The sequence below is a fragment of the Kitasatospora sp. NPDC057965 genome (assembly GCF_042887135.1).
In the GTDB taxonomy this organism is placed as follows: domain Bacteria; phylum Actinomycetota; class Actinomycetes; order Streptomycetales; family Streptomycetaceae; genus Kitasatospora.
Genome location: NZ_JBHVPZ010000003.1, coordinates 168,029 through 273,389 on the forward strand (window position 1 = coordinate 168,029; position 105,361 = coordinate 273,389).

Below are 105,361 nucleotides of genomic sequence, written 5' to 3' on the forward strand. Positions count from 1 at the left end.
AACCGGGTCGGCCGGCAGGTCGTACCCGGGAGGTGCGGCCGTCTCCTGCCAGTAGTACGTGCCGAGCGGCACCGTGCGGCGGCAGATGCCGTCCGCACCGGTGGTGCAGGTGCTACCCACCTGAGTGTCGGGGTTCACGCCAGTGGTCTGAAGACCGGGGATGCCATTGGTCTCCTCCCACAACTCGAACACACCACCGGCCAACGGCGCACCGGTCACCGAGTCCGTCTTCAGGACCCGCACCTCACCCGTCACCGGGGCCTGCGGCGCGTCGGGGGCAGTGATCTGCACACCCGCAGCGGCATCCGCCGCCGTCAGCTCCAACGGACCGAACACCGGATCAGCCGGCAACTCGTAGCCGGGAGGTGCGGCGATCTCACGCCAGTAGTAGGAACCGAGCGGCACCGTGCGGCGGCAGATGCCGTCCGCGCCGGTGGTGCAGGTGCTACCCACCTGAGTGTCGGGGTTCACGCCAGTGGTCTGAAGACCGGGGATCCCGTTGGTCTCCTCCCACAACTCGAACACACCACCCGCGAGCGGCAGACCCGTCACCGAGTCCGTCTTCAGAACGCGGACCTCACCCGTCACCGGCGCCTGCGGCACATCGGGAGCCGTCACCTGCACACCCGCTGCAGCGTTCTGGGGGGTCAGGATCAGCGGGCCGAACACCGGATCGACCGGAAGCACGTACCCGGGAGGTGCGGCCGTCTCCTGCCAGTAGTAGGTGCCGACCGGAACCGTCCGGCTGCACAGACCGTCCGCACCCGTGGTGCAGGCCGTACCAACCTGAGTGTCGGGGTTCACGCCAGTGGTCTGAAGACCAGGAACCCCGTTGGTCTCCTCCCACAGCTCGAACACACCACCCGCGAGCGGCAGACCCGTCACCGAGTCCGTCTTCAGAACGCGGACCTCACCGGTCACCGGCGCCTGCGGCGCGTCGGGGGCGGTGATCTGCACACCCTGGGCGGCATCCGCCGCCGTCAGCTCCAACGGACCGAACACCGGATCAGCCGGCAACTCGTAGCCCGGCGGAGCCGCGATCTCCCGCCAGTAGTACGCACCGAGCGGCACCGTCTGACGGCAGATGCCGTCCGCACCGGTGGTGCAGGTGGTACCCACCTGAGTGTCGGGGTTCCTACCGCTGGTCTGGAGGCCGGGAACCCCGTTCGTCTCCTCCCACAACTCGAACACACCACCCGCGAGCGGCAGACCCGTCACCGAGTCCGTCTTCAGGACCCGCACCTCACCGGTCACCGGCGCCTGCGCCACGTCCGGAGCCGTCACCTGGACGCCCTCAGCAGCGTTCGCCGCCGTCAGCTCCAACGGACCGAACACCGGATCAGCCGGCAACTCGTAGCCCGGCGGAGCCGCGGTCTCCCGCCAGTAGTACGTGCCGACCGGAACCGTACGGCTGCACAGACCGTCCGCACCCGTGGTGCAGGGCCGACCCAGCTGGGTGTCCGGGTTCGCGCCACTGGTCTGGAGACCGGGGACCCCGTTGGTCTCCGCCCAGAGCTCGAACACGCCGCCCGCGAGCGGCGCGCCCGTCACCGAGTCGGTCTTCAGCACCCGCACCTCACCCGTCACCGCGGCGGCGCAGTCGGGCAGGTCGCCGTTGAAGGGGTAGGCGTGGAACTCCTGGCCGCCGCCTCCGGTGGGCGAGCTGGTGTGGATGAGCCCGCCGGTGGTGAAGAAGCGGCCGTTGACCCCGGGCAGGGTGACCGTGGTCTGCGAAGCCTGCTCGCCGACCAGGACGCTGCCCTGGAACTGGCCGGTGCCGGCCAGGGTGACCGTGGTGGCGTCCGGGAAGTTCCACAGCAGACGCTCGCGGTAGGCGTTCAGCGGGTCGTCGTCGGTGATGCCGCCGCTGAACGTGTTGATGGTCCGGGCGGCACCGGTGAGGTTGACGAGGATGGTGGCGCCCGCCGGGATGTTGGCGAAGGTGATGCCCTGCTGGGCGCCGCCCCGGCCGGTGAGGTCGAAGTCGACGTTGAAGACCTGGAGCGCCGACACGCCGTCACCGGTGAACAGGGTCTCGAATCCCGCGTTCACCGCGGTGCCGGTCGCGGTGCGGGGCACACCGTTGACCCGGGCGTAGCAGTCGGAGGCGGCGGTGAGCTGGTCGCGCAGGCCGGCGTAGGGCTGGATGGCGTTGGGGTCCTGGACGAGGGTGCCGATCACGGTGCCGGTGACCGTGCCCGCGTGCCGGACCACACCACCCTCGGCCACCAGGCTCTGGCCGGGGGCGATGACGACGTCGTCACCGGTGGTGAGGAAGTCGGCGCCGTCCGGCGGAGGGACCCGCGAACCCACACCGACGATGCCGATGTTGTAGATGGAGCTGGCCCCGGGGTCCTTGGACTGGTTGAAGTCGTTGAGGACGACAACACGGCCCTCGGCCTCGGCTGCGCGGCCGCGGACCAGGAAGTCGGAGCCGACGAAGATGTTGATCCCGTTGTCCCGCCCGGCGAACGGGCCGTTGTTGATCGGGGGGAAGGGCTCGGGACAACTGCCGGGGACGCAGGGCCCCAGGCCACCGGGCAGCGTCGCGGCCTCGGCGGACACGGCTCCGGGGCCGAGCGCGAGGACGGGGACGAGGGCCGAGGCGATGGTGCACGGCAGTGCCAGGGCGAGAGCCTTTCGGCGGACGCGCGCTAACAGTCGGTTGAGGGAAGCCATGGTCGTAGCGTCCGACAGGCCATGTGCGCGAGGTCGCCGTTGACGCGTCCACGTACGCTGAATGATGAAACGCGCGCACCCGCACAGACCAACCGTCACCTGCCGCATCCCGTCGGCCGGGACCGCGGACGGGGCGCGGGGCCGAGGGCTCGACGGGGTGTCAGAGGGCCGTGCTCAGGACGCCTCGTCCCAGGGGGACGCCGCCCGGTTGCCGGTGCCGTCGCAGGTGCGGCAGATCTCGTCGCGGTAGGCGTGCTTGGCGCCGGTGGCGTCGACCCGGTAGCGGACGTAGACGCCGGTGCCGTCGCAGAGGAAGCAGTTGCCCCCGCCGCCGCCGACCTCGGTGGTGCCGGTGCCCTGGCAGGTGCGGCAGCTGAGGCCGGCGGTGCGGCCGGTGCCCGCGCAGATGCGGCAGACCGTGGTCATCGTCTTCCTCCCGGTCGGAACCCGGGCCCGACGGAGGGGGCCCAGGTCATGGTAGGCGCTGACCGCCGCTTCCCGGGCGGGCCCTGCTCAGCCCGGCAGGCCCGCGCTCACGCGGCGGGAGACGGCGATCTGCTGGAGGTCGAGCATCCCCGGCGGGTCGGCGAGGCCGGGACCGCCGGCCCGCACCCACTCGGCGATCTCCTCGATCATGTCGTCGGCGAGCACCCAGCCGAGCCAGACCGGTCGGCCGCCGGCCGCGCGGCCCTCGCTGGAGGGGCCGACCACGACGACGTTGGAGTGCGCACAGGTGTCCAGGCACTTGACGGCCCGGACCCGGCCCGTGTCGCCGACCGCGGTGCGCAGCCGCTCGTACTGGCCGGCGTGGTCGACACCGGGGTGCTTCTCCTGGGTGCCGCAGCAGCAGCCCCGGCAGACGGTGACGGTCACCGGGGACGCCGGGGACGCCGGGCCGCGGCCGCCCGCCTTCCCCTCGGCCTTCCCCCCGGCCCGTTCACGCTCGCGCTCGCGTCGGCTCATCGTCCTCGGCCCTCCTCGTTCCGCAGGGCCCGCCGCCACCCCCGTTCGCGCGGCAGCCGCAGGCCGTGGTGGCCGACGATCACGGTGGAGCCCTCGTGCCCGGCGACGCCGAGCGGCAGGGGCAGCGTACCCGCCGGGTCCCGGGTGACCAGCAGGGCGATGGCCGCCCCCGCGATCACCAGGTTCCGCACCACCGGCCGGCGGGCCCGCCGGGAGAGGGCCAGGGTGCCGTTCCCCCGGGCCCGCGTCCCCCCGCATCCGCGCCCCGTAGGATTCACCCATGGGACACGCAGCCGCCGAGAACACCGTGCCGCGGATGCGCCTGGACGCCTCCAACGCCGCCAAGGTGGCGAGCACCCTCCAGGCCCTCGCCACCCCCTCGCGCCTGCTGATCCTGGCCGAGCTCCGCGAAGGGCCGCGGGCCGCCACCGAGCTCGCCGACGCCGTCGGCATGGAGCAGTCCGCCTGCTCCCACCAGCTGCGCCTGCTGCGCAACCTCGGCCTGGTGGTCGGCGAGCGCCGCGGCCGCTCGGTCGTCTACTCGCTGCACGACGACCACGTCGCGGCCCTGCTCGACCAGGCGGTCTACCACGTCGACCACCTGCGCCTCGGCATCGTCGACAACGGAATGGCGAACTCCGCGCCGAAGAGCGGCAGTTGAGTGCAGCGGCGGTGACCGCGGGAGCGCCCCGGCGGCCAGGCTCCGGGCCGTGAACCTCGTAGCGCTCGCGGTCGTCACGTTCGTGGGCGGCCGTTCGTACCTCGCCGGGGCGCAAGCCTCGACGACGTACCGGATCCGCCGCTGCGGAGCACGGCCGCGCGCCCGGGTGATCGGCGTCCGGGGCGGGACCGAGCGCGACAGCAACGTCGTCGAGGACTCCGTCCGGATGCGCTTCGTGGCCGCGGACGCCGCCCCGGCGGTCACGCCGTGGCCCGCGCGGCCGCGCGGCCCGCGATGCGGCCGGAGAAGAGGCAGCCGCCGAGGAAGGTGCCCTCCAGGGAGCGGTGACCGTGCAGGCCGCCGCCGCCGAAACCGGAGGCCTCGCCGGCGGCGTAGAGACCGTCGAGCACGGAGCCGTCGGGGCGCAGGGCGCGGGCCGAGAGATCGGTGTGCAGACCGCCGAGCGACGTGCGGGTGAGCACCGAGAGCCGGACGGCGATCAGCGGGGCGGCGTCCGGGTCGAGGATGCGGTGCGGGGCGGCGGTGTGCAGCAGCCGGTCACCGAGGTAGCGGCGGGCGCCGCGCAGGGCGGTCATCTGGGGGTCCTCGGCGGAGGGGTCCGCCGGCCGGCGGTCCCGGGCCTCGACGACGTGGCGCAGCTCGGCGGTGTCGATCAGCGGGGCCCGCGCCCTGGCGTTCATCGCGCGGGCGAGGTCGCGCAGGTTGCCCGCGACGACGAAGTCGGGCCCGTGGGCGAGCTGGGTGCGCACCGGGCCGGGGACGCCGGGCAGGGCCCGCCGGAGCGCGGCGGGCAGTGAGCCGCCGGTGGGACCGGGACGCTGCCCCGAGCCGGAAAGGGTGAATTCCCTCCCGACGATCCTCCGGTTGAGCACGAACCAGCTGTGCTCGTACCCGGTGGTTCCGAGGTGCTCCAGGGTGCCGAGGGTGTCGAAGCCGGGGAACAGCGGGGCGGGCAGCCGGCGGCCCAGGGCGTCGAGCCGGAGCGAGGAGGGGCCGGGCAGGATGCGGATGCCGTGCCCGGGCCAGACCGGGTCCCGGTCGGCGATGCCCTCGGCGCAGTGCCACATCCGGTCGCCGTTGACCAGCGCGGCCCCGGCGCCGGCGGCGACGCCCAGCATCAGCCCGTCGACGTGCGCGGGCACCCCGCGCAGCAGCCGCCCGGGCGGGGGGCCGAGCCGGGCCGGCCAGGCCCGGCGGACCAGGTCGAGGTTGCCGCCGATGCCGCCGGAGGCGACGATCACGGCCTGCGCGCACAGTTCGAAGTGGCCGGCCGGCTCCCGGGAGCCGGCCTCGCCGCGCGCCGCCGCGCGCGGCACCAGCACCTCGCCGGTCACCGTGTCGAGGGCGCCCGCGCTCGTGGCCAGGCCGGTGACCCGGTGCCGGAAGCGCAGGTCGACCAGCCCGCGAGCGGCGGCCGCGCGGACCTTGCGGACGAAGGGCTCCAGCAGTGCCGGGCCGGCGCCCCGGACGAGGTGGAGGCGCGGCACCGAGTTGCCGGGGCCGTCGGCGAGCGGCCCGCCGCGCTCGGCCCAGCCGACGACCGGGAGGAACCGCACGCCCAGCGCGCGCAGCCAGGCCCGCTCCTCCCCCGCGGCGAACCCGACGTAGGCCTCGGCCCAGCGGCGCGGCCAGCGGTCCTCGGGCCGGTCGAAGCCGGCCGAGCCGAGCCAGTCCCGCCGGGCGAGGTCGTGCGAGTCGCGGATCCGCAGCCGGCGCTGCTCGGGCGAGCCGACCAGGAACAGCCCGCCGGGCGACCAGCGCGCCTGGCCGCCGAGCGAGGAAGCGGGTTCCTGGTCGAGCAGGATCACCCGTCGCCCGGCGTCGACGAGTTCGGCGGTCGCGGCGAGGCCCGCGAGTCCGGCTCCGATGACGACGACGTCGGCGTCCATGGCCATCCGGCAGCTCCTCCAGACCGGCGGCGGACGGTCGCGCGCATTCCGCTCCGCCCCGTTTCGGAAATGACTTCGACACACCGTGGAGCGAAATTCGAAATTCCCGCCGGGACACCCTCCGAAACCGATCGGCGAAACCTCTGGCGGATTTCCGGAAATGTCTGCGTGCGGCATGGACGGCGGCGAAACCTGCCAGTAACTTACCTGTCGGTAGTAGCTGTGGCCCGGCTGGTACGTCCCCCACCCGTTTCTCTCCCCCAGGAGGAACCGTGCTCCGCCGTGCCCGGAATTCCCTGCTGCTCGTGTCCACCGCACTCGGCGCCGCCCTGGCGATGACCGCCACCGGCGCCCAGGCCGCCACTCCCGCCCCGCACCGCTACGTGGCGCTCGGCGACTCCTACGCGTCCGGCGCCGGCGTCCCGAACCAGTCGGCCGGTCTCTGCCTGCGCTCCGACCGCGACTACGGCCACCTGGTCGCCGCCGCCCTGAACGCCGCCGCCTACCGCGACGTCACCTGCGCCGCCGCCAAGGTCAAGTCGATCACCCAGGCCCAGTACGACGCCTTCCTGCGGGTCAACGACCCGCAGATCGACGCGGTGACCCCGGACACCGACCTGATCACCCTCGGGATCGGCGGCAACGACCTCGGCGACAGCGACATCGGGATCGGCGACGTGATCGCCACCTGCATCGCCGGCGCGGTGGTCAACCCGCTCGGCACCCCGTGCACCGACGTCTACCACCACGGCTACTGGGACTGGTCCACCTGGTCCTGGCAGTACGGCGACGACGACCTCGCCGACCGGATCGACGCCACCGGACCCCGGCTCGCGGACACCGTGCGGAAGCTGCGCGCCAAGGCCCCCAACGCCCGCGTCCTGCTGGTCGGTTACCCCTCGGTACTGCCCGCCGACGGCGCGTCCTGCGTGCTGCGCCAGCCGCTCGCCCCGGGCGACGTCCCGTACCTGCACGGCGTGCTCGACCGGCTCAACGGGATGCTGCGGTCCACTGCCGCGGCGGTCGGCGCCGGCTACGTGGACACCGCCGCCCCGACCCGCGGGCACGACGTCTGCTCGGACACCCCCTGGATCGAGGGCGCGCTGCCCGGCTCCCCGGCCGTCCCCTTCCACCCGAACGCGACCGGCGAGCGGGTCATGGCGGACGCCGTACTGGCCGCCCTCCGGTAGGAACTGCCCGAGGGGGCGGTGACCGGACCCCGGTCACCGCCCCCTCGGTCGTGCGACCGGCGGCCTCACGGCTTGATGCGGACCACCTGCGGGTCGTGGTCGCTCGCCTGCTGGGCGAACTCGGCGTTGATGTGCACCACGTCGTACTTGGCGTACCCGACCTCCGGGCTGACCAGGATGTGGTCCAGCACCTGCGAGTTGCCCTGGTAGACGTACGAGTACTGCTCCTTCTCCGGCAGCTCGTTCACCAGGTCGCGCAGCACGCCGTCCTTGGTGAGCGCGGCCAGCGCGGGCGAGAACTGGTAGTCGTTGAAGTCGCCGACCGAGACCACCTTGGCCTCCTTGTCGGCGGCCAGCAGCTTGGCCACGAAGGCCTGCTCCACGGTGGCCTGCTTGATCCGCTGGACCTCGGAGGAGCGGGTCGGGGCCTGGAAGCGGCTGTCGATGCCCTGGTCGCCGCCCTTGCTGTTGAAGTGGTTGGCGATGACGAAGACCTTCTTGCCACGGAAGGAGAACTGGCCGACCAGCGGCTTGCGGCTGCTGGTCCACGCCTCGTCGGTGGGGGCGATCCGGCCGGGCGAGGCGGTCAGCGAGGCGGCGGCGCCGGTGCCGGCGACGTCCACGGCGGTGGTGGCGGTGCCGCCGGGGATGTCGGTGAAGGACACCCGCTGCGGGTTGAACAGGAAGACCTGGCGGATGTTGCCGCCGGGCTCGCCGCCGTCCTTGCCGTCCTGCGGGTCGACCGAGCGCCAATCGTAGGCCGGGCCGCCGGCCGCCTTGATCGCGGCGATGAACTTGGCCACGGTCTGGCTCGCGTCCACGGTGCCGTCGTTCTTGGCGCCGTTGTTGTCCTGGATCTCCTCCAGGGCGACGATGTCGGGCGAGCGCAGGTGGGTGACGATGCCGGCGGCCAGCTCGGCGAACTTGGCGTCCGGGTTGGTGGCGGCCAGGTTCTCCACGTTGTAGGTGGCGACGGTGAGTTCGCGCTCGCCGGCCTGGGCGGTGACCTCGCGCTGCAGGTGGTTGTCCTGGAGCGCTCCGAGGGTGCCGGCGACCAGGGTGTAGCCGCCGAACTGGTTGTAGTCCAGCGGGCCGCTGGTGGTGCCGGTCAGCACGTCGCCCACGTTGGCGACCGGGAAGGGCTGCTGGGAGACCGGCGCCTGCTGCTGGACCATCAGACGGCCGACGTTCGGCTCGGCGTAGGACTCGTAGAGCAGGCCGCCCCGCTTGCTCTTCTGGTCCTGCTTGTCGGCGGCGACCCACAGCTCGTTGTACTTGTCGGTGGCCTGGACCACCCGCACGTCGCGGACCTCGACCAGCATGCCCTCCAGCGACTCGTAGAAGTCGAGGGTGTACTTCTCCGGGTCCAGGGCGACGCCGTTGACGGTGCCGTCGGCGCCGGCCTGCGGGCTGTAGGTGCCCGGGATGTTGCGGGTGTCGACGACCACCGGGGCCGGCAGCGGGTTGCCGGAGGAGAGCACGGTGACGGCCGGGTTGGTCAGCTGGGTGAGCGACTGCGAGCCGCCGTTGAAGTTCGGGTAGTACTCCGTCACCTTGCCGGTGACCAGCACCGAGTCGCCGACCTTGACGGTCGGGTTGGCGGAGCCGGTGTAGACGAAGACGCCCTCGCTGGTGGCCGGGTCGGCGTCCGGGTTCGGGTCCTGGATCCAGAAGCCCTTGGAGCCGTACGCGCGCACGCCGGTGACGACGCCGGGCACGCCCGCGACCGTCTTGCCGGTGCGCTCGGACACCCGGGTCTTCCCCTGGATGTCGTGGATCCGCACGGTGCCCGGCTCGGTCGGACCGGTCGGGGTGGAGCCCTCGGCGACCTCGCCGCGGCTGTTGGTCGGCGTCGGGGCGCCGGCCGCGAGGTCGGCCGCGTTGTCGTCGGTGTCGGGCAGCCCGGCCTTGCGGGCCACCGAGGCGGTGTTGGAGGCGCCGGGCACCGAGGCCGAGCCCTCGTGGACCACGGCGGTGCCGAAGCCGACGAGGTCGCGCACCCGCGGGTCGGCGGCGCAGTCGGCGGCGGTCTTGCAGGCCAGTGGGTCGGTACCGCGGACCAGCGCGACGGTGCCGCTGGTGGCGGAGAGCGCCAGCGAGCCGGCCGCGTCCGGGGTGGGCAGCTCGACGGTGCCCGCCGCGCCGGCCGACTCGGCGACCAGGTAGCGCCCGCCCGGGGCGATCGAGCCGGTCAGCGGGGTGACGCCCCACTGGGAGCCGGCGCCCGGGGTGGCGGATATGTACTGGATGCTCCAGCCGTCCAGGCCGAAGGCGGCGCCGCCCTTGTTGGCCAGCTCGACGAAGTCGTTCTTCAGGGTGGCGCCCGAGTTGCCGCCACCGCCGTAGACCTCGGCGATCAGCACGTCGGCGGAGGGCGCGGCCACGGCGGCCGGCAGCGGGGCCAGCACCAGGGAGGCGGCGAGACCGGCCGGGACGATCGCCGCGCGCAGCAGGGCGCGGCGGGAACGCGGACGGGGAGCAGTGGGGGTGGTCACCGGAACGGGACTCCTAGCTGTGGGTGAGGGTCGGTCGGGCCGGGCGCACCGCGCGCCCCGCCCCGCTACCCGCGTAGAAAGTCGTGCGGGGGCCGGGATCCACCCCCGCAGCGCCCAAAGATACGCGCGTAGAAAATGGCCGGACAAGAGCCCGGAAGTGAACTTCTCCCTGACGTCCGACGATCGTCGCCACGGCCGTGACCACCGCTGCGACCACCGCCGTGGTCACCGCCGTGGTCACCGCGGCGACCGGCTACAGCCAGCCTCGCTGAGCCGCCTTCAGGCCCGCCTCGAAGCGGCTCGCCGCCTCCAGACGCTCCATCAGCGCCGCCATCTGCCGGCGCACCGTGCGCACCGAGACGCCGAGTCGCTTGGCCGCCGCGTCGTCGGTCAGGCCGGTGGACAGCAGCCGCAGCAGTTCGCGCTCACCGGGGCTCAGACCGGTGGCGGCGTCCCCGGGGCGGGGGTCCCCGCCGAGCGGCGCGGCCGTCTCCCAGGTCTGCTCGAACAGCGCGACCAGCGAGGCGACGATGCCCGGCTCCTCGGTGCACAGCGCGCCGGCCCGGGTGTTCTCCGGGTCGATCGGCACCACGGCGGTGGTCCCGTCGAAGACCAGCATCCGCGGCGGCAGCACCGGGGCGGTGCGCACCCGGCCGCCCAGGTCCGTCATCCACTGCGTGTAGGCGAAGGTCTCCGGGTCGTTGCGGACGCTGTCCTGGTAGATGGTGCGCAGGCTGACGCCGCGCCGCAGGGCGTCCTCGTCGAGCGGGCGGGAGGCGGCCAGGCTGGCCGCGGACTGCGCGCCGCCGGGCATCACGCCCAGGCACTCGGTGGTCAGCCGGGCAGTCAGCACCTCCAGCTTGGCCTGGATCGCGTCGAGGCCGACGAGTCGCTCGCCGCCGTCCACCAGGGTGGCCGAGCGGAGCGTGGCGTACTCCGCGACGGCACGCGCCACGGCCGCCTTGGAGACCGCCAACTCCTGCTGTCGGCGCGCGAGTTCCTCTTCCTGACGGCGCAGCAGCAGCTCCAGTCCGCGCTCCGGGCTGACCGGCCACAGGGCACCCGGGCGCTCCCGGGAGGCCCGCAGCAGGGTGAGGTCGGCGAGGCGGTCGAGAGCGGCCCGGACCTCGGGTTCGGGGAGTTCGAGGCGTTCGCAGAGTTCGGCCACTCCGCCCTCCGGATCCGCGAGCATCTCGCGGTACACGGCTTCCGCGGTGGCGTCCAGGCCCAGCAGTTCCAGCACGTCAACGACCCCTGATCGTCACAGCATCGCCTCAAGCGAATGAATACCCGTCCGGTCCGCCGAGCCCCGATCCTTCCGTCGGCCGCCCCACCCCCACAAGGCCTGATCCGGTCAGCCGAGCCGAACCGGACCGTCCGGTCTGTTCCGTGGAGGGAACTGGGCGGGCGGCGCCACCCCCGGCGGCCGGCCCGGGGTTGCAGCATGCTGCCTGGCCGGATGCTGCCCGCCGCACTCCCTCCCCACGGGGGGCGGGGGGCGGGAGGATGCGGTCTGCGCGCAACGCTCCGCCCTTCTCGAACACGCCCTGAACCACCGTGCACAGAACAGGAACCGCCGTGCCGAAGACCGTCCGACTGCTCGCCGCCACCGCTCTCGCACTGTCCCTCGCCACCGCCGCCGCCCCCGCCTTCGCCGCCCCGCGGACCGCTCCGTCCGCCGTCACCCTCGCCGCCACCACCCCCGCCGACGGGCCGGGGATCGGCTGGGACGGCCCCGGCATCGGCTGGGACGGGCCGGGGACCGGCCGGACCACCGCGGGTGCCGGGACCATCGGCTGGGACAGCCCGGTCAGCGGCCCGGGCATCGGCTGGGACTGACCGTTCCGTGTTCGCCGTCCAGCTGACCCTCCTGGACGTCTCCGCCGCGCCGACGGGCGAGGCCGGAGCCGACGACGTCCAGGCCGCCCTGTGGGCACGCGCGGTTCCGGGTGACGGCCTGGAGCACGTGCGCGCCCGCGCCGTCCCGGGAGGCGTCGGCCTGGTGCTGTACGTCCGCGCGGCCCACCGGGAAGCGGCCGAGCTGCGGGCGCACGCCCTGCTCGGCCGGGCGCTGGCGGACGGCCCCGCGCGCCGCTACGCGGTGGCGGCTCCACCGTAGGCCGCGGGGCCCTCCGCCGGCTGCTTCCTGACCTTCCGTCCGGTTTTCGGACGGTTCCCCTCACCCGCAAATTTGGCCGATTCATGCCTACGGCTTGACCGGCGCGTTACTGACATGGGCATGACCGCAGGCAGGTCTCCAGGCGGCCCGGCCTCCGGGTCCGCCCTGCCCTTCCTCGCCCTGCCCTGCCCTGCCCTGCCCGCGTGGACGGGCGCATGTCGCCGTCGAGAACGAACCCCCGCTCAACCAAGACCGTCGAGGAGCCCCATGTCACACCCGACCGGCACCCCACCCCGGCCCCGCGCCGGGGACGGCGTGCCAGCCGCCCCCGCGTCACGCCGCCGCAACGGCGTCCTGCGCAACACCGCGGTCGCGCTCGCCGTGGTCCTGGCCGCCGAGGCCGCCGTCGTCGCCCTGACGAGCGGCCAGTCCTTCGCCCTCGGCGCGGACAGGCCCGCCGCGCCCGACACCACCCGGGTGCTCGGCGCCGCCGAGGCCGCGGACATCGCCTCCGCCCACCTCAAGGCCCGGCTGGAGAACCGCCGGATCGAGGTGGTCGGCGAGCGCACCGAGTCCACCACCACCTGGATCAACCCGGACGGCACCACCACCCTGGACATGGCCACCGGCCCGGTCCGGTACAAGGACGGCTCCGGCAGGCTCCAGCCGATCGACGTGAACCTGGCCCAGCAGCCCGACGGCTCCGTCAAGGCCAAGGGCCACCCGCTCGGCCTCAAGCTGGCCGGCGCCACCCCGGCCGCCGCCGCCTCCAAGTTCAAGGCGGCCGGTGCCCCCGCGGGCGACCGGCAGGCCCCGGCCGTCCCGCTGGTCTCGCTGGACAACGGCAACGGCACCGCCATGTCGCTGTCCTGGCGCGGCACCCTGCCCGCCCCCGAGGTGGACGGCACCAAGGCCCGCTACGAGAACGCGCTCACCGCCACCGACCTCGTCATCGAGTCCACCCGGACCGGCTTCGAGCAGTTCCTGGAGCTCAAGGACCGCACGGCGGTCGGCGCCAACGGCACCGTCACGATGACCCTGGACGCGGCCGGCCTGCAGGCCCGCCACAACGCGGACAACTCGGTCTCCTTCCTCGACCCGAAGACCGGCGAGGAGAAGGGCCAGCTGCCCGCCCCGGTGATGTGGGACGCGCAGGTCGACGAGCGCAGCGGCGATCACACCCGTACCGCCCCGGTCGCCCTGAAGGTCACCCAGAACGGCAACGCCGTCGACCTCACGCTCACCCCGGACGCGGCGTTCCTCAACGACCCGAAGACCCGCTACCCGGTCACCATCGACCCGGCGGTCAACATCGGCGTCGGCTTCGACACCTTCGTCCAGGAGGGCTACGGCACCGACGTCTCCTCCCAGACCGAGCTGAAGCTGGGCAACAACGGCTCCAGCCAGGTGGCGCGCTCCTTCCTGCAGTTCCCGATGGCCGCCATCAGCGGCAAGCAGGTCACCGCCGCCAAGCTCAACCTGTGGGAGTTCCACTCCTGGTCCTGCACCGCCAAGAGCTGGGAGGTCTGGGACACCGGCACGGCGACCACCGCCACCCGCTGGACGGCCCAGCCCGGCTGGAACCGCAAGTGGGCCACCACCACGGCGACCAAGGGCTACTCCAGCTCCTGCGCCGCCGGCTGGACCAACACCGACATCACCTCGCTGGTGCAGGCCTGGGCCGACAACGGCAACGCCAACAACACGCTGGGCATCCGGGCCACCGACGAGACCGACCCGTACGGCTGGAAGAAGTTCAACTCCGGCAACGCGGCCTCCAACACGCCCTACCTGTCGGTGACCTACAACACGGCGCCGGCCGTCTCCACCCTGGTCTCCCCGGCGAACGCCGCGGTGACCGGCGACTCCACGCCGACCCTGTCGGCCAAGGCGACCGACCCCGACGGCGGCAACATCGCCCTGGACTTCGAGGTCTGGACGTCCGCCGGCACCGCCGCGCTGCAGTCCGGCCGCACCGCGATGGCGGCCTCCGGATCCACCTTCACCTGGACCCCGGGCACCGCGCTGCCGGCCGGCGCCTACAAGTGGCGCTCCCGCTCCTGGGACGGCACCGCCAACAGCGCCTGGTCCGGCTTCCGCACCTTCACGGTCGACACCACCGCCCCGGCGGCCACCACCGTCTCCTCCGGCGACTTCCCGGCCGGCCAGTGGGCGGGCACCCCGGACGCCTCCGGCACCTTCACCGGCAGCTTCACCTTCACCCCGCCGACCAGCGACGTGAAGGACATCCAGTACCGGCTGGACGGCGGCACCTGGGTGACCGTCGCGACCAGCGGCACGCCGGTGACCGCCGTGCTCAGCTTCAAGGGCGGCCAGCACACCGTCACCGCGCACACCCGCGACGCGGCCGGCAACGTCTCCGCGGACAAGGCGTACGTGTTCAACGCGGGCAAGGGCGCCGCCCTCGCCTCGCCCGGCGCCGGCGAGCGCCCGGCCCGCCGCACCACGCTGGCCGCCGAGGGCCAGACCACCGCGACCGGCGTGCGCTACCAGTACCGCCGCGGTGAGACGGCCGCCTGGACCGACATCCCGGTCGCCAACGTCACCACCGCCGCCGGCGGCGCCGTCGCCGCCTGGCCGTTCGCGGTCACCGGCGGCAAGCCCGCGCCGCTGACCTGGAACATCACCGACACCCTGGCCACCGACGGCCCGGTCGACGTCCGCGCGGTCTTCACCGTCGGCGCCGGCACCGACGCCTCGGAGCCCAACACCATCACCGTCGACCGCAACGGCGGCAACGCGCCGGACGCCGAGGTCGGCCCCGGCCGGGTCAACACCCTCACCGGTGACTACACCCTCAGCGCGACCGACGCCTCCGCCTTCGGCCTGAGCACCGGCCGCACCTTCTCCTCCCGGCACCCCGAGAACGGCGCCGCGCAGGAGGGCCAGGCGGCCATCTTCGGCCCGCAGTGGAGCGCCGGCACCATGGCCGAGCTCACCTCCTCGGACTGGGCGTACGTCCGGCAGACCTCGCCCACCTCGGTGTCCGTCGTCGACGCCACCGGCCACGAGACCGGCTTCACCGCCACCACCGGCGGCGGCTGGAAGCCCGAGCCCGGTGCGGAGACCCTCACCCTGACCGGCGCGCTCACCGGCGCCTTCACCCTGAAGAGCACCAACGGCGCCACCACGACCTTCGCCAAGGTCGACCCGGCCGCCACCACCTGGCAGGTCACCACCTCCTCGACGGCCACCGACAACTCCACCACCACCGTGGTCTCGGAGAAGGTCGTGACCGGCGGGAAGACCCTGGCCCGCCCGAAGTTCGTCGTCGCGCCGACCACGGCCGTCGCCAACTCCACCTGCGCCGCCAACCCCGCCGCCAACGGCTGCCGGGTCCTGGAGTACGTCTACGCCGACGCCACCACCGCCACCACCGCCGCGCTCGGCGACGTGGCCGGCCAGGTGAAGCAGGTCCGGCTCTGGTCCAACCTGCCCGGTGCCACCGCGGCCACCCCGGTCGCCGTCGCCGAGTACCGCTACGACGACATGACCCGCCTGCGCGAGGAGTGGGACCCGCGGATCAGCCCCGCGCTGAAGACCGCGTACACCTACGACGCGGCCGGCCGGGTGATCACCCTGACCCCGCCCGGCGAGTTCGCCTGGACCTTCACCTACGGCAAGGCCGGCAACGCCGCCACCGCCGGTGAGGGCATGCTGCTGGCGGCCTCCCGGCCGTCCCTCCAGCAGGGCAGCGCCGACGTGGCGAACGGCACCGCCGCCACCAACCTGGTCTACGACGTGCCGCTGAGCGGCGCCAACGCCCCGTACAAGCTGGGCACCGCGGACGTCGCCGCCTGGGGCCAGACCAACGCGCCCACCGACGCCACCGCGATCTTCCCCGCCGACGCGCCGCCGGCCAGCCACGACGGCCGGCTGCTCGGCTCGGGCGACTTCGCCAAGGCCGGCATCACGTACACCAACGCCTCCGGCCGCGAGGTCAACACCGCCTCCGCGGGCGGCGTCACCACCACCGAGTACGACGCCTACGGCAACGCGGTGCGCAAGCTGGGCGCGGAGAACCGGGCGCTCGCCCTGTCCACCTCCGCCGAGGGCCTGGCGAAGCTGCGCGCGCTCGGCCTCGACAAGGCCACCACCGCCGACCGCGCCCAGGCGCTGTCCACCCTGACCGCCTACTCGGCGGACGGCGAGCGGCAGACCGACGAGTTCGGCCCGCTGCACCTGGTCACCCTGGAGCACGACCTGGCCGCCTCCGGCGCCAGCCCGGCCCGCCCGGCCGGTGACGAGGTCCCGGCCCGCACCCACACCGCGACCGCCTACGACGAGGGCCGTCCGGCCGACGCCGCGGTCAGCAACGAGCCCACCACCGCCACCATCGGCGCGCGCGTCGACGGCTACGCCGCCGACGCCGACGTCCGGACCACCGTCACCGCCTACGACTGGGCCAAGGGCCTGGCCACCCAGACCACCGAGGACCCGGCGGGCCTGAAGCTCACCAAGACCGTCGCGTACGACGCCCAGGGCCGGGCCGTCAGGACCTCCCTGCCCAAGTCGAACGGCACCGACGTCGGCACCACCGTCACCACCTACTGGGCCGCCGCCGGCACCGGCGCCTGCGCCGGCCGCCCGGAGTGGGCCGACCTGCCCTGCTCCACCGGCCCGGCCGCCGCGGCGGCCGACGCCGGCGCCAACCCGGCGGAGATCCCGACCAGCACCACCGAGTACGACCGCTACGGCCGCCCGGCCGTGGTCCGGGAGACCGCCAACGGCGTCACCCGCACCACCACCACGACCACCGACGCGGCCGGCCGCACCACCAAGGTCGCGGTGACCGGCGGCACCGGCACCGCGGTGCCGGACACCACCACCACCTACGACGCCGCCACCGGCCGGGTCGTCGGCAGCACTGCCGGCACCGCCACCGTGCGGACGGCCTTCGACCGGCTCGGCCGCGTCACCGGCTACGACGACGGCGCCGGCAGCGTCACCACCACCGAGTACGACGTCGCCGACCGCCCGGTCAAGCGCGCCGACTCGGCCCCGTCCACCACCACCACGGGCTACGACGGCTACGGCCGGCCGCAGTCGCTCACCGACTCGGTGGCGGGCACCATGACCGCCGAGTACGACTCCGAGGGCAAGCTCACCCGGCAGACCCTGCCCGGCGGCTACGTCCTCACCAACGGCTACGACACCCAGGGCACCCTCACCGGCAAGGTCTACACCGCCGCCGACGGCACCGTCGTCCTGGCCGACTACGCCGACTTCACCGTCCACGGCCAGCAGGCCGGACACACGCTGACCGCCGGCGCCAGCACCGAGTCGGTCTTCGGCTACGACGCCTCCGGCCGCCTCACCAAGGCCGCCGACAAGTCCCTGGACGGCTGCACCACCCGCGCCTACACCTTCGACAGGAACAGCAACCGGACCGCGCTGACCACCACCAAGGAGGACTGCGACCCGGCCACCGTCGACTCCACCAGCAGCACGGTGGGCTCCCAGTACGACGCGGCCGACCGGCTGAAGGGCGCCGGGTACGACGCCTTCGGCCGCACCACGACGCACCCCAGGGGCGCCCAGTTCGGCTACTACGCCAACGACCTGGTCCGCACCGAGACCTCGGGCACCCAGCGCAACACCTGGGCGCTGGACGCGGCCGGCCGGCAGGCCTCCCGCAGCACCGAGACCCAGGCCGCCGACGGCACCTGGAGCACCACGGCCACCAGCCTGAACCACTACGGCTGCGCCTGTGACAGCCCCAGCTGGTCCAAGGCCGGCAACGGCGCGGTCGCCCGCGGCGTGACCGACCTCGGCGGCACGCTCGGCGCCATCACCGGCGCCACCGACGGCACCGTCCTGCAGCTCACCAACCTGCACGGCGACGTGTCCGTCCAGCTGCCGCTGGACCCGGCCCAGGCGCTGAGCGTGCGGGCCTTCGACGAGTACGGCGTCAGTCTCGGCGACCCGGTGACCGGCTACGGCTGGGTCGGCGGCGAGCAGCGCGACTCCTCCACCGCCAGCGGCGTCGTCCTGATGGGCTCCCGGCTGTACGACCCGAGCCTCGGCCGGTTCCTGCAGGCCGACCCGGTCCCGGGCGGCAACGCCAACGCCTACACCTACCCGACCGACCCGGTGAACTCCTTCGACCTGGACGGGCGCTGGAGCTGGTCGAAGACCCGCTACTACTCCTGGGGCCGCCTCTGGGCGCACCTGGAGGCGCACATCGGCTGGCGCGGCCTGAAGTACCTGGCGCAGCTCACCTTCTACTTCAACCGCGCGTACACCGGGAAGATCGGCCGCAACGCCCACTACGTCTACGGCCCGATCTGGGTCGGCGTGGGCCTGCTCGGACCGGTCGGCGCGGGCTTCGCCCTCGCGGCGGGCGCCTACTCCGGCTACGTGCAGCACATGGCCTCGAAGGCGTACTACAACCACCGGTGCCTGGCGATCGCCATCGGCGCGGCCGGCTGGAACTCGCTGCCCTTCCCGGGCGTGCGGTCCTGGACGACCAGCTGCTGATCCGGACACCCGGCTGAAGAAGGAGGCCCGCCCGACCACCAGGTCGGGCGGGCCTCCCGCGTTCGGCTCCGAGGCCGCCGGGTGGCGTCACTCGCCCTTCTCGGCGGCCGCGGCGGTGAGCCCGGCCGACCACTTCTCCTCGACGTTGCCGAACTTCCAGTAGGCGATCGCCGCCGCCCAGGTGAGCACGAAGAGGCCGACGATGGCGTAGCCGACGAGGTCCAGGTTCAGCTCGCCGATCCAGGCGACCGGCCCGCTGGTGATGTCGAGCTTCTCGCCGAGCAGCCCGATCAGCTCGATCGAGCCGATGACCAGGGCGACCAGGACGGACAGGCCGGTGACGGTCAGGTTGTAGTAGATCTTGCGGACCGGCTTGGAGAACGCCCACTCGTAGGCGAAGTTCATGAACGAGCCGTCGATGGTGTCCAGCAGGCTCATGCCGGCGGCGAACAGGATCGGCAGCACCAGCAGCGCGTACCAGGGCAGCTGGAACGCCGCCGCGCCACCGGCCAGCACCAGCAGCGACACCTCGGTGGCGGTGTCGAAGCCCAGGCCGAACAGCAGGCCGACCGGGTACATGTGCCAGGGCTTGGTGACGGCCTTGGTCACCCGGCCGAGGATGCGGTTCATGAAGCCGCGCTTCTCCAGCTGCGCCTCCAGCTCGGCCTCGTCGAACTCGCCCTCGCGCATCCGGCGGAAGACCTTGAGGATGCCGTTGAACGCGCCCAGGTTGATCAGGCCGAGGGCGAGCAGGAAGGTGCCGGAGACGGTGACGCCGATCAGGCCGGTCGTCTCGTGCAGGGTGGAGTCGTCCGTCTCGATCTGCCCGGCGAGCGAGCGGATGCCGAAGGCCAGCAGCGCGCAGAGGCCGAAGACGATCGACGAGTGGCCGAGCGAGAACCAGAAGCCGACCGACAGCGGCCGCTTGCCCTGGCCCATCAGCTTGCGGGTGGTGTTGTCGATGGCGGCGATGTGGTCGGCGTCGAAGGCGTGCCGCATGCCGAGGGTGTACGCGGTGAGGCCCATGCCGGCGCCGAAGACCTGGCCGCCGACGTCGTAGTGCTCGGGCGCGACGAGCGCGAGCAGGGTGAACCAGCCGATCACGTGCAGGGCGAGGATGAAGCCGCCCATGCCTGCGAGGCGGATCCACTCCTCACGGGTGAGCCGATCGCGCCAGCGGGGGCCGGTCATCGGGGGTCCTTTCATGAGGCCGTCGGGGCTCCGGGGTCCTGTCCGGCCCTCGGAGCTGGGCCATCTTTCCTTCTTGTCGCAAATAGTTGCAAGTCATTCGCAATTACAACCTGGTCACCGGATAGCGGTCGAACGGGCCGGCGGCACCGCCGGCCCGGGAGCGGGACCGCCGCGCCGAGATCGTCATGCACCGTACAAGTGGCGGTAACCCGGAGTGCCCCGCGAGCGCCGTTCTACGCGCGGATACTCAGCTGCCCCGAACCCCAACCCCCTCTGGAGGGACGGCACATGATGAACCTTCGACCCGCCGCCGCGCTGGCCGCGTCCGCCCTGCTCGCCACCGGTCTGGCCACCCTCGGCGCCCCCGCCCCGGCCTCCGCCGCGACCACCGCGCCGCCCCACCGCGTCCTGTTCGACAACAGCAAGGGCGAGACCGCCGGCAACGCCGACTGGATCATCTCCACCGCCCAGCCCGACCCGCTCGCCCAGAACGCCAACCCCACCACCGAGAAGAGCTGGACCGGCGCGCTCTCCGCCTGGGGCGTCGCCCTGCAGAGGACCGGCCAGTACAGCCTCAAGACCCTGCCGGCCGGCTCCACCATCAGCTACGGCACCGGCGCCGCGCTCGACCTCGCCAACTTCGACACCTTCGTGCTGCCGGAGCCGAACATCCGGCTGTCCACGTCGGAAAAGTCGGCAATCGTTCGCTTCGTGCAGAACGGCGGCGGACTCTTCCTGATCTCCGACCACAACCAGAGCGACCGCAACAACGACGGCTGGGACTCCCCGGCGATCATCAACGACCTGCTGACGAACAACGGCGTGAACAACAACGACCCGTTCGGCTTCTCGGTGGACATCGCCAACATCTCCACCGACAACCCGCGCGCCGTCAACGACGCCGCCGACCCGGTGCTGCACGGCCCGTTCGGCACCGTCACCGGGTCGATCCTGCGCTCCGGCACCACCTTCACCCTCAAGCCGGCCGACAACCCCAAGGTCAAGGGCATCGTCTACCGCACCGGCTACTCCGGGAACACCGGCGCCTTCTTCCTCACCAGCGGCTACGGCACGGGCCGGGTCGCCGCCTGGGGCGACAGCTCCCCCGCCGACGACGGCACCGGCCAGCCGGGCAACAACCTGTTCAACGGCTGGAACGACCCGGCCGGCACCAACGCCGCGCTCGCCCTCAACGCCACCGCCTGGCTGAGCAAGGCCTGACGGCCCCTGCCGCCTCCCGGTCCCGCGCGCGCCCGGCCGTCCGCTCGCCGGGCGCGCGCCCGCTTCCTCCCCTACTGTCGGAATGATCCGCACCGGCCTGGCGTGAGCCACGGCGGTGCGCACCGACCGGGACCCGATGGAGCGGCCATGCCCTCGTACCCCTACCGCACCACCCGCGAGGACCTGCGCGTCCCCCTCCCCGACGGCACCGAACTGTTCGCCCGCCTCTGGCGCCCGGTGACCGACGAGCCCGTCCCCGTCGTACTGGAGTACTCCACCGGCCGCCTCACCGACTGGACCGCCACCGACGACGCCCGCCACCACCCCTGGATCGCCGGCCACGGCCACGCCGCCGTCCGGGTCGACGCGCGGGGCCACGGCAACTCCGGCGGCGTCGCCCCGGCCGCCGACGGTCCGGCCGCCGCGGACACCCTGGCCGCCGACGGCGCCGAGGTCGTCCGCCGGCTCGCCGCCCAACCCTGGTGCAGCGGCCGGGTCGGCCTGCTCGGCACCGGCGCCGCCGGGGACACCGCCCTGCGCCTGGCCGCGCTCGCTCCCGACGCCGTGCACGCCGCGGTCGTCGTCTGCCCCGACGGCCCGCATCGCCTCGGCGGCGCCGTCCTCGCCGCCGACGGCCACACCCGCGCCACCGACCGGCTCGCCGACGCGGCCCGCCCACCGGACCCGCAGTACGTCGGCGACGGCTGGCGGGCGATGTGGCTCGCCCGGCTCGACGCCCTCGAACCACCGCTCGCCGACTGGCTCGCCGCCCCGTCCCCCGACGTGCCGGCCGCCGCCGTCCCCACCCTGGCCGCCGCCGGCTGGTCCGACCCGTCCGCCGCCACCGTGCTCGCCCTCGCCGCCGCCGGCGGCGCCCCCGCGGTGCGCGCCGTCCTCGGCCCCTGGCCGCACGGTCTGCCCGACGAACTCCTCCCCGAGGCGCTGCGCTGGTACGACCACTGGCTGCGCGACATCGACGCCGGCGCCCTCGCCGCCCCCGCCCTGCGCAGCTGGCACGCCGGCCACTGGTCCGGCGTCGATCCCTGGCCCCCGCCCGGGCTCCGCGAGGTCCACTACGGCCTGGACGGCCCGCTGCGCGCCGCCGGCACCGCCTCCGAGGACCGCTGGGTGCACGTCCACTCGCCGCAGCACACCGGCCTCGACGCCGGCGCCTACGTCCCGCTCGGCCGCCCCGCCGACCAGCCGCCCGACCAGCGCGAGGAGGACGGCCGCTCGGTCTGCTTCGACTCCCGCCCGCTGCCCGAGCCACTGGACCTGCTCGGCACCCCGTCACTGACCCTGCACCTCCAACCGGCCGCCGGCCCCGCGCTGATCGCCGCCCGCCTGTGCGCCGTCGCCCCCGACGGCACCTCGACCCTGCTCACCCGCGGCATCCGCGCCCTCGCCGGCCGGGCCGACGATCCCGCCGAAGCCGTGGTGGAACTCGCCCCGACCGGCACCACCGTCCCGACCGGACACCGCCTGCGGCTCGCCCTCTCCTCCACCTACTGGCCGTGGACCTGGCCCGGCCCCGAACCGGCCGGCTTCGCCCTCGACCCCTCCCGCTCCACCCTCACCGTCCCCGTCGTCCACCGCCCCGCCCCGCACGCCGACGACCTCACCTTCCGCTCCCCCACCCTTCCCCTGCCGCCCCCGCTCCACCTCACCGAACCGCTCACCGCCCACCCCGAACGCGTCACCGTCCACGACATCGGCCGCCGCGAGTGGCGCACCGAGCTCTCCCCCGCCACCGACGGCACCCGCACCCACCCCGACGGCCTGGTCCGCGCCGAACAGACCGTCACCGCCTACCGCGTCCTCACCGCCACCCCGCTCAGCGCGCTGGCCCGCACCGACCGCACCGTGCGCCTGGAACGCCCCGCCCTCGGCTGGGACGTCACCGTCCACACCCGCGCCGAACTCCGCTGCGACCCCACCCACCTCCTCGCCCGCACCCAGGTGCGGGCGGAGGAGGCCGGCAACGTCGTCTTCACCAAGGAGTGGCACCACCGCATCCCTCGCTGAGCTGTGGATGTCCCCGCGAGCCCGACGGCGACCTCGGGCCCGTACCCGGCCCGGAGTACCCGAGTGAGCCCGAAGCGCGGCATCGTCCGACTGTCCGACCGCTCCAGCCGATGACGTGCGAGGATCTTCCGACGATCTGCCCGGAGGAGCCCCATGCACGAGCCCCTGCACATCCGCCGGATCCTCGGCGGTGGGCCGTTCGCCGAGGCCGGGAAGCCCAGTGCCCTCGTCCGTGACGACGCGCGCGGGCTGGTCGCCGTCGGCGGAAGCGTCGGCCACCTGCAGTGGGGCGGCCGCGCGCTCGGCTCCTGGTACGGCTACCGCGTCGGCGTCTTCGGGCTCGACGACCTCCGCTGCCGGCAGCTCGTCCACAGCCGGTGGCCCGTGCTCGACCTCGCCCTCCACCCCCGCCTCCCCCTGCTCGCCGTCGGCACCGGCGCGTACGACGGCGGCTACATGTACGAGGGCGAACTCCTGCTCGTCGACGTGGAGGACGGCACCACCACCTCCGTGCTCGAAGGCCACTGGGAAGTCCGCCGGGTGCGCTGGCGAGAGGACGGCCGCGCGCTGGAGCTGGTCGTGGCCCCGCCCGACGATGACGCGGACGACGCCCCCGAGACCCACGGCTTCGCCCCCGTCCTCGAACGCGACGACTGGCGCCGGGTCGCCCCCCGCAGCATCTCCTACCGGGACCTCACCGGCCCACGCGTCCGGGCGTCGCGCCGCCCCGAGGGCGCCGAGCAGGCCGCCCGCGAGGCGCTCGCCGCGCTCGCCGACGCGCACGGCGTGACGTGGTCGCCGCGGCGCCAGGTGTGGGCGGTGGAGGCGCTGGACGACGGGCGGGTGCTGGCCGCGCTGGAGGGGACGAAGCTGGAGAGCTGGTCGCCGTCCGGTGAGTCGCAGTGGTCGGTGCCCGACCCGGAGGGCGCACACGAACTGCACGTCTCCCCCGACCGGACGTCCGCCTGGGTCAATGTCACCCGCCCGGGCCGCTGGGCGCACGGCGTCGGATGGGAGGAGGTCCCCGGCCTCGTCGAACGGGTCTCGCTCGCCGACGGCAGCACGCTCGACACCGTCGACGTCGACTTCCCCGCCGCCCTCGCCGCCGGCCTCGACGGCCGGCTCGCCCTCCGCGACACCCGCCTCGACCGGCGGAACACCCCGATGACCCTGCTCGCCCCCGACGGCACGCGGTCCGCCGGGCCGGCGCTCGGCTGCTTCGACTCCGTCAACATGTACTTCGGGGTGCGGCGCAGCCCCGAACCACTGTTCCTCCAGGGCGGGAGGAAGACGTACTGGAAGGACCAGTGGGTCGTCGCCGTCGACCCCGCGAAGCGCGAGGGCGGCAGGCCGGAGATCCGCCGGCTGTTCCCGCTCGACTGGGACGGCAAACGCTCCCGTCGTCTCACCGGCGGCCCGGCCGTCCGCCTCGCGGGGAGCGACGGAACGGGCGGCGCCCTGGTCCACGCCGGCGAGATCCACGTCGACCGCGGGCCGAAGGCCGACCCCGCCTTCGTCGCCTGCCGCCGCTTCCCGGACGGCGCGCCGCGGTGGGTGTTCCCCGTGGAGCACCCGGTCACGGCGCTCGACTCCGACGGCGACACCGTGTTCGCCGCCCTCCTCTCGGGCGAGATCCTCGCCCTCGACGCGGCCGACGGCACTGTTCGCCGGCGCGCCCCGCTCTCGGTGGGCGGTGTCCCGACGGTGGCCCTCTCCCTCGCCGCGACCGCGCCCGGGCGGCTCGTGCTCGGGACGGTGGACGGGCGCGTCCTCCTCGGCGAACTTCCCCCTCCACGGTGAGCCGGCGGCCCGCCGCAACGGAGGGTGCCTGCGGTGGCCGGACGCCGCAGATCAGCGGGATCCGGCAACCCCTGGTTCCCCGGTCCTCCAAAGCCGACCATCCTGGCTTCGGGCAACCCAGGCACAGCGGAACGCGCTCACGGCAGGAACCGCCACGTCACACCGGCACCCATCCCGATCGGCCGCCAACCACGGCCGGCTACCTACCAGCACGTGCCACCCGCGTGCGCGGGGAGCAGGAAGTCGGCCTGTCCGACTTCCTACGCCGCGCAAGTGCCCACACAACACGCCTGCCACCCGGCTCGGGGGCCGGGCGGCAGGCGGGAGGGGTCAACCGACAGGTCAGCTCGTGGCGATCGAGGTGTCGTCGATCACGAAGCTGGTCTGCAGCGAGACGTCCTCGGTGCCGGTGAACTTGAGGGTCACCGCCTGGCCCGCGTAGGCCGACAGGTCGAAGGTCCGCAGCTGGTAGCCGGCGGCCGCGTCGACGTTCGAGTAGGTCTTCAGCGTGGTGCCGTTGACCTGGACGGCCAGCTTGTCGTACGCCGTCGTGCCGGACTCGGCCGTGTCGATGTGCAGGTAGAAGCTCAGCGTCGCCGAGCAGCCCGCCGGGATGCTCACCGTCTGGGACAGCGTGTCGGTGTGGGTCGAGCCGTAGCCGTTCAGCCACGCCTTCCAGGTACCGCCGTGCGGCGCCTGCGAGGACGAGTTGTCGACCACGCCACTGGAGGTCGTCCACGGCGCGGCGGTACCCGTCTCGAAGCCCGCGTTGCCGAGCAGCTGCGCCGGGGTGCAGGTGCCGCCGCCACCGCCGGTGACGGTCCAGGTGAAGCTCGCGCTGCCCGTCCTGGCGGCCGAGTCCTTCGCCGTCACGGTGACGTTGGAGGTGCCGGCCGCAGTTGGGGTGCCGCTGATCACGCCGGTGGAGGCGTTGATCGACAGGCCGGCCGGCAGCCCCGTGGCGGTGTAGGTGTACGGCGTCGAACCGCCGCTCGCCTGGATCTGGAGGTTCGCCGAACCGCCCACCGCCGTCGACTGGTTGCCCGGGTTGACGACCGAGACGGAGCCGCTGCCCGCGGGCTTCGTCAGCAGGCATCCGCTGACGTTGAGGTCGATGACGCGCCCGTTGCCCAGGCAGGTGGTGAACCAGTAGGTCTCCTGACCGTAGCTCTGCCCCTGGTAGGCCGCGGTGGTGCCGTCGGCCGCCACCTCGCAGGGGTTGTTGAGCGTGCACATCTGGCCGTCGTCGTTGCCGGTGTTGTTGATGCCGACGACCTTCTTCGTCGCGGCGTCGACGATCGGCGAACCCGAGGTGCCGTGCGTGGTGTTGCAGCCGGAGCTGTAGCGGAGGGAGTCGTGCCAGGTCCAGGCGTCCTCGCGGAGCGTGCCGACGAAGCCGTTGACGGAGCAGTTCCAGGTCTGCTTCCAGTACGAGGAGGGTATGAACATCGCCGAGCCGTCGACCGGGTGGGTGTCGCTGATGGTCAGCGCCGTCGCACCGAACTTGGAGGTGATCGACCCGAAGGTGTCGGTGAGCTGGTAGAGCGCGACGTCCGTGCCGGTCATCGTGGCGTAGAGGATCTTGTCGGCCGTCACGGTGCCGAGCGAGCCGCCCGTGGCGTTGAGCAGGGTGCCGCTGCGGCTGGCGGACTGGTTCTGGATGACCTGGCCGGCGGACGGCATGGTCGGCAGGCAGTGCCCGTTGGTGAGCATGAGGGCCCGGTCGGCGTCGACCGAGGAGGGGTAACGCACCAGCGAGGCCGAGCAGTTGCTCAGCGCGATGGTCGACGTCAGGTCACCGGCCTGCACCGCCTGTGCGGGCGCGACCGCCACGGAGGTCAGGACCCCCGCGATGACGACGCTCGCGGCGGACGCGGCGGCAAGTCTCTTGAACATGGCTCTCCTTGTGGGGGATGCGGGGCGTACGACCGGTTGCGGACGCCCGCGCCGCACGAAAGTGCCATGACCACATCAATTGGTCAACGGTGCGAGCAGAAGTCAGGTGGAGAAATCCGCCCGGAGGCGCCGGATCACCGATGCGGCTGCCGGAGCCGGGCGAGTTCCGAGCGGGTGCGCGAGCGCGGCAGAATCGGACACATGAACGACAGCTTCACGCACCTCGGGACCGTCACCGCGCCTTCCGGGGTGCTCGTATTCGGGATGGCCCTCTGGCTGGACCACTGGCCCGAGGTCGGGCCGCCGCTGTCCGAGCGGGCGCGGGAGGCGGTGGCGCGGGGAGACGGGAGCGGGCACCTCCTGGAGGGGCCGGCGGAGGCGGTGGCGGTTGCCGTCGACGGGACGCGGGCGCTGGCGGTGCGGGCGCGGACGGCACCGTCGCCGTTCGACGACGAGCCGGCGATCGCCGAGCTGGAGGTGGAGCTCGGGGTACCGTGGCCGGCGGGGCGGGAGGCGCCGGTGCCGGTCGGGGACCTACCGGTGGACCGGGGCGGGATGATGCTCGGGGACGCGGTCGGGCTGGACGCCTGGATCGGGCTTGAAGGGGAGCCGGCCGACGGGCTCGCCGACGTCAGCTACTGGGGGCGGGACCAGGAGGAGGCGTACCAGCGGTTCGGCGGGGTGCGGATCCCGCAGTACGAGGGGGACGAGCGGGGTCCGTACGGCTTCCTGGACCTGCCCGTCGAGAAGGCGACGGCGCTCGCCGCCGAGATCTCGGCGTACGGCGTCGGCGTGGTCTCCTCCGTCGACCCGCACACCGACTTCCACCGCTTCGAGTGCGCCGGCCGCACCCGCCCGCTGACCGTCGGCGAGATCGAGGTCGGCGGCTGCCCCGTGCTCGGCTTCGGGTGGTGCCAGGGCGACCACGCCGTCCGGCACCACGGTGAGCGGGACTGGGGGCGGGTGTACCCCGTCACCCTGGACCGTGGTGCGGACGGCGGGACGGTGCTGCGGTGGACCATTCCGGAGTGGGTCGAGGAGGAGTAACCGCCGAGGCGTCAGCGGAGGGCGAGGACGGGGCGGGCGGAGAGGTCTTCGGTGCAGTAGTCGCCGTCCTCGTCGAAGACCATGGCGGCGAGGTCCGGGTGCCGGTTGGCGGTGGCGAGCGGCAGCCAGGCGAGGACGGTGCCGTAGCCGCCGCAGACGGACTCGCCGCCGTCGCCGCCGTAGATGGCGCCGGTATCGCTGGTGATCTCCGAGCTGTAGGTGTCGTGGGCGATGCGCAGGCCGAAGGCGTTGGGGCCGGTGTGCGGGCCCGGCTCGGGGCCGTACGGGATGCGGTCGAGCGGGCACTCGTCACCCCAGCGGAACAGGGTGTGCGCTCCGGCCCCGCAGCCGTGCTCCCACTCGTCGGGGGTGGGCAGGCGCAGGCCCTCGTCGGCGAGGACGGCCGGCAGGTCGGCGGGCTCCTCCTCCAGCGGTTCGCCCTCGACGGCCATCAGCAGCGTCGGCACGGTGACGGTCCGGCGCGGGCTGAGGACCCGGGCGAGGTGGGCGTGCAGGTCCCCGTCACCGAAGCCCTGGCTGACGCTCTCCTCCCGGTAGCTGGCCAGGAGTTCGGCGGACGGCCGCCAACTCGCCGTGTCGAAGCCGACGGTGACCCGCCCACCCGGTATCAGCGCGAACATCCGCCCACCGCGCTCGACCAGCACCCGGTGCAGCGGCGCGCCCAGGTGCTCGACCTCCTCGACGCGGTCGAGCCGGCCGCCGACGCTGCCCGCGATCTGGGTGGCGAGACGACTGGCGGCGGTGCGGTCGAGACGGCGCCAGGCGGCGAAGGTCAGGGTGGCGAGCGGTTCAGGGGCCATGCCGGGAGTCTGGCACGCGGCACCGACACTTGCCCCGCAAGAGGCGCGCGACAGTCCGGGCCGTCGCCGAAGTCCGTCCCCCGGAGGCGATTTGGCCGATCCGCGAGCCTGGGCGGGGCGCCGTCCAACGGGCCCGGGGGCACCGCCGGACCGTCCGGCGGTGCCCCGTCCGTTGAACGCGGTGGCGCCTACTGCTGCGGGAAGGTCTCCTCGTCCACGTCGCTGGTCTTGGCGTTGCCGCCGACCTTGGCGGTCAGCGTGATCGTCCAGGAGACGTAGTTCCGGCCGCTGGTGTAGGACAGCGAGTCGTCGAACTTCGTGTAGCTGCAGCTCTGGGTGAACATCTTCAGCGAGGAGTCCCAGTCGACGCCCTCGGAGAAGTAGACGTCGTAGTCGCCGTCCTCGACGCCCTCGATCGCCGCTTCCTTGCCCTTGCCGACGTACAGCGAGTGGACCGTCTTGCCGCCCTTGTAGAGCGACACCACGGAGTCGACGGTGCCGGCGGTGTTGTCGACGTGGAACTCGCCGCCGCCCCGCAGTCGGCCCTTGGTGACGAAGGCGCCGTTGTCCAGCGAGCGGGTCTGCGGCTGCGGCGTCTGCGGGACGGTGAAGTTGGTGGTGTACCCGGCGGCCGCCATCTCGGCGAGCGAGGCCGGTATCGCCTTCAGCCCCTCGGAGAGGCCGACCTGGGCGTAGGCGGAGCCGGTGGTGCAGTAGGTCTTGGACTTGATCCCGGTCCGGATCTTGGTCAGGTCGGTGGCGAGCTGCGACAGCGCGTTCACCAGCTGGCGCTTGGTGGTGCCGACGGTGGCCGGGGTGTCGCTCAGGCCGAGTCCGCTGCTCGCGGAGTTGGCCGCGCTGGCCGCCTCCTGCAGGCCGATCATGAAGTTGTTCAGGTTGGCCGACGGGTTGATCTTGCCGAGCGCGACGCCGACCGGGTCGATGTAGCCGGCCAGGACGGGCCCGTACGGCGTCGGGGTCGGGGTCGGGGTGGGTGTCGCGGTGCGGGTCGGGGCCGGCAGGGCGGTGTTGAAGCCGTCGGACGGGCCGGACGATGCCGGTCCGCTGCCCGAACCACTGGCGGATCCGCCGCCCGAGCCGCCGCCCGAGCCACCGCTCGAACAGGCCGCCAGCAGCAGGGCGGTGCCCACCGCGACGCCGGCCTTGGTGAAGGACTTCATGCCGCTCCCCCGGTTGATCTTTCGGTACTGATCCATGCACACTCCGTGCTGTCTGCTGTCCCCGCGGACATGATTGCGATCCGACAAGACGCGGTCAACAGGGCGCATTTGCAGCGCACCGAAGCGTAGCGGGGGCGTACCACGGAGCGCACGGAGCGGTCTCCGACGTCAACTACGATCGGTCCGTGCTCAGCCTCACGGGTCTCCCCCTCCAGATCATCGCCGCCGTCATCGCGATCGGCGTGTTCGCCGCCACGATGTGGCTCTGGCCGAGATTCGGCGGCGGCGGCTGGAAGGCCTGGAGCGGCCGGCTCGGCGCGTTCCTCGCCACCCAGGTCGCGGTGCTCGTCGCCATGGGGCTGATCGCCAACGGCTACTTCGGCTTCTACAGCTCCTGGAGCGACCTGCTCGGCACCAACGGCAAGCCCGGCGAGGTGGTCGACCACCAGCCGAACGCGGCCGCCGCGCTGGCCGTCACGGGCGAGAAGAACATGTACTCGGCGCAGGGCTCGGCCCGCGACCGCTCCGGGCTGATCCAGGAGGTGTCGGTCCGGGGCAGGGCGAGCGGGCTGAACAGCGACGCCTTCGTCTACCTGCCGCCGCAGTACTTCCAGCCGGAGTACGCGCAGCGCAAGTTCCCGATGGCGCTGGTGCTGGCCGGGTACCCGGGCTCGGCGGAGAAGCTGATCACGCTGATGCAGTACCCGGCGTCCACGCTGACCGCGATCGAGCAGAACAAGCTGCCGCCGACCGTCCTGGTGCTGATGCGCCCGACGCTCTCCGGCAACCGCGACACCGAGTGCATGGACATCCCCGGCGGGCCCCAGGTGGAGACCTTCTTCACCAGCGACCTGCCGACGGCGCTGTCCGCCAACTACCGGATCGGCACCGACCCGGCCAACCGCGCGGTGATCGGCAACTCGACCGGCGGCTACTGCGCCCTCAAGTTCGCGCTGCGCAAGCCGGACGCCTACCGCTCCGCGATCTCGCTCTCCGGCTACTACACCGCGCCGATCGACGAGACCACCGGCGACCTGTTCGCGGGCAACGCCCAGCTGAAGCAGGAGAACGACCTGGTCTGGCGGCTGAAGAACAAGCCCGCCGAGCCGGTCTCGCTGCTGCTCGCCACCAGCTACGACGAGAACAACTACGAGGGCACCCAGGCCATGGTCAACTCCTTCAAGGCGCCGACCAAGCTCTCCACCATCACCCTCGACACCGGCGGCCACAACTTCCACACCTGGACCCGGGAGATCCCGCCCGCCCTGGAGTGGCTCGGCAAGCACCTGACGATGCCGCAGGCCGCGTAGCGCCGGGCGGCGGAACCGCGCCGGTCGGATCACAGGCGCCTCATACCCGCGTCTCACGGTTCTCTCACCCGGGCGCCCGAGCGTAGCGCCCATGACCACGACCAGCCTCACCCCGCCGGCCGGCGAGCCCTGGCCGGAGGCCGGGGACTACCCGCCCCCGGTGCTGCCGCCCGCCCCCACGCCGGAGGGGTCGGCGCCCGGGCGGCCCGCCGGGCCGCCGCTGTTCCCGGAGCTCCCGCCGCCGCCCACCGGCCCCAAGGGGCCGGCCTCCTGGGCCGAGCGGCTGCGCACCCTGCCGGGCCGGACCTGGCGCGGGCGGGCCGACGACCCGCGCTGGGCGCGGCCCGCGCTGCTGGCGCTGCTGGCGGCCACCGCCGTCCTCTACCTCTGGGGCCTGTCCGCCTCCGGCTGGGCCAACTCCTTCTACTCGGCCGCCGCCCAGGCGGGCAGCCAGAGCTGGAAGGCCCTCTTCTACGGCTCCTCGGACGCCGGGAACTTCATCACCGTCGACAAGCCGCCGCTCGCGCTCTGGCCGATGGCGCTCTCGGCCCGCGTCTTCGGACTCTCCTCCTGGTCGGTGCTGGCCCCGCAGGCGCTGATGGCGGTGGCCACGGTGGCCGTGCTGTACGCGGCGGTGCGCCGGCGCTTCTCGCCGCTCGCCGGGCTGCTGACCGGTGTGGCGTTCGCGCTGACGCCGGTGGCGGCGCTGATGTTCCGCTTCAACAACCCGGACGCGCTGCTGGTGCTGCTGCTCACGCTGGCCGCGTACGGGCTGCTGCGGGCCGTCGAGGCGGCCGGCACCCGGTGGCTGGTGTTCACCGGGGTGATGTTCGGACTCGCCTTCCTCACCAAGACCTTGCAGGCGTTCCTGGTCCTGCCCGCGTTCGCGCTGGTCTACCTGGTGGTGGCGCCGACCGGGCTGTGGCGCCGGGTGCGCCAGCTGCTGGCCGGCGGGCTGGCGATGGTGCTCGCGGGCGGCTGGTGGGTCGCGGTGGTCGAGCTGGTCCCGGCCTCGGCGCGGCCGTACATCGGCGGCTCGCAGGACAACAGCTTCCTCTCGCTCACCTTCGGCTACAACGGCTTCGGCCGGCTCAACGGCAACGAGACCGGCAGCGTCGGCGGCGGCCGCAACCGGATGGCGGGCGGGTTCGAGGCGGCGTTCGGCGCCGGGCCCGGAGGCGCGACGGCCGGGGGTCCGCCCGGCGGGATGCGCGGCGGGGGCGGCTGGGGCACGACCGGCATCACCCGGCTGTTCGACGGCGACATCGGCGGGCAGATCGCCTGGCTGCTCCCCGCCGCGCTGATCCTGCTGCTGTTCGGCCTGTGGGCCACCCGCCGCCACGCCCGGACGGACACCGCGCGCACCGCGTTCCTGGTGTGGGGCGGCTGGCTCCTCTGCACCGCGCTGACCTTCAGCTTCATGTCCGGGATCTTCCACCAGTACTACACGGTGGCGCTGGCCCCGGCGGTCGCGGCGCTGGTCGGCATCGGCGTCGACGGGCTGTGGCGGGCCCGGCACCGGCTGCCGTACGCGGCGGTGCTGGCCGGCACGCTCGCGGTGACGGCGGTGTGGGCGTACGTGCTGCTCGGGCGCAGCAAGGACTTCCTGCCGTGGCTGCGGCCGACGGTCCTGGCCGGCGGGCTGCTCGCGGCGGTGGCGCTGCTGGTCGCCGGACCGCTGGCCGCGCGGCTCGCGCGCCGGGCGGACGGGGCCGCGGACGGGGCGGCGGGCGGGTCCTCGCGGCTCGCCGGACGGCTGACCGCGGTGGCGGGCCTGCTGGGCGCGGCGGCGGCGCTGGGCGGTCCGGCGGCGTACGCGGTGGAGACGGTCAACACCCCGCACCAGGGCTCGATCGTGCTGGCCGGGCCCGCCGTGGAGGGCGGCTTCGGGCCGGGTGGCTTCGGCCGGCGCGGCGCGGGCGGTCCGGGGGGCACGGGCGGTCTCCCCGGCTTCCCCGGCTTCCCCGGCGCCCCGCAACAGCAGGGCGGCGGCCAGGACGGCGGCCAAGGCGGTGTCCCGGGCTCCCCGCAGCAGAACGGCGGCCAGGACGGCAACCGGGGCAACCGCACCCGCGGCGGCTTCCCGGGCGGCATGGCCGGCGGCATGGGCGGCATGGCCGGGCTACTGAACGGCGCCAAGGTGAGCGAGGAGGCTGCCGCCCTGCTGAAGGAGGGCGCCGACGGCTACCGCTGGGCCGCCGCCACCAGCGGCTCGCAGAACGCCGCCAGCTACCAACTCGCCTCCGGTGTCCCGGTGATGGCCCTCGGCGGCTTCAACAGCAGCGACCCCTCGCTGAGCCTGGAGGCCTTCCAGCAGTACGTGCGGGAGGGCAAGGTGCACTGGTTCATCGGCGGCGGCTCGCGCCGCGCGGTCGGCGACGAGAGCACCACCACGACCGGCGTGAACGGCATGCCCGGTGCCCCGGACGGCGAGTCGTCCGGGTCGCAGACCGCCCAGATCGAGGAGTGGGTGGCGAGCCACTACACCGCCCGCACCGTCGGCGGCTCGACCTTCTACGACCTGACCCGGTCCCCCACGTCCTGACCCTGACGGCGGGGCGCGGCACGGTGAACGACCGTACCGCGCCCCGCCGTTGTGCTGTGCTGAGGAATCACTTCGCGGTGTCGGTCGCGCAGCGCGTCCCGGCGGCCGGCACCGTGCCGTCGACGAGGAAGGCGTTCACGGCCGTGCGGATGCACTCGCTGCGCCAGTAGCCGGTGTGCCCCTCGCCCTCGCGGGTGAGCAGTACGGCGTTGCCGAGCTCGGCGGCGAGCTTCTCGGCGTTGGCGTACGGGGTGGCCGCGTCGCCGGTCGAGCCGACCACCACGATCGGCGTCGTGGCCTTCGAGGTGATCGCGTGCGCCTTCTCGGGCGAGCGGAACGGCCAGCTGCGGCAGTCGGGGTCGAACAGCGCGGATCCCGGCTCGCGCCGGCTGATCAGCGGGGCCTTGGACGCCATCTCGGCGTACGCGGCCTGCAGCGCGTCACCGGTCGGGACACCGGTCGCACCGTCGGCGCAGTAGACAGCGGTGTAGGCGTCGGCCGAGACGCTGTAGTGGCCGTCCTTGTCGCGGTCGTTGTAGTCGTCCGCGTACCCGAGCAGGCCGTCGCCCTTGCCGCCGACCATGGCCGCGCCGACGCTGTCGGCCAACGCGTCCCAGGCGCGCTCGTCGCCGTAGAGGCCGTTGATCACACCGGTCCAGGCCACGCTGGAGGTGAGGACGCGCCCGTCCTTGGTGGTGAGCGGCTTCTGCTTGAGCCCGTCGAGGAAGTCCGCGAGCTTCTCGGGCGCCTTGTCCGGATCCTTGCCGAGCGGGCACTGCTTCTGCTTGGCGCAGTGGGCGGCGAAGGCCCTCAGCGAGCGCTCGAAGCCCGCGTACTGCTCGATGTTGTTCTCGGTCAGCGGCTTGGCCGGGTCGACCGCACCGTCCAGGACCAGCCGGCCGACGCGGTCCGGGAACTCCTCGGCGTAGACGCTGCCGATGTAAGTGCCGTAGGACAACCCGAGGTAGCTGAGCTTCTGGTCGCCGAGCGCGGCCCGCAGCACGTCCATGTCGCGGACGGTGTCGCGGGTGCCGATGTGCTCCAGCAGCTTGCCGTACTTGGCCTGGCAGGCGTCCGCGAGCACCTTGCCGTGCTCGGGGCCGAGGTCGTCGGCGGTGAGCCAGCTGTCACGGGCCTTGTCGTCCAGGCACTTGACCGGCGAGCTGAGGCCGGTGCCGCGCGGGTCGAAGCCGACGATGTCGTAGTGGTCGCGCAGCGGGCCGTCGTACCCCTTCTGGCTCCGCTGGACCATGCTGACGCCGCTGCCGCCGGGCCCACCCGGGTTGACCAGCAGGGAGCCGGTCCGCTCGCCGGGCCTGGCGCTGCCGATCCGGGCGACGCCGACGTCGAGGCTCCCGCCGGACGGGTCGGCGTAGTCCAGCGGGACCTTGAGGGTGGCGCACTGCACCGCCGACTCGTCGATCTTCGCGGTCTTCGGGTCGTCCTTGCAGGCCGCCCAGGCGAGCTGCTGACCGTAGAAGGCCTGGAGGGCCGGGTCCGCCTGACCGGTGGGCTTGACGGTCGGCGTGGGCGTGGCGGTGGCGGTGGGGGTGGGCGTCGGGGTGGCGGTCGCCGGGTCCGTGGGCGACGGCGTGGTGGTCGCGGCGGCGGACGGCGTGCCGGAGGCCGCGTCGGTGGAGCCGCCCGAGCTGGTGCAGGCGGCCAGCAGGGCGGCCGCGGCGACGGCGGGCAGGGCGCGTCGCGAGAACCGGGTGATCATCGAATGCACCGCATACGAATACCACCTGACGATCACACGGTTGATGGTGCCCCACCCGCCGCACCCCGCCCGTCCCGCCCGCTTCGGGACAAAGAGCGACGAACCGTCCGAGGAAACGTTTCCTCGGCTACTCCTCAGCCCCCGTCAGCCGCCGCACTGCTGCAGCATCGCCTTCTTGTCGGCCTCCGTCACCGGCAGCTGGTACTTCAGCGACACCTGCGCGAAGCGCACCGCGTACGAGCAACGGATCTCCGGGTTGGCCGGCAGCCAGGCGGCCGGACCGGAGTCGCCCTTGGAGGCGTTCTGCGAGCCGTCGGCCGGGATGAGGTTGAGCGGGTCGTTGGCGATCTGCACCCGCTTCAGCTTCTCCCACTTGCTGGCGCCCATCTGCCAGTCGTAGGACAGCGGCATCACATGGTCGATCTGGATCTTCGAGGCCTGCTGCTTGTTCCAGTCGACCGTCTTGCCGGTGTACGGGTCGTAGATGGTCATCGAGGTGACCGTGCACTTCGAGCCGTCCTTGCGCTCGACCGCCGAACCGTCGCGGGCCAGCAGATCGTTGCGGGTGTCGCAGTTGTTGTGACCGCCCGGTATGCCGTCCACGTTGTCGGTCCAGGCCGGTCCGAACTCATTGCGGTCGTAGCCGTCCTTGGGGCCGGCGGCGGCGGTGGCGACCTTGGCTATCAGCTCGCGGCCCGCCTTCTGGTCCGCGGCCGAAGTCAGCGGCGCCAGACCGGGCTTGGTGCCGTCGGGGTTCTCCAGCGGACTGGTGCCCCGGCTCGCGGCACCCGCCGCCCCGGTGGACGCGCCGCCGCCGGACTTCTTGTCGTCCGAGCAGCTGCTCAGCACCGCGGCGGATATCAGGAGGACGACGGCGGCGGCGGACAGGGTGGAACGACGGGCGGGCACGGGGACTCCCCAGGTGGGCGGGCGGCTGACGGCGCACCAGCAGACCAGCCGCCCAGCGGGCGGTCAAGCCACCACAACAGGGAGCATTTCGATCATGGCGAAGCTCACACCGAACGCCCGAGCGCCCCGCCGCCCCGCCGCGTCCGCGCTCAGGGCCGCAGCGCGCGGACGCTCTCCTCCACCACCGTCTCCAGCGGGGTCGCCGCCACCGCCAGCGTCTCCCGCGTCACCGTCGAGTCGAGCAGCAGCGGCCGGTCGTACAGGTAGCCCATCTCCTCCACCTCGGCGAGGATCTCGTTGCCGGAGCGGGCCAGTTCCGCCCGGGAGACCTCGGTGAGCGCCGGCTCCGGCGCCCCGGCCGCCTTCGCCAGCCGCCCGGCCAGCTCGCGGGCGGACACCTCGGAGGTGCTGGGCACGTGCCAGGCCCGGCCCCAGGACGTCTCGTTGCGCGCGGCGGCGACCAGGGTGGCGGCCACGTCGCCGACGTAGCTCCAGCTGTGCGCCGCGTCCAGGTCGGCGGGGTAGCCCACCCGCTCGCCGGCCACCACGGCGGGCACCACGGTGAAGGCGAACAGCGACGTGGCACCGCGGCCGACGAAGTCGCTGGCCCGCACCTCGGTGACGCGCGCCCGGCCCGCCTCGTGGGCGGCCAGCGCGTCCGCCCACAGGGCCGCCCGCAGCGTGCCCTTGCGGCTGCTCGGAGCGGCCGGCAGGTCCTCGGTGAGCGGGCCGGCCACCGGTCCGTAGCCGTAGACGTTGCCGAGCATGACGTAGCCCGCGCCGGTCCGCTCGGCGGTGGTCAGCAGGGCGGCGGCGAGCGGCGGGAACTCGGTCAGCCAGCGGTGGTACTGCGGGGCCGCGCAGTTGATCAGCGAGTGCGCGCCCTCGACGAGCGCGGTGAGGGCGTCGGCGTCGGTGGCGTCGGCGGCGACCCGCTCGATGCCCGGGTGCTCGGGACCGCTGCCCCGCCGGGTGACCAGGCGGACCTGCTCACCCTCCCCGGCCAGGCGCAGGGCGGTGGCGGTACCGGTCGGGCCGGCGCCGGTGACGACGTGGAAGGACATGGAAGGCTCCTTGGTTGCCTGAGGGGTGGTGGCGCCGGACTGCGCGGCGCCGTGATCAACTCTCGGCCAGGGCCCCGCCGCGCGGCAGGGCTCCGGCTGCCAAGGTTCCGGAGGTTCTGGCCATGCCCTCGTCCGCGCCCACGCCCGCCCCCTCGGGCGTCCACCGGATCGCGGTCGTCGCCGTGCCGCCGGTCACCGCCTTCGACCTCACCATCCCCGACATCGTCTTCGGCTCCGCCGAAGTGGACGGCCGCCCGGCCTACCAGGTGCGGATCTGCACCGTCGAGCCCGGCCCGGTGGCGAGCACCGGCAGCCTCCAGGTCGTCGTCCCGCACGGCCTGGACGCGATCAGCACGGCCGACACCGTCCTCGTCACCGGATCGGCGTCCCGGGCCGACGCCGACGAGCGGATCCTGGCGGCCCTGCGCACCGCGGCCGGCCGGGGCGCGCGGATGGCCTCGATCTGCACCGGCGCCTTCGTGCTCGCCCAGGCCGGACTGCTCGACGGGCACAGCGCCACCACCTACTGGGTGCAGGCGGGCGCGCTGGAGCACCGCTTCCCCAACGTCCGGGTGCTGCCCCAAGCGCTGTTCGTCGACGACGGCCCGGTGCTCACCTCGGCCGGGCTCACCGCCGGCATCGACCTGTGCCTGCACATGGTGCGCACCGACCACGGCGCGGCGGTGGCCAACGCGGTGGCCCGGCTGGCGGCGGTCTCGGCGGTCCGCGACGGCGGCCAGGGGCAGGTCCTGCCGACGCCGGTGGCCGCCCCGGACGGCAGCTCGCTCGCCGCCACCCGGGCCTGGGCCCTCGCCCGGCTCGCCGAGCCGCTCACCCTGGCCGGACTGGCCGCGCACGCGGGGGTGAGCGTGCGCACCCTCAACCGCCGCTTCCAGGCCGAGACCGGGACCACCCCGCTGCAGTGGCTGCTCACCCAGCGCCTCGAACAGGCCCGGGAGCTGCTGGAGTCCACCGAGCTGGCGGTCGAGCGGGTCGCCGCCCGCACCGGCTTCGTCACCCCCGACTCGCTGCGCCGCCACCTCCTCCAGCGGGTCGGCATGACCCCACGCGCCTACCGCGCGCACTTCACCCGCCCGACGGCCCGCGCGGGCGGCTGAGCGCGCGACCGACCGCCGTCCGACGGGCTGTTCGGCGACGGCCCCGGGCGGGCACGCTGAGCGCATGGAACAGGGCGATGCGGTGGCCGCCGTGGTGCTGGCCGCCGGGGGCGGACGGCGGCTGGGCGGACGGCCGAAGGCACTGCTCCGCTACCGGGGCCGGCCGCTGGTGGAGCACGCGGCGGCGGTGGCCCGGGCGGGCGGCTGCCGGGAGGTGACGGTGGTGCTGGGCGCGGACCGGGCACGGGTGCGGTCGACGGCGCACCTGCCGGGCTGCCGTCTGGTGGCCAATCCGGACTGGGAGAGCGGCATGGGCTCCTCGTTGCGCACCGGTCTGGCCGCGCTGCCGGCCCGCTCCTCGGCCGCGCTGGTGATGCTGGTGGACACCCCGGGGGTGAGCCCGGCCGCGGTGGCCCGGCTGCTGGCCGCGCACCGGGGCGGGGCGGAGCTGGCCGCCGCCGCGTACGAGGGGCGGCGCGGGCATCCGGTGCTGATCGGCGCCCGGTACTTCGCCGCGGCGCTCGCCGCCGCACACGGCGACGCGGGGGCGCGCGCCCTGCTGGCGGCGCACCCGGACGAGCTCGTCCTCGTCGAGTGCGCCGACGTCGCCGCCCCGGACGATCTGGACACCCCGGCCGACCTCGCCCGCTGGGGCGCGGGGTGACTCACGGGGCGGACCGGGCCGCACGCGTTCACCCCGGTCCGCCCCGGGAACGGCCCCGGCTCCCACGCGAGGGGGAGTCCTCTCCTCCTCACCGCCGATCGATCGAGCGCACACCCCTGATTCCTCCCTGAGGATTGCCGCATTCCGCGCCGTGTCCGGCGGGTTTCGGGGAGCATGGGACACGTCACCCACCCCCGACTCGAACGGACGGTGCCCGCCATGCCCGGACTGCCCGACGACTTCACCGGACACGACCCGGCCGGCCGCGGCCCGGGGGCGGCGGGTGGCGCCCGGGCGATCCGCTGCCCCGCCTGCCGACGGGAGCACCTCTACGAACCGCCGTCACTACCCTGCCCCTGCGGCGCCTCGCTCAAGGTGCCGCTACTGCGCGGCGGGGTGCCGGTGCAGGTGCGCTTCCGGTCCTGGGAGGACTCCTGGCTGAGCATGCGCTGTCCGCACTGCGGGCGCTCCGACCAGTGGCCGCAGCCCGAGTTCACCTGCAACTGCGGAGCCACCGTGCGGCTCCCGGTGGACCGGACGACCCGGCTGGGCGGCTCCACCGCCGGTCCGCTGGGCACCGCCGCCGGCCCGCGGGCCTCCCACCCGCACCCGACGCGGCCCGCGCACTCGCTGGACGCCCCCGCCGCGGCACCACCCGCCACGGGCGCGGGCACCCCGGCGGCGCCCTGGCGGCGGCGCGCGCCGTTCCGCCCGCACCCGGTGCGGACCTCGCAGGACGCGGTGTTCACCGCGGCCCGCTACCTGGAATGGCTGGGCTTCGACGACCTGGAGCTGACGGAGGCCCAGGAGCGGGACGGGGTCACCCTGCTGGGCAGCCGGATGGTCGCCCAGGTGGACACCTGGACCGAGCCGGCGGACGTGAAGTCGGTCGAGTGCCTCTGGCTGCAGACCCTGCACGCGGAGGAGATGGCCGCCGCGATGTTCACTCTTGCGGGCTACTCGCACCAGGCCACGGTGCGCGGGGAGCAGCTGCTGGTCGCCCTGTTCAGCCTGGACCTGGCGGGTGTGCCGCAGCCCGCGAACGGCGCCGCAGAGGCTCTGATGGAGACCGGCTGGACGTCCTGAGGCCCGTTCGGGCCCCGGCCGCCCGCCCGCTGATCGTTTAGACGAAAACCCGGCCGAGCGCAACAACCTCCGCTCGTGATCTGGTGCACAAGCTCGCCCCCGTGTTGAATTGCCGCCACAACGCGGGCCTGTGGCGCGTCATGCCACGAGTGGGGAGGGGCCCGCTTTCCTGCTGGATGGCGCACACAAGGAGGTGGCGTTGTCGGAGCACGGATGGGGCCCTAGTGGCCGGGACGCACGGGGGCCGGCGGCGCCTCCGGAGCCGGGGGACACCGTATGGCGGTTACGGTCCCGGGCGTGCTGGCGGGAGGCCGCCGAGCTGTTGCGGCCGACCGCCGAGCGCGACCCGTCAGCGGCGCTCGTCAGGGCCGAACTGCTGATCGAGCAGTGCCTGTTCACCGCCGCCCACTGGGGTCAGGCCGAGCAGGCGCTGCGACTGGCCGAGGCCGTCGCGGCGACCACCGAGCAGCGCGCCTCGGCGGCCTGCGCCCGGGGCTTCCTGGCGTACGTGGCCAGCGTGCTCGGTGCCCGCGACCGGCTGGACGAGGCACAGGCGGCGCTCGGCCGCACCTCGGCCCTGCTGCCGCCGGACGCACCGGGCCGGCCACTGCTGGACTTCCGCCGGGGGCTGGTCGCGGAGAACCTGCTGCGCGACCCGACGGCGGCCTGGATCGCCTACCGGCGGGCGCACGACGGCGCGGGCGAGCGGGGCGACGAACTGCTGCGCTCGTCGACCTGGCGGCACCTGGCCGCGCTGGCGCTCGCGGCGGGGGACCGCGAGCGAGCGTGGGAGGGGTTCGACGCCTCGCTGCGGCTGCGCGAGCAACTGGGCTTCACGGTGGGGGTGGCGCCGGCGCTGGCGGCACTGGCCGAGGTGTCCGAGCCGGCCGAGGCCACACGGCTGCGGGCGGAGGCGGCCCGGTTGGTGCAGGCCCTCGGAGGCGTACCGGTCTGGCTCGCGCGCCAGCTCGGTGCGGGGCGCGCGCCGGGCGCCCCCTCGGACGGACGCGTCGAGAGGCAGAGCCAGGGGCCGATCAGCTAAGGTGAGGCTAACCTGGCCGGGTCGAGCAGTGACCCGGCCGGGTCAGCCTTGCCGTTCCCGGGCTCCGCCGGGCCCGGCCGGCCGGGCCCGGACGTACGGCGCAGCGGTGTCACGGCACGCCCCGGCCGGGCACGGACCGGACGGTCCGGTCGGCCCGGTCGACCCGAGGGGCACGACCATGACCGCGAGCAGCGCCCGACCCGCCGCCGAACGGGCCGACCCCACCACCCGCCGCCACGGCCCCGCCCCCTCCCTCACCACCGCTCCCCCGCGCACCGCCCCGGAACCGGTGGCCGCCGCACACGTCCACCGGCCCGACCAGGCCGGCGCCGAGGTCCCCTTGCCACCCGGGTCGGGCGTCTACCGGCGGCTCGGCGAGGTGGTTCCCGAGCTGCGGGTGCGGTGTGCGCCGCCGCGTTCCGGGCGGGGGTGGATCGCGGGGGCGCAGCTGACGGCCGACCCGGACGCACTGCGGGAGTTGGTCGCGCACGACGCCCGGCAGGGCCTGGCCCGCTACGGCCGGGCGCTGCGGCCGGACGTGGCGGCCGGCATCGGGCTGCACCGGTTCGTCTGGCAGGCCTCGCTGCTGTTCACCCTGCCGTGGTTCCTGGAGCGCCGGGTGCCGCTGCTCGCGCCCGCCGATGTCTCGGTCCGCCGCCGCAGCGGCGAACTGACGGTCAGCCAGGACGCCTTCGTCTGCCTGTCGCACGATCCGGCGGCGGTCCGGGCGGCGCGGACGGTGGCCGACGAGACCGCGCTGGCCGCCGAACTCCGGGCGGCGCTCGCGGACTTCCTCACCCCGGTGCTGACGGCCTTCCGTCCGGAGGTGCGGCGCGGGCCGCGCACGCTCTGGGCGATGGCCACGGACTCGGTGGTGGAGGGCCTCTGGTACGTCGGCCGGCGGCTCGGCGAGGAGGAGCGCGTACGGACGGAACTCACCGCGCTGTTCGGCGCGGACGGACCCGGCGCGCCGGAGTGCGCGCCCTTCACGCCGGGCGCCGGGTTCACCGCTCCGGCGCCCGGCTCCCCGGCGCGCATCGAACAGTCCGAGCGATGCCGGGCCAGTTGCTGCCTCGTCTACACGGCGCGGATCGAGGCGATGTGCGCGGGCTGCCCCCGCGTCGCGCGGGTTTGACGGAGTTCTACGCAGGCCGGCGCGGGCCGGACCGGGACCTTCGACGGGTCCGGAATTCCCGGCTCCCCTTTTCTCATATCAATATGACGGCACGACTTATCCCCCGGCAGAAATCCCTCGCTCCGGTGCATTGACAGGAAATCAGCCGCTCTCCGACCGCGCATCCGCCATGATGGTCCCCGCCATCACGGCGCAGGAATCGCGGCGCGGGAAAACGCAGGAAAGCGAGGCTGGTCCAGGCGATGAAATTGTCCGACATACCGCTGGGTTGGGCCGTCACCGGCGTCGCGGTGCTGCTGCTCACCGCACTCCTGGTGGCCCTGGCCCGGTACCGGGGAGGCACCGGCGGCGGGAGCGGAGCGGACTCCTGGGAGCGGGCCGAGGAGCGCCGCCGCCGCAAGGAGTCCCTGTACGGCGGGGCCTCCTACACCCTGCTGTTCTGCTGCGCGGCCGTGGCCGCCGCGCTCTCCTTCCACGGCCTGGTCGGCTTCGGGGTGCAGAACCTCAACCTGTCCGGCGGCTGGGAGTACCTGGTGCCGTTCGGCCTGGACGGGGCCGCGATGTTCTGCTCGGTGCTCGCGGTGCGCGAGGCCAGCCACGGCGACGCGGCGCTCGGCTCCCGGCTGCTGGTCTGGCTGTTCGCCGGTGCCTCGGCCTGGTTCAACTGGGTGCACGCCCCGCGCGGCTTCGGCCACGCCGGCGCGCCGCAGTTCTTCGCGGGGATGTCGCTCTCGGCCGCCGTGCTGTTCGACCGGGCGCTCAAGCAGACCCGCCGCGCCGCGCTGCGCGAGCAGGGGCTGGTCCCCCGACCGCTGCCGCAGATCCGGATCGTCCGCTGGCTGCGCGCCCCGCGCGAGACCTACGCCGCCTGGTCGCTGATGCTGCTGGAGAACGTCCGCAGCCTGGACGAGGCGGTCGAGGACGTCCGCAACGACAAGCGTGAGCGGATCCGGGAGAAGGAGCGCCGCAGGCTGGCGGGGCGCCGCGAGCGGGCCGAGATCCGGGCGATCAACCGCACCAACAGCGTCTGGCGCCAGCGCGGCGGCGGAGCTCCCCCGGCGGCGCCCCGGCAGCTGGAGTCCGGCCCGGAGTCCGCCAGGGCGGCCGGCGCCGACGGGCCCGGCGCCGGGGGCGCGGCCGCCCAGCCCGGCCTGCCGGCCGGGCCCGAGCGGCGCACCGTCGACCTCACGACCGAGCAGAACACCGCGGCCCTGCCCCGGCTGGATTTCCTGGAGCAGAAGCTGAACGACCTGGAGCAGCAGTTCGGCTGACGCCCCGGAACCGCTGAACGCCCGCCCGTCGAGCGCCCGCCGAACGTCAGTCCGCGGGCGTCACGCTGAGCTCGAACCACATCCGCTTGCCCGTCCCCCGGGGCTCCACGCCCCAGCCGTCGGCCAGCGCCTCGACCAGCATCAGCCCGCGCCCGGACGACGCCTGCTCCCCCGGGGTGCGGCGGGTCGGCCAGAGGTCCGACTCGTCCTCCACCTCGACCCGCAGCCGCGCCCGGCCGCCGTCCGCGACCGGCTCCCGGTAGAGGCGGGCGGTGAACATGGCGTCCCGGTCGGTGTGCCGGATGGCGTTGGTGACCAGCTCGGAGGAGAGCAGTTCGGCGGTGTCGATCAGCTCGGCCACGCCCCAGCGGCGCAGCGCGTCCCGCAGCTCGGCGCGGACCTCCGAGATCCGGGCGAGGTCGGCCTGGCCGATCCGGCGGCGCAGCTGCTGCGCGGCCAGGCCGCCCTCGGGGCCGTCCCAGCGCAGCAGGAGCAGCGCTATGTCGTCCTCGCGCTCGCTGGAGTCGGCGGCCTGCGAGGCGATCCGGTCGGCGAGCTCGTCCAGCGGGTCGCGGCCACTCGCGGCGGGGCTCGCGAGCGGCTCGGCGAGCACCGCGGTGAGCCGGGCGATGCCCTCGTCGAGGTCCATGCCGCGCGCCTCGACCAGGCCGTCGGTGCAGAGCAGCACGGTCTCGCCCGGGTCGAGGCTGAACCGGGTGACCCGGTACTCCTCGTCCGGGGCGATGCCGAGCGGCAGCCCGCCGGCCACCGGGACGGTGGTGGCGGTGCCGTCGCCGCGCCGCACCACCGGGTCGAGGTGGCCGGCCCGGACGGCGTAGACCACGCCGTAGTCGACGTTGACCTCGGCGTAGGTGCAGGTGGCGAAGTGGTCGGTGTCGAGGTCGGCGAGGAAGCGCGAGGCCCGGGCCATCACCGCGGCGGGCGGGTGGCCCTCGGCGGCGTAGGCGCGCAGCGCGATCCGCAGCTGGCCCATGATGCCGGCCGCGTGCACGTCGTGGCCCTGGACGTCGCCGATCACCAGGCCGACGTGGCCGCCGGGCAGCGGCACCACGTCGTACCAGTCGCCGCCGATCTGCAGGCCGGAACCGGCCGCCAGGTAGCGGACGGCGGTGGTGACGCCCGGCACGGACGGCACGGTGCGCGGCAGCATGACGCGCTGGAGGCCGGCCGCCAGTTCGTGCTCGGCGTCGTGCAGCCGGGCCCGGGCCAGGGACTGCGCGACCAGGCCGCCGAGGGTGGAGAGCAGGGTGCGCTCGTCGGCGTCGAGCCGGCGGTCGTCATCGAAGCTGACCACGCAGAGGCCGATCGCCCGGCCGCTGGCGACCAGCGGCAGGAAGGCCCAGGAGCTGCGGGTGGTGCGGCGGGCCTGCTCCCAGACGTCCGGGTAGCGCTCGCGGTACTCCTCGCGGCTGGCGCAGAACACCGGGGCGCGGCCGCGCAGCGCCTCGGCGGCGGGGTGGCTCGGCGGCAGCACCGAGCGGTCGTAGCCGGCCAGCTCCTCGGTGGGGTAGCCGGAGGCACCGAGCATCTGCACCCGGCCGGCCTCGAAGGAGGCGAGCACCAGGCCGTCCGGCGGCAGGCCGGGCAGCGGCAGCTCGGTGAAGACCCGGGCGACGTCCCGCACGGTGACCGCCTCGGAGAGCGCGCGGGCGGCCTCCTTGATGAAGCGGGAACGCTCCTCGCGCAGCAGGGCGAGCCGGTCGGCGCGGTCGCGTTTGTGCAGCTCGACGGTGGCGTCCCAGACGAAGCCGACCATCCGGGAGGCGCGGCCGAAGGCGTCGGCGAGGACCCGGCCGCGGAACCGGACGGCCCGGGTGGCACCGCCCCGGCCGACCGTCCGGTAGTAGGCACCGCACTGGCCGAGTTCGGCGACGGCGCGTTCGACCCGGCGGCGCACCACGGGGGCGTCCTCGGGGTGGAGCAGGGCCAGGAAGGAGGCGGAGGTGCGGTCGAAGCGGCCCTTCTCGGCGGTGTCGAGGCCGACGATGGCGCAGGCCCGCTGGTCACCCTCCAGGACGTCGCGGCGGATGTCCCAGTCGAACGAGCCGATGCCGTTGGCCGCCATCGCGGGTTCGAGCCAGTCCGGTGTGGAGTCACCCGGGGAGAGCGGCAGACCACCGGAGAGCATCGGCGCCAGCCGACCGGCCGCCAGGCCGGGGGCGGTGCGCAGCGGGTGCCGCCGGACCGCCTGCGCGGGGGGTCTGGCCCGCCCGGAGCCGGTCGTGGTCGGACCGGCGGGAAGGGCCGGCCCCGGTGACTCGGGCTCTGTGGGCATGCTGCTCCTGCCGCTGCCGTGGCGGACCGCGCCGACCGTCCGGACGGGCCGCGTGGCGGGTGGTGGGTGGTGCTCGACGGTCGCGCGCCCATGGGCGGTCATCGGTCGAGGTGGTCTTTCCCCGCCGCTTCTCGCACGTGGGCACACATTCCCACCATCCTGGCCAATGTTCGGCCGAGCGGCAATGGCAACGGGCCGGAAACCTTGTCGCGTGCCTTCACTTCCGGGCATCGTTCGACAGCGAACGGTGCTCGTACGACAAACGGCGCGCGATGGGGGGCCGAACGGTGAGCCGCGGACGGGAATCGGCGAACCGCGGTCCGCGGGCGGCGGCTCAGGCGCCGACGATGCCCAGTTCGAACCAGGTGACCTTGCCGTCGCCGCGCAGCTGCACGCCCCAGGAGTCGGCGAGCGCCTCGACCAGCATCAGCCCGCGGCCGGAGGTGGCGTACTCCGCGTCCTGGTCGCGGCGGCGGCCGGGCAGCCGGGCCGTGCCGTCCTGGACCTCGATGCGCAGCCGCTGGTCACCGGTGAGCACCGCGTCGAAGACCGCGCCCTGGCCGGTGTGCTGCAACGCGTTGGTGACCAGTTCGGAGGTGAGCAGCTCGGCGGTGTCGGCCAGCTCGGGCACGCCCCACACGCCGAGCGCGGCGCGCAGCCGGCGGCGGACCGCGCCGACGCCGACCAGGTCGGCGGCCTCCAGTGCCAGGTGGAGCCGGCGGTTGAGCGCACACCCGGGCGCCGGTACGCCCGGGCGGGTGACGCCGGGCACGCCCAGCGCGTTCACGGGGCCCGTGGTGCCCGCCGGGGCGCCCTGGCCGGTTCCGGTCACCCGGAAGGCGCCCCCCGAACTCGTTCGCTGCCGCGGGAATCGCGACTGACCGTCCATCACCCCTGCCCCCGCCCTCGCTCCGGGTCACCGGTCCGGTATCCCCCGCCGGCCGGTCGGCCCACTTGGTACTGACCAATCATCCTCATGCCCAGCTTTCGGCATTTGGAACAGCACCCAGGCGATCACCTGGGGTGAAAGGGGCACGGGGCGGTTCACGTGATCCAACTGCCCCCGCCGGACAGGTTTGCGAAGCGTACGGGCGGTTTTCGGTCTCCGGCGCCGCCGCCCCGGCGTTCCGCCGAGCCGATCGCCGCGGGAGCGGCAAGGCTGGACAGGGCGGACCGCTCCGGGTTCAATGACCGGAGATGTTTGAACGCCGTTCTAACGTTTTTCCCCCTCACCCGGCGACCGCGAGCGAGGAACCGTGCGACTGACCCCCACCGAGCGGGACCGGCTGCTGATCTTCACAGCAGCCGAGCTGGCCCGCGCCCGCCGCGCCCGAGGCGTCCGCCTCAACATCCCCGAGGCGACCGCGCTGATCGCCGACACCGTCTGCGAGGCCGCCCGGGACGGCCGGCGCCTCGCCGAGGCCATCGAGGCCGGCCGCTCCGTGCTCACCGCCGACGACGTGCTGCCCGGCGTGCCCGACGTGGTCACCGTGGTCCAGGTGGAGGCGGTCTTCGACGACGGCACCCGCCTCGCCGTGGTCAACGACCCGTTCCGGGGCGCCGGCTCGCTCGGCGACGAGGCCCCCGGCAGCGCGCTGCTCGGCGACGGCGCCGGCTACGACCCGGTCGAGGAGACCGTGGTCCTGCCCGTCCACAACACCTCCGGGGTGCCGATCTCGGTCACCTCGCACTTCCACTTCTTCGAGGCCAACCCGCGCCTGGCCTTCGACCGCGCCGCCGCCTACGGCACCCACCTGGCGATCCCGGCCGGCTCCTCGGTGCGCTTCGACCCGGGCGCCACCGTCGAGGTCGGCCTGGTGCCGATCGGCGGCGCGCGGGTCGCGATCGGCTTCGCCGGCCTGGTCGACGGCCCGCTGGACGCCCCCGGCGCCAAGGAGGCCGCGCTGACCAAGGCCCGCGCCACCGGTTACCTCATCCACTTCGACGACGCGGAGGTCGAGTCGTGACGTCCATCACCCCGCTCGACTACATCTCCGTGCACGGCCCCCGGGCCGGCGACCGGATCCGGCTCGGCGACTCCGGGCTGATCGTCCGCGTCGAGTCCGACTCGCAGACCCCGGGCGACGAGTTCCTGGCCGGCTTCGGCAAGACCGCCCGCGACGGCCTGCACCTCAAGCCCGCCGCCGTCCGCGACACCTGCGACGTGGTGATCAGCAACGTCCTGGTGATCGACGCCGTCCAGGGCATCCGCAAGACCTCGATCGGCCTGATCGCCGGCCGGATCGCCTCGATCGGCCGGGCCGGCAACCCGGACACCATGGACGGCGTCGACGTGGTCGTCGGCACCGGGACGACGATCGTCTCCGGCGAGGGCATGATCGCCACCGCGGGCGCCATCGACACCCACGTCCACCTGCTGTCGCCGCGGATCATGGAGGCCTCGCTCGCCTCCGGCGTCACCACGATCATCGGCCAGGAGTTCGGCCCGGTCTGGGGCGTCGGCGTCAACTCGCCGTGGGCCCTGCGGCACGCCTTCAACGCCTTCGACGCCTGGCCGGTCAACATCGGCTTCCTCGGCCGCGGCTCCTCCTCCGACGAGGCCCCGCTGATCGAGGCCCTCGCCGAGGGCGGCGCCTCCGGCTTCAAGGTGCACGAGGACATGGGCGCCCACACCCGCGCCCTGGACACCGCGCTGCGGGTCGCCGAGGAGTACGACGTCCAGGTCGCCCTGCACACCGACGGCCTCAATGAGTGCCTGTCCGTCGAGGACACCCTCAAGGTGCTGGAGGGCCGGACCATCCACGCCTTCCACATCGAGGGCTGCGGCGGCGGCCACGTCCCCAACGTGCTCAAGATGGCGGGCGTGCCGAACGTCATCGGCTCCTCCACCAACCCCACCCTGCCGTTCGGCCGGGACGCGCTGGGCGAACACTTCGACATGATCGTCTCCGCGCACGACCTCAAGACCGACCTGCCCGGCGACGCCGCGATGGCCCGCGACCGGATCCGGGCCGGCACGATGGGCGCCGAGGACGTGCTGCACGACCTGGGCGTCATCGGCATCACCTCCTCCGACGCCCAGGGCATGGGCCGGGCCGGCGAGACCGTGCGCCGCACCTTCGCCATGGCCGGCAAGATGAAGGCCGAGCTCGGCCCGCTCGACGGCGGCTTCGGGACCGTCGAGAGCGGGGACGACAACGAGCGCGTCCTGCGCTACATCGCCAAGCTGACCATCAACCCCGCCATCGCCCACGGCCTGGCCCACGAGGTCGGCTCGATCGAGATCGGCAAGCTGGCCGACATCGTGCTGTGGCGCCCGGACCACTTCGGCGCCAAGCCGCAGCTGGTCCTCAAGGCGGGCTTCCCCGCCTACGGCGTGGTCGGCGACCCCAACGCCTCCACCGACCGCTGCGAGCCCCTCGTACTGGGCCCGCAGTTCGGCGCGCACGGCGCCACCGCCGCCGACATCTCGGTCGCCTTCGTCGCCCAGGCCGCCGCCGACGGCGCGTACCTCGACCGCCCCGCCGACGGCCTGCCCACCCGGCGCCGGCGCGTGGGCGTCCGGGGCACCCGCGGCATCGGCCCGCGCGACATGGTGCGCAACGCCCGGGTCGGCCGCGTCGAGGTCACCGAGACCGGCCTGGTCTCGCTCGACGGCGCCCCGCTGCGCTCCGAGCCCGCCGACAGCGTCTCGCTCAGCCGCCTCTACTTCCTCTGACCCTCCCCCGCCCCACCGAAGGACGCCGCGATGACCACCCCCGCCCCCGCCTCGCTCGGCTACCGGATGCCCGCCGAGTGGCACCCGCACGACCGCACCTGGATGGCCTTCCCGACCGACAACCCGACCTTCGACACGCCCGAGCACCTGCACGCGGCGCGCGAGGCCTGGGCGAACGTCGCCAACACCATCGTGCGGTACGAGCCGGTCACCCTGGTCGTGAACACCGGTGAGACGGCGGAGGCCCGCAAGTACGTCGCCGACGCGGTCGAGATCGTGGAGCGGCCGCTGAACGACGCCTGGATGCGCGACATCGGCCCGACCTTCCTGGTCGACGGCAAGGGCGGGGTGGCCGCCACCGACTGGATCTTCAACGGCTGGGGCGCGCAGTCCTGGGCCCGCTGGGACAAGGACCAGCACATCGCCGAGCACATCGCCGGGCTGACCGAGGTCCGGCGCTTCGCCTCCAGGCTGATCAACGAGGGCGGCGGCATCCACGTCGACGGCGAGGGCACGGTGCTCGTCACCGAGACCGTCCAACTCGGCGAGGGCCGCAACGCCGACTGGACCAAGGAGCAGGTCGAGGCCGAGCTGCACGCCTTCCTCGGCACCACCAAGGCGATCTGGCTGCCGCGCGGGCTCACCCGCGACTACGACGAGTTCGGCACCCGCGGCCACATCGACATCGTCGCCTCCTTCGTCCGCCCCGGCGTCGTCGTCGCCCACGTCCAGCCGGACCCGGCGCACCCCGACCACGAGGTGTGCCGGGAGCTGGTGGCGATCCTGCGGGCCTCCACCGACGCCCAGGGCCGCCCGCTGGAGGTCGTCGAGCTGCCCGCCCCCACCGTCCTGCTGGACGAGGAGGGCGAGCCGGTCGACTACTCGTACATCAACCACTACGTCGCCAACGGCGCCGTGGTGCTGTGCGCCTTCGACGACCCGCGCGACCAGGAGGCCGCCGCCGTCCTGGCCGAGGCCTACCCCGGCCGCACGGTCGAGCTGGTCGACGCCCGGGAGATCTTCGCCAACGGCGGCGGCATCCACTGCATCACCCAGCAGCAGCCGAAGGCCTGACCCCCTCGGGTTCTAGCGGTGGTACCTCCCCAGGTCGTCGGTGGTGAGTCCGTGGGAGCTGTGCATCGCGATCGAGCTGTAGGAGGAGCGGAGGGCCCGTAGCCGGGCCAGCCGCTCCTGCTCGGTCAGCAGGCCGTCGAGGTTCTCGGTCGGGCCGTTGCGGCGCCGGTGCAGGTACACCGTCAGGCCGGTCACCAGGACGGCGAGACCGGCGAACAGGGCGATCATCGTGGCCATCGGCCACCCCCTCGGGTCGGAAATCCCCCGGTCGGCACCCCGATCGGTACGTACCCGCAGGAGCGGGGCGTCGAAACGGCCGACGTCCCGCTCCGTGGCCGCCCGGCCACGGCCGGTATCGTGAAGGCCCCCTTGAGTCCGGAGGAGCAGCACCGATGGCCGACGCCCGCCCGCGCCGACCGGCCCGCCCCCGCGAGGAGGTCTTCGCCACCGCGCGCGCCGCCATCGCCGAGCACGGGCTCGCCAAGCTCACCATGGCCGGCCTCGGCCGCCGGCTCCAGATGAGCGCCGGGCACCTGCTCTACTACTTCGGCAGCAAGGACCAGCTGCTGCTGGAGACCCTGCGGTGGAGCGAGGAGCAGCTCGGCACCCGCCGCCGGGCGATGCTCGCCGACGGCGGCCGCGACGTGCGGCAGCGGCTGGCGGAGTACACCGGGCTGTACCTCCCGGAAGGCCCGGGGGACCCGCGCTGGATCCTCTGGGTCGAGGTGTGGGGGCGTTCCCCCGCCAGCGAGGAACTGCGGCAGGGGCAGCTGGAGATCGAGGCGCCCTGGCAGGCCGACCTGGTCGCGCTGATCGAGGAGGGCACCGCCGCCGCCCGCTTCGCCCCGGGCGACGCCGCCGAGCGCGCCATCCAGATCCGCGCCCTGCTGGACGGCCTCGCCGTCCCGCTCGCCCTCGGCCTGCCCGGCGCCGCCCGCCCCCGCGCCCACCACCTCGCCACCACCGCCTGCGGCACCCTGCTCGGCACCGTGCCGGCCTGAAGGCCTGGGCGAGGATCCGGGGGCTACGGCTGCGCCGGATCGCCGAGCAGCTTGCGCCGTTCCCGGCGGTCGGGGTGGCGGACGACCACTCCCGCCATGCCGCCGGACCCGGTGAGCCGGATCAGCGGGCCGGGAGCCGACCGGACGTGGTCCTGTCCTTGAGGCCACCGAGGCCGGGATCCATGCCGCTGGTGTCCGTGGCCCAGGCGTCGGGGATGACGATCGTGACACCGGCCATCTCCCCGTACGCCTCCACGACGATCTCCGCGCGGCGGCACTCGACCCGGGTGAAGTCGAGCTTCACGCCCCCGAGTCCTCCGTGGGCGATCACGCGCCTGGGAACCTCCCAGCGCCCGGGACCGCGAGACGCTCCGGACATGCCGCCCTTGAGCACCAGCGGCGGTCCGCTCTCCGCGGGCTTCGGGCCGGGCAGATCGGCGGTCAGGACCGCCAGCTCACCGTGGGTCTTCGCCTTCAGCGCCCCCTCCAGGCGCGTGTCCAGCTCGTCGAGGTCGATACGCCCCTCGGCTGCCGCGTCGCGCAGCAGCTCCACCACCGCCTCCCGGTCGGCGTGGGACGCGCGGAGTCCACCCGGGGGAAGGGGGCGCGGAGAGCTTTCCGGAAGCTGGGCGGTCATGGCCGCAAGGATAGAAGGACAGACGGCCGGCGGACCGAACGGACCTGGACGGGTGGCGGGGCCGGAGGGCTACTCCGTCCAGATCGCGGCGGCGGTGCGGTCGTCGGCGTAGCCCTTGGCGCGGACCTGGACCTGGCGGAGGAAGTCGACGGTGCCCGGGGGGTGCGGGTGGGCCCAGTGGGAGGCCAGGAAGTGCGCGACCGCCGGTTCGTCGGCGATCGGGCGGGCCAGGCCGGGGGTGCAGAGCAGCAGGATGTCACCCGGCGTCGCCGGGACCATCCGGTAGCGGAACGGGCTCGAACCCGGTGCCGGGGGCTCCGGCGCCGGCGGCTGGCCGTCGGGCTGGTGCAGCAGTCGGGCCGCGTAGGCGTCGATCCAGTGACCGGACCGCAGCAGGTACAGGCCGCCCGGGCCGACCCCGAACGCCGCCCGGTGGCCGGCCGTCGGGTCGAGCGAGACCAGCAGGCAGTGCAGCGAGGCCGGGGACGGCTCGCCATCCGCGGTGTCCGTGTCGTCAACGGCGCTCTCCGGCGCCAGGGCCCGCAGCGGGGCGACGGAACTCAGCACGAGCCGCTGGAGGCCGTAGCGCAGCCGGTCACGGGCGCCGTCGCGCAGGTCGGCGGCCAGGTTCTCGCGGCTGCGGCCGACCGCGCCGGCGAGCTGACGGCAGGCCTCGGCGGTTGCGGTGGCGACCGCCTCGGCGGTGGGTCCCGGGTGGTCGAAGCCGCCGAGCACGGCGAGCAGCAGGCCGTCCGCTCCCTCGCCGAACCGGGTCACCAGCAGCGAGTCCCGCCGGGTCTCACCCCGGTGGCGGGCGGAGTCACCGCGGACGGAGGCCGCCCGCAGGGTGGTGGCGCCGTACTGGGCGCCTTCCAGCACGGTGTCGGCGACGACGCCGCCCAGCGCGCCGGGGTCGGCCTCGGGGACGGCGGTCGGTTCGGGACCGTAGGTGGGCGGGCGCTCGCCCACGTGCGGCACGGTGGGCGCGGCCTCGGCCCGCCCGGGCCGGGCGGCCGGGCGCGGCGCGGGCGGTTCGGCGGCGGGCGGCTCGGGCTCGACGGCCTCGGCGGCGGGCGGTTCGGCGGCGGGCGGCTCCGGTTCAACGGCCGGCTCCGGCTCAGGTTCCGGTTCCGGTTCCGGCTCCGGGACGGGGGCGGACGCCGGAGCCGACGCGGCCTCGGGCTTCGGGCGCGGTTCGGGTACCCGGGCGTCCGCCGCCCAGAAGGGGGCGGGGAAGCGGCGCGTCTCGTCGGCCGCCGGAGCTGCGGTCACCGGCACCTCGGCGGCCGCCGGCTCAGCAGCCGGCGACTGCGGGGCGATCACACCGGCGGCGGTGTCGAACCAGTCGTCGATGCTGTCCCGCTCCAGCACCTCCTCGCCGGCCGGGGCCACCGGCCCGGCCTCCGGCGCCTCACCGGCCTCCGGCGCCTCACCGGCCGCCGTCGTCTCCTCGGCGGGCGCGCTCCGCTGCTGCCCGATGAGGCCGGCCGCCGTCTCGAACCAGTCGTCGACGCTGCCCTCCCCCGACTCGGCGTCCGGGGTGTCGGGCAGGGTGCCGGCCGGGCCCGCGTAGACCGTGTCCCACCAGCCGTCGTCCGGCCGGTGGTGCTGCTGCGCGGGTGCACCCTGCTTGGTCATCTGGCGGCTCCTGGTCGCTGGCTCGACGTCATTGTCCCGAAGGGCCGGGGCGCTGTCCGGGTTTCGACGACAACCGAACCCACATCGGCCGATATCGATCACCGGTTTCGCTGCCCGTTTCGTTTCTGTTCCTCCCGCAGTCGACCGAACCGCCCCGACCAGGGCGTTTCCGGGGCATTAGGAAGCCTCCGCCCTCGAAAATGAGGGCCGAGGAAAGGGCTCGCATCACTCGTTCGGCTGATTAAATGTGCGCATGACCGTGTCGGCCCCCAGCAACCCCCGACCGGGGAGGGCCGCACTCGTGGTCCGCCCGGTGGGCACGCTGTGGATCCTGCTGCTGGTCGGGCTGCTGATGGCGCTGCCCTGCACGGCGCACGCCAAGGCGGTCACGGCCGAACGGCCGGGCCTCCCGGTGACCGTCCCGGCCGACCCCCCGGTGGGTCCCCCGTCCGGCGTGACCGCGATCCCGGCCGACGTCGAGGCCGGCGTCCCGTCCCAACTCCACGGCTCCGCCGCCACCGGTCCGGCCACCGCGCCGCAGACCCTCGGCGACCGGATCCGCGCGGAGAGCCACCGGCACTGGACCTGGTGCTCGGTCGACGGCGATCCGCCGCACCGCAACAACGGCTGCTCCAGCCACCCGTACTGCGCCCAGGACGCCCAGCTCCCCAACCCGCCGCCGCAACCGCAACCCGCGGCGGCGCCTCTGACGGAAACCCCCGAGGCGCAGCCCCGGGTGGTGCCCGCCGGGCTGCTGGTCGGCCCGCACCCCGCGCCCGACCTGCACGAACTCCAAGTACACCGGTCCTGAGCGGAACCCGCCGCCGGGCGCTGCCCTCCCCCGCCGACCACCGTGTCACCGGGCGGGCGGGACCGACGGATCCGCACCTTCCCGTCACTTCTTTCAGACCGCCGCGCCCGATGCGCGGTGGGGACTAGGACACCACATGGGTTCCGCCTCCAAGCAGACGCAGCCGAACAAGGCCCAGAGCAACAAGCCGAGCGCCAAGCAGGCGAGCAACGACCGCCGCGCCCGGATCGCCGAGCTGCGCGCCGCCGAGCAGCGCCGCGACCGCCGCAACAAGATCCTCGCCGGTTCGGTCGCCGGTGTGCTGGTGATCGCGGCGATAGCCACCGGCACCTGGATCGTGGTCGACGCCAACAAGGACAAGAAGGCCAAGGAGGCCGCCGCGGCGGCCCCGATCGACGGCGTGCAGACCTTCGGCGACCTGACCCGCAACCATGTCAAGGAGAAGGTCACCTACCCGCAGACCCCGCCGGTCGGCGGCGACCACAACGCGGTCTGGCTGGACTGCATGGGCACCGTCTACGACCAGCCGGTCGAGAACGAGCGCGCCGTCCACTCGCTGGAGCACGGCGCGGTCTGGGTGACCTACAACGGCAAGGCCACCCCGGACGACATCAAGGTCCTCTCCGACAAGGTGAAGGCCACCCCGTACTCGCTGATGAGCCCGTACCCGGACGAGCAGGGCACCATCACCCTGAGCGCCTGGTCGACCCAGCTCACCGTGGACAGCGCGAGCGACCCCCGGGTGAACCAGTTCTTCACCAAGTACGTCCAGGGCAAGCAGACCCAGGAGCCGGGCGCCTCCTGCACGATGGGCGCGATGTGACCGCCGCCGAGGAGAACACGGAGCACGCCCCGGAGAGCGCCGACCACTCCGCGCAGGACGCGGACCGCGCGGCCGCGCGCCGGCGGATCTGGTGGCCGGCCGCGCTGGCCGCCGCGCTCGCCCTCGCCCTCGGTGTGCCGGCCCTGGTGGCGGGCGGCACCTCCGCCTCCGGGACGTCCTCGCTCAGCGTTCCGGCCGACGGCTCCCCGGAGGCCGGGTTCGCCCGCGACATGTCGACCCACCACCAGCAGGCGGTGGACCTGTCGTTCATCGTCCGCGACCGGACGTCGGACGAGCCGACCCGCACCCTGGCCTTCGACATCATCAACACCCAGGCCAACCAGCGCGGCATGATGATGGGCTGGCTCGACCAGTGGGGGCTCACCCAGCACTCCACGGCCAAGCCGATGGCCTGGATGACGGCGATGGGCGGCCACGGCCACGGCGCCGACTACCAGGCGCACGACGGCTCGCTGATGCCCGGAATGGCCACCAACGCGCAGCTCGCCAAGCTCCGTTCGCTGAGCGGCCGGGACGCCGAGGTGCTCTACCTGCAGCTGATGGTGGAGCACCACAAGGGCGGCGTGGAGATGGCCCAGGGCTACGTCGACATGGCGCACAACGACGCGGAGAAGCGGCTCGCGCTGTCGATGGTGGTCGGCCAGAGCTCGGAGATCGAGCTGATGACCGACATGCTCAAGGAGCGCGGCGCCGCCCCGGGCGTGCCCGCCTCCTGAGGCACCGCGGCTCGCACGGCCGGGGCGGTGAACGGAACTCCGTTCACCGCCCCGGCCGTTGTCGTCCCCGCCGCCGCCCGCCCCCGCCGGCTCGTTCAGCGGCGCCGCACCGGCCGGGTGAGCGCCACCGCCAGGACCGCCACGGCGGCCAGCGCCAGCAGCACCGCCCGGCCGCCCAGCACCGGTCCGGCCAGGTGGACGCCCAGCACCGGCAGCGCGGTGCCGAGCGCCGTCCCGAGACTGCGGGCCATGTTGACCATGCCGCCGCCGACCGCCGAGCACTCGGCCGGTATCGCCCGCATCACCAGGGCGTTGTTGGCGGGCAGCAGCACCCCGAGCCCCCAGCCGGCCACCAGCAGGGGAAGCGCCGGCGCGGGAGCACCCGCGACGGGCAGCAGCACGCAGCCCAGCAGCCCGGCGCCGGCCAGGGCCGCGCCGAAGCGGCAGCGGGCGACGTCCGACCAGCCGCGCGGCAGCAGTGCGCCGCCGGCCGTCGCGGCCACCGCGAACGAGGCCGGGAGCAGGGTGATCACCAGGCCGACCTGCCCGGTCGGCAGGCCCGCCTCGGCGAGCAGCACCGGACCGAGCACCAGCGGACAGAACAGCAGCAGGTAGCCGATCAGCGAGACGGCCAGGCCGGGGCGGACGCCGGGGGTGTTGACCAGACCTGGGGCGAGGATCGGCCGGGTGGCCCGGCGCTCCTGGCGGACCAGGCCGAGCGCGCAGAGCACGGTGGCGAGCAGCAGGGCGGCCACGGCCCAGCCGGGCAGCGGCAGGCCGGAGGCGGCGGAGAGGGCGAGCAGCAGCGCGGTCGTGGAGGCGGCGAGCAGCAGCAGGCCGGCCAGGTCGAAGCGCCCGCCGTCCGGATCGGGCCGGGCGGCCCCACGCGGCCGGGGCACCGGACGGGTCGTCGGCTCGTTCGCGGGCCGGTTCAACGGCCGGTTCAGCGGCCGGTTCAGCGGCCGGGCGTCCGGGCGGTGGGTGCGGGGCAGCAGGAACCAGCCGGCCAGGATGCCCACCAGGGCGACCGGCACGTTGATCCAGAACACCCAGCGCCAGGAGGCGTGCTCCACCAGCAGCCCGCCGAGGCTGGGCCCGAGCGCCAGGCCGAGGCCCTGGGCGGCGGCCTGGATGCCGAGCGCCCGGCGCATCGCGTGCTCGGGGACGCCCCGGGCGACCAGCGCCACGCTGTTGGCCTGCATCATCGCGCCGCCGACGGCCTGGACGGCCCTGAGCGCGACCAGCGTGCCGAGGCCGTCGGCGAATCCGGCGCCGAGCGAGGCGAGGCCGAAGACGGCGAACCCGCCGATGTACATGGTCTTACGGCCGACCAGGTCCGACAGCCGGCCGACCGGCGCGAGCAGTGCCACCAGGACCAGCAGGTAGGCGAGCGCGACCCACTCGACGGCGGCGAAGCCCGTGCCGAAGTGGCGCTGGAGCGCCGGGTAGACGAGGGCGGTGACGCTGGCGGTCAGCTGCCCGAGGAAGGCGCCCAGGCAGACGGTGCCGACGGCGAGCCAGTGGGCGTGCCGCCAGCCGGCTATGCCGCGTGGCCGCGGGCGCTCGGTGAGCAGCCCGGTGGTGAGCAGCCGGGAGGTGAGGGTCGACGCCGCGTTCATACGGCGAAATATATCGGATACAGATATGTTCTATCTACGATCTGATCGGCATGCGACCGGCCGCTCACGGAACGGGGTCGGTCGTCCCCGACCGGTCCCCGGCGTTCGGGCCCCGTCCCCACCAGGCGCTACGCTGTCGGCCATGCCGTCGTCACCGTCCGTTCCCGAACCCGCCGCCGATCCGCAGGCCGTGGAGCCGGCGGCGATCGAGCGCGCCCGACGGCTCACCGACGCGGTCACCCGGCTCCGGCGCTCGCTGCGCAGCAGCATCCGCACCGACTACCCGTGGGAGTCCCTGCCGATGGCGCAGGTCGAACTCCTCCAGACCCTCGCCGCCGCCCCGCTGCGGGTCGGCGAACTGGCCACCCGCCAGCGGCTCGCCCCCAACACCGTCAGCGGCCTGGTCGGCAAGCTGCTGGACGCCGGCTTCGTCGACCGCCAGGCCGACCCCGGGGACCGCCGCACCGCGCGGATCGCGCTCACCCCGGCCGGGCGGCGCCAGCTCGACGACTGGCAGCGGGCCCACGAACGGCGGATCGCCTCCGCCCTCGACACCCTCTCCCCTGCCGACCGGGACGCCGTGATGCACGCGCTGCCGGCGCTGGAGAACCTGGCCCGCGCGCTCGCCGAGCCCGCGGGCGGCTGACCGGCGGATCCGCCTCCCGCGGAAATCGGGTACCCCGCCGGGCGCCCGCCCGGCTACCGTCCCGTCATGGATCCCGCGCTGCTCCGCCTCGAACCCTGGACCGACGCCGACCTCGCCCTGCTGCGCCTGGTCAACACCCCGGAGATGCGCAGGCACACCGGCGGCCCGGAGGACGAGGAGCGGATGCTCGTGCGGCACCGGCGCTATCTGGACTTCGTCCCCTCCGGCACCGGCTGCATGTACCGCGTCGTCCTGGAGCCGGAGGGGGTGGCGGTCGGCACCGTCGGCTACGCGGAGCGCACCTGGCGCGGCGATACCGTCCACGAGATGGGCTGGAACGTCCTGCCGCCCTACCAGGGCCGGGGCATCGCCGCGGTCGCGGCGCGGGCCGCCGTCGAGGCCGCCGCCCGTACCGGCCGCCACCGGTACCTGCACGCCTTCCCCTCGGTCGACAACCCGGCCTCCAACGCCGTGTGCCGCCGGGCCGGCTTCACCCTCCTCGGCGAGACCGACTTCGAGTTCCCGCCCGGCCGCTGGATGCGCAGCAACGACTGGCGGGTGGACCTGCGGGCGCTCCCGGCGGACTGACCGGGAGCGCCCGGCACGCGGAGCGGCTCGGCGGCTCAGCGGTTGAGCGGTTGAGCGGTTGAGCGGATCAGCGGTTCGGCAGGTCAGCGGTTCGGCAGGTCAGAACAGCGAGGTGCCGTGCTCCAGGTCGAGCAGCCACCGCTTGCGGTCGACGCCGGCGGCGAAGCCGGTGAGGGCGCCGTTGGCGCCGAGGACGCGGTGACAGGGGCGGATGATCAGCAGCGGGTTGGCGCCGACCGCCCCGCCCACCGCCCGCACCGCGCGCGGCGACTCGCCGGCCAGGTCGGCGAGCTGCCCGTAGGTGACGGTCTCGCCGTAGGGGATCTTGTCGAGGGCGGCCCAGATCCGGCGGCGGAACTCGGTGCCGACGGGGGCGAGCTCCAGGTCGAAGGCGGTGCGCTCGCCCGCGAAGTACTCGGTGAGCTGGGTGACCGGCTCCGCGAGCGCCTCCGGGTCGTGCACCCAGTCGTCGGCGGGCTCGGCGAGCGCGTACCGCTGGCCCGGGGCGGTGACGGTGGCCAGTCCGGCCGGGCCGCCGCCGTCCGGGACGATGCCGCTGAGCATCAGCCGGCCGAACGGGCTCTCCATGTAGGTGAAGACGGTGGTGCTCATGCTGCGGTGTTCTCCGTTCCGGTACTGGGGTCGACTCCGGTGCCGGGGTCGACGGCCGGGCCCGCCCAGAGGCGGTGCACGGCGTAGGAGCGCCAGGGGGCCCAGGCCCCGGCCGCGGGGGCGGCGGACTTCGGGTCCCCCGGGGCGCCGAGCCGGAGCAGTCCGTGCTTGACGCCGATGTCGCTCGGGAGGAAGACGTCGGGGTCGGCCAGGGCGCGCATCCGCAGGTAGCCGACGGTCCACGGGCCGATGCCGGGCAGGGCGAGCAGCCGCGCGGCCGCCTCCTCCCGGTCGACGCCGCCGTCGAGCCGCACGACGCCCTCGGCGAGGGCGGCGCACAGGCCGGTGAGGGCGCGGCGCCGGGCGGTCGGCATCGCGAAGTCCTCCGGGTCGGCGGTCGCCAGCGCGGCGGCGGTCGGGAAGAGCAGCCGCAGCCCCCCGCTGGGCTCGGGCAGCGCGGTGCCGTACTTCTCGGCGAGCCGGCCGGCCAGGGTGCGGGCCGCGCCGACGGTGATCTGCTGGCCGAGGACGGCGCGCACGGCCAGTTCGTGCGGGTCGACGTGGCCCGGTGAGCGCAGCCCGGGCCGGGCCCGCACCAGCGGGCCGAGCAGCGGGTCGGCGCCGAGCTGCTCGTCGACCGCGACCGGGTCGGCGTCCAGGTCGAACAGGACGCGCAGGCGCTGGACGGAGGTCGGCAGGTCGCGCAAGTCGGTGAGCAGCAGCCGGCAGTCGAGCCAGCCGCGGGTGGCCGGCTCACCGGGGGCGAGGCCGTCCACCTCGGCGATGCCGTGGCCGTACGGGAGCGCCAGGGTGCGGCGGTAGGTGCGCACCCCGGGTCGCGCGCCGGGCACGACCTCCTCCACGCCGGGCACGGCGCGCAGGGCGAGGAAGTCGATCAGGTGGTCGCTGTCCAGGGCGCCCCGGTAGGCGAGCCGAAGGGCGAGACCGCCGGCCGGGGTGGCGGTGCGGCGGCCGGCCGCGACCTCGGCGCGCAGCCCGCTGGGGGTGCGGTCGTAGACCACGCGGACGGTGTCGTTGAACTGCCGCACGGAGGCGAAGCCGGCCGCGAACGCGATGTCGGTGACCGGCAGCTCGGTGGTCTGGAGCAGCAGCCGGGCGGTCTGGGCACGGCGGGCGCGGGCGAGCGCGATCGGGCCGGCGCCGAGTTCGGCGGTGAGCTGGCGCTGCAGCTGGCGGGAGCTGTAGCCGAGGCGCTGGGCCAAGCCGGCCACGCCCTCGCGGTCCACGACTCCGTCGCCGATCAGCCGCATGGCCCGGCCGACCAGGTCGGCCCGGTGGTTCCACTCGGGCGAGCCGGGGACGGAGTCGGGGCGGCAGCGGCGGCAGGCCCGGAAGCCTGCGCTCTGCGCGGCGGCGGCGCTCGGGTAGAAGGTGCAGTTGACGCGCTTCGGGGTCACGGCCGGGCAGCTCGGCCGGCAGTAGATGCCGGTCGAGGTGACGGCCGTGAAGAAGACGCCGTCGAAGCGGGCGTCCCGGCTGTCCACGGCGCGGTACCGGATGTCGTCGTCGATCACGCTGTCCAGTCTGCGGCACCCGATGGCCCGCGACTGGCGGAAATCGGACATGGGCGTCGCGGACCGGGTCGCCGGACGGGCGGGCGGCCTGGAGAGCGGCGGACGGGCGGCCGGGCGGGCGGAAAATCGCGCGCCCGGGCGCCCTCCCGCCGGATAGCCTGCGCACGACCGGCCCCCGACCCCCCAGGAGCACGCGTGTCCGAGCAGCCCTACACCGGTGCGGAGGACCCGCGGGTCGCCGCGCTGCGGGTCGACGAGTTCGCCTTCCCCGGACCGCTGCGGGACCGGCTGGTCGGTGCCGTGCTCTCCGGCGCCAAGACCAGCACCACCGGCCTGCTGACCGAGTACGAGCGGGAGAACGCACCGCTGCCGCAGGCCGGCACCCGCGGGGCGGTGGTCGACTCGACGGGGCGGATCGTCGCGGTGATCGAGAACACCGAGGTCCGGGTCGTCCCGCTCGGCGAGGTCGATCTGCGGCACGCCCTGGACGAGGGCGAGGGGTACGCCTCGGTCGCCGAGTGGCGGGCCGGGCACGAGCGGTTCTGGCACAGCGCTGAGCTGCGCGCCTCGCTCGGCGACCCGGCCTTCACCGTCGACGACACCACGCCCGTCGTCCTGGAGCGCTTCCGGCTGGTGGCCGACCTCCGCTGACACCGTCTGCGCCGGGCCGCCGGCGGCGGGAGGGGCACCCGTCCCGCCGCCGGCACCCCGGAGTTCACCACTTCACGGTTCCCCCCGCCGCGCGCATCGTCTTGGTGATGGTCTTCCACTTCTTCACCCGGGCCGAGGCCAACCGGGCGTCCGAGCGGGAGGCGATCCACTCGTTCTCCCGCTGGAGCTTGCGGTAGCTCTCCATCCGGCGCTCCGGCAGCGAGCCGTCCGCGAGCGCCGCCCGCACCGCGCAGCCGGGCTCGCTCTCGTGGTTGCAGTCGTGGAAGCGGCACTCCCCGGCCAGCTCCTCGATGTCGGCGAAGGCCAGCGCCACGCCCTCGCCACCGTAGAGGCCGACCTCGCGGAGCCCGGGCGTGTCGATCAGCACCCCGCCGCCGGGCAGCAGCACGAGCTCGCGGGTGGTCGTGGTGTGCCGGCCCTTCTGGTCGCCGGAGCGGGCCTCCTGCACGGCCATCACGTCGATCCCGGCGAGCACGTTGGTCAGGGTGGACTTGCCGACGCCGGACTGCCCGAGCACCGCGGTGGTGCCCGGCGTGCAGGCGCGCAGCACGTCGATCCCCTCACCGGTCTCGGCGCTGACGACCAGCACGGTGACGCCGGGCGCGGCGGCCTCGACGTCGGCCCGGATGAAGTCGGCGTCGTCGACCAGGTCGGCCTTGGTGAGCACGACCACCGGCTCGGCGCCGGACTCCCAGGCGAGGGCGAGGAAGCGCTCGATCCGCCCGAGGTCGGGCTCGGCGGCGAGCGAGGCGGCGACCACCACGGTGTCGACGTTGGCGGCGAGCACCTGGCCGTCGGAGCGCTTGCCGGCGACCTTGCGGATGATCGCGGTGGTCCGCGGCAGCAGCGCCGCGACCGCGGGCATGGGCAGTCCGGCCGAGAGGTCGACGGCGGCCCAGTCGCCGGTGCACGGGCAGTTGATCATGTCGGCGTCGCCGACCTGTCGGGTGTCGGCGCGGACGGTGCGCAGCTCACCGGTCTCGGGGTCGGCGAGCACGGCGTCGCACTGGCCGCGGTCGACCCGGACGATCCGGGCGGCGACCAGCCCGGCTTCGGCGAGCGGCGCGAACAGCTCGTCGAGCTCGGCCGTCCAGCCGTAGCCGAGCAGCGGGGAGGAAAGGTCAGAGGAAGACGGAACGGAGGCAGCGTTGAACAACGCAGTGGGCCCTTCGGGAGGAAAGCGATCCCGCCGGGCTGCTGCGGCTGCGTGCGCGAGTGGCTACGTCAGCCGGCGGCCGGCAGGGAGAGGTGGACGCGGGCGCTGCCCAGGGCAGCCGTCATGACAGTCGTGGCCACGGGACTCACCTCCTGCTTTCTCTCCTCGGCGCGGCGCCTGCGCCGCCCGAACCGGACGCTCACACGCTAGCGGCCCGGCCCCACCCTGCCAACCGGTTTTTCACCCGCGGATTTCCACCACGGGCGGATCCCCTCGGGGCGGATCGCCGGCTCAGCGCTCGTCCCACGGCGGGCGCGGCGGGCGGGTCGGCAGCGGGTACTCGGGGGGCGGGGCGGTCGGGCGGTCGCTGTCCGGCGGCGGCGGGACGGGCCGGTGGTGCGGGCCGCCGCGGGCGGAGAGGCGGCCGCGGACGTTGTCGGCGGCCAGCACGTCGGCCCACCGCTCGGGGTACTCGGAGGGCACGTCGCCGTCCTCGCCCTCGTCCTCCCCGTACTCGTCGTCGCCGCCCTCGGCGAGGCCCAGTTCGCGCGCCCGGCGGGCCCGCTCGACGGCGCGCCGGGCGGCCACCTCTCGGACCACCGCGGCGGCCGCCGCCTCGTGGGCGCGCTCGTTCTCGGCGCGGGCGTCGGCGGTCTCCAGGGTGGGCCAGCGACGGTCTATGGCCGCGTTCATGGCCGCGCCGATGAGCACCGCGAGCGCCACCACGAAGATCCACAGCAGCACCGCCACCGGCGCGGCCAGCGAGCCGTACACCGAGTGGCCCTCGATCGAGCTGACCAGGTAGAGCCGGAGCGCCACGCTGCAGAACACCAGCACCACCAGGGCGACCAGCGCGCCCGGGATGTCCTCGCGCCAGGGCGTGGAGACCGGGACCGCCAGGTGGTACAGGGTGGTCAGCGAGACGATCAGCAACACGATCGCGAACGGCCAGTAGGCGGCGCTGAGCAGCCAGGCGCTCTCCGGCACGGCGTTGGTCACCAGTTCGGGGCCGGCCATCAGCAGCGGCAGCACCAGCGAGCCGATCACCAGCGCGCCGAGGTAGAGGCCGAGCGACAGCAGCCGGGTCTTGACGATGCCGCGCCGCCCGTCCAGCCCGTACATCACGGTGATGGTGTCGATGAAGATGTAGAGCGCCCGGGATCCGGACCACAGCGACAGCAGGAAGCCGATCGAGATCAGGTCGGGCCGGGCCTGGTCGAAGACCTGGCCCAGCAGCGGCTGGACCACCTGCGTGATGGAGGAGTCCGAGAGGACCGTGCCGGCCGCCTTGACGATGTCGGCCTTCAGCTTGTCGATGGTGCCGGCCTCGACGAAGTCGTCCAGGTAGCCGAGCGTGCCGGCCAGACAGAGCAGCAGCGGCGGGATGGAGAGCAGGGTGAAGAACGCCGCCTCCGCCGCGAGGCCGGTGACCCGGTACTCGACACAGGTGTTGGTGGTGTCCTTGACCAGGGCCCAGCCGGTGGTCCGCCAGGCGGCCTGCTTGGCCGCCCGCCTGCGCCGGGAGCCCTTGCCCCGACGACGGGAGGGCCGCTCGGGGTTCGGCCTGGTCGTTTCGCCTGCTGCTTGCACAGGGGTAACGGTATCGGGCCTGGGCCCGTCGACCGATCTCCCGGGGTCGGGGCGCCGTTCGGGGGTCCTGCGGGACCCCCGTCGGCGGGAGCGGCGGGAACGCTCCGACATCTCACGATCCGAAACTCAGGCATCCAGAATACGGACGTTAGTGGACCGCGAGTCGTGCGCCGTGCGAATCTCTTGCCATGCCGAGCGCCGGAACCACCCTAGTAGGTCGACTGCACGTCGATCTCCTTCGCGTGTCCAGCGCCATCTGTCCGGTGACCTGAGCCCGATCCCGCCGTCTCCCACCGCACCCGGCGCCACCTTCCCCGCCATCCCCGCCGAAGCGGATGCGCAGGCGCCCGCCCGGCCACCGCGACTGCTCTCCCGGCCCTGAGGAATCCGCAGGTCACAGCAGTACCGCACCGCCGAGCACGCCCAGCGACCAACCCGGCGTCAGAGCCACCTGCCCCGAAGGACTTCACCATGGCCACCACCCCCGAGACCGCCGAGCCCCCGGCCGACCGCGCCCCCGCGCGCCGCCCCGCCGCCGCTCGCAAGGTGACCCGTCACCGCGGCGAGGGCCAGTGGGGCATGGGCCACTTCACTCCTCTGAACGCCAACGAGCAGTTCAAGAAGGACGACGACGGTCTCAATGTGCGGACACGTATTGAGACGATCTACGCGCACCGGGGCTTCGACTCGATCGACCCGGCCGACCTGCGGGGCCGGATGCGCTGGTGGGGTCTGTACACCCAGCGCAAGGAGGGCATCGACGGCGGCAAGACCGCGATCCTGGATCCGCACGAGCTCGACGCCGAGTACTTCATGCTCCGCGTCCGCATCGACGGCGGCCGGCTGACGGTCGCCCAGCTGCGCGCCGTCGCCGAGGTCTCCGAGCAGTACGGCCGCAACACCGCTGACCTGACGGACCGTCAGAACATCCAGTACCACTGGATCCGGATCGAGGACGTCCCCGCGATCTGGCAGAAGCTGGAGGCCGTCGGCCTGTCCACCACCGAGGCCTGCGGCGACACCCCGCGCGTCATCCTCGGCTCCCCGGTGGCCGGCATCGCCGAGGACGAGATCATCGACGGCACCCCCGCCATCGAGGAGATCCAGCGGCGCTTCATCGGCAACAAGGACTTCTCCAACCTGCCGCGCAAGTTCAAGTCCGCCGTCTCCGGCTCCCCGCTGCTGGACGTCGCCCACGAGATCAACGACGTCGCCTTCGTCGGCGTCGTCCACCCCGAGCACGGCCCCGGCTTCGACCTCTGGGTCGGCGGCGGCCTGTCCACCAACCCGAAGCTCGGCGTCCGGCTCGGCGCCTGGGTCCCGCTGGACGAGGTCGCCGACGTCTACGGCGGCGTCATCGGCATCTTCCGCGACTACGGATACCGCCGGCTGCGCAACCGCGCCCGGCTGAAGTTCCTGGTCGCCGACTGGGGCACCGAGAAGTTCCGCCAGGTGCTGGAGGACGAGTACCTCAAGTACAAGCTGGTCGACGGCCCGGCCCCGGAGCAGCCCGCCGGCCGCTGGCGCGACCACGTCGGCGTGCACCGGCAGAAGGACGGCAACTTCTACGTCGGCTTCGCGCCGCGGGTCGGCCGGGTCGACGGCGCGCTGCTCGGGAAGATCGCCGACCTCGCCGAGGCGCACGGCAGCGACCGGCTGCGCACCACCGCCGAGCAGAAGATGATCGTGCTCGACGTCCCCGAGGACCGGGTCGAGTCGCTGGTGGCCGGCCTGGAGGCGCTGGACCTGCGGGTCACCCCCTCGCCGTTCCGCCGCGGCACGATGGCCTGCACCGGCATCGAGTACTGCAAGCTCGCCATCGTCGAGACCAAGGAGCGCGGCCGCACCCTCATCGACGAGATGGAGAAGCGGCTGCCCGACTTCGACGAGCCGCTGACCATCAACATCAACGGCTGCCCGAACGCCTGCGCCCGCATCCAGGTCGCGGACATCGGTCTCAAGGGTCAGCTGGTGACGGACGAGCAGGGCAACCAGGTGGAGGGCTACCAGGTGCACCTGGGCGGCGCGCTCGGCCTGGAGGCCGGCTTCGGCCGCAAGGTCCGCGGCCTCAAGGTCACCAGCGAGGGCCTGCCCGACTACGTCGAGCGGGTGCTGACCCGGTACCGGGAGGACCGCGCCGAGGGCGAGCGCTTCGCCCAGTGGGCGGCCCGGGCGAGCGAGGAGCAGCTGTCGTGAGTGAGCGTGCGGCCCCGTTCTTCTGCCCGTACTGCGGGGACGAGGACCTGCGCCCCTCGGAGGCCGGGCACGGGGCCTGGGAATGCCACGGGTGCCGCCGGGCCTTCCAGTTGAAGTTCCTCGGCCTGCTGTCACCGACCAACGGGGGTAACCAGAGTGACCGGCACGACGACTGACCACGAGGAGCTGGCCACCCGGGCCGGCCGCGAGCTGGAGGAGGCCACCCCGCAGGAGATCCTGCGCTGGGCGGCCGACACCTTCGGCAAGCGCTTCTGCGTCACCTCCTCGATGGAGGACGCGGTCGTCGCCCACCTGGCCGCCTCGGTCCTCCCCGGCGTGGACGTGGTCTTCCTGGACACCGGCTACCACTTCCCCGAGACCATCGGCACCCGGGACGCGGTGGCGGCGACCATGCCGGTCAACGTCATCACGCTCACCCCGGCACTGACGGTGGCCGAGCAGGACGCCCAGTACGGGCCGCGGCTGCACGACCGCGACCCCGACCTGTGCTGCTCGCTGCGGAAGGTCGAGCCGCTCAACCGCGGCCTCGGCGGCTACGACGCCTGGGCCACCGGGCTGCGCCGCGACGAGTCCCCGACCCGCGCGAACACCCCGGTGGTCGCCTGGGACGCCCGGCGCCGCAAGGTCAAGATCGCCCCGATCGCCCGCTGGACGCAGGACGACGTGGACGCCTACGTCAACGCCAACGGCGTGCTGCTCAACCCGCTGCTGTGGGAGGGCTACACGTCCGTCGGCTGCTCCCCGCTCTCCTGCACCCGCAAGCCGGGCGAGGGCGAGGACGCCCGGGCCGGCCGCTGGTCCGGCTCCGGCAAGACCGAGTGCGGCATCCACCTCTGACCGACCGTCAACACCCTCCCGTTCTAAGGACTGCAACGTGACCACAGCCGACACCCTGGCCGCCGCCGGAGCCGCAGAGGCGGCCCGCGCGGCCGGCCCCTGCGAGCGCGGCGCCACCGTGTGGCTGACCGGGCTGCCGAGCGCGGGCAAGACCACGCTCGCCTTCGCCCTGGCCGAGCGGCTGCGCGCCGAGGGCCACAAGGTCGAGGTCCTGGACGGCGACGAGATCCGCGAATTCCTCTCCAAGGGCCTCGGCTTCAGCCGCGAGGACCGGCACACCAACGTCACCCGGATCGGCTTCGTCGCCGAGAAGCTCGCCGCCAACGGCGTCAAGGTGCTCGCCCCGGTGATCGCGCCCTACGCCGACTCCCGCGCCGCCGTGCGCGAGCGGCACGCCGAGCACGGCACCGACTTCCTGGAGATCCACGTCGCCACCCCGGTCGAGCTGTGCGCCGAGCGCGACGTCAAGGGGCTGTACGCGAAGCAGGCGGCCGGCGAGATCTCCGGCCTCACCGGCGTCGACGACCCCTACGAGGCGCCCGAGAACCCGGAGCTGCGGCTCCAGACCCAGGGCCGCGCGGTCGCCGAGTCCGCCGCCGAGCTGCACGCCTTCCTGACCGAGAGGGGCCTGGCATGACCACCGCGACCCAGAGCCTGGTGCAGGCCGACGACAACCCCTTCGCGCTGTCCCACCTGGACGCGTTGGAGGCCGAGTCGGTGCACATCTTCCGCGAGGTCGCGGGGGAGTTCGAGCGCCCGGTGATCCTCTTCTCGGGCGGCAAGGACTCCATCGTCATGCTGCACCTGGCGCTCAAGGCCTTCTGGCCGGCCGCCGTCCCGTTCTCGCTGCTGCACGTCGACACCGGCCACAACTTCCCGGAGGTCATCGCCTACCGGGACCGCGTCGCCGCCGAGCACAACCTGCGCCTGCACGTCGCCTCGGTGCAGGACTTCATCGACCGCGGCGTGCTGCGCGAGCGCCCCGACGGCACCCGCAACCCGCTGCAGACCGTCCCGCTGCTCGACGCCATCGAGAAGGGCCGCTTCGACGCGGTCTTCGGCGGCGGCCGGCGCGACGAGGAGAAGGCCCGCGCCAAGGAGCGCGTCTTCTCGCTGCGCGACGAGTTCGGCGCCTGGGACCCGCGCCGCCAGCGCCCCGAGCTGTGGTCGCTCTACAACGGCCGGCACGCCGTGGGCGAGCACGTGCGCGTCTTCCCGCTCTCCAACTGGACCGAGCTGGACGTCTGGCAGTACATCGAGCGCGAGAACATCGAGCTCCCGGAGATCTACTACGCCCACGAGCGCGACGTCTTCGCCCGCAGCGGCATGTGGCTGACCGCCGGCGAGTGGGGCGGTCCCAAGGAGAACGAGCCGGTCGAACGGCGGCTGATCCGCTACCGCACCGTCGGTGACATGTCCTGCACCGGTGCCGTCGACTCCGACGCCACCACCATCCAGGCCGTCATCGCCGAGATCGCCGCCAGCCGCCTCACCGAGCGCGGCGCCACCCGCGCCGACGACAAGCTCTCCGAGGCCGCGATGGAAGACCGCAAGCGCGAGGGATACTTCTAATGAGCACCACCCAGACCGGCACGACCCGGACCGGCACCGCCACCTCGCTGCTGCGCTTCGCCACCGCGGGCTCCGTCGACGACGGCAAGTCCACCCTGGTCGGGCGGCTGCTGCACGACTCCAAGTCGGTGCTCGCCGACCAGCTGGAGGCCGTCGAGCGCGTCTCCCTGGGCCGCGGCCAGGAGGCGCCCGACCTCGCGCTGCTCACCGACGGCCTGCGCGCCGAGCGCGAGCAGGGCATCACCATCGACGTCGCCTACCGCTACTTCGCCACCCCCCGGCGGCGGTTCATCCTCGCCGACACCCCCGGGCACGTGCAGTACACCCGGAACATGGTCACCGGCGCCTCCACCGCCGAGCTGGCCGTCGTCCTGGTCGACGCCCGCAACGGTGTGGTCGAGCAGACCCGCCGGCACGCCGCCGTCGCCGCCCTGCTGCGGGTGCCGCACGTGGTGCTGGCCGTCAACAAGATGGACCTGGTCGACTACGCCGAGCCCGTCTTCGCCGCCATCGCCGCCGAGTTCACCGCCTACGCGGCCTCGCTCGGCGTCAAGGACGTCGTCGCCGTCCCGATCTCCGCGCTCGCCGGGGACAACGTCGTCGAGCCGTCCGCGCACATGGACTGGTACGGCGGCCCGACCCTGCTGGAGCACCTGGAGACCGTGCCGGTCGGCAGCGACCCGAGCTCCGAGCCGGCCCGCTTCCCGGTCCAGTACGTGATCCGCCCGCAGACCGAGGAGCACCCGGACTACCGCGGCTACGCGGGCCAGCTGGCCTCCGGCGTGCTGCGGGTCGGCGACGCCGTCACCGTGCTGCCGTCGGGCCACACCACCACCGTCACCGGCATCGACGCCCTCGGCCGGGCCACCGACATCGCCTGGGCCCCCCAGTCGGTCACCGTGCGCCTCGCCGACGACATCGACATCTCCCGCGGCGACCTCATCGCGGCCGGCGTCGCGCCCGTCCCCACCAAGGACATCGAGGCCACCGTCAGCCACCTCAACGAGCGGCCGCTGCGGGCCGGCGACAAGGTGCTGCTCAAGCACACCACCCGCACCGTGCGCGCGCTGGTCAAGGAGATCACCTACCGGATCGACATCGACACGCTGGAGCAGCGCTCCGGCGCCGAGGGTCTGAACGTCAACGACATCGGCCACGTGGTGCTGCGCACCGCCGAGCCGCTGGCGCTCGACGAGTACCGCGACAACCGCCGGACCGGCTCGTTCCTGCTGATCGACCCGGCCGACGGCACCACCCTCACCGCCGGCATGGCGGGCGAGGCCTTCGAGACCGTACGCAGCACCGACGCGAACGAACCCGACGAGGAGGACTGGGTCTGATGCCCAGCGAGGCGTTCTCGGGCATGGACAAGGAAGGCGGCCGCATCGGCAGCGGCGTCCTCGGCAGCGGCCAGGGCGGCCTGACGCGATGTGTGGGCCGACAGGGCTGAGAACGCCCTGTCACCGGGCCGGCCGCCGCTGTCCCTCCCCACAGCAGGCGCAGCAGCGTCCCCCGGCCCGGCTTGCCCGGCACCCCGCGCGGTGCCGCAAGCACAACCTTGACCGAACGTCCTCCCGAGACCGCGCTCCTGACGGTCCGTCCGCGAACAGGACTCACCCATGGCACCGAACCAGGCACTTCCGCATACCCTCGCACGCCCCACCGCCGGCCGGATCAGACGCTCCGCCACGGCCGCCGTGGCCGGCCTCACCGCCGTCGCGCTGCTCTCCGCCTGCGGCTACGGCTCCAAGGACGACGACAAGAAGACCAACGCCGCCGCCCCCGCCGGTGATTCCGCCTCCGGTTCGGCGAGCGCCTCCGGCACCAAGCTCTCCGCCGACACGGTGAGGATCGGCTACTTCGCCAACCTGACCCACGGCACCCCGCTGGTGGGCCTCCAGGAGGGCATATTCCAGAAGGAGCTGGGCGCCACCCAGATCAAGCCCCAGGTCTTCAACGCGGGCCCGGCCGAGATCGAGGCGCTCAACGCCGGCTCCATCGACATCGGCTGGATCGGCCCCTCCCCGGCGATCAACGGCTTCACCAAGTCCGACGGCAAGTCGCTGAAGATCGTCGGCGGTTCGGCCTCCGGCGGCGTCAAGCTGGTCGCCAACCCGGACAAGATCGCCTCCCTGGACGACCTCAAGGGCAAGAAGATCGCCACCCCGCAGCTGGGCAACACCCAGGACGTGGCGCTGCTCAACTACCTGGCCGGCAAGGGCTTCAAGGTCGACGCCGCGTCCGGCGCCGGCGACGTCAGCGTGGTGCGCAGCGACAACAAGGTCACCCCGGACGCCTACAAGCAGGGCTCCATCGACGCCGCCTGGGTGCCCGAGCCGACCGCGTCCAAGCTGGTCACCCTCGGCGCGAAGGTCCTGCTCAACGAGAAGGACATCTGGCCGGACAAGAAGTTCGTGATCACCAACATCATCGTCTCGCAGAAGTTCCTCGCCGAACACCCCGACGTGGTCGAGGCCGTGCTGCGCGGCTCGGTGAACACCAACGCCTTCATCAAGGCCAACCCGGACAAGGCCAAGGCCGACGCCAACGAGGCCATCAAGAAGGAGGCCGGCAACGCCCTGGACGCGGCCATCCTCGACCCGGCCTGGGCCGACATCGACTTCCTGGACGACCCGCTGGCCGCCACCCTGCAGACCGAGGCCGACAACGCCGTCACCGCCGGCCTGCTCAAGAAGCCGAACCTGAACGGCATCTACGACCTCACCCTGCTCAACAAGGTGCTGAAGGAGAAGGGGCAGAGCCCCGTCGCGGACGCCGGACTCGGCGCCAAGTAGCGCCTGCGGGACCGCACCACCGCGCACGAACCCCGCGGTCCGGCCCCCGCCCCGCCCGTACCGATGCCCGCTCGATGCCCCGAGCTCGGGCCGGGCGGGGGCCCGGACCCCGGTCCTCTCCCTGACACCAGATGCCAGACCACACCACGCAGGAGGTGCCCGGAATGACTCCGGCACTGACCACCTCGGACGACGCCCCCGGCGTCGGCACTCGTGACGGCGCCCCCGCCGTCCGGATCTCGCACGTGCACAAGTCCTTCGGCCGTCCCGGCGCGCAGACCCACGTCCTGGACGACATCACGCTCGATGTCGCCCCGGGCGAGTTCGTCACGCTGCTCGGCGCCTCGGGCTGCGGCAAGTCCACCCTGCTCAACCTGGTCGCCGGCCTCGACAAGCCCACCGCGGGCAGCATCGAGGTGCCCGGAGGACGCCCCGCGCTGATGTTCCAGGAACACGCGCTCTTCCCCTGGCTCACCGCCGGCAAGAACATCGAACTCGCCCTGAAGCTCGCCGGCGTCCCCCGCCCCGAGCGCCGCCCCGAGGCCGAGCGGCTGCTCGAACTTGTCCGGCTCGACGGCTCCTACGACAAGCGGGTGCACGAGCTGTCCGGCGGCATGCGCCAGCGCGTCGCGATGGCCCGCGCGCTCGCCCAGGGCAGCAAGGTGCTGCTGATGGACGAGCCGTTCGCCGCCCTGGACGCCATCACCCGTGACGTCCTGCACGACGAGATCACCCGGATCTGGGCCGAGCGCAAGCTGGCCGTGCTCTTCGTCACCCACAACGTGCGGGAGGCCGTCCGGCTGGCCCAGCGCGTGGTGCTGCTCTCCTCCCGCCCCGGCCGGGTCAACCGGGAGTGGCACATCGACCTCCCCCAGCCGCGCCGGATCGAGTCCTCCGGCGTGGCCGACCTGTCCATCGAGATCACCGAAGAACTGCGTGGGGAGATCCGCCGCCATGGCCAGCACTGACACCACCACCAAGGCCGGGTCGGCCCACGCGGGCACCGTCGCCGACTTCGCGAGCGTCGGGTCGGGCCTGGACGCCCTGGACGCGGTCGTCACCCAGCGCAACTCCACCGCCGAGACGCTGCGGCAGAAGGTCCTGCCGCCGCTGCTCGGCGTCGTCCTGGTGCTCGCCCTGTGGCAGGGCGCCTACAGCCTGCACGTCACCACCGAGTACAAGCTCCCCAGCCCGCTGGACGTCTGGCACGCCGCCGAGGACCTCTGGTACAAGGGCACGCTGTTCTCGATCATCTGGACCAGCGTCTGGCGCGGGCTGTCCGGCTTCCTGGTCGCGCTTGTCATCGGCACCCCGATCGGCCTGCTGGTCGCCCGGGTCAAGCCGGTGCGGGCCGCGCTCGGCCCGGTCCTCTCCGGCCTCCAGTCGCTGCCCTCGGTCGCCTGGGTGCCGGCCGCCGTCATCTGGCTCGGCATCAACGACTCGATGATGTACGCGGTCATCCTGCTCGGCGCCGTCCCGTCCATCGCCAACGGCCTGGTCGCGGGCATCGACCAGGTCCCGCCGCTGTTCCTGCGGGCCGGGCGCACCATCGGCGCCACCGGCCTCACCGGTGCCCGGCACATCCTGCTGCCCGCCGCGCTGCCCGGCTACCTGGCCGGACTCAAGCAGGGCTGGGCCTTCTCCTGGCGCTCGCTGATGGCCGCCGAACTCGTCGCCTCCTCCCCCGACCTGGGCCTCGGCCTCGGCCGGTTCCTGGAGAACCAGCGCGAGTTCTCCGACATGGCCGGCGTCCTGCTCGGCATCATCCTCATCCTGTTCGTCGGCATCGCCATCGAGCTGCTCGTCTTCACCCCGGTCGAGCGCCGGGTCCTGCGCAACCGCGGCCTGCTGGCCGGCGGCAAGTGAGGCCCCGCGCATGACCGACCGACGGCTGTCCGCCGCCCCCGCCACCCCGGTGGCGGCGGGCAGCCCCGCCCTGCTGCTGATCGCCCACGGCAGCCGCGACCCCCGGCACGCCGCGGCCGTCGCCGCGCTGGTCGCCCAGGTGCGGGCGCTGCGGCCCGGCCTGGACGTCGCCACCGCCTACCTCGACCACTGCGCGCCGCGGATCCCGCAGGTGCTGGACCGGCTCGGGCCGGCGGCGGTGGCCGTCCCTCTGCTGCTCAACCGGGCCTTCCACGCCAAACACGACATCCCCGCCGCCCTGCGCGCGGCCGGCGCCGACCTGCCGGTGGCCGATGTGCTCGGCCCGTCGCCGCTGCTGCTGTGCGCGCTCGACCGCCGGCTCACCGAGGCCGCCCCCGCGCTCGCCTCCCCCGCCGTGCGCGCCCGCACCGGCGTCGTGCTCGCCGCCGCCGGCTCCTCCGACCCGGCCGCCGACGCCGCCACCCGGGCGGTCGCCGCCGAGTGGCGCCGCACCCGCGGCTGGGCCGCCGTCGAGGTCGCCTACGCCTCCGCGGGCGGCCCGCGCGTGCCCGACGCGGTCGCGGCCGTGCGCCGCACTCCCGCCGTCGACCGGGTCGCCGTCTCCCCCTACCTCCTCGCCCCCGGCCTGCTCCCCGACCGCATCGCCGAAGCCGCCGGCGAGGCCGCCGCCGACCACCTGGCCGCCCCCCTCGCCCCCACCCCCGACCTCGCCCGCCTCCTCCTCACCCGCTACGACGAGGCGCGCACAGCGGCAAACACCGCCCCGGCCCTCACCGCCTGAGCTTCTCGGAGCTCGGCTCCGCGGTCAGCCGTGGTCCAGAATGCTGTGCTCGGTGAGATCGGGCGCGTGGCGGGCCACCGTCCGGTAGTCGGCGTCGTCGTGCAGCACGGTGAGTCCATGGTGCGCCGCCGTCGCCGCGATCAGGAGATCGACCGCAGAGGCACTGCGGTGCTGGCCCGCGAGAGCCATCCGACGCTGCACCGTGTCGATCCAGCGTCCGGCGCTCTTGGGGACCGTGACGTCCGGATAGAGGTCGGCGAACATCTCGGCGATCTCGTCGTACTCCCGGGCGTCCCGCGCGCTGTAGAGGAACTCCGCGCGCTGGGGATAACACGACGCGATCGACTCGGCGTCGATCGCGTCGTACCAGGTGGTCTGAAGTTTCGGGTCACGCAGCAGGCGCACCAGGGCCGAAGTGTCGAGCAGGTAGATCACCGGGCGTCCTTCTCCACCCGGTGCAGCCGCTCGGCGTCCTCCACCGCTCCCCACTGCCGGGCCCGTTCGAAGTGCCGGCCGATCCTCGCCGCGCGTTCCCGCTGCTCGGCGTAGTAGCGGAGGGCGAGGTTGACGGCTTCCTTCTTGGTCCGCACTCCCGCCAGTGCCATGGCGCGCTCCAGCGCCTCTTCGTCGATGTCGATCTGTGTCACGGACATTCCGCACCTCCGAGGAGTGATGTTGGTGATGGACAAGCCATTGTATTCCACCAACATTGCTCGGTCGACGCCGTCGCGCCGGGGGCCGGCGTGACGGGGTCAGGGGGTGGGGGTGCCGAGGTGGACGGTGAGGAGGCCGGCGGTGATGAGGGCGAGGCCGGCCAGGGCGGCGGGCGACGGGACCTCGTGGCGGACGGCGAGGGCGGTCAGCACGGTACCGATGGTGCCGATGCCGGTGAAGACCGCGTAGGAGGTGCCCACCGGGAGGTCCTGGAGGGCGCGGGAGAGCAGGTAGACGGCGCCCAGCATGAGGACGAGGCACAGGGCGGTCTGCGGGAGGCGGGTGAACCCCTCGGTCGGCTTGATGGACTGCGCCCAGGCGACCTCCACCACCCCGGCCAGCAGCAGCCAGATCCACGGCACGGCGCTCAGCCCTCCCTCGGGACGCGGTGGCCGACCAGCTTCGCGCCCAGCTCCCCGGCCCGGTGCAGCGCGCCGGTGACGGACTCCCGGTGCTGGGTGACCCGGCCGGCCAGGGCGGGGTCCACCAGCGAGTTGACGAGTTCGGCGGCGATCACCTCGGTGTCCTCGACCGCGTAGTGGCCGCGGAAGAAGTCGCTCAGGTAGCGGCCGTTGTGGTCGTAGGGCGCGCGCGGGGTGCCCGGTCCGTAGGCGCCGCCGTGGGCGGCGACGACCACGAACCTGCGCGGCGCGAGCACCATCTTCGGGAAGGTCACCTGGTCGATCCAGGCCTTCAGCGCGGCCGGGACGCCGAAGTTGTACATCGGCGCGCCGATCAGCACGGCGTCCGCCGCGACGAGCTCGTCGAGCAACGGCCGGACGACGGCCCAGGCCTCCCGCTCCTGCTCGGTGCCGACGGCCTCGGGGTAGCGGGCGATGTCGGTGATGCCCTCGCGCAGCAGGGTGTCGCAGATCCGGGTCCAGCCCTCGCGGATCGGCGGGACGGGGTCGGCGGCGAGGTCGCGGTGGGTGACCTCGCCCCCGCCGCCCTCCCAGGCCTCGGCGAAGGCCTCGCCGAGGCGGCGGGTGAAGGAGTCGGTGCGCGCGCTGCTGTCGAGGTGCAGGAGGTGGGACACGGTGAACCCCCGGGGCGGGTCTGGGCAGGACGGAGCCGCGATAGAAGTGGACACGTCGTCCACTTATCGGCTCCCCAAACCGTAGAGGCAAGTGGACGGTGTGTCCACTTGCCTCCTAGGCTGGAACCCATGACGACGAACCTCCCACTGGCCGACGGGCCGCCGCCCCGCGAACGGGCCGACGCCGCCCGGAACCGTGCCAAGGTGCTCGCCGCCGCCGAACGGCTCTTCGCTGCGGGCGACCCAGCCGCCGTCACCATGGACGACATCGCCCGCGCGGCCGGCATCGGCCGCGGCACGCTCTACCGCCGCTACCCGGACCGCGCCTCGATCGCCCGCGCCCTGCTCGACGAGCACGAACGCGCCCTCCAGGAACGGCTGCTGCGCGGGGAGCCGCCGCTCGGCCCAGGTGACGCCGGCGCGGCGCCGGCCCCCGCCGAACGGCTCGCGGCGTTCTACGCGGCGATGGTCGAGCTGCTGGAGACCCATGTGCACCTGGTGCTCGGCGCCGAGACCGGCGCGGCCCGCTACCGGACCGGCGCCTACGCCTTCTGGCGGCTGCACGTCGCCCACCTGGCGCGCGCGGCCGGCCGGCCGGACCCGGAGGTCCTGGCCGACCAGCTGCTCGCCCCGCTCGCCCCCGAGCTCTTCCGCCACCAGCGCTCGTGCGGCGCCACCCCGGCGCGGATCGCCGCCGGCCTGGCCGCGCTGGCCGACGGCGCACTGGGCTGACCCGGCGTCAGATCGGCAGTTGCCAGACCTGGTTGGCGGCGCCGTTGCAGTCCCAGATGCCCAGCTGGTTGCCGTTGGTGGTGGAGTACCCGAGGTCGTCCAGGCAACGGCCGGACTGCGGGTTGAGGATCGAGCCGTCCGGGCGGGGCTGCCACTGCTGGGCGCCGGAGCCGTTGCAGTCGTAGAGCCGCACCCGGGTGGCGTTGCCCGTGTCGCCGTTGGTGACGTCCAGGCACTTGCCGTAGGTCCGGATGGTGCCGTCGACCGCGACCTTCCACTGCTGGCCGACCAGCCCGGGGGTGCAGTCCCAGATCGCCACGGGGGAACCGGTGGCCGCGGTCCGGGTGTCGACGCACTTGCCGACGTAGCCGACGATCGGGCCGACCGGGCCGGCCGGGGGCACCGGGCCCCAGGAGATGTTGGCGGAGGACGGCATCCCGCCGTAGACGCAGGTCGCGGTGTTGGTGCCGTCACCGGCGCGGTAGGGACCGGAGGCGGGCCGGTAGGCCGGGAAGCCGCTCGAATCGATGGTCACGCAGACGCCGTTGATGGTCCAGGTCTGGTTCGGGTCCAGGCCCGAGCAGGTGGCGATGAAGCCGTTGGCGGTCCGGCTGATGGGGCAGGACACGGCCAGGGCGGCCGGAGCGGCGGCCTGGGAGGTCGCGGCCCGGGAGGTGGCGGTCGGCGCGGCGCTCGGCGCGGCGCCGGCGGACGGGGCCGTGAACGCGGCGGCTCCGGCCAGCACGGCGGTGGAGAACAGCAGGGCGGTTCGACGCATGACGAGGCTCCTGGGTCTGGGGGCGGTCCGGTCGGCGGCCCGGTGGTGGCGGCGGTCACGACCGCCGCCGCCACCGACCCGGTCACGCGGGGACGTGCCAGACCTGGTTCTCGGCCCCGTTGCAGTCCCAGATGCCCAGCTGGTTGCCGTTGGCGGTGGAGAAGCCGAGGTCGTCCAGGCAGCGGCCGGACTGCGGGTTGTAGATCGAGCCGTCGGCCCGGACCTGCCACTGCTGCGCCCCGCTGCCGTTGCAGGTGTACAGCTGCACCTTGGTGCCGTTGGCGGTCCCGCCGCCGGAGACGTCCATGCACTTGAGGAAGTCGCGGATGGTGCCGTCCACCCCGATCTTCCACTGCTGGGCGTTGGTGCCGTTGCAGTCGTAGATCTGGACGGGGGTGCCGTCATTGCTGCTGGCGCCCTTCACGTCGACGCACTTGCCGGCGTAGCCGGTGATCTGGCCGACCGGGCCCGCGGGCTGCGGGGGGAGCTTGGCGCCGAAGACGATGTACGGGAAGGACACGGTCTCGTTGACGCCGCAGGGCGCGACCGCGCTGCCGTCGCCGACCACCACGCCGCTGAAGGTGCCGCGGCTGAACTGCACGGTGTGCTGGGCGTTCCACCACTGACAGGTGGCGGAGACGTACCAGGTCTGGAGCGGGTCGATGCCGGAACAGGTGCCGTAGGCGCTCCAGCCGGCGACGGAGGCGCCACAGCCCCCGGCGAGGGCCTGGGCGCCGGTGGCCGGCGCGGCGAGCGAGGCGGCCGCGCCGAGCAGCGCGGCGGAGGAGAGGAGGGCGGCGGTACGACGCATCGGGAAGGTCCTTCCGTGGACGGTGAACCGGACGGCCCGCCCGGGGGAACCGTGATGACGGTGCGACGGTTGTGCGGGCCGCGTGAAAGCGTCGGGGGATGTCTGGCCACGGTCAACAGCGCGGGGGAACGATCACGCCAGTCGTCCGTCCACGGACGGGGTGTGGCCCGAACGGACGGTCGGACGCGGCAGCAGGCCGGGGCCGCGGCGGATCCGGCCGGAAAGCACCCGGCCCGGTTCACCCCGCAACGGGGTGAACCGGGCCGTCGGACGCCGGGTGGCGCCGTGGTCGTACCGTTCGCTCAGCAGGCCGGTCGCTCGGTCGACCGATCACTGGGGCCGTTCGCTCAGTCGCCCTGGCGGCGCTGGCGGCCGGTGCCGTAGTTGGAGCCGGACTTGGAGCCGCTGCCGGGCTTCGCGCGGCCCGAGGAGCGGCCGATGAAGCCGGCCGCCTGGCGCGGCGCGCCGCCGCCCTGGCCGCCGCCCGCACCGCCCACGCGCTGCTTGGGCCGGGGGCGGCGCGGGTTGCCGTTCATGTCGACGTCGGTCGGCAGGCCCGAGCGCTTGCCGGAACGCCGGCGCGGGCCGGAGGAGGTCTTCGGCGCGGCCTTCCCGGCCTCCGCGTCGACGGGCACCGCCGGGGCGGGCACGGCCACGCTGACCGGCACGCCGCTGGGGGTGCGGGCGCCGGTGATCCGGGTGAGTTCGGCGTCGCCGGGGCGGATCTTGGTGGTGGTCGGGCGGATCCCGGCCACGGTCATCAGCCGGCCCACCTCGCGGCGCTGGTCGGGCAGCACCAGGGTGACGACGGTGCCGGACTCGCCGGCCCGGGCGGTGCGGCCGCCGCGGTGCAGGTAGTCCTTGTGGTCGATCGGCGGGTCGACGTTGACGACCAGGTCGAGGCCGTCGATGTGGATGCCGCGGGCGGCGACGTTGGTGGCGATCAGCGCGGTGACGTGGCCGTCCCGGAACTGGTCGAGCACCCGGTTGCGCTGCGGCTGGGACTTGCCGCCGTGCAGGGCGGCGGCCTTCACGCCGTTCGCGAGCAGCTGCTTGGCCAGCCGGTCGGCGCCGTGCTTGGTGTGCACGAACATGATCACGCGCCCGTCGCGGGAGGCGATGTGGGCGGTGGTGGACGCCTTGTCGGCCGGGTCCAGCTGGAGCACGTGGTGGTCCATGGTGGTGACCGCGCCGGCCGAGGGGTCGACCGAGTGGGTCACCGGGTCGGTCAGGAAGCGCTTGACCAGCCGGTCGACGTTGCGGTCCAGGGTCGCGGAGAACAGCATCCGCTGCCCGCCCTCGGCGACCTGCTCCAGCAGCTTGGTGACCTGCGGCAGGAAGCCCATGTCGGCCATCTGGTCGGCCTCGTCGAGCACGGTGATCGCGACGTCGGAGAGCCGGACGTCACCGCGGCCGATCAGGTCGTCCAGCCGGCCGGGGGTGGCGACCAGGACCTCGGCGCCGCGGCGCACCGCGTTGGCCTGCCGGGTGATCGACATGCCGCCGACGACGGTGGCGATCCGCAGGTTGACGGCGGTGGCGTACGGGGTGAGCGCCTCGGTGACCTGCTGGGCCAGCTCGCGGGTGGGCGTCAGCACCAGCGCCAGCGGGTGGCGGGCGTCGGCGCGCCTGCCGGCGGTGCGGGCGAGCAGCGGCAGGCCGAAGGCGAGGGTCTTGCCGGAGCCGGTGCGGCCGCGGCCGAGCACATCGCGGCCGGCGATCGAGTCGGGCAGCGTGGCGGCCTGGATCGGGAACGGCTCGGTGACGCCCTCGCGGGTCAGCGCGGACAGGATCGCCTTGGGCAGCTCCAGCTCGGCGAAGCTCGCCGCCGGCGGGCGGGCCGGGGTGCCCTCGACGACGGCGAAGTCGGCGGGCTCGGCGACGCGCGGCGCGTTGCGACGCGGCGGGCGGGAGGACGCGCCGGAGCGCGGAGCGCCACCGGAGCGCGCGGCGGAGCCGGAGCGCTGGCCCGCGCCGGTGCGCGGGGCACCGGAGCGACTGCGGGGCTTGCGGGCGCCGTCACGGGGCGGCTGGGCAGGGGTGGTCACGGGGTTTCTCCGTCCGTAGCACACAGCCCCGGTCAGGGGCTGGTCGGCCGTCGGAAAGGAGTTCGCCGCCCCGGCCGTTCGGCGGCATGGGCGAGGGCCCGCACCGTGCGGTGCGGGCCCTCGCTACGCGAGATCGCGAGTCAGCTCGGAAGCCGGACTCAGATGACGCGGATGTTCTCGGCCTGCGGGCCCTTCTGGCCCTGGGTGACGTCGAACTCGACCTTCTGGCCCTCGACGAGCTCACGGAAGCCCTGCGCGACGATGTTCGAGTAGTGCGCGAACACGTCCGGGCCGCCGGTCTCCTGCTCGATGAAGCCGAAGCCCTTCTCGCTGTTGAACCACTTCACGGTGCCGGTAGCCATAACCGTCTCCTCTAACTGGGGCATCGGAGCCCACACCTCGTGGACCCCAAGTAGCCGCGATCCCCATCCGGAGACTGAAACACCGGACAAAACAAATGCGCCTGTTGGTTGGGACCAGCAGGCGCACACAAGCGTTCATGGGAACCAAAACTGCAACTGAGTCGACTGTAGCACGGTCGCACCCCGATTGACCGGGGATTTTCTGCCCGACAGATCACGTTTGCAGGCCCCGCGGAACGGGCAAACGGCGCCCGCCGAAGCGGGCGCCGTTCCCCGGCGGCACCTACTGCCGCCCTGCTGTCACCTGGACGGTCGAGCGGCCTCAGTGCCGTCCGGCCGACTCCGGCAGGCCGTGCGCGCCGTACGGGCTCGCCGGCGTGGCGGTCGGGCCGCCGTGACCGCCGTGGCCGCCGACGGCGTCACCGCCGTGGCCGGGCCACCAGGCGGCCTTGCCGACCAGCGCGGTGAGCGCCGGGGTGAAGAACATCGCCATCACGAAGGCCGCCAGGAAGATGCCGAAGGCCATGCCGAAGCCGAACTCCAGCATGAAGATGTTGCCCGCGAGCATGAAGGTCGCGAACGACACCGCCAGGATGAAGCCGGCCGCCGCGACGGTCGGACCGCCGTGCCGCACCGCCTCGCGGGCCGCCTCGCGCGGGTTGCGGCCCTCCCGGGCCTCCTCGCGCAGACGGGCGATGATCAGGATGTTGTAGTCGGTGCCGATCGCCACCACGAAGAGGTAGATGAGGATCGGCAGCATGAACATCATGCCGTGCTCGCCCTTGATGTTCTGGAACAGCAGGGTCGAGGAGCCCAGGGTGGCGGTGAAGCCGAGGCCGACCGAGGCCATCAGGTACCAGGGGGCGACCACGCTGCGCAGCTGGAGGGCCAGGATCAGCAGGATCAGCAGACCCGCGATCGGGAACACCAGCTTGTAGTCGTGGCTCATCGCCAGGTTGATGTCCTTGTAGATCGCGGTGATGCCGCCGACCTTGGCCTCGGTGCCGGACGGCGCCTGGGCATGGGCGACCTCGCGCAGCTTGGTGACGGTGTCGATCGCCTCGTTGCCGGACGGCTCGTTCTTGAGCAGCACGGTGAAGTCGGCGGTCGCGCCGTCCTTGCTGACCTCCGGCTTCGCCTGGGCCTCGGCGACGCCGGGAACGGCGCCGAGCTTGGCGGCGTACCCGTCGAACGCGGCCTGGTCGAGCTTGCCGCCGCCGGTGTTGGTCAGGTAGACGTGCGTCGGGTCGGCGGCGCCGGCCGAGAAGGCCGTGACCAGCTTGTCCTGGACGACCATCGACTCCTTGGTCTTGGGCATCGAGCTGCCCGCGAGGTCGAAGGTGCCGTTGTAGTTGAGCGCGCCGGCGGTCAGGGCCAGCAGCACGCCGCCGGAGGCGAGGGCCACGACGGCCGGACGCTTCTCGACGACGCGGCCGAGCGCGGCGAACCGGGCGTCGCTCGGCTCCCGCATCCACTTCTTGCCGGGCCAGAACACCCCGCGGGCCGGGATGACCGTGAGCACGGCCGGAGCCAGGGTGAGCGAGGCGAAGGCGGTGACGACGACCGCGATGGCCAGCGCCGGGCCGAGCGCCTTGAACATGCCGAGGCTGGAGAGGATCAGCACCGCGAAGGCGACGGTGACCGCGCCGGCCGCGGAGGCGATGGCCTCGCCGACCCGGGCGACGGCGTTGACCACGGCCTCCTGTCGGGTGTCGCCCGCCCGCAGCCGCTCCCGGTAGCGGAAGGCGAGGAACAGGAAGTAGTCGGTTCCGACGCCGAGCACCACCACGATCAGGATCGCCGAGAGCACCGGGGTGGACTTCAGGTCGAAGGCCTTGGTGGCGTAGGCGATCAGGCCGTTCGCGGTCGGCATGGCGATCATCAGCGAGAGCAGCACCGGCAGGAGGCCGGCCAGCACGCTGCGGAAGATGAGGCCGACGATGATCGCGACCAGCACGACACTGCTGATGCCGATGACGGCGTCGGCCGCGCCGGAGGACTCCTGCTGGTCCAGCTGCTGGGCGGCCTGGCCACCGAGCTGGAACTTCAGGCTGGTGCCCTGGGCGAGCGCCTTGCCCTCGTCACGGACCTTCTTGGCGACCTCGCCGAACTTCTCCGAGTTCTGGGTGGCCTTGTCGATCGCGACCGGCGCCAGCGCGTACTTGCCGTCCTTGGACGTCGTCTGCTCGCTGACCGGGATGATCTGCTCGACGTGCTCGATCTTCTTGTCGGTGAGGCCCTGGACGACCTTCGCCGCGGCGGCCTTGTCCTCGGCCGTCAGCTGGCCGCCGTCGTTGCGCTCGAACAGGGCGAGCGCGGAGGGCGTGAAGCTCGCCGGGAACGCCTGTTCCTGCAACTGCGCGGCCTGGATGGACTCGTAGTGCTTCGGGAGGAACGCCGCCTCGTCGGTCTGGGCGGTGATCTTCGGCGCGCTGAACGCGATGGCGATCATCGCGACGATCCACCCGGCGATCACCCACCAGGCGCGACGGACGACAAATTGTCCTAGTCGGTGGAACATGCTCGTGATGCCTCCTGGGCATGGTTCACCGCAGCCCTTGGGGGACGGGACGCCGGGCGACGGATCGGGATCGGCCCCGGCCGGTGCGGGGGCACGGGCCTAGCCGGTCGGCAGGTAAGTACTCAGAGGAGGCCATCCTACGGCTACTTGCTTGCCGACCGGCAAGCAGTTTTCCCCACGACCCCGTTGCCGCAGGCCGACCCCCTCGGGGACGCGAAAAGCGGCCCTGACCCATCTTCGCCCCCGTACGACGCCCCGGACCTCGTGCTCCGGGTGGATTTGACTCCCCCTCAGGGTGGAGTCGGCGCCCCTATCCCTGGGAGGAGATATCAGGGTTGCCGGGTAGGGAAAACCCCACCCCGCCCCCGAGGAGAACCACAGGGCGGACTCCCCCGCCAGCCGGATACCTCATCACCTGCGGCTTCCCTACTGTCTGTTGGGACGCCGGGCCGCACCCCGGCGGCGACAGCCCGGCGGACGAACACCGCCGCAGACCCGGCCACGCCCGTCACCGATCCCGGCGCCGGCCGCATTCCCAGGGGGAACCCGTGAAGACCAAGCTCGGCATGGCCGCCGCCATGGGCGCGTGGAGCGCCCGGCACCGAAAGACCGCCGTCTTCGGCTGGTTGCTCTTCGTCGTCCTCGCCGCCTTCCTCGGCGGCCTGCACGGCAGCACCAAGGTCACCGACGCCGAATCCATGCCCGGCCAGGTCTCCCGGGCCGCCGAGATCCTCGACCAGGCCGGTCTCAAGCCGCCGTCCACCGAGACCGTGCTGGTCCAGAGCACCGGCCTGACCACCGACGCCCCCGCCTTCCGGACCGCCGTCGAGCAGGTCGTCGCCGCGGTCAACGGCACCGGCAAGGCCACCGACGTCCGCTCCCCCTACGACACCAAGGCGGTCTCCGCCGACGGCCACTCGGCCCTCGTCCAGCTCACCGTGAACGGCGAGCGCGAGGAGGCGGTGAAGAACGTCACCGCCGTGGTCGACGCCGTCGCCGCCGTCCAGAAGCAGCACCCCGACCTCACCGTGGTCGAACTCGGTGACGCCAGCTCCGGCAAGTGGATGGAGGAGCAGTTCTCCGACGACTTCGCCCGCGCCGAGTGGACGGCCGTCCCGCTCGCCCTCGGCATCCTGCTGGTCGCCTTCGGCGCGCTGGTCGCCGCCGTGCTGCCGGTCGTGCTCGCGCTCACCGCCTTCGTCGCGGCCGGCGGACTCGTCGCGCTGAGCAGCGGACTGCTGCACACCAGCAACAACGCCAGCTCGGTGATGCTGCTGGTGGGCCTCGCCGTCGGCGTCGACTACTGCCTCTTCTACCTGCGCCGCGAGCGCGAGGAGCGGGCCGCCGGGCGCGACCTGGAGACCTCCCTGCGGATCGCCGCCGCCACCAGCGGCCGGGCCGTGCTGGTCTCCGGCGTCACCGTGGTGATCGCCATGGCCGGCATGTTCCTCACCGGCATCGCCGAGTTCCAGGCCATGGCCTACGCCACCATCGTGGTCGTCGTCACCGCCGTGCTCGGCTCGCTCACCGTGCTGCCCGCCCTGCTCTCGATGCTCGGCGACCGGGTCGGCAAGGGCCGGGTCCCGTTCCTCGGCAGGCTCCGGCACCCGGACGCCGCGACCACCGGCGGCCGGTTCTGGAACGCCGTGCTCACCCCGGTGCTGCACCGCCCGCTGGCCGCCACCGTGCTCGCCGGGGCCGTGCTGATCGGGCTGTCCGCCCCGCTGCTCACCATGCACACCGCCAACCTCACCTTCCAGCAGCAGCTGCCCAGGGGCAACGAGCTGGTCGCCGTCTCGCAGAAGATCGAGGCCGCCTTCCCCGGCAGCCCGGCGCCCGCCTCCGTGGTGATCAAGGCGACCGACATCGGCTCCCCCGCGATGACCGCCGCGATTGCCGACCTCAAGGCCCGCGCGCTGGCCGGCGGGCAGATGCACGGACCGGTCGACGTCACCGTCCACCGGCAGCAGAACGTCGCCACCGTCGACATCCCGCTCAACGGCACCGGCAACGACGAGGTCAGCAACGCCGCGCTGAAGACCCTGCGCGAGCAGCTCGTGCCCGCCACCGTGCTCAAGGTTCCCGGCACCGAGGCGCCGGTCACCGGCCGCACCGCCGGCTCGTACGACTTCAACGCCAAGATGACCGGCTCGATGCCGCTGGTCTTCGGCTTCGTGGTGGCCTTCGCCTTCCTGCTCATGCTCACCTCGTTCCGCTCGCTGGCCGTCGCCGGCACCGCCGTGGTGCTCAACCTGCTGTCGGTCGGCGCCGCGTACGGGGTGCTGACGCTGGTCTTCCAGCACGGCGTGGGGGCCTCGCTGCTCGGGACCGAGGGCGTCGGCGCGGTGGAGTCCTGGGTGCCGCTGTTCCTCTTCGTGATCCTCTTCGGCCTCTCGATGGACTACCACGTCTTCGTGGTCTCCCGGATCAAGGAGGGCCGGGACCGGGGCCTGCCGACCCGGGCCGCGATCGCCCACGGCATCCGCTCCACGGCCGGTGTGGTCACCAGCGCCGCGGTGATCATGGTGGCGGTTTTCGCGGTCTTCGGCACCCTGTCCATGCAGGCCATGAAGCAGATGGGCGTCGGCCTCGCGGTCGCGGTGCTGATCGACGCGACGATCATCCGCGCCGTGCTGCTGCCCTCGGTGATGACCCTGCTCGGCGAGCGCAACTGGTACCTGCCGCGCTGGCTCGACTGGCTGCCCTCCCTCTCGCACGGCGAGAGCGTCCCGCCGCTCGGCACCGGCGCCGCCGCCCAGGCCGCCCCGGTCCCGCAGACCGCGACGGAGCCGCAGGCCCACCAGGCCCGGCACCGCCGGATCGAGGTCTGACCTTCCCCAGCGGTCCTCGGACCCTCGGACCTCGGACGATGCCGGGCCCCGTGAGACACGGGGCCCGGCAGCCGTTTGCCAGAATGATCGCCCACCCACACCCGGCTGTCATGCAAGGAAACGGACACCCTCATGCTCCCCTTCGACGAGGGGCGGGCCCGAACGCTGCTCGCCCACGCCTGCGAGTCGGCCGGCCTGCCCGGCCCCGCCGACGCCCGGCTGCTCGCCCTCGGCGAGAACGCCGTCTTCGACCTCGGCGACCCGGCCGTGGTCGCCAAGGTCGGCCGCGGCCCGGAACTGCACGAGCGCGCCCGCCGCGAGCTCGCCGTCGCCGACTGGCTGGCCGGCCACGACGTCCCGGTGGTCCGCCCGTACGACGCGGTCCCCGTCGAACCGCAGCTCGCCCACGGGCACCCCGTCACGTTCTGGCACCGGCTGGCCCCCGCCGAGCGGCCCGCCCGCCCGGTCGACCTCGCCCCGCTGCTGCACGCGCTGCACCGGCTGCCCGCCCCGCCGTTCACGCTCGGGCGGCGCGATCTGCTGGCACCCGTCGGGCGCTGGCTCGCCTCCGCCGAGGGCCATGTCGACCCGGCCGACGTCGACTTCCTGCGCCGGCGCCGGGACGCCTTCGAGGCCGAGGCGGCCGCGCTCGTCCCGCACCTGCCGACCGGTGTGATCCACGGCGACGCGCTGCCGCGCAACGTCCACATCGGCCCGGACGGGCCGGTCCTGCTCGACCTGGAGTTCGTCGCCGACGACCTGCGCGAGCACGACCTGGTGGTGCTGGCGCTCAGCCACGACCGGTACGGCGTGCCGGGCGAGGAGTACCGGGCGTTCACCGAGGCGTACGGCTGGGACGTGCGCGAGTGGTCCGGCTTCACGGTGCTGCGCGGGGCGCGGGAGACGGCGAGCGCCTCCTGGGTCGCGCAGCAGGCGCCGGGCAATCCGGCGGCGCTGGCCGAGTTCCGGCGGCGGGTGGACTCGCTGCGGACGGGGGCCTCGGAGGTGCGCTGGTACCCGTTCTGACCGGTTCCGGCCCGGGTCGCGGTGGCCGGAACGCGCCGGTCGGCGGGGGTGTCGGGCCGTGGAACGGGAACCAACGGCGGTATGAAGTGCGTCTTGTCGGACAGTCATCCTGACCGAGGATCGGCACCGCCTCTGCCCCTCAGGAGCCGCCGCCATGTCGGAGCCCGCCGCCCCGCGGTCCCTCTCCCCCGCCGTCCGGCGCGGCCTGCGCCGGACGGCGAGGGGCATCGCGGCGGCGCTCGCCACGCTGGCCCTGGCCGCCTGCGGCACGGCGAACGGCGCGCTCCGGCCGGAGCCGAGCACCACCGCCCCGGCCTCCCCCGCCCCGGCCCCGGCCTCCCCGACGGCGGCCCCGTCCTCCGCCGCGCCGGCCCCGGCCTCCCCGGAGCCCGCCCCCACCCCGACGGCCGCCACCTCCACGCCCGCCCCGCCGCCCGCCGTCTCCCCCACCACCGGTGTCCCCACCGCGGTCGTCCACTCCACCGCCTCCGGCGGCCGGACGGTCGCGCTCACCTTCGACGACGGCCCCGGCCCCGCCACCGGTCAGGTGCTGGACCTGCTCGCCCAGTACGGGGCCAGGGCCACGTTCTGCGTGATCGGCAAGCAGGCCGCCGCCGACCCGGCCGCCGTGCAGCGGATCCTCGCCGCCGGCCACCGGCTCTGCGACCACACCGTGGACCACCCGCAGCCCTTCGCCGCGCTCCCCCACGACCGGGCCGAACACGAGATCGCCGACGCCCGGCAGATGATCGTCCGGGCCGGCGGGCCGGGCACCGCGGTGGGCTGGTTCCGCGCCCCGGGCGGCGCGTTCACCGCCGACAACCGGACGATCGCCGCCGACCACGGCCTGCGCCCGCTGGGCTGGTCGGTCGACCCGCGCGACTGGTCCCGCCCGGGTACGGCGGCCATCGTCGCCGCCGTCCAGGCACAGCTCAAGCCCGGCGGCGTCGTCCTGCTGCACGACGGCGGCGGGGACCGCACACAAACCGTCGCCGCGCTACGGCAGTTGCTGCCCTGGTTGACCGCCCAGGGCTACCGGTTCGACCTCCCCGCCGACTGATCCGGCCCGCCGGACCCCCTACACTCCGCCCCATGGCCACTGATCAGCCCACCGTCCCCGGACCGCGTCTGAGCAGCGGTCGGATCGTCGGACTCGTCGTCGTCTCGGCGTTCACCGCGACGGCCGGATGGCTCACCGCCACCGGTTTCGTGCGCGCGTTCGCGACCCACGCCTGCGGCCCCGAGCAGGGGTGCGGCGCCCTCGGCACCACCCTGTACCTCGCGGGCGGCATCCTGCTCTGGCTGCTGTGCCTGGTGGCCACCGCCACCACCGCGCACGGCGACGCCCCCACCACCGAGCCCTCGGCCACCTCCGACCGGGGCGTCCTGCTGGCCTGCCTCGCCCTCGGCCTGCTCGGCGCGGCCCTCGCCAACGGCTCCTTCCACCCCTGGCTGCTCGTCCCCGTCCTCCCGCTCGCCCTGCTCACCGCCGTGCTCGACCGGTGGGGCGCCCGCCGCTGGCGCGCGTTCCAGCGGGACAGCCGGATCCGGGCCGAGCGGGAGGACCGCCTGGAGCGTCACGGCGTCACCGTTCCCGGGCGGATCACCGACCTCGGCCACACCGGGAGCACCTACAACGACTGCCCGGAGCTGCGGATCACCGTCGCCTTCACCACCGTCGACGGCGAGCAGCACGCGGCCACCGTCATCGAGGCCTTCCCCGCCTACGACGCCCCGCGCCGGGGCGACGCCGCCGAGGTCCGCTACGACCCCGCCGACCCGGGCAACGCCCGCGCCTCGCTGGTCACCGGCCCCGCCCCGGACGCCGGACCGGCCGGACCGGACACCCCGCAGGCCCCGCAGGCCCCGGGCCTCGACCTGATCGCCGCACTGGAACGCCTCGCCGCCCTGCACCGCGACGGTTCGCTCGACACCGCCGAGTTCGCCACCGCCAAGGCCCGGGTGCTGAGCGGCGGCTCCGCTTCCGTCCACCCGGCGTATCCCCCTCGGGACGCCGTCGTTCAGCGAACCGTCCGTCCCGGTACGGAGGGTCCGCACTAGCATCCGCGAATGACCACCACGCCCCGGGTCAGCGGCGCCCGCAAGTTCGTCGCCTTCGACCTCGGCCTGTTCGCCGCGCTCGGTGGTTTCGGCGCCGGCACGGGCTACCTCCGCTCGTTCACCGCCGACGCCTGCGAGCCCGGCCGGCCCTGCGACGACGGCCTCACGGCGCTGCTCATCACCGGCGGACTGCTGCTCTGGCTGATCGCCCTGTTCGGCGCCCTCGGGCTGGCCGAGAACCGCGCCGTGGAGAAGCCGCAGCGCCTCCCGCTGGGGACGACCTCCGCGGGCGTGCTGACGCTCGGGCTGCTCGGCGCCGCCCCCGCGAACGGCGTGGCGCACCCCTGGATGTTCGCCGCGGCCGCGCCGTTCGCGCTGCTCACCGTGGTCACGGGGGTCCGCGGCGAACGACGGATCCGCCGCGAGAACGCGGACCACCTGCGCGCCCGGCGGCTCGCCGAGCGCCTGCACCGCACCGGCGTGACCGTCCCCGGCCGGATCACCGGTGTCCAGCGGATCGACCGCGCGCAGGGCGGCCGGCTCACCGACCCGCACCGGCTGCGGCTCGACATCCATTACCCCGGTCCGGACGGCCGGTCGTACACGCTCGTCCACACCGGGACGTTCCCGGTGTACGCCCTGCCGAACGTCGGCGGCGAGCTGGCCGTCCGCCACGACCCGCGCGACCCGTCCGCCGCCCTCGCCACCGCCCTGCCGGTCACCTCCCGCCCCCTCGGCGACCAGCTCGAAACCCTCGCCGCCCTGCACCGCGACGGCTCGCTCGACACCGCCGAGTTCACCGCCGCCAAGGCCCGGCTGCTGGGCACCGGGCTCAGCGCAGGGGCCAGCGGGGGTCTATGACGGCCTCCGGGTCCTTGCCGCGCCGCAGCCAGGCCTGGAGGTCCTCGGCCCAGGCGCGGAACCAGTCGATCTGGCGGGTGTGCAGCTCGGTCACCGGGACGTCCCCGACCCGGTCGGGGTAGCGCTCGGCGAGGGCGACGGCGACCCGGACGGCGGCCAGGGCGTCACTGCCCGCCTCGTGGGCGTCGGTCAGCTCGACCCCGTACACCTCGCAGACCCGCTGGAGGGTGCGGGAGCCCTTGCGGTACTTGTCCACGGCGCGGTCGATGACCAGCGCGTCGAGGACCGGCGCGACCGGCCCGCCGAGGCGGTCGGCGAGCGACGGCAGGCCGTGCCGGCGCAGCTCGGCGTCGAGCAGCGACAGGTCGAAGGGCGCATTGAAGGCGACCACCGGCCGCCCGGCGGCCAGCCGCTCGCACAGCGCCGCGGCTATCTCCTCCACCGCCTCCTTGGCCGGCCGTCCCTTGGCCCGGGCCAGGTCGTCGCCGATCCCGTGGATCGCCGCGGCCTCCACCGGAATCGGGACGCCCGGATCGATCAGCCATCCGGTGACACCCACCCGGCGGTCCCCGACGGTGTCCACGAGGGCGGCCGTGACGATGCGGTCCACGGCCGGGTCGGTGCCCGTGGTCTCCAGGTCGAAGCCGACCAGTGGCTGCTGCCACCAGCTCATAGGGGTGTGTCCTTCCGTCCTCCGGTGCGAAGCAGCCCCTATCATCACCCGCCCCTCCGACAATCCGGCCGGTGGGGGCTCGACGCCCGTGCACCGGCGCCCGTTCTCGGCGGCCCGGCCGGGACAATGTCCGGGTGGCCATCACGACGACCAGCACCCCCGAATGGAGCCTGCGCCCGGGCAGGTCCGCCGATGTCGAGCCGATCGCCGAGCTGCGGGCCGAGGTGATGCGGGCCGATCTGGTCCGGCTCGGCCGCTACGACGAGCACCGGGTGCGCCGGCGGCTGCGGGAGACGTTCTCCACCCGGTACACCCGGGTCGTCGAGGTCGACGGCGCCCTGGCGGGCTGCGTCACCGTCCGGCCGGACGGGCCGACGGCCGAACCGGGCGAGCCGGCCGAGCCGGGCGCGCGGCTGCTGGAGCACTTCTACCTCGCCGCGGCGCACCAGGGCCGGGGGCTGGGGACCGCCGTGCTGCGGCACGTGCTCGCGGAGGCCGATGCCGCGCGGGCCGCGGTCCGGCTGGTGGTGCTCCAGGGCAGCGCCGCCCGCCGGCTGTACGAGCGGCACGGCTTCACGGTGGAGGGGCAGGACCCGGTCGACGTGTTCATGATCCGCCCGGCGGCGGGCCGGCCGGGCGGCCCCGGACGCTGAGGCCGCCCCCGAACGCCCCCCGAGCAGTGGTCAGGACACCGGCCGGGAGTCGGCCCAGACGCCCTCGAACTCCTCGCGGTAGACCTCCAGCAGCCCCGCGTCCGTGCCGCCCGGCTGCTGTCCGGCGCCGCCGCGCAGCACGAGGGCGGGCGACTCCATGCCGCGGGCCCGGCGCAGATAGGGCTGGACGACACCGAGGTCGCGGGTCTGGCGGCGGCCGCCGGGGGCCGGGGCCGCGGACGGCACGCCCTCGACCAGGTAGGCGGTGAAGCGCGGGGTCTCGTCGAACACCCGGATCTCGAAGCCGCCCTGGTCGCGCAGCGCGGCCCGGACCCGGCGCACGTGCAGGATGTTCATCTGGATCGAGCGGCCCAGTTCGCCGCGCCCGAGGCCCAGCTCGCGCTCACGGCGGCGGACTGCGCTGCTGGCGGGGTTGAGGAAGAGCAGCCGGACCCGGCAGCCGTCGGTGGCGAGCCGCACGAGCCGCTTGCCGGTGTAGTTCTGGCAGAGCATGCCGAGGCCGATGCCGAGCGCGTCCAGCCGCCGGGCGCCGTCGAGCAGGTCCTCGACCGGCAGGTCGCGCTGGAGCCGGACCCGGTCGGGGTGGACGGCGACGACGTCCGCGTACCGGCCGGCCACCAGCGACTCGACGACGTCCGCGGGGACGGCGCCGGCGCCGCCGTCGAACAGGGCGAGCAGCCGCGCGGCGGCCCGTTCGGTCTGGGCGAGGACGGTCGCGGTGAGCACCCGGTTGCGGGAGACGACGTGCCGGGCGACCTCCAGCTCGTCGAGGGCCAGCTCGATCTCCCGGCGGTCGGCCAGGTAGGGCTCGAAACACGGCCAGTGCTGGACCATCAGCTCGCGCAGCTGCGGCAGGGTGAGGAAGACCAGCGGGTCGTCGTCGGCCGGGTCGAGCAGGTAGCCCTTGCGCCGGCTGACCTCGCGCACGGCGCCGGCCCGGTGCGCCCACTCCTCGCCGGCCGGTCCGGCCGCGGCGGTGACCCAGTCCTCGCCGTGGGCGGGCGCGTAGATCGGGTGCAGCACCTCGTCGACGAGCGAGCGCAGCCGCTGCTCGACCAGGTTGAGCCAGACGTAGGCGCGGCCGGAGAGGCGCACCCGCTGGTAGGCGTCCTCCCATTCGGTGCCGGACCAGGCGAGCGCGGGGACCTCGACCGGTCCGCCCTGGGCCGGGACGAGCGAGCGTCCGCCGGTCAGGGCGGGCCGCATGACCACCGTCGGCGCCTCACTGCGGGCGCTGCCCCGGTCGGGGCCGCCGGGCCCACCGCCACGGCCGCCGGCGGGGAACACCATGCGCCACCTCACCTGGTTCCTGCTGGGAGCCGCCGGGGCCGCTCGGAGCTGTCTGCCTGCCGTCCGGCCGGTCGGCCGCACGGCGCGCCGTCGGCGCACGCACCGGCGGTTCGCCGTCGGTTCGCCTGATGGACCGCCATGAGCCCCGGACGGCCGGACGATCAAGGGTACTGCCCGCCGCGAACCCCCGCAGCCGGTTGGGCCACGGCGTCGGCCCGCCCGGGCCGCCCGCCCCACCCGTCCCACCCGCCCCGTGCGGCACGCAGGCCCCACGGCGGAGCCGCGACGCCGGAGCAGCGCCACCGGGGCCCGTGGGGACACCCGTTCGGGCGAACACGACGCGAATGGCCCCGCCGTCGGGGAGAGCGTCGGGGAGTATGGCGGACTGTGCCGTCTGTGTGCCGTACGTCACGGCGCCCGGCCGGCACGCGCGCCCGGTTCCGCCCGGCCGGGCGGAAGTGTGCCCCGCGGTCCGCCGCCCCGACCACCGCAATGCCCGTCAGTTCTCCTTCTGGACCAGGAAGTCGAGGAACCATGCAGGTCTGGCCAGGGACCCCCTACCCCCTCGGTGCCACCTACGACGGGGCCGGCACCAACTTCGCGGTGTTCTCGGAGAGCGCCGACCGGATCGAGCTCTGCCTGCTCGGCGAGGACGGTTCGGAGACGGCCGTCGAACTGCGCGAGACCGACGCCTTCGTCCGACACGCCTACCTCCCCGGCGTGCAACCGGGCCAGCGCTACGGCTTCCGCGTCCACGGACCGTACAACCCGGGCCTCGGCCAGCGGCACAACAGCGCCAAACTGCTGCTGGACCCGTACGCCAAGGCGATGAGCGGTCACATCGACTGGGACGAGTCCGTCTACGGCTACCACTTCGGCGCCCCCGAGCGGCGCAACGACCTCGACTCCGCCCCGCACACCATGCACTCGGTGGTGATCAACCCGTACTTCGACTGGGGCACCGACCGCCCGCCGCGCACCGACTACCACCGCACCGTGCTCTACGAGGCCCATGTGAAGGGCCTGACCAAGCTGCACCCGGGGATCCCCGAGGAGATCCGCGGCACCTACGCGGGCGTCGCCCACCCCGCCGTCATCGAGCACCTCGCCAAGCTCGGGGTCACCGCGATCGAACTGATGCCGGTGCACCAGTTCGTCCGCGACCACCGGCTGCGCGACCTCGGGCTGGCCAACTACTGGGGCTACAACACCGTCGGCTTCTTCGCCCCGCACTCCTCCTACTCCTCCACCGGCGACCGCGGCCAGCAGGTGCAGGAGTTCAAGTCGATGGTGAAGGCGCTGCACGCGGCCGGCATCGAGGTCATCCTCGACGTCGTCTACAACCACACCGCCGAGGGCAACCACCTCGGGCCCACGCTCTCGCTGCGCGGCCTGGACAACGTCTCCTACTACCGCCTCGCCCAGGACCAGCGGTTCTACGAGGACACCACCGGCACCGGCAACAGCCTGCTGATGCGCAGCCCGCACGTGCTCCAGCTGATCATGGACTCACTGCGCTACTGGGTCACCGAGATGCACGTGGACGGCTTCCGCTTCGACCTCGCCGCCACCCTCGCCCGGCAGTTCCACGAGGTGGACCGGCTCTCCTCGTTCTTCGACCTCGTCCAGCAGGACCCGGTGGTCTCCCAGGCCAAGCTGATCGCCGAGCCCTGGGACCTCGGCGAGGGCGGCTACCAGGTCGGCAACTTCCCCCCGCTGTGGACGGAGTGGAACGGCATGTACCGGGACACCGTGCGCGACCTGTGGCGCGGCGAGAACGCCACCCTCGCCGAGTTCGGCTCCCGGCTCACCGGCTCCTCCGACCTCTACCAGGACGACGGCCGCCGCCCGATCGCCTCGATCAACTTCGTCACCTGCCACGACGGCTTCACCCTGCGCGACCTGGTCTCCTACAACGAGAAGCACAACGAGGCCAACGGCGAGGGCAACCGGGACGGCGAGTCCTTCAACCGCTCCTGGAACTGCGGCGCCGAGGGCCCCACCGACGACCCGGCCGTCGAGGAGCTGCGGGCGCGTCAGCAGCGCAACTTCCTCGCCACCCTGATGCTCTCCCAGGGCGTGCCGATGGTGTCCCACGGCGACGAGTTCGGCCGCACCCAGCAGGGCAACAACAACACCTACTGCCAGGACAACGAGCTCACCTGGGTGCACTGGCCGGAGGGGGACGGGCCGCGGACCAGGCTGCTGGAGTTCACCCAGCGGATGGTCTGGCTGCGCCGCGACCACCCGGTGTTCCGGCGTCGGCGCTTCTTCCACGGCCGTCCGGTCCCGGGGCGGCCCGTCGGGGAGGGCGGGGGCGGCGGCGAGTACGAGGACCTCACCGACATCGCCTGGTTCACCCCGGCCGGGGAGGAGATGACCAAGCGCAACTGGGGCGCCAGCCACGCCAAGTCGCTCACCGTGTTCCTGAACGGCTACGCCATCTCGGAGCCGGACCGGCGCGGCGGGCGGATCGTCGACGACTCCTTCCTGCTGATGTTCAACGCGCACTTCGAGCCGCTGGAGTTCACCGTGCCGGCCGGGCACGGCCAGGAGTGGCAGGTGGTGGTGGACACCGCCCTGCCCCGGCTGCCCGCCCCCGGCGCCGGGGCCCGGGTCAAGGCCGGCGACACCCTGTGGCTCACCGACCGCGCGCTGATGGTGCTGCAGCGTCCCGCCTGAGCAACAACGGTGTCGCGGTTCACCCGCGGATCTTGCGCACCGGCCGTCGCCCGGGCCACGGTGGTCCCCGGAGGAACCGGGGACCGAGGGGGCGGCCGGCATGGCGGGCGATCATCTGACCACGACGGAGTTCCTGATCGGGACCCTGCTCTCCGTTCCCGGCCGGATCGCGGACGCGACGATCCGGCGCCCGCCCCCGTACCGGCGGGTGCTGGCACGCGCCCGCACCCCGGAGGCGGAGGCCGCCCTGGCCGCCGAGCGCGCCGCGGTCGAGGGCCTGATCGAGCGGCTCGGCGCGGTCGACGGGGTGGTCCACGTCGTCACCCAGGTGGACGACCGGCGGTTCCGGCCCGAGCTCGGGCTCGACCCCGGTCACCGCCTGGAGCTGGTCTGCCAGCTCGCCGTGACCGCCTACTTCGCCGCCGGGCCGGACGTCCCGGAACTGCTGTGCCGGATCGAGGCGGCCGCAGTCGCCGACTGGGGCAGCGGCCTGTACCAGGACCCCCGGCGGCCGCACCCGCGCGGTTCGGTCGCCGAGGCGCTGGCGTACTACCGGAGCGACGGCCGCCACCCGGACGGCTCGCCGCGCGACAGCCCCCGGCTGTACGCGGCGGGAACGACCCTGGTCTGGGACGACCCGGCCGGCCGGCCGATCACCGAGCCGACCGCGACGATGTTCAACAGCGCGATCACCCAGTACGCGGACGACCCGGACGCCGCCGCCCGGGTGGCGGACGCCAGGGCCGAGCACGGTCTGATCCTCAGGCTCGAACGCTCCGGGGCCGGCGGACCGCAGCGTCCGGGCTACTTCACGGTGCCGCGGAGCCGGCGGCGCCGGGGCCACTGAGCACCGGGCCGGTGAGCGCCCCGACACCCCCGCTCACCTGTTCGGATCAGCAACGGGTCTTGCCCCCGCTCCCCGCCGGGTAGGCATGGAGGCATGACCCACGCCGCCGAGCCCGCGCAGCCACGCCCGGCCGCCTCCGTCCCCACCCCCGCCGCCACCCGCGCCCCGACCGCCGCCACCACCACCACTGTCCCGACCGCCACGTACCGGCTCCAGCTCCAGCCCGGCTTCACCCTGCACGACGCCACCGCCGCCGTCCCCTACCTGGCCGCCCTCGGCGTCTCCCACCTGCACCTCTCCCCGCTGCTGGAGCCCGTGCCCGGCTCCGCCCACGGCTACGACACCGTCGACCACGGCCGGATCGCCGAGCAGCTCGGCGGCGAGCCGGCCCTGCGCGCCCTGGCCGCCGAGGCGCACCGGCACGGCCTGCGGCTGCTCGCCGACGTGGTGCCCAACCACATGGCCGTGCCCGCCCCCGAGCACCTCAACCGCCCGCTCTGGCAGGTCCTGCGGGACGGCCCCGACTCGCCCTACGCCCGCTGGTTCGACATCGACTGGACCGCCCAGCCCGGCCCGCCCGACGCCCCCGGGCGCGGCCGGGTGCTGCTGCCGCTGCTCGGCGACCGGCTCGGCGCCGTCCTCGACCAGCTCGCCGTCGACGGCGACACGCTGCGCTACCACGACCACGTCCTGCCGCTGCGCCCCGGCACCGAGCGCCTCGCGCTTCCCGACCTGCTCGCCCGGCAGTGGTACCGGCTGGCCTGGTGGCGGCTGGCCCGCACCGAGCTGAACTACCGGCGGTTCTTCACCGTCAACGAGCTGATCGCGGTCCGGGTCGAGGACCCGGAGGTGTTCGAGGCCACCCACGGCACACTGCTGCGGATGCACCGCGAGGGGGTGCTGGACGGCTTCCGGATCGACCACCCGGACGGGCTCGCCGACCCGCGCGGCTACCTGGAACGGCTCTCCGAGGCCACCGGCGGCGCCTACGTCGTGGTCGAGAAGATCCTCACCGGCGAGGAGCGGCTACCCGCCGACTGGCCGTGCGCCGGCACCACCGGGTACGACGCGCTGCGCCGGATCGACGGCGTGCTCACCCACCACGCGGGCGCCTGCCGGCTGGCCGGGGCGTACGAGGCGTTCCTCACCGGCGCACCGCCGGACGGCGAACCCTGCGCCGACCCGCACCCGGCGCTGGCCGCCGCCCGGCAGGGGCGGGCCGACATGACCGCTCCCGAGGGCGAGCTCGCCGCCGAGGTGGAGCGGCTGGCCCGGCTGGCCGCCCGGCTCGGCGCCGCCGACCCGGCCCACGCCGACCACCCGCCGCAGCGGCTGCGCGCCGCGCTGCGCCGGCTGCTCACCGGCTACCCCGCCTACCGGCCGTACGTGCGCCCCGGGGAGCCGCTGCCGGAGGCCTCCGCCCGGCAACTGCACGAGGCGCTCGCCTCCGACGGCGGGCCGACCGACGCCACCGACCGTTTTGTCGCCGCCCTCGCCGAGGGCACCCTCGGGCGCGGCCCCGAGCAGGACGAGTTCGCCGTCCGCTTCGCCCAGACCGCCGCCGCGGTCGCCGCCAAGGGCGTCGAGGACACCGCCTTCTACCGGTGGAACGCGCTGCTGAGCCTCAACGAGGTCGGCGGCGAACCCGCCCACCCCGGGCTGCGGCCCGAGGACTTCCACGCCTGGTGCCACTACGTCGAACGGCACTGGCCGCACACCATGACGGTGCTCTCCACCCACGACACCAAGCGCAGCGCCGACGCCCGCGCCCGGCTCGCCGTGCTGGCCGAGCAGCCCGAGGCCTGGGCCGCCGAGGCCGCCGCCTGGTCCACCGCGGCGGGGCACGGACCGGCCGCCCGCTTCGACCCCGACAGCGACTGGCTGCTCTGGCAGACCCTGGTCGCCGCCTGGCCGGCCACCCCCGAACGGCTGGTCGCCGCCGTGCTCAAGGCCGCCCGGGAGGCCAAGGTCCACACCTCCTGGACCACCCAGAACGTCCGCTTCGAACGCGCCCTCGCCGACCGGGTGCACGCCGTCTTCGGCAACCCCGGGCTGCTCCCCCGGATCGAGGGGTACGTGGCCGCGCTCGCCCCGTACGCGCGCTGCAACACGCTGGCCGCCGCGCTGCTGCACCTCACCGTTCCCGGCGTGCCCGACCTCTACCAGGGCAGCGAGGAGCCGCTGTACACCCTGGTCGACCCGGACAACCGGCGGGCCGTCGACCTCGGGGCGCTGGCCGTCCGGCTCACCGACTCCGCGACCGCCCGCGCGGGCGACCTCGCGCGCGAGAAGCTGCACCTCACCACCACCGCCCTGCACCTGCGCCGCACCCGCCCGCTGGGCGCCCACCGGCCGCTCACCGCCGTCGGCCCGGCCGCCGGGCACCTGCTCGCCTTCGGGCGCGGACCGGACGTCCTGACCGTCGTCACCCGGCTGCCGTACGGGCTCGCCCGGGACGGCGGCTGGCGCGGCACCGAACTGCACCTGCCCACCGGGGGCGAGTGGACCGACGCGCTGACCGGCCGCCCCGTCCCGTCCGGCCCGGTGCTGGTGAAGGACCTGCTGGCCGACCTCCCGGTGGCCCTGCTGACCAGGAGGGGCGCGGCATGAGGTACGAGGTCTGGGCACCGTACGCCGCCGAGCGGGTCGAGGTGGCCGTCGACGGCCGACCGCACGCGCTGGCCCGGGACGGCGCCCGCGCCGGGTGGTGGCACGGCGAGGCGCCCGCCGGGGACTACGCGTTCGTCCTGGACGGCGGCCGGCCGCTGCCCGACCCGCGCTCGCCCCGGCAGCCGCACGGCCCCGACGGCCCTAGCCGCGCGGTCGACCACGCCGCCTTCAACTGGTCGCACACCGGGTGGCGGGGCCGCCCGCTCGCCGGCTCCGTGCTGTACGAGCTGCACATCGGCACCTTCACCGCCGCCGGCACCTTCGAGGCGGCGGCCGAGCGACTGGACCACCTGGTCGGACTGGGCGTGGACTTCGTCGAGTTGATGCCGGTCTGCCCGTTCCCCGGCAAGCACGGCTGGGGCTACGACGGCGTCTCGCCGTGGGCCGTGCACGAGCCCTACGGCGGGCCCGAGGGACTGAAGCGCTTCGTCGACGCCGCACACCGCAAGGGCCTCGGCGTCGTCCTCGACGTGGTCCACAACCACCTCGGCCCCGCCGGCAACTACCTGCCGATGTTCGGCCCGTACTTCACCGATCGGCACCACACCCCCTGGGGCTCGGCCGTCAACCTGGACGCGCCCGGCTCCGACGAGGTGCGCGCCTATCTGATCGGCAGCGCCCTCGCCTGGCTGCGCGACTACCGGATCGACGGCCTGCGGCTGGACGCCGTGCACGCCCTCGCCGACGACCGGGCCGTCCACTTCCTGGAGGAACTCGCCTGCGAGGTGGACCGGTTGGCGGTGACCACCAACCGGCCGCTGTTCCTGATCGCCGAGTCCGACCGCAACGACCCGCGCACCACCGCCCCGCGCGAGGCCGGCGGGCAGGGGCTCGCCGCCCAGTGGAGCGACGACTTCCACCACGCCCTGCACTGCGCCCTCACCGGCGAATCCCAGGGCTACTACGGGGACTTCGCCGCCGCCCCGCTCGCCGCGGTGGCCAAGGCCCTCACCCGGGGCTGGTTCCACGACGGCGGCTGGTCCTCCTTCCGCGGCCGCCACCACGGCCGGCCGTTCCCGCCCGCGCACGGGGACCGCCTGCTCGGCTACCTGCAGACCCACGACCAGATCGGCAACCGGGCCCTGGGCGACCGGATCTCCACCGGCCTCTCCCCCGGCCGGCTCGCCTGCGGCGCCGCACTGGTGCTGACCTCACCGTTCACGCCGATGCTGTTCATGGGCGAGGAGTGGGGCGCGGCCACCCCCTGGCAGTACTTCACCGACCACACCGACCCCAACCTCGCCGAGGCCGTCCGCCGGGGCCGGCGGCGGGAGTTCGCCGAGCACGGCTGGGCGGCGGACGCGGTACCGGACCCGCAGGAGCCGGCCACCGTGCTGCGCTCCGTCCTGGACTGGACCGAGCCCCGGCGCGCTCCGCACAGCGAACTGCTGCACTGGTACCGGCTGTTGATCAGGCTCAGGCGGGACAGCCCGGAGCTGTCCGACCCCGATCTGGCGGCGGTGCGGGTCGACGCCGACGAGGCCGCCGGGTGGCTGGTGGTGCACCGGGGGCCCTACCGGGTGGCGGTCAACCTCGGGGCGTCGGCCGCGGCTCTGCCGCTGGGCGGGGAGGTGGTGGCGGCGTTCGGCGGGCACTCCGGATCCGAAGGAGCGATCACACTCGCACCTGACTCCGTTGTGATTGTGCGTCCTTGACGACTCGCTACCCGAGGAAGGCGCCGATCCGGTCGCGCAGCCCGTGCGCGTCCAGACCGTAGGCGGCCAGATGCTCCGGAATCGACCCGTACTGGCGGTGCTCGGCGCGCGGCACGCCGAGGGCGAGCAGCCGGTGCGGGCGGTCGGCGAGCGCCTCGTGGGCCTCGTTGGCGGAGGTGCCGGCCAGGTAGGGCTCGACCAGCACCACGTCCGCGCTCCGCCCGGTGGCGGCGCTCCCGGTGGCGGCGCGCAGCGCGGCGGCGTCGAACGGCCGGACGGTGGCCGCGTAGAGCACGGTGACGTCCAGGTTCTCGGTGGCGGCCAGCACGGCGTCCAGCATCGGACCGACCGCGACCACCGTGCCGCGGGTGCCGCTGCGCACGACGGTGAAGCGGCCCGGCTCGATCGCGGTGGCGCGCTCGTTGCTGTGGTCGGACAGGCGGACGTACACCTTGCGGTCACCGTCCGCCACCGCGTGCCGCAGCAACCGCTCGGCCTCGTCCGGGTGGCCGGGCACGTGCACCGTCCAGTCGGGCAGGGTGGCCAGCAGCGCGACGTCGCCCGGTGCCATATGGGTCCGGCCGCCGGCCGGCCAGTCGTACGAGCCGGCCGCGCTCACCAGCACGGCGCCGACGCCCTGGTGGCCGAGGTCGAGCTTCACCTGCTCGAAGGGGCGCTCGACGAGGAAGCTGGCGAAGGTGTGGGCGATCGGGCGCAGCCCGGTGAACGCCAGACCGGCGGTGGCGCCGATCAGCAGCTGCTCGCGGATGCCGACGTTGATCAGCCGGTCCGGGTGCCGCTCGGCGGCCGGGGCGAAGCCGGCGGCGCTGATGTCGGCCAGGACGAGCGCGAGGCGCGGGTCCTCGTCCAGCAGACGGGAGGCGGTCGCGATGAAGCGGTCGCGCATGGTGTCCATGGGAAGTTCGGGCCCTTCTGGCTCAGGAGTTCTTCGGCTCGACGCGGGCCACCACGACCCGCGGCCGGCCGGGGTGCGCGGCGGTGTACGCGGCGTACAGCGCGTCGTGGTCGCGGCCGTCCACCGTCTCGGCCGACCAGCCCTCGGCGGCGAAGCGCGCGGCGATGCCGCCCCGCCAGCCGTGGGTGGCCGAGGAGTTGTCGATCACCAGGGCGTGCAGCCGGTCCAGCCCGTAGGCACCGGCGAAGGCCACCGCCTCGTGGTTGGAACCCTCGTCGAACTCGGCGTCCCCGATCAGCACCCAGACCGCCGGGTCGGTGAGCCCCTGGGCGCGCAGGCCGAGCGCCGTGCCGACGGCGATCGGCAGACCGTGGCCGAGCGAGCCGGAGCTGATCTCCACCCCGGGGATCAGCAGGCGGTCCGGGTGGTGGCCGAGCGGCGAGTCGTAGGCGCCGAAGCTGGGCAGCACCGCCGGGTCGAGGAAGCCCTTGGCGGCGAGGACGGCGTAGTAGGCCATCGGGCCGTGGCCCTTGGAGAGCAGGAAACGGTCCCGGTCCTGGTCGTCGGCGGTGGCGGGGGTCACCCGCAGGACCCGGTCGTAGAGCACCCACAGCGCGTCCAGGGTGGAGGTGGCGGCCGGACCGTGCTTCTCGTCGCCGGTCATCAGGGCCATCAGACCCGGCAGCTCGGCGTGACCGAGGGAAGTGGGGGGCGTCGTGTTCATGCCCTCGATGCTGCTACTTGAAGTCGACTTCAAGTCAAGCGCTAGAGTGGCACACATGAGCGCCCACACCCCTGGCCGGCACGACCTCCTCACCATCGGCCAGCTCGCCGACCGCAGCGGCCTCGCCGCCTCCGCCCTGCGGTACTACGAGAAGCTGGGGCTGATCCACGCCACCCGCACCACCGGCAACCAGCGCCGCTACACCCGTGGCACACTGCGCCGGATCGCCTTCGTCCGGGCGGCCCAACGGGTCGGCCTGTCCCTGGACGAGGCCAAGGTCGCCCTGGACCGCCTCCCCGAGCACCGCGCGCCGAGCGGGGCGGAGTGGGACGGTGTCGCGCAGTCCTGGCAGAGCCGGATCGACGAACAGATCGCGGAGTTGGAGCGGCTCAAGGCGAAGCTCACCGGCTGCATCGGCTGCGGCTGCCTGTCCCTGACCCGCTGCGGCCTCTACAACGCCGCCGACCGCGCCGCCGCCGCCGGCCCGGGCGCCCGCTACCTGCTGACCCGCGACCCCGCCACCGGCCCGGAGCCGGCGGGGGGCGAGTTCACGGAGTGACCCATCCCAGCCGGATCCGGATCTCTCCGGCCGGGAGCTCCAACACTCCGTCGCTGTCGAGGCGTTCGGCGACGAAGCGCTCGGCCCCGGGGCCGACGAGGCAGCATTCCAGCTGCTGCCACTGCGGTCTGCTCATGGGCTGGAAGCGGACGGCCGCCCAGAGGTCGGACAGGGCTTCGGAGAGGAGGGCGTAGGTCGTGGGCGGGACCAGGCCGACGACCTCGACGGTGACGAGCCGCGCCGGCGTCACCGGGCACGCCCGACGGGCGACTCGACCTCGACCTCGACCCACACGATCTTGCCCACGCCACCCTCGCGCGGGCAGCAACCCCAGCGGTGGGCCAGCAACTTGACGATCGCGAGCCCGCGCCCGGACTCGTCCTCCCCACCGGCCGCCCGCAGCACGGGACCGCGCTCACCCCGGGCGTCGTGCACCTCGATGCGGAGGCGTTGACGGTCGACGCTGAGGACGATCTGCACCCGCCGCCCCATCGGCGTGCCGTGCAGAACGGCGTTGGTGACGAGCTCACTGACGAGCAACCGCCCGGATTCGAGGAAGCGTTCACCCCCGGGCGCACCGTCGAGCAGCTTTTCGAGCAACCGGCGCGCTTCGCCCGGCGAGCGCCTGCTGCGCGGGAGCCAGCAGGAGAGGGAGGGGGAGGAGGGGAGGCAGGAGGACATGGCGGATTCACCTTCCTGGTGCAGGGAGTTGAAGGCGTGGTGCTGCCACGGAGACGGCCGGACGGGCATGGAAATGCCCGGTAGTCACCCAGAAGAACCGTCGAGTCACTGGATGTAGCATGCACCTCGCGGCAGATTGCGCGCAAGCGCATCCAATCTGCAATTGCATCCGCTGCCAGCATGGTTGAGGCTTCAGGAGGGGTGGCAAACTATGCAAGGAACCGAACAGCCAGGGAGTGTGACGGGTGAGCAGTCCGACCGTGCTGCGGCGTAGGCTCGGCGGGGAGCTTGGCAAGTTGCGCGCGCAACGGGACTTGAGCGCGAAGGACGTGGCCGCCGCCCTGGGGTGGTCCGCCTCCAAGCTGAGCCGCATCGAGAGCGGCCTGGTCTCCCTACAAGAGCGCGACGCGGCCAAGCTGTTGGCCCACTACGGCATCACTTCACCCGATGAGGTGAAGCAGTTCCTCAGCCTCACCAGGCAGAGCCGGCAACAGGGCTGGTGGCATGCCTACGGCGACGCGCTACCGGAGCGCTTCCGTGCGTATGTGGGATTTGAAGCAGACGCCACGAGAATCTCGACCTTCCAGTGCGAGCTTGTTCCCGGCCTGCTTCAAACCGAGCACTACGCACGGAACATCATGCGCTCAATGAAACCGACCGAGTCCACCGAGGAACTGGAACTGAGGCTGGCCCTCCGCATGCAGCGGCAGGCCATCCTCGATCGCCACGACCCACCTCAGCTCTGGGCGATCGTCGGCGAAGCCGCCATGCGACGGCCGGTCGGCGACGAGAGCGTCATGGCCGAACAGCTGAACCACATTGCGGCGATGGCAGAGGAACGCCCGAACATCACGGTCCAGGTGCTCCCGTTCTCGGCGGGCGCCCATGCCGCCATGGGCTCATCGTTCTCGGTCCTCTCCTTCAGCGACATCCCAGGCAGCATCGTCTATTCAGAGACGGTCACCACGAAGACCTACATCGAGCAACAGCCTGAGATTTCCCGCCATGAAGACATATTCCATCGGCTCATGGCCTCATCGACTCAACCCGAGAGGTCGATCTCGTGGTTGAGGAAGGTCGCGGAGGAGTACAGCAAATGACGCATGACTTCCAAGGTGCTCAATGGCGCAAGAGCACCTACAGCAACGGTGACGGCGACTGCGTCGAAGTCGCCGACGGCCATACCGGCATAGTCCCGGTCCGCGACAGCAAGGACCCCGACGGCCCCACCCTCACCTTCACCACCACCGCCTGGCACTCCTTCCTCACCGCCATCCACACCGGCGAACTCCCCACCCACACCTGATCACCCCGGCGGGGGGGGGGGGGGGCGGGGGGCCCCCCCCCCCCCCCCCACCCCCACCCCCCCCCCCACACCCCCCCCCCCCCCCCCCCCCACCAAAAAACCCCCCCCCAGGGCGGAACCCCCAAACCCCCCCAAA

General features: G+C 73.8%; 88 protein-coding genes and 4 pseudogenes. 52 read left to right on the forward strand and 40 right to left on the reverse strand.

All coding sequences use genetic code 11. The features are described from left to right. From ACFVVU_RS04670 to ACFVVU_RS04685, 4 genes and pseudogenes are all read right to left on the reverse strand, one after another. Window positions 1-2,679 (reverse strand): SpaA isopeptide-forming pilin-related protein (locus ACFVVU_RS04670; RefSeq protein ID WP_387788387.1); only part of this gene is annotated, 2,679 nt, incomplete at its 3' end. A gap of 174 nt (window positions 2,680-2,853) precedes the next feature. Then, complete coding sequence (locus tag ACFVVU_RS04675) at window positions 2,854-3,105, reverse strand: hypothetical protein (RefSeq protein WP_030302164.1); 252 nt, start codon at window positions 3,103-3,105, stop codon at window positions 2,854-2,856. Window positions 3,106-3,192: 87 nt separating this feature from the next. Beyond that, window positions 3,193-3,642, reverse strand: coding sequence for a (2Fe-2S) ferredoxin domain-containing protein (locus ACFVVU_RS04680; RefSeq protein WP_387788388.1), 450 nt, complete (start codon window positions 3,640-3,642; stop codon window positions 3,193-3,195). Continuing rightward, window positions 3,639-3,866 (reverse strand): annotated as a pseudogene (locus ACFVVU_RS04685) (heavy metal translocating P-type ATPase); the annotation flags it as partial. The gene ACFVVU_RS04680 and the pseudogene ACFVVU_RS04685, both read right to left, overlap by 4 nt. Window positions 3,867-3,922: 56 nt before the next feature. Here ACFVVU_RS04685 and ACFVVU_RS04690 point away from each other — a divergent pair. Further along, window positions 3,923-4,303 (forward strand): ArsR/SmtB family transcription factor, encoded by a 381-nt coding sequence (locus ACFVVU_RS04690; protein ID WP_380685917.1) that lies wholly within the window; start codon window positions 3,923-3,925, stop codon window positions 4,301-4,303. Between the two features lie 260 nt (window positions 4,304-4,563). Here ACFVVU_RS04690 and ACFVVU_RS04695 read toward each other — a convergent pair whose 3' ends face one another. Continuing rightward, window positions 4,564-6,219 (reverse strand): FAD-binding dehydrogenase, encoded by a 1,656-nt coding sequence (locus ACFVVU_RS04695; protein ID WP_387788389.1) that lies wholly within the window; start codon window positions 6,217-6,219, stop codon window positions 4,564-4,566. A gap of 299 nt (window positions 6,220-6,518) precedes the next feature. Here ACFVVU_RS04695 and ACFVVU_RS04700 point away from each other — a divergent pair, with 299 nt between their 5' ends. Further along, window positions 6,519-7,403 carry an SGNH/GDSL hydrolase family protein gene (locus tag ACFVVU_RS04700; RefSeq protein ID WP_387788390.1) on the forward strand — a complete coding sequence of 295 codons (885 nt, stop codon included), beginning with the start codon at window positions 6,519-6,521 and terminating at the stop codon, window positions 7,401-7,403. A gap of 65 nt (window positions 7,404-7,468) precedes the next feature. Here the strand turns inward: ACFVVU_RS04700 and ACFVVU_RS04705 are convergent, their stop codons facing one another. Continuing rightward, window positions 7,469-9,898 (reverse strand): lamin tail domain-containing protein, encoded by a 2,430-nt coding sequence (locus ACFVVU_RS04705; RefSeq protein ID WP_387788391.1) that lies wholly within the window; start codon window positions 9,896-9,898, stop codon window positions 7,469-7,471. A 253-nt stretch (window positions 9,899-10,151) separates the two neighbouring features. Then, on the reverse strand, window positions 10,152-11,141 hold the full coding sequence (locus tag ACFVVU_RS04710; RefSeq protein ID WP_387788392.1) for a LuxR C-terminal-related transcriptional regulator: 990 nt from the start codon (window positions 11,139-11,141) through the stop codon (window positions 10,152-10,154). 335 nt (window positions 11,142-11,476) lie between these two features. On the opposite strand from ACFVVU_RS04710, the gene ACFVVU_RS04715 reads away from it, so the two are divergent. The 3 genes from ACFVVU_RS04715 to ACFVVU_RS04725 all read left to right on the forward strand — a co-directional run bounded on the left by ACFVVU_RS04715 (window position 11,477) and on the right by ACFVVU_RS04725 (window position 18,518). Beyond that, the gene (locus tag ACFVVU_RS04715; protein ID WP_387788393.1) at window positions 11,477-11,737 is read left to right on the forward strand and encodes a hypothetical protein; all 261 of its coding nucleotides are present in this window, start codon (window positions 11,477-11,479) and stop codon (window positions 11,735-11,737) included. Window positions 11,738-11,744: 7 nt separating this feature from the next. Then, entirely contained in the window at window positions 11,745-12,017 is a 273-nt protein-coding gene (locus ACFVVU_RS04720; RefSeq protein ID WP_380685037.1) for a hypothetical protein, read from the forward strand. A 267-nt stretch (window positions 12,018-12,284) separates the two neighbouring features. Further along, complete coding sequence (locus ACFVVU_RS04725) at window positions 12,285-18,518, forward strand: DNRLRE domain-containing protein (protein ID WP_387788394.1); 6,234 nt, start codon at window positions 12,285-12,287, stop codon at window positions 18,516-18,518. 87 nt (window positions 18,519-18,605) lie between these two features. On the opposite strand, the gene ACFVVU_RS04730 is transcribed toward ACFVVU_RS04725, so the two are convergent. Beyond that, on the reverse strand, window positions 18,606-19,709 hold the full coding sequence (locus tag ACFVVU_RS04730; protein ID WP_380690009.1) for a HoxN/HupN/NixA family nickel/cobalt transporter: 1,104 nt from the start codon (window positions 19,707-19,709) through the stop codon (window positions 18,606-18,608). Window positions 19,710-19,997: 288 nt separating this feature from the next. Here ACFVVU_RS04730 and ACFVVU_RS04735 point away from each other — a divergent pair, with 288 nt between their 5' ends. From ACFVVU_RS04735 to ACFVVU_RS04745, 3 genes are all read left to right on the forward strand, one after another. Next, window positions 19,998-20,930, forward strand: coding sequence for a hydrolase (locus ACFVVU_RS04735; RefSeq protein ID WP_380714875.1), 933 nt, complete (start codon window positions 19,998-20,000; stop codon window positions 20,928-20,930). A gap of 147 nt (window positions 20,931-21,077) precedes the next feature. Beyond that, entirely contained in the window at window positions 21,078-22,955 is a 1,878-nt protein-coding gene (locus tag ACFVVU_RS04740) for a CocE/NonD family hydrolase (RefSeq protein ID WP_387788395.1), read from the forward strand. 153 nt (window positions 22,956-23,108) lie between these two features. Beyond that, window positions 23,109-24,755, forward strand: coding sequence for a hypothetical protein (locus ACFVVU_RS04745; RefSeq protein ID WP_387788396.1), 1,647 nt, complete (start codon window positions 23,109-23,111; stop codon window positions 24,753-24,755). Between the two features lie 342 nt (window positions 24,756-25,097). Here the strand turns inward: ACFVVU_RS04745 and ACFVVU_RS04750 are convergent. Next, a pseudogene (locus ACFVVU_RS04750) lies at window positions 25,098-25,826 on the reverse strand (putative Ig domain-containing protein); the annotation flags it as partial. Window positions 25,827-26,030: 204 nt separating this feature from the next. Next, window positions 26,031-26,651 (reverse strand): annotated as a pseudogene (locus ACFVVU_RS04755) (serine protease); the annotation flags it as partial. 201 nt (window positions 26,652-26,852) lie between these two features. Here ACFVVU_RS04755 and ACFVVU_RS04760 point away from each other — a divergent pair. Then, complete coding sequence (locus ACFVVU_RS04760) at window positions 26,853-27,698, forward strand: hypothetical protein (protein ID WP_387788397.1); 846 nt, start codon at window positions 26,853-26,855, stop codon at window positions 27,696-27,698. Between the two features lie 11 nt (window positions 27,699-27,709). Here ACFVVU_RS04760 and ACFVVU_RS04765 read toward each other — a convergent pair whose 3' ends face one another. Continuing rightward, window positions 27,710-28,519, reverse strand: a complete 810-nt coding sequence (locus ACFVVU_RS04765) for a hypothetical protein (RefSeq protein ID WP_380682921.1) — start codon at window positions 28,517-28,519, stop codon at window positions 27,710-27,712. 188 nt (window positions 28,520-28,707) lie between these two features. Continuing rightward, window positions 28,708-29,736, reverse strand: coding sequence for a hypothetical protein (locus ACFVVU_RS04770; RefSeq protein ID WP_387788398.1), 1,029 nt, complete (start codon window positions 29,734-29,736; stop codon window positions 28,708-28,710). A 149-nt stretch (window positions 29,737-29,885) separates the two neighbouring features. Between ACFVVU_RS04770 and ACFVVU_RS04775 the strand changes: the two genes are divergently transcribed. Both ACFVVU_RS04775 and ACFVVU_RS04780 read left to right on the forward strand, forming a co-directional pair. Then, the gene (locus ACFVVU_RS04775) at window positions 29,886-31,010 is read left to right on the forward strand and encodes an alpha/beta hydrolase (protein WP_380682919.1); all 1,125 of its coding nucleotides are present in this window, start codon (window positions 29,886-29,888) and stop codon (window positions 31,008-31,010) included. 91 nt (window positions 31,011-31,101) lie between these two features. After that, window positions 31,102-33,555, forward strand: a complete 2,454-nt coding sequence (locus tag ACFVVU_RS04780; RefSeq protein WP_387788399.1) for an ArnT family glycosyltransferase — start codon at window positions 31,102-31,104, stop codon at window positions 33,553-33,555. 67 nt (window positions 33,556-33,622) lie between these two features. Here the strand turns inward: ACFVVU_RS04780 and ACFVVU_RS04785 are convergent, their stop codons facing one another. The 3 genes from ACFVVU_RS04785 to ACFVVU_RS04795 form a co-directional block, all read right to left on the reverse strand. Beyond that, the gene (locus ACFVVU_RS04785; protein ID WP_387788400.1) at window positions 33,623-35,275 is read right to left on the reverse strand and encodes an alpha/beta hydrolase; all 1,653 of its coding nucleotides are present in this window, start codon (window positions 35,273-35,275) and stop codon (window positions 33,623-33,625) included. Window positions 35,276-35,419: 144 nt separating this feature from the next. After that, window positions 35,420-36,184 (reverse strand): HNH endonuclease family protein, encoded by a 765-nt coding sequence (locus ACFVVU_RS04790; protein ID WP_387788401.1) that lies wholly within the window; start codon window positions 36,182-36,184, stop codon window positions 35,420-35,422. Between the two features lie 149 nt (window positions 36,185-36,333). Next, window positions 36,334-37,248 (reverse strand): NAD-dependent epimerase/dehydratase family protein, encoded by a 915-nt coding sequence (locus tag ACFVVU_RS04795; protein WP_387788402.1) that lies wholly within the window; start codon window positions 37,246-37,248, stop codon window positions 36,334-36,336. A gap of 122 nt (window positions 37,249-37,370) precedes the next feature. Here ACFVVU_RS04795 and ACFVVU_RS04800 point away from each other — a divergent pair, with 122 nt between their 5' ends. From ACFVVU_RS04800 to ACFVVU_RS04825, 6 genes are all read left to right on the forward strand, one after another. After that, complete coding sequence (locus ACFVVU_RS04800; RefSeq protein ID WP_387788403.1) at window positions 37,371-38,366, forward strand: GlxA family transcriptional regulator; 996 nt, start codon at window positions 37,371-37,373, stop codon at window positions 38,364-38,366. Between the two features lie 64 nt (window positions 38,367-38,430). Continuing rightward, window positions 38,431-39,030, forward strand: a complete 600-nt coding sequence (locus ACFVVU_RS04805; protein ID WP_380682912.1) for an NTP transferase domain-containing protein — start codon at window positions 38,431-38,433, stop codon at window positions 39,028-39,030. 219 nt (window positions 39,031-39,249) lie between these two features. Continuing rightward, window positions 39,250-40,116 (forward strand): hypothetical protein, encoded by an 867-nt coding sequence (locus tag ACFVVU_RS04810; protein ID WP_380682911.1) that lies wholly within the window; start codon window positions 39,250-39,252, stop codon window positions 40,114-40,116. A gap of 322 nt (window positions 40,117-40,438) precedes the next feature. Further along, entirely contained in the window at window positions 40,439-41,158 is a 720-nt protein-coding gene (locus ACFVVU_RS04815) for a hypothetical protein (RefSeq protein ID WP_380714873.1), read from the forward strand. A 178-nt stretch (window positions 41,159-41,336) separates the two neighbouring features. After that, the gene (locus ACFVVU_RS04820; protein WP_380683785.1) at window positions 41,337-42,293 is read left to right on the forward strand and encodes a (2Fe-2S)-binding protein; all 957 of its coding nucleotides are present in this window, start codon (window positions 41,337-41,339) and stop codon (window positions 42,291-42,293) included. Window positions 42,294-42,535: 242 nt separating this feature from the next. Beyond that, the gene (locus tag ACFVVU_RS04825; protein WP_380683786.1) at window positions 42,536-43,564 is read left to right on the forward strand and encodes a DUF2637 domain-containing protein; all 1,029 of its coding nucleotides are present in this window, start codon (window positions 42,536-42,538) and stop codon (window positions 43,562-43,564) included. 46 nt (window positions 43,565-43,610) lie between these two features. On the opposite strand, the gene ACFVVU_RS04830 is transcribed toward ACFVVU_RS04825, so the two are convergent. Further along, entirely contained in the window at window positions 43,611-45,860 is a 2,250-nt protein-coding gene (locus ACFVVU_RS04830; protein ID WP_380683787.1) for a SpoIIE family protein phosphatase, read from the reverse strand. A 334-nt stretch (window positions 45,861-46,194) separates the two neighbouring features. Further along, window positions 46,195-46,647, reverse strand: coding sequence for an ATP-binding protein (locus tag ACFVVU_RS04835; protein ID WP_380683788.1), 453 nt, complete (start codon window positions 46,645-46,647; stop codon window positions 46,195-46,197). A 469-nt stretch (window positions 46,648-47,116) separates the two neighbouring features. Between ACFVVU_RS04835 and ACFVVU_RS04840 the strand changes: the two genes are divergently transcribed. From ACFVVU_RS04840 to ACFVVU_RS04850, 3 genes are read left to right on the forward strand one after another with little or no spacing between them, the layout of a single operon-like run. Next, entirely contained in the window at window positions 47,117-47,827 is a 711-nt protein-coding gene (locus ACFVVU_RS04840; protein WP_387788404.1) for an urease subunit gamma, read from the forward strand. Beyond that, window positions 47,824-49,539: an urease subunit alpha gene (locus ACFVVU_RS04845; protein ID WP_380683790.1), complete on the forward strand. Its 1,716-nt coding sequence runs from the start codon at window positions 47,824-47,826 to the stop codon at window positions 49,537-49,539. Before ACFVVU_RS04840 ends, ACFVVU_RS04845 begins: the two co-directional genes overlap by 4 nt. Window positions 49,540-49,569: 30 nt before the next feature. Then, window positions 49,570-50,613: an agmatine/peptidylarginine deiminase gene (locus ACFVVU_RS04850; protein WP_380683791.1), complete on the forward strand. Its 1,044-nt coding sequence runs from the start codon at window positions 49,570-49,572 to the stop codon at window positions 50,611-50,613. Between the two features lie 12 nt (window positions 50,614-50,625). Here the strand turns inward: ACFVVU_RS04850 and ACFVVU_RS04855 are convergent, their stop codons facing one another. Beyond that, complete coding sequence (locus ACFVVU_RS04855; protein ID WP_387788405.1) at window positions 50,626-50,850, reverse strand: hypothetical protein; 225 nt, start codon at window positions 50,848-50,850, stop codon at window positions 50,626-50,628. Between the two features lie 155 nt (window positions 50,851-51,005). Here ACFVVU_RS04855 and ACFVVU_RS04860 point away from each other — a divergent pair, with 155 nt between their 5' ends. Further along, window positions 51,006-51,614: a TetR family transcriptional regulator C-terminal domain-containing protein gene (locus ACFVVU_RS04860; RefSeq protein WP_387788406.1), complete on the forward strand. Its 609-nt coding sequence runs from the start codon at window positions 51,006-51,008 to the stop codon at window positions 51,612-51,614. Between the two features lie 23 nt (window positions 51,615-51,637). On the opposite strand, the pseudogene ACFVVU_RS04865 reads toward ACFVVU_RS04860, so the two are convergent. Together ACFVVU_RS04865 and ACFVVU_RS04870 are read right to left on the reverse strand one after the other, a co-directional pair. Continuing rightward, window positions 51,638-52,251 (reverse strand): annotated as a pseudogene (locus tag ACFVVU_RS04865) (DUF1707 domain-containing protein). 69 nt (window positions 52,252-52,320) lie between these two features. Next, window positions 52,321-53,889, reverse strand: a complete 1,569-nt coding sequence (locus tag ACFVVU_RS04870) for a hypothetical protein (RefSeq protein WP_387788407.1) — start codon at window positions 53,887-53,889, stop codon at window positions 52,321-52,323. A gap of 253 nt (window positions 53,890-54,142) precedes the next feature. Between ACFVVU_RS04870 and ACFVVU_RS04875 the strand changes: the two genes are divergently transcribed. The 3 genes from ACFVVU_RS04875 to ACFVVU_RS04885 all read left to right on the forward strand — a co-directional run bounded on the left by ACFVVU_RS04875 (window position 54,143) and on the right by ACFVVU_RS04885 (window position 56,260). Then, window positions 54,143-54,700 (forward strand): hypothetical protein, encoded by a 558-nt coding sequence (locus ACFVVU_RS04875; protein WP_380683796.1) that lies wholly within the window; start codon window positions 54,143-54,145, stop codon window positions 54,698-54,700. A 136-nt stretch (window positions 54,701-54,836) separates the two neighbouring features. After that, window positions 54,837-55,523 carry a DUF3105 domain-containing protein gene (locus tag ACFVVU_RS04880; RefSeq protein ID WP_380683797.1) on the forward strand — a complete coding sequence of 229 codons (687 nt, stop codon included), beginning with the start codon at window positions 54,837-54,839 and terminating at the stop codon, window positions 55,521-55,523. Further along, window positions 55,520-56,260: a DUF305 domain-containing protein gene (locus tag ACFVVU_RS04885; protein WP_380683798.1), complete on the forward strand. Its 741-nt coding sequence runs from the start codon at window positions 55,520-55,522 to the stop codon at window positions 56,258-56,260. Before ACFVVU_RS04880 ends, ACFVVU_RS04885 begins: the two co-directional genes overlap by 4 nt. Before the next feature lie 95 nt (window positions 56,261-56,355). Here ACFVVU_RS04885 and ACFVVU_RS04890 read toward each other — a convergent pair whose 3' ends face one another. Beyond that, window positions 56,356-57,879, reverse strand: coding sequence for an MFS transporter (locus ACFVVU_RS04890; RefSeq protein WP_387788408.1), 1,524 nt, complete (start codon window positions 57,877-57,879; stop codon window positions 56,356-56,358). Window positions 57,880-58,021: 142 nt separating this feature from the next. On the opposite strand from ACFVVU_RS04890, the gene ACFVVU_RS04895 reads away from it, so the two are divergent. Both ACFVVU_RS04895 and ACFVVU_RS04900 read left to right on the forward strand, forming a co-directional pair. Next, window positions 58,022-58,525, forward strand: a complete 504-nt coding sequence (locus tag ACFVVU_RS04895) for a MarR family winged helix-turn-helix transcriptional regulator (protein ID WP_387788409.1) — start codon at window positions 58,022-58,024, stop codon at window positions 58,523-58,525. Window positions 58,526-58,591: 66 nt separating this feature from the next. Further along, window positions 58,592-59,113 (forward strand): GNAT family N-acetyltransferase, encoded by a 522-nt coding sequence (locus ACFVVU_RS04900; protein WP_387788410.1) that lies wholly within the window; start codon window positions 58,592-58,594, stop codon window positions 59,111-59,113. Window positions 59,114-59,212: 99 nt separating this feature from the next. Here the strand turns inward: ACFVVU_RS04900 and ACFVVU_RS04905 are convergent, their stop codons facing one another. Both ACFVVU_RS04905 and ACFVVU_RS04910 read right to left on the reverse strand, forming a co-directional pair. Further along, window positions 59,213-59,725, reverse strand: coding sequence for a methylated-DNA--[protein]-cysteine S-methyltransferase (locus ACFVVU_RS04905; RefSeq protein ID WP_387788411.1), 513 nt, complete (start codon window positions 59,723-59,725; stop codon window positions 59,213-59,215). Continuing rightward, window positions 59,722-61,311: a DNA-3-methyladenine glycosylase 2 family protein gene (locus ACFVVU_RS04910; RefSeq protein ID WP_387788412.1), complete on the reverse strand. Its 1,590-nt coding sequence runs from the start codon at window positions 61,309-61,311 to the stop codon at window positions 59,722-59,724. Before ACFVVU_RS04910 ends, ACFVVU_RS04905 begins: the two co-directional genes overlap by 4 nt. Before the next feature lie 192 nt (window positions 61,312-61,503). Between ACFVVU_RS04910 and ACFVVU_RS04915 the strand changes: the two genes are divergently transcribed. After that, a complete protein-coding gene (locus tag ACFVVU_RS04915) occupies window positions 61,504-61,911 on the forward strand; it encodes an ASCH domain-containing protein (RefSeq protein ID WP_387788505.1) in 408 nt (135 codons plus the stop codon). Between the two features lie 64 nt (window positions 61,912-61,975). Here ACFVVU_RS04915 and rsgA read toward each other — a convergent pair whose 3' ends face one another. Both rsgA and ACFVVU_RS04925 read right to left on the reverse strand, forming a co-directional pair. Continuing rightward, window positions 61,976-63,088, reverse strand: coding sequence for a ribosome small subunit-dependent GTPase A (rsgA, locus tag ACFVVU_RS04920; protein ID WP_387788413.1), 1,113 nt, complete (start codon window positions 63,086-63,088; stop codon window positions 61,976-61,978). A 291-nt stretch (window positions 63,089-63,379) separates the two neighbouring features. Beyond that, complete coding sequence (locus ACFVVU_RS04925; protein WP_387788414.1) at window positions 63,380-64,678, reverse strand: YihY/virulence factor BrkB family protein; 1,299 nt, start codon at window positions 64,676-64,678, stop codon at window positions 63,380-63,382. Between the two features lie 188 nt (window positions 64,679-64,866). On the opposite strand from ACFVVU_RS04925, the gene ACFVVU_RS04930 reads away from it, so the two are divergent. The 11 genes from ACFVVU_RS04930 to ACFVVU_RS04980 all read left to right on the forward strand — a co-directional run bounded on the left by ACFVVU_RS04930 (window position 64,867) and on the right by ACFVVU_RS04980 (window position 74,767). Continuing rightward, on the forward strand, window positions 64,867-64,950 hold the full coding sequence (locus ACFVVU_RS04930) for a putative leader peptide (RefSeq protein ID WP_310593185.1): 84 nt from the start codon (window positions 64,867-64,869) through the stop codon (window positions 64,948-64,950). 199 nt (window positions 64,951-65,149) lie between these two features. Then, window positions 65,150-66,874: a nitrite/sulfite reductase gene (locus ACFVVU_RS04935; RefSeq protein WP_380683671.1), complete on the forward strand. Its 1,725-nt coding sequence runs from the start codon at window positions 65,150-65,152 to the stop codon at window positions 66,872-66,874. After that, complete coding sequence (locus tag ACFVVU_RS04940; protein ID WP_350543785.1) at window positions 66,871-67,050, forward strand: hypothetical protein; 180 nt, start codon at window positions 66,871-66,873, stop codon at window positions 67,048-67,050. The genes ACFVVU_RS04935 and ACFVVU_RS04940 overlap by 4 nt, the downstream gene beginning before the upstream one ends. Beyond that, the gene (locus ACFVVU_RS04945; RefSeq protein ID WP_380683670.1) at window positions 67,031-67,732 is read left to right on the forward strand and encodes a phosphoadenylyl-sulfate reductase; all 702 of its coding nucleotides are present in this window, start codon (window positions 67,031-67,033) and stop codon (window positions 67,730-67,732) included. Before ACFVVU_RS04940 ends, ACFVVU_RS04945 begins: the two co-directional genes overlap by 20 nt. Window positions 67,733-67,787: 55 nt before the next feature. After that, window positions 67,788-68,369, forward strand: a complete 582-nt coding sequence (gene cysC, locus ACFVVU_RS04950) for an adenylyl-sulfate kinase (RefSeq protein WP_387788506.1) — start codon at window positions 67,788-67,790, stop codon at window positions 68,367-68,369. Beyond that, window positions 68,366-69,304, forward strand: coding sequence for a sulfate adenylyltransferase subunit CysD (cysD, locus tag ACFVVU_RS04955; protein WP_380683668.1), 939 nt, complete (start codon window positions 68,366-68,368; stop codon window positions 69,302-69,304). Before cysC ends, cysD begins: the two co-directional genes overlap by 4 nt. Next, on the forward strand, window positions 69,304-70,644 hold the full coding sequence (locus ACFVVU_RS04960; protein WP_380683667.1) for a sulfate adenylyltransferase subunit 1: 1,341 nt from the start codon (window positions 69,304-69,306) through the stop codon (window positions 70,642-70,644). The genes cysD and ACFVVU_RS04960 overlap by 1 nt, the downstream gene beginning before the upstream one ends. A 279-nt stretch (window positions 70,645-70,923) precedes the next feature. After that, complete coding sequence (locus ACFVVU_RS04965) at window positions 70,924-72,099, forward strand: aliphatic sulfonate ABC transporter substrate-binding protein (protein ID WP_387788415.1); 1,176 nt, start codon at window positions 70,924-70,926, stop codon at window positions 72,097-72,099. Window positions 72,100-72,263: 164 nt separating this feature from the next. Continuing rightward, a complete protein-coding gene (locus ACFVVU_RS04970) occupies window positions 72,264-73,067 on the forward strand; it encodes an ABC transporter ATP-binding protein (RefSeq protein ID WP_355364649.1) in 804 nt (267 codons plus the stop codon). After that, window positions 73,054-73,965, forward strand: a complete 912-nt coding sequence (locus ACFVVU_RS04975) for an ABC transporter permease (protein ID WP_355364652.1) — start codon at window positions 73,054-73,056, stop codon at window positions 73,963-73,965. Before ACFVVU_RS04970 ends, ACFVVU_RS04975 begins: the two co-directional genes overlap by 14 nt. A gap of 10 nt (window positions 73,966-73,975) precedes the next feature. Next, window positions 73,976-74,767: a sirohydrochlorin chelatase gene (locus ACFVVU_RS04980; RefSeq protein ID WP_387788416.1), complete on the forward strand. Its 792-nt coding sequence runs from the start codon at window positions 73,976-73,978 to the stop codon at window positions 74,765-74,767. Window positions 74,768-74,791: 24 nt separating this feature from the next. Here the strand turns inward: ACFVVU_RS04980 and ACFVVU_RS04985 are convergent, their stop codons facing one another. The 4 genes from ACFVVU_RS04985 to ACFVVU_RS05000 form a co-directional block, all read right to left on the reverse strand. Further along, window positions 74,792-75,202, reverse strand: coding sequence for a PIN domain-containing protein (locus tag ACFVVU_RS04985; protein ID WP_387788417.1), 411 nt, complete (start codon window positions 75,200-75,202; stop codon window positions 74,792-74,794). Next, window positions 75,199-75,420, reverse strand: coding sequence for a type II toxin-antitoxin system VapB family antitoxin (locus tag ACFVVU_RS04990; protein ID WP_380683662.1), 222 nt, complete (start codon window positions 75,418-75,420; stop codon window positions 75,199-75,201). Before ACFVVU_RS04990 ends, ACFVVU_RS04985 begins: the two co-directional genes overlap by 4 nt. 99 nt (window positions 75,421-75,519) lie before the next feature. Then, on the reverse strand, window positions 75,520-75,843 hold the full coding sequence (locus tag ACFVVU_RS04995; RefSeq protein ID WP_387788418.1) for a DMT family transporter: 324 nt from the start codon (window positions 75,841-75,843) through the stop codon (window positions 75,520-75,522). A gap of 5 nt (window positions 75,844-75,848) precedes the next feature. Next, window positions 75,849-76,517: an FMN-dependent NADH-azoreductase gene (locus tag ACFVVU_RS05000; protein ID WP_387788419.1), complete on the reverse strand. Its 669-nt coding sequence runs from the start codon at window positions 76,515-76,517 to the stop codon at window positions 75,849-75,851. Window positions 76,518-76,646: 129 nt separating this feature from the next. Here ACFVVU_RS05000 and ACFVVU_RS05005 point away from each other — a divergent pair, with 129 nt between their 5' ends. Next, window positions 76,647-77,249, forward strand: coding sequence for a TetR/AcrR family transcriptional regulator (locus ACFVVU_RS05005; protein WP_387788420.1), 603 nt, complete (start codon window positions 76,647-76,649; stop codon window positions 77,247-77,249). 7 nt (window positions 77,250-77,256) lie between these two features. Here ACFVVU_RS05005 and ACFVVU_RS05010 read toward each other — a convergent pair whose 3' ends face one another. The 5 genes from ACFVVU_RS05010 to ACFVVU_RS05030 all read right to left on the reverse strand — a co-directional run bounded on the left by ACFVVU_RS05010 (window position 77,257) and on the right by ACFVVU_RS05030 (window position 83,769). Continuing rightward, complete coding sequence (locus tag ACFVVU_RS05010) at window positions 77,257-78,027, reverse strand: ricin-type beta-trefoil lectin domain protein (RefSeq protein WP_387788421.1); 771 nt, start codon at window positions 78,025-78,027, stop codon at window positions 77,257-77,259. Between the two features lie 82 nt (window positions 78,028-78,109). Further along, complete coding sequence (locus ACFVVU_RS05015; RefSeq protein ID WP_387788422.1) at window positions 78,110-78,838, reverse strand: ricin-type beta-trefoil lectin domain protein; 729 nt, start codon at window positions 78,836-78,838, stop codon at window positions 78,110-78,112. Window positions 78,839-79,185: 347 nt separating this feature from the next. Further along, window positions 79,186-80,886 carry a DEAD/DEAH box helicase gene (locus tag ACFVVU_RS05020; protein WP_380714869.1) on the reverse strand — a complete coding sequence of 567 codons (1,701 nt, stop codon included), beginning with the start codon at window positions 80,884-80,886 and terminating at the stop codon, window positions 79,186-79,188. 158 nt (window positions 80,887-81,044) lie between these two features. Beyond that, window positions 81,045-81,248: a cold-shock protein gene (locus ACFVVU_RS05025; RefSeq protein WP_327676217.1), complete on the reverse strand. Its 204-nt coding sequence runs from the start codon at window positions 81,246-81,248 to the stop codon at window positions 81,045-81,047. 322 nt (window positions 81,249-81,570) lie between these two features. Further along, the gene (locus ACFVVU_RS05030) at window positions 81,571-83,769 is read right to left on the reverse strand and encodes an MMPL family transporter (RefSeq protein WP_380682165.1); all 2,199 of its coding nucleotides are present in this window, start codon (window positions 83,767-83,769) and stop codon (window positions 81,571-81,573) included. Between the two features lie 566 nt (window positions 83,770-84,335). Between ACFVVU_RS05030 and ACFVVU_RS05035 the strand changes: the two genes are divergently transcribed. The 5 genes from ACFVVU_RS05035 to ACFVVU_RS05055 all read left to right on the forward strand — a co-directional run bounded on the left by ACFVVU_RS05035 (window position 84,336) and on the right by ACFVVU_RS05055 (window position 90,548). Continuing rightward, window positions 84,336-86,600 (forward strand): MMPL family transporter, encoded by a 2,265-nt coding sequence (locus tag ACFVVU_RS05035; protein ID WP_387788507.1) that lies wholly within the window; start codon window positions 84,336-84,338, stop codon window positions 86,598-86,600. 132 nt (window positions 86,601-86,732) lie between these two features. Further along, on the forward strand, window positions 86,733-87,626 hold the full coding sequence (locus tag ACFVVU_RS05040; protein WP_387788423.1) for a phosphotransferase enzyme family protein: 894 nt from the start codon (window positions 86,733-86,735) through the stop codon (window positions 87,624-87,626). A 154-nt stretch (window positions 87,627-87,780) separates the two neighbouring features. Continuing rightward, window positions 87,781-88,686, forward strand: a complete 906-nt coding sequence (locus tag ACFVVU_RS05045) for a polysaccharide deacetylase family protein (protein ID WP_387788424.1) — start codon at window positions 87,781-87,783, stop codon at window positions 88,684-88,686. A 32-nt stretch (window positions 88,687-88,718) separates the two neighbouring features. Beyond that, window positions 88,719-89,687 carry a DUF3592 domain-containing protein gene (locus ACFVVU_RS05050; RefSeq protein WP_387788425.1) on the forward strand — a complete coding sequence of 323 codons (969 nt, stop codon included), beginning with the start codon at window positions 88,719-88,721 and terminating at the stop codon, window positions 89,685-89,687. Window positions 89,688-89,696: 9 nt separating this feature from the next. Continuing rightward, window positions 89,697-90,548, forward strand: coding sequence for an SHOCT domain-containing protein (locus tag ACFVVU_RS05055; protein WP_387788426.1), 852 nt, complete (start codon window positions 89,697-89,699; stop codon window positions 90,546-90,548). Here the strand turns inward: ACFVVU_RS05055 and ACFVVU_RS05060 are convergent. Beyond that, window positions 90,520-91,221 carry an exonuclease domain-containing protein gene (locus tag ACFVVU_RS05060; RefSeq protein WP_387788427.1) on the reverse strand — a complete coding sequence of 234 codons (702 nt, stop codon included), beginning with the start codon at window positions 91,219-91,221 and terminating at the stop codon, window positions 90,520-90,522. The genes ACFVVU_RS05055 and ACFVVU_RS05060 overlap by 29 nt on opposite strands. A 134-nt stretch (window positions 91,222-91,355) precedes the next feature. Between ACFVVU_RS05060 and ACFVVU_RS05065 the strand changes: the two genes are divergently transcribed. After that, a complete protein-coding gene (locus tag ACFVVU_RS05065) occupies window positions 91,356-91,874 on the forward strand; it encodes a GNAT family N-acetyltransferase (RefSeq protein ID WP_387788428.1) in 519 nt (172 codons plus the stop codon). Window positions 91,875-91,904: 30 nt separating this feature from the next. Here ACFVVU_RS05065 and ACFVVU_RS05070 read toward each other — a convergent pair whose 3' ends face one another. Next, complete coding sequence (locus ACFVVU_RS05070) at window positions 91,905-93,185, reverse strand: SAV2148 family HEPN domain-containing protein (protein ID WP_380682172.1); 1,281 nt, start codon at window positions 93,183-93,185, stop codon at window positions 91,905-91,907. Window positions 93,186-93,719: 534 nt separating this feature from the next. Here ACFVVU_RS05070 and glgX point away from each other — a divergent pair. The 4 genes from glgX to treZ all read left to right on the forward strand — a co-directional run bounded on the left by glgX (window position 93,720) and on the right by treZ (window position 101,039). Further along, the gene (gene glgX, locus ACFVVU_RS05075; RefSeq protein ID WP_387788429.1) at window positions 93,720-95,867 is read left to right on the forward strand and encodes a glycogen debranching protein GlgX; all 2,148 of its coding nucleotides are present in this window, start codon (window positions 93,720-93,722) and stop codon (window positions 95,865-95,867) included. Between the two features lie 100 nt (window positions 95,868-95,967). Continuing rightward, window positions 95,968-96,714, forward strand: a complete 747-nt coding sequence (locus ACFVVU_RS05080; protein ID WP_387788430.1) for a hypothetical protein — start codon at window positions 95,968-95,970, stop codon at window positions 96,712-96,714. Window positions 96,715-96,807: 93 nt separating this feature from the next. Beyond that, the gene (gene treY, locus ACFVVU_RS05085; protein WP_387788431.1) at window positions 96,808-99,324 is read left to right on the forward strand and encodes a malto-oligosyltrehalose synthase; all 2,517 of its coding nucleotides are present in this window, start codon (window positions 96,808-96,810) and stop codon (window positions 99,322-99,324) included. Beyond that, window positions 99,321-101,039, forward strand: a complete 1,719-nt coding sequence (gene treZ, locus ACFVVU_RS05090) for a malto-oligosyltrehalose trehalohydrolase (RefSeq protein ID WP_387788432.1) — start codon at window positions 99,321-99,323, stop codon at window positions 101,037-101,039. The genes treY and treZ overlap by 4 nt, the downstream gene beginning before the upstream one ends. Before the next feature lie 7 nt (window positions 101,040-101,046). Here the strand turns inward: treZ and ACFVVU_RS05095 are convergent, their stop codons facing one another. Both ACFVVU_RS05095 and ACFVVU_RS05100 read right to left on the reverse strand, forming a co-directional pair. Further along, window positions 101,047-101,955 (reverse strand): transketolase family protein, encoded by a 909-nt coding sequence (locus tag ACFVVU_RS05095; RefSeq protein ID WP_380682177.1) that lies wholly within the window; start codon window positions 101,953-101,955, stop codon window positions 101,047-101,049. Window positions 101,956-101,977: 22 nt separating this feature from the next. Further along, window positions 101,978-102,679 carry a transketolase gene (locus ACFVVU_RS05100; RefSeq protein ID WP_387788433.1) on the reverse strand — a complete coding sequence of 234 codons (702 nt, stop codon included), beginning with the start codon at window positions 102,677-102,679 and terminating at the stop codon, window positions 101,978-101,980. Between the two features lie 55 nt (window positions 102,680-102,734). Here ACFVVU_RS05100 and soxR point away from each other — a divergent pair, with 55 nt between their 5' ends. Then, on the forward strand, window positions 102,735-103,238 hold the full coding sequence (gene soxR / locus ACFVVU_RS05105) for a redox-sensitive transcriptional activator SoxR (RefSeq protein ID WP_380682179.1): 504 nt from the start codon (window positions 102,735-102,737) through the stop codon (window positions 103,236-103,238). On the opposite strand, the gene ACFVVU_RS05110 is transcribed toward soxR, so the two are convergent. Both ACFVVU_RS05110 and ACFVVU_RS05115 read right to left on the reverse strand, forming a co-directional pair. Next, window positions 103,228-103,488, reverse strand: coding sequence for a hypothetical protein (locus ACFVVU_RS05110; RefSeq protein ID WP_387788434.1), 261 nt, complete (start codon window positions 103,486-103,488; stop codon window positions 103,228-103,230). The two genes, soxR and ACFVVU_RS05110, sit on opposite strands and share 11 nt — an antisense overlap. Then, complete coding sequence (locus ACFVVU_RS05115) at window positions 103,485-103,919, reverse strand: ATP-binding protein (RefSeq protein WP_380682181.1); 435 nt, start codon at window positions 103,917-103,919, stop codon at window positions 103,485-103,487. The genes ACFVVU_RS05110 and ACFVVU_RS05115 overlap by 4 nt, the downstream gene beginning before the upstream one ends. A 245-nt stretch (window positions 103,920-104,164) precedes the next feature. On the opposite strand from ACFVVU_RS05115, the gene ACFVVU_RS05120 reads away from it, so the two are divergent. Continuing rightward, window positions 104,165-105,019, forward strand: a complete 855-nt coding sequence (locus tag ACFVVU_RS05120; RefSeq protein WP_380682182.1) for a helix-turn-helix domain-containing protein — start codon at window positions 104,165-104,167, stop codon at window positions 105,017-105,019. Then, a complete protein-coding gene (locus tag ACFVVU_RS05125; protein WP_387788435.1) occupies window positions 105,016-105,225 on the forward strand; it encodes a DUF397 domain-containing protein in 210 nt (69 codons plus the stop codon). The genes ACFVVU_RS05120 and ACFVVU_RS05125 overlap by 4 nt, the downstream gene beginning before the upstream one ends. Window positions 105,226-105,361 lie beyond the last annotated feature (136 nt).

Excerpts from the sequence above, each read along its gene's own strand:
- ACFVVU_RS04675 (WP_030302164.1), bottom strand. The coding sequence starts at position 3,105 with ATGACCACGGTCTGCCGCATCTGCGCGGGCACCGGCCGCACCGCCGGC.
- ACFVVU_RS04680 (WP_387788388.1), bottom strand. The coding sequence starts at position 3,642 with ATGAGCCGACGCGAGCGCGAGCGTGAACGGGCCGGGGGGAAGGCCGAG.
- ACFVVU_RS04690 (WP_380685917.1), top strand. The coding sequence starts at position 3,923 with ATGGGACACGCAGCCGCCGAGAACACCGTGCCGCGGATGCGCCTGGAC.
- ACFVVU_RS04695 (WP_387788389.1), bottom strand. The coding sequence starts at position 6,219 with ATGGCCATGGACGCCGACGTCGTCGTCATCGGAGCCGGACTCGCGGGC.
- ACFVVU_RS04725 (WP_387788394.1), top strand. The coding sequence starts at position 12,285 with ATGTCACACCCGACCGGCACCCCACCCCGGCCCCGCGCCGGGGACGGC.
- ACFVVU_RS04730 (WP_380690009.1), bottom strand. The coding sequence starts at position 19,709 with ATGACCGGCCCCCGCTGGCGCGATCGGCTCACCCGTGAGGAGTGGATC.
- ACFVVU_RS04735 (WP_380714875.1), top strand. The coding sequence starts at position 19,998 with ATGATGAACCTTCGACCCGCCGCCGCGCTGGCCGCGTCCGCCCTGCTC.
- ACFVVU_RS04740 (WP_387788395.1), top strand. The coding sequence starts at position 21,078 with ATGCCCTCGTACCCCTACCGCACCACCCGCGAGGACCTGCGCGTCCCC.
- ACFVVU_RS04745 (WP_387788396.1), top strand. The coding sequence starts at position 23,109 with ATGCACGAGCCCCTGCACATCCGCCGGATCCTCGGCGGTGGGCCGTTC.
- ACFVVU_RS04760 (WP_387788397.1), top strand. The coding sequence starts at position 26,853 with ATGAACGACAGCTTCACGCACCTCGGGACCGTCACCGCGCCTTCCGGG.
- ACFVVU_RS04765 (WP_380682921.1), bottom strand. The coding sequence starts at position 28,519 with ATGGCCCCTGAACCGCTCGCCACCCTGACCTTCGCCGCCTGGCGCCGT.
- ACFVVU_RS04770 (WP_387788398.1), bottom strand. The coding sequence starts at position 29,736 with ATGGATCAGTACCGAAAGATCAACCGGGGGAGCGGCATGAAGTCCTTC.
- ACFVVU_RS04780 (WP_387788399.1), top strand. The coding sequence starts at position 31,102 with ATGACCACGACCAGCCTCACCCCGCCGGCCGGCGAGCCCTGGCCGGAG.
- ACFVVU_RS04785 (WP_387788400.1), bottom strand. The coding sequence starts at position 35,275 with ATGATCACCCGGTTCTCGCGACGCGCCCTGCCCGCCGTCGCCGCGGCC.
- ACFVVU_RS04795 (WP_387788402.1), bottom strand. The coding sequence starts at position 37,248 with ATGTCCTTCCACGTCGTCACCGGCGCCGGCCCGACCGGTACCGCCACC.
- ACFVVU_RS04800 (WP_387788403.1), top strand. The coding sequence starts at position 37,371 with ATGCCCTCGTCCGCGCCCACGCCCGCCCCCTCGGGCGTCCACCGGATC.
- ACFVVU_RS04805 (WP_380682912.1), top strand. The coding sequence starts at position 38,431 with ATGGAACAGGGCGATGCGGTGGCCGCCGTGGTGCTGGCCGCCGGGGGC.
- ACFVVU_RS04810 (WP_380682911.1), top strand. The coding sequence starts at position 39,250 with ATGCCCGGACTGCCCGACGACTTCACCGGACACGACCCGGCCGGCCGC.
- ACFVVU_RS04820 (WP_380683785.1), top strand. The coding sequence starts at position 41,337 with ATGACCGCGAGCAGCGCCCGACCCGCCGCCGAACGGGCCGACCCCACC.
- ACFVVU_RS04825 (WP_380683786.1), top strand. The coding sequence starts at position 42,536 with ATGAAATTGTCCGACATACCGCTGGGTTGGGCCGTCACCGGCGTCGCG.
- ACFVVU_RS04830 (WP_380683787.1), bottom strand. The coding sequence starts at position 45,860 with ATGCCCACAGAGCCCGAGTCACCGGGGCCGGCCCTTCCCGCCGGTCCG.
- ACFVVU_RS04850 (WP_380683791.1), top strand. The coding sequence starts at position 49,570 with ATGACCACCCCCGCCCCCGCCTCGCTCGGCTACCGGATGCCCGCCGAG.
- ACFVVU_RS04855 (WP_387788405.1), bottom strand. The coding sequence starts at position 50,850 with ATGGCCACGATGATCGCCCTGTTCGCCGGTCTCGCCGTCCTGGTGACC.
- ACFVVU_RS04860 (WP_387788406.1), top strand. The coding sequence starts at position 51,006 with ATGGCCGACGCCCGCCCGCGCCGACCGGCCCGCCCCCGCGAGGAGGTC.
- ACFVVU_RS04870 (WP_387788407.1), bottom strand. The coding sequence starts at position 53,889 with ATGACCAAGCAGGGTGCACCCGCGCAGCAGCACCACCGGCCGGACGAC.
- ACFVVU_RS04875 (WP_380683796.1), top strand. The coding sequence starts at position 54,143 with ATGACCGTGTCGGCCCCCAGCAACCCCCGACCGGGGAGGGCCGCACTC.
- ACFVVU_RS04880 (WP_380683797.1), top strand. The coding sequence starts at position 54,837 with ATGGGTTCCGCCTCCAAGCAGACGCAGCCGAACAAGGCCCAGAGCAAC.
- ACFVVU_RS04890 (WP_387788408.1), bottom strand. The coding sequence starts at position 57,879 with ATGAACGCGGCGTCGACCCTCACCTCCCGGCTGCTCACCACCGGGCTG.
- ACFVVU_RS04895 (WP_387788409.1), top strand. The coding sequence starts at position 58,022 with ATGCCGTCGTCACCGTCCGTTCCCGAACCCGCCGCCGATCCGCAGGCC.
- ACFVVU_RS04900 (WP_387788410.1), top strand. The coding sequence starts at position 58,592 with ATGGATCCCGCGCTGCTCCGCCTCGAACCCTGGACCGACGCCGACCTC.
- ACFVVU_RS04905 (WP_387788411.1), bottom strand. The coding sequence starts at position 59,725 with ATGAGCACCACCGTCTTCACCTACATGGAGAGCCCGTTCGGCCGGCTG.
- ACFVVU_RS04910 (WP_387788412.1), bottom strand. The coding sequence starts at position 61,311 with ATGTCCGATTTCCGCCAGTCGCGGGCCATCGGGTGCCGCAGACTGGAC.
- ACFVVU_RS04930 (WP_310593185.1), top strand. The coding sequence starts at position 64,867 with ATGCCGAGCGCCGGAACCACCCTAGTAGGTCGACTGCACGTCGATCTC.
- ACFVVU_RS04935 (WP_380683671.1), top strand. The coding sequence starts at position 65,150 with ATGGCCACCACCCCCGAGACCGCCGAGCCCCCGGCCGACCGCGCCCCC.
- cysD (WP_380683668.1), top strand. The coding sequence starts at position 68,366 with ATGACCACCGCGACCCAGAGCCTGGTGCAGGCCGACGACAACCCCTTC.
- ACFVVU_RS04960 (WP_380683667.1), top strand. The coding sequence starts at position 69,304 with ATGAGCACCACCCAGACCGGCACGACCCGGACCGGCACCGCCACCTCG.
- ACFVVU_RS04965 (WP_387788415.1), top strand. The coding sequence starts at position 70,924 with ATGGCACCGAACCAGGCACTTCCGCATACCCTCGCACGCCCCACCGCC.
- ACFVVU_RS04970 (WP_355364649.1), top strand. The coding sequence starts at position 72,264 with ATGACTCCGGCACTGACCACCTCGGACGACGCCCCCGGCGTCGGCACT.
- ACFVVU_RS04975 (WP_355364652.1), top strand. The coding sequence starts at position 73,054 with ATGGCCAGCACTGACACCACCACCAAGGCCGGGTCGGCCCACGCGGGC.
- ACFVVU_RS04980 (WP_387788416.1), top strand. The coding sequence starts at position 73,976 with ATGACCGACCGACGGCTGTCCGCCGCCCCCGCCACCCCGGTGGCGGCG.
- ACFVVU_RS04990 (WP_380683662.1), bottom strand. The coding sequence starts at position 75,420 with ATGTCCGTGACACAGATCGACATCGACGAAGAGGCGCTGGAGCGCGCC.
- ACFVVU_RS05005 (WP_387788420.1), top strand. The coding sequence starts at position 76,647 with ATGACGACGAACCTCCCACTGGCCGACGGGCCGCCGCCCCGCGAACGG.
- ACFVVU_RS05010 (WP_387788421.1), bottom strand. The coding sequence starts at position 78,027 with ATGCGTCGAACCGCCCTGCTGTTCTCCACCGCCGTGCTGGCCGGAGCC.
- ACFVVU_RS05015 (WP_387788422.1), bottom strand. The coding sequence starts at position 78,838 with ATGCGTCGTACCGCCGCCCTCCTCTCCTCCGCCGCGCTGCTCGGCGCG.
- ACFVVU_RS05025 (WP_327676217.1), bottom strand. The coding sequence starts at position 81,248 with ATGGCTACCGGCACCGTGAAGTGGTTCAACAGCGAGAAGGGCTTCGGC.
- ACFVVU_RS05030 (WP_380682165.1), bottom strand. The coding sequence starts at position 83,769 with ATGTTCCACCGACTAGGACAATTTGTCGTCCGTCGCGCCTGGTGGGTG.
- ACFVVU_RS05035 (WP_387788507.1), top strand. The coding sequence starts at position 84,336 with ATGGCCGCCGCCATGGGCGCGTGGAGCGCCCGGCACCGAAAGACCGCC.
- ACFVVU_RS05040 (WP_387788423.1), top strand. The coding sequence starts at position 86,733 with ATGCTCCCCTTCGACGAGGGGCGGGCCCGAACGCTGCTCGCCCACGCC.
- ACFVVU_RS05045 (WP_387788424.1), top strand. The coding sequence starts at position 87,781 with ATGTCGGAGCCCGCCGCCCCGCGGTCCCTCTCCCCCGCCGTCCGGCGC.
- ACFVVU_RS05050 (WP_387788425.1), top strand. The coding sequence starts at position 88,719 with ATGGCCACTGATCAGCCCACCGTCCCCGGACCGCGTCTGAGCAGCGGT.
- ACFVVU_RS05055 (WP_387788426.1), top strand. The coding sequence starts at position 89,697 with ATGACCACCACGCCCCGGGTCAGCGGCGCCCGCAAGTTCGTCGCCTTC.
- ACFVVU_RS05060 (WP_387788427.1), bottom strand. The coding sequence starts at position 91,221 with ATGAGCTGGTGGCAGCAGCCACTGGTCGGCTTCGACCTGGAGACCACG.
- ACFVVU_RS05070 (WP_380682172.1), bottom strand. The coding sequence starts at position 93,185 with ATGGTGTTCCCCGCCGGCGGCCGTGGCGGTGGGCCCGGCGGCCCCGAC.
- glgX (WP_387788429.1), top strand. The coding sequence starts at position 93,720 with ATGCAGGTCTGGCCAGGGACCCCCTACCCCCTCGGTGCCACCTACGAC.
- ACFVVU_RS05080 (WP_387788430.1), top strand. The coding sequence starts at position 95,968 with ATGGCGGGCGATCATCTGACCACGACGGAGTTCCTGATCGGGACCCTG.
- treY (WP_387788431.1), top strand. The coding sequence starts at position 96,808 with ATGACCCACGCCGCCGAGCCCGCGCAGCCACGCCCGGCCGCCTCCGTC.
- treZ (WP_387788432.1), top strand. The coding sequence starts at position 99,321 with ATGAGGTACGAGGTCTGGGCACCGTACGCCGCCGAGCGGGTCGAGGTG.
- ACFVVU_RS05095 (WP_380682177.1), bottom strand. The coding sequence starts at position 101,955 with ATGGACACCATGCGCGACCGCTTCATCGCGACCGCCTCCCGTCTGCTG.
- ACFVVU_RS05100 (WP_387788433.1), bottom strand. The coding sequence starts at position 102,679 with ATGAACACGACGCCCCCCACTTCCCTCGGTCACGCCGAGCTGCCGGGT.
- soxR (WP_380682179.1), top strand. The coding sequence starts at position 102,735 with ATGAGCGCCCACACCCCTGGCCGGCACGACCTCCTCACCATCGGCCAG.
- ACFVVU_RS05115 (WP_380682181.1), bottom strand. The coding sequence starts at position 103,919 with ATGTCCTCCTGCCTCCCCTCCTCCCCCTCCCTCTCCTGCTGGCTCCCG.
- ACFVVU_RS05125 (WP_387788435.1), top strand. The coding sequence starts at position 105,016 with ATGACGCATGACTTCCAAGGTGCTCAATGGCGCAAGAGCACCTACAGC.